Raw genomic sequence first — 113,143 nt, 5'->3', positions numbered from 1 at the left:
ATGAAGCCGATGAGGGTGCAGTCCTGATCGACGAGCAGGTCATCTCGGACTATTCGCGAAGCTCGCTGCGCCAGCAGACCGCTTATGTCGGACAGGATGTCTATCTGTTCCGCGGCACCGTCCGGGAGAATATCGCTTTCGGAAAGCCGGGTGCGACCGATGAGGAGATCGCGGCCGCGGCGGAGGCCGCCTGCGCCCATGATTTCATCACGGGCTTTCCGTTGGGCTATGAAACTCCGGTGGGCGAGCACGGCACGCAGCTGTCCGGCGGCCAGCGCCAGCGCATCGCGATCGCACGGGCACTGATCAAGGATGCGCCGATCATCCTGCTCGATGAGGCCACGGCCGCGCTCGATTCGGAATCAGAGAAATATGTGCAGGAGGCGATGGCGCGCCTGTGCAAGGGCCGCACCACTATCGTCATCGCCCATCGCCTTCATACCATCATGCATGCCGATACGATTCTGGTGGTGGAGAACGGCATCATCGTCGAGTCGGGCCGCCACGACGATCTGCTGCAGAAGAATGGCCGCTACGCCAATTTCTTCCGTCTGCAGCAGCGCGAGGCCGACAAGGCCACGCCGCTGCGTGCAAAGGCTGATGGATAGCTGCCACTCATCGTCACAGCGGCGGGCGCTTGGCTCGCTGCTCCAGTGCTGAGAGCTAACTGCCACTCATGTATCGCAGGCCGTCCTTGATGGAGCAAAGCGCCTGACTTAAGGTCAGGTGTTTCAGACGCATGCCGGAAAGATTGTCGCAGAGGCGGCAATCGCGATTGCCCGGATTGTATCGGTTCGCCGCCGAAGGCCCAGACGGGAAGAGCAGACAATAGAATGCCCAGACCATTATATGTGACCCGGCCTTTGCTGCCCGATCTGAACGACATGCACGCTCTGCTCCGCGAAGTCTGGGACACGAGAATTCTGACGAACGGCGGGCCGCTCCATGAGCGATTGGAGAGTGAACTAAAAAGCTATCTCGATGTTCCGACGGCGATGCTGTTCAACAATGGCACCATTGCACTTCTGGCGGCCTTGAAGCTATTGGAGTTGCCCGAAGGTAGTGAGGTTATTACCACCCCGCTGACGTTTGCGGCGACCGCTCATGCGATCCATTGGAATGGGCTGGTGCCTGTCTTTGCCGATGTCTCGCCGGATACGCTGACGATCGAACCGGAGTCGGTCAGGAAAGCGATTACGGCCAAGACCTCAGCCATTCTCGGCGTACACGTCTACGGCACCGTCTGTGACTTGGATGGTCTTCAGACCATCGCCGACGAGCACGGGCTTCAACTCATCTATGACGCCGCCCACGCATTTGGCGTGACGGTCCACGGAAAATCCATCGGCCTGTTTGGGAACGCGTCTGTGTTCTCGCTTCACGCGACGAAACTGTTCAATACGGCGGAAGGTGGGCTGATTACGACAGCCCGCGCAGAGGATGCGAAGAATCTATATTTTCTGAGAAATTTCGGAATCAAGAATGAGGACGAGGTCGTCTCCGTTGGTATCAACGGCAAGATGAATGAGCTCCAAGCCGCCATGGGATTGTTGAATCTGCCGTTGGTCGCCGAAGAGAAAAGGGTGCGGTCGCAGCTTCGGGAACGATATCAGGATTTTCTCAAGGCGCTGCCGGGCATATGGCTTCCGCCGAACCAGCCCGGAATCTTTCCGTCGGAACAATATTTCCAGATTTGTATCGATCCTGTGCTGTTCAAACGCTCCCGCGACGACGTTTATCGGAGCTTGCAGCAGAAAGGGATTTTCTCACGAAAGTATTTTCATCCGATTTGCACGGACTTCGAGCCCTACAGGAATTACGCCATTCATTCGGTGAGGAATGTGCCTCACGTCGAGATCGTGAAATCTCAGGTTCTCTGCCTGCCGTTTCACGGTGGTGTCACCGAGGACGATATTGACGATATCCGGGATGAGTTTTGTCAGTAAGAGCTGATCGTCACTTCGGCGACCGCTTTAATTTGGCCTCCATGAACTCGAGGCCTCTCTTCATCACCTGATTTGCAAGGTGCCGCGTTGGGATTGTGGTGAGATCGATGTCAGCTCCGACACTCCGCTTCGGGTCGACGATCCAGGGCGAACTCGCTCCCATATCGGAATAGAACGTGTTGACATTGTAGCCGTACTTGTCTGACAGCAGACGCTGGGCGTCGTCGGATGCAAGTAGCTCGTGCATCAGGTCCAGTCCCGCTTCCCGGAAGAAATGTTCAAACGCGCCCCTGTGAGCAATCAGAAATAGAGCTTTCTCAATCTTCAGATGTGTTTCCGATACGAGAGGCGGCGCTTTCAGGCCGAATGAAGCCGCGAAGTTGTCTGCCGACATCTTGTAAAAGGCATCCCGGACGATCAGCCTGAATTCGTTCACGGTTCGCCTGTTGGTGTCCGGATTTGCGGCGCTGGTATTGGACTCGTGAATTCTAAATTCGATAAGCTTCTCGGGTGAAACGAAAATTTCGCCGAATTGAACGAGAGCGATCCACTTCTCGAGATCTGGAAGTTGACGAAATCGGTTGTCATACGGACCGGCGTGGTTCAAAGCGTCGCGCTTGATCAGGATCGAAGGATGGCAGAGACAATTGCCGCCCAGCAGAAGATCGTGAAGCCACTGATGGCGGTTGCGATTCTCCTGCTGAAAGACGTTCGAGAATGAGGGGTTGCTTGGATCGAGAGGAGCGCCCTGGCTGTCGATCCATGCGACGTCGGAAAACACTGCAGCCAGATCGGGTTGGTTTTTGAAAATTGAAAGCTGCACATCGAGCTTGTTTTTCGCCCATCGATCGTCGGAGTTGCAGAGTGCAACGTAGGTTCCGCGGGCCAGCGACACCGCCTTGTTGGTGGCCGCGGCGGCTCCTTGATTCGTCTCGGAGAACACGGTGCGGATTCGGGAATCTACAAATGTCTTGATCACATCTACCGAATCGTCGGCCGAGCCATCGTCGACAATGATGAGTTCAAGGTCGAAAAACGTCTGGTCCAGGATCGATGTGATCGCCGAGGGGATAAACCGTGCATGATTGTAGGACGGCATGATCACGGAGACTGTCGGAACGGAAGCAACGGGCATCTAGACTCGATCTGCTAACCCAGGATGTGAGCGTGATTGTGAGGTGTGCCGCCCGATTGGTAGCCGGCGATAGTTTATGCGAGTTTTCGATAAGCGAGCCAGAAAAAATAGTTCGAAGACAGGATTTTCCGCTTGCCGGCATGTTGCTTCTTCGAGGACTCAACGCAGAGCTTGATATCGTGATAAGACCCGTCGAATGTGCAGGACGTGCAGTGGCTTGCGGGTCGTCCAGGATGACGTCGACAGTATTATAAAGGCTCACATGATGACACGACTGACGGAGATTTTGAACGACGCGCAAACCAGTTTACGGGTCAACGCGGCATGGGACCAAGTCTCGGCTGATTTTGCCGATGCGTACAAGCATATCCCGCGCCGATATATGCAGAGAACCGAGCTTTCGTTTCATCCGTATGTGAAGCTGCTTGGATATCTGTGCCTCGAGACGAGCGAGTTGCCGGGAGACGTCGTTGAAATCGGCGTTTGGAAAGGCAAGTCTCTTACCTTCATGCGGTCGCTGACCTCAGCGCCGGCGAAGGTCATCGGCGTCGATCCTTGTGCACTCCCCGGGCAATCGGAGGAGCTGGATTATTTTCAGCAACAGCTTTTCCCCTCCTGCAGCCTGATCAAGAAACCGTCGGAGCTTGCGATTCAGGACGTGACCAATCTCTCTCAGAGCTTCAAGATTCTGCATATCGATGGAGGCCACGTCGCAGAGAACGTGTTCATGGATTTTTTGATCTATGAGCACTTTGTGGTGCCTGGTGGTTATGTCGTATTTGATGATTATGGAGACCATGCCTATTCCCCCGACGTGGGTCCGGCGGTCGACGACCTCAGGGAAAAGGGGTGCTTCAGCAATTATGAAGTTCTGGGGCAGCCACCCGAATATGAAAACAGCTTCGTATTGAAGAAGCATGCGGGCGCTTGATCGGTATCAGATACGTTTGATACGAGCCGGGCGGCCCAGCCGGAGCTGCGCTGATTTGCGTCAATGAGCCGTTAGCAAGTACTCTAGGATCGGCCGCGCCTGAGCTTTCCTCCAGGCGCGATACTTTAAACGTCTCTGCCGTTCGCAAACTTTTCGTCGAATGAGGACAAGTCATCAACTGGGCGCTGATCCAGCTTTCGGCCTTCATCATGGGGCTTGTCGCGGTCGGCGTCGGATTGATGATCGCGAACCTGTTCGGTCATGCCTCGATGATCATGCTGGTGCTGGGCGGCATGATTTCCGGTGCGCTGTTCACCTCGGCGCTGTCGATCGTCAAATACACCGCAGACCCCAACGAGCAGTTGCCCGCCATCGTCTATTGGCTGATGGGCAGCCTCGGCGGCGTCGACATGACCCAGATCCGCTGGGCGATGATTCCGATTGTCGGCGGGCTCATTGTGCTGATGCTGTTCGGCCGCGCGCTTGATGCGCTGTCGATGGGCGATGATGAAGCGCGCGCGCTGGGCGTGCCCGCGCAGCAGGTGCGTTACGGCGTGATCGGCGCCGCGACGCTGGTGTCCGCGCTGTCGGTGTCAATCGCCGGGATGATCGGATGGGTCGGCCTCGTGATCCCGCACGCGGTGCGCCTCGCACTCGGGCCAGGCAACGCGCGGCTGTTGCCGGCGAGCGCCTTCGTCGGCGCGATCTTTCTGATCGCGGCGGATTGCCTGTCGCGCAGCGTCATGCGTTCGGAAATTCCGATCGGCATCCTCACCGAATTGCTCGGCATTCCCGTTTTCATCATCGTGTTGCGCCGCGCCCGAAAAGGTTGGACGTGATGACGGGCGCGCCTCCCACCGAATGCCTCGAAGCGTGTGACGTGCACTTCCGGCGCGGCACGCGGACCATTCTTGGCGGGGTCACGCTCAGTCTGCGCTCCGGCGAGATCGTGGCGCTGCTCGGCGCCAACGGTGCCGGCAAGAGCACGCTGTTTCGTATCCTGCTTGGCTTTCTTAAACCCGAACAGGGCGAGATCCGGCTCGATGGTGTGCCGCTTGGTACCTTCTCGCGCAGGGCTCTGGCGCAACGCATCGCCTATGTGCCGCAGGCTCATGTCGCGCCGTTTCCCTACAGCGTGCGCGATGTGGTGCTGCTCGGCCGCCTCGCCGAGACGGGAATCTTCCGCGCGGCAAAGGCCGCCGATCATCAGGTCGTCAACGAGATCCTGGAGCGGCTCGCGATCACGCATCTGGCGGAGCGGCCCTATACGGAAATCTCCGGCGGCGAGCGGCAGTTGACCCTGATCGCGCGTGCGCTTGCGCAAGGTGCCAGCATCCTCGTCATGGACGAACCGATGACCGGTCTCGACTTCGGCTATCAGGTCCGGTTGTTGCAACAGTTGGTCAGCCTCGCGGGCACCGGCCACACCATCGTGTTCAGCACGCATAACCCCGAACATGCGGTGCAGATCGCAACCCGCATCGCCGTGTTGCGTGATGGCGCCATCATGGCGGATGGTCCGCCGGCAGAGATCATCACGCCGCCGTTGATCCATACGCTCTACGGTGTCGAGGTCTCGACGCTGACCAACGCCGATGGCCAGATGCTGATCGTGCCGGTGATGGAACCTGTCCGGCTCTAACGAGTGGGCGCTTTTGTCGCAACTTGCACGAGACCATGCGGTGTCTGCGTCTGCCGAGAAGGTCGCTTCGATATCTTCTCAACTTAAGGTTTCATTAACTGCGATGTTTCCGCGATGGCGCAACCGATTGATCCTTCGCATGACGCGTCAATCGCAGTTCGTATCGTCGAACCCGAAATTGCTGAATCAGCTGATGAGAGATGATCGCAGCCTTTGAGGGAACGCAAACCCATCCTCGTGTTGAAGCTCGTGTAGCGACATTGATCGCAACATATGTCGTGCAGGTCATAAGCGTGCGCGATGCACGCTCAAGGTGTAGCTATTGATCGTCCGCATCGTTGCACGATCAATTCAAATTCTTTCTCAAATCGCGAGCGGTGAAAGATGTGTGCTGTTTTCGACACGCATTTCGTGCCCGCATTGCTTGACGCCCCGATGGCCGTTTCATATCACCCGGATGTCGTCTTGATGTAAGACGGCTTGAGCGATCCGCGTCACGGATACTCAAACCGTTCCGCCCTTCGATCAGGATCGTGCGTAGACGCGCGATGATCGAAAGCGATCTGCGTCGGATTAAATGAATCCGCAGATTGCGTTGGCGGCAGAGGACTGTGCCGGGGGGCACCACGACTTTCACACATATCGGAAAGCGGAACGATGCGTTCGCGCGTCGTGGCGTGGTGTCTTTGGGGGCTAGAATCGTGAAGAGGACTCTGTTTGTCGGCATCCTGCTCGGGAGTGCGTCGTGTGGTACGTTGGCCTTGGCGCAGGATGCGCGCGAGCTTCCGACAGTGACCGTCACCCAGGAGAAGCCGAAAGCCACCACACAGCGGCAGAATACGACGCGCAGTGCACGCGGACCTCGGCGCGCAACGCGGAGCGCGCGTCAGACCGCGCCGCAGGAGCCGTCATCGCAGCAGACGGCAGCGTCGCAGCCTTATGCCGGCGATGATTCCGGCCCCAGCGGATTCACCCCGAAGAGCGCGGAAGTCGGCCCGCTGAAGCGGCGCGCGCTGCTCGATACGCCTCTGGCGATTAATGTGCTGGACAGGACCTTCATCGAAAATCGCGGCGCCACCAGCCTGCCGGATCTTCTGAAGTACATTCCGTCCGCGCAAATGGAAGCGCGCGGCGGCCCCGATGTCGGCCGTCCGCAAACCCGCGGCATGCAGGGCAACGTCGTCTCCAACAGCCATCTCGACGGCATGAACATCGTTGCCACGACCTCTCAGCCGATCGAGATGATCGAGCGTCTTGAGGTTATCAGCGGATTGACCGGCGCGTTCTACGGTCCCGCGAGCCCGGCCGGCATGTTCAATTTCATCCAGAAGCGGCCGACCGATACGTTCTTCAATCGCATCACCGGAAGCTGGATGAACGATTCGACGCTGATGGCGCATGGTGACTTCGGCGGGCATGTCGGCGCGGCCAAGAACTTCGGCTACCGCGTCAACCTGCTCAAGGAGAAGGGCGACGGTTACGTCAAGGGCAGCACGCTCGATCGCGATCTCGTTTCCGGCGCGTTCGATCTGCATCTCTCCGACAAGACGGTGATCGAGCTCAATGCCAGCCACTACAATTTCAAGAAGTACGGCTTCCCGGCCGGCTTTGGCTACGGCAACACCATTCGTCTGCCGGATGCCCCGGATCCCACGCGCCCCGGCTATGGCCAGGTCTTCGGCGGCTCCGAACTGGAGACCACGACCTACAGCGGCCGCATCAAGCACGAGTTCAACGAGAACTGGAGCTTCACGGGCGGCATGCTGCATCAGACTGCCGACCGCATGTTTCAGTCGGTTACCAATACGATGCTCGACAATGCCGGAAACTACAGAACGTCCATGTCGCCTTCGACCGCGGCGGGTCGTTTCGAGGTGCTCAGCAATACGGCGAACTTGAACGGCACGGTGTATACCGGCGGCATCAAGCATGAGCTGGTGATCGGAACGACAGGTTATACTTGGGACATCTATTCGGCGGTGAATTCATCGTCGACCATCAATTTCGGCAACAGCAATATAGCCAATCCTGTCCAGTGGCCGGCCCCGGTTGGTCTCGTGCAGGACGGCTTGCGCTACAAGGGGTCGAGCAACTCTCAGCAGGTCGCGATTTTCGGCGACACCATCACCTTCAATCCGTATTGGTCGGCGATGCTGGTCGGCAGCTATAACTGGATTGAAACCAAGAACTACACCGCGACCGGTGCATCCCGGCCCGGCTATGCGGCGGAAGGCTTCAGCCCGACAGTGGCGGTGATGTTCAAGCCGGTGTCGAACATCACGACCTATGTCGCCTATGCCAACAGCCTCGAACAGGGCGGCTCCGCGCCAACTGGCGCGGCCAACGAGGGCACAACCCTCGCGCCCTATCGCAGCAAGCAGATTGAAGCTGGCGTCAAGGCAAACTTCGGCAAGGTGAATGCGACCTTTGCCGCGTTCCAGCTCGAGCGTCCGTTCGCCTTCACCGATACCGATAATGTCTACAAAGTTCAGGGCATGCAGGAGAACAAGGGTCTCGAGTTCGGCCTCTACGGTGAAGTGTTCCGCAACTTCAACGTCTATGGCGGCCTGACGCTGCTCGATCCCCGGCTGAAGGACACCGGCGTTCCGGCAACCAGCAACACCAAGGTCGTCGGCGTTCCCGATACGCAGGCAAATATTCTGATGGAGTATCTTGTCGAGCGTTTCCCCGGCCTCGTTTTCAGCGCCAACGTGCACTACACCGGCGAGCGTGCAGGCAACAACATCAACTCGTTCATGGTCAAGGGCTTCACCACCATCGACCTCGGTGTGCGCTACACCATGGTGCTGCCGGACAAGAACACCGCGACGTTCCGTGTGCTCGCCAACAACATCACCAACGAGCGCTACTGGCTGTCGATCTTCCCGGGCAGCATCAATGGCGTGGTCGGATCGAACACCGCCTTCCTCGGCGCGCCGCGCGAAGTGAGGGTATCGGCGTCGGTCACGTTCTGAGTTGGGTTATGGCGAACGGCCTGATCGATTGGAATCTGCTCGCCGCGCTGTCGACATCGCTTGCGATGTCGCAGCCGGCGATGTGGGATGCGTTCGCCGCGCGATATAACGGCTACGCTGCGCTGCAGGCGGAGTACACCCGCCTGCAGATCGAGGCGATGAAGATCGGCCCCGAGGACACCGTCGCCGATATCGGCGCCGGGCCGGGACGGATCACGCTGCAGGCCGCGCAGCGGGCGGGCTCGGTCACCGCCATCGATGTCTCGCGCGAGATGCTGGATCACCTTAAGGCGAATGTCGCGGCGCGCGGCCTTCGCAACGTCCATCCGCTTCACTTGTCGTGGCATGATGTCGTGCCGGGCGAGAACGTGCCTCTGCACGACATCGTGGTCGCCTCGCGCTCACCGGCGATGCGGGATTTGAGAAAGCTCGACGCGCTCGCCCGGAAATATGTGTTCGTGATGACGTTCTGCGGGCCGAGCCTCAAGAGCTTCCACGATGAGCTGGTGACCGGGATCGAACCCGAGCCGCCGCGCGGCAGTGGCGGCTATCGCCCGGCGATGGCAGGCCACGCGCTGGTGTTCAATCGCCTTATCGACATGGGGATCGAGGCCAATGTCGGCTATCTGCCGGATGGCTTCTCGGCAAGCTGGCGCGACTGGGACGAATTGCTCGCGCACTTCGCCTGGCTCGCCATTCCGCCGGATCGCATCGATCGTTTCCGCAGGAATATCGGCCCGTATCTGACGCAGAACGCGAACGGGCTTCATTTGCGGATGGAAACACGCACGGTCGTTGTCTGGTGGAAGAAGGATCCTCGCCTGCCGGATGCCGGCCCATCCGCGAGATGAGCACTCTTTCGTAGCGGGAGAATATCCATGCGTATCCGGACCACGCTGATTGTTCTGCTCGGCTTCTGCGTGCTGGCTGTTGCGCCCGCAACGGCGGACCAGAACGCGCCCCGGCGGGATGTCGTTTATTACGGCGACCGCCACCTCAGCCTGCCACAGACGGTGACGCGGGTAGCGACCACGTGGGAAGCGCACAACGCGGTCATTGCCATGCTGGGATATGGCGACCGGATCGTGGCCACCACGCGCATCGCGCGATCGATGCCGGTGTTCCGCAAATTCGTTCCGAGCATCGTCAATGCTTCGCTGGCAGGAACGGGAGGCTCCGCGGGTGTCAACGTCGAGGAGATGATGGCGCTGCGGCCCGATGTCCTGTTCGTGACAGACATGCTGCCGCCGGCGAAAAAGGAACAACTGGCTCAGGCCGGGATTGCCGTTGCCGCCTTCCGCGCCAATTCGATCGACGCCATCGTCGAGCGCACGCTGATCACCGGCGAGATTTTTGGCGGTGAGGCGCACGACATCGCCAAGCGCTATGCTGACTATTTCGAGAATAACCGTCGCCGCGTGCGCGAACGGCTGGAGAAAATACCCGAAGGGAAGCGGCTGAAAGTGTATCTCGCCTCCGGCGCGCCGTTGACCACCTCCGGCCGCCCATCGCTCAATCAGGATTGGATGGATCTCGGCGGCGCGATCAACGTGGCCGAAAACTGGTTTCAGGGTCGGCCGAATGCGTCCGGTACGGCGATTCTGGAAAATGTCGTGGCGAGCAATCCGGATGTGATCATCGCCATGCGTGCGCGCGATGTCGAAACGATCCGCAACAGCCCGCAATGGAGCATGATCAAGGCCGTGCGCGACGGGCGTGTCCACGTCAATCCGCGCGGCATGTTCTGGTGGTGCCGCGAGACCTCGGAGGAGGCGCTGCAATTCCTCTGGGTGGCGAAGCTGCTTTATCCGGATGCTTTCGCCGATATCGACATGGCCGCGGAAACCCGCGCCTTCTACAAGGATTTCTACCGCATCGATTTATCGGACGACGAGATCAGGGATTTCCTGTCACCGACCGACTGAGTGGGGCAGTTGCGTCAGCGATTAATACTGGTGCGTGCCTTACAGGACGTTGGCTGGAGAAATTCCGCTTGTTTGCAATCTGATTGCTATCTGGCGGAGAGGGAGGGATTCGAACCCCCGATAGGCTTGCACCTATGCCGCATTTCGAGTGCGGTGCATTCGACCACTCTGCCACCTCTCCAAGCCATTGATTTCCTTGAGTAATAAATCTCTCCGGGAGAGAACGGCCGACTTTGCAGGCGGCGATTGCCCAAGGGTCGCTGGCGGTGCGTCTCCTTAAGGCAATTTGGAAGGCTTCGTCAATGTGAGGAAGCGCTTTCCGGCCTCGGAAAAGCCCTGCGCGTGAGGGCCTCGAGGCGTTTTCAGGCAAAGTGAGCGGAGAAAGTCTAGCTGCCCGACTGCAGCGCCTTGTCGATCTCGCGCTTCAGCACGCGGTCGAAATTGTCGGGCGTGATCGGTCCGATCAGCTTGAAGGCGATGGCCCCCTTGCGATCAATCACGAATGTTTCCGGCACGCCGTAGACGCCCCAGTCGATGGCCGTGCGACCGCTTGCGTCGGTGCCGACGGCGACAAACGGGTTGCCGTAGCGGCCGAGGAAGCGCCGCGCATTCTCGGGGGCATCCTTGTAGTTGATGCCGACCACTTGAATCCGCTTGTCCTGCGCGAGCTGCAACAGGAGCGGCGCTTCGTCGTGGCAGGGCACGCACCATGAGGCCCACACGTTCACGACCGTCACCTGATTTTTGAAGATCGCCGGATCGAGGCCCGGAACGGCTTTGCCGTCGTGCACGAGATCGGCGACCGGCGGCAGCACCTTGTCGGGTGCAGGGCGGCCGATCAGCGCAGAGGGAATGCGGGAAACGTCGGTGTCGCCGAGTCGGAACCAGAACAGTGCCGCAAGCCCTGCAAAAACGAGAAGCGGCAGAGCAAGAAGCCAGCGCCGCGGGCGGGATTGCGGTTGATCGGATGTCATAATGACTCGGATGCCGTCTTGTCGGCGGCGGTCTTGCCGGATCGCCGCGTCACGCCGCTTGCTTCCAGGCGCCGCAGCTCGGCTTGCTGGCGACGATAATCGATCATCACAGCGGCGATCAGCCCGCCAACCACCAGCGCGACAAGCGCATAGGATGTGGTGATGAAAACTGTGTAGGGGCCGAGCGCGCTCATGCTGCGCGTCCGCTGGCTTGCATCAGAAGCAGAGTGCGCACCCGCCGCCGCAGGATCTCGTTGCGCATGGCGGCGAGATGCAGCGTGATGAACAGAAGCGTGAACGCGATCGCCATGGTGAACAGCGGTAGCAGAAACGCGCGGTCGAGCGTCGGTCCATCCATGCGGAAGACCGAGTTGCCCTGGTGCAGCGTGTTCCACCACTCCACCGAGAATTTGATGATCGGAATGTTGATCGCGCCGACGAGCGTGAGCACCGCCGCCGCGCGCGCGGCACGGGTGGGGTCCTCCACCGCGCGCCATAGCGCGATCAGGCTGAGATACATCAGGAACAGGATCAGCACCGAGGTCAGCCGCGCGTCCCATTGCCAATAGGTGCCCCACATCGGCCGGCCCCAGAGCGAGCCGGTCGCGAGCGCGAGGAAAGTGAAGGACGCGCCGATCGGCGCGGCGGCTTTCGCGGCGACGTCGGCCAGCGGGTGTTTCCACACCAGCGTGCCGAGTGCGGATACACTCATCACCATCCACACGAACATCGACAGCCAGGCATTGGGCACGTGAATGAACATGATCTTCACGGTCGCGCCCTGCTGGTAGTCGTCCGGCGCGGTCCATGAGAGGTAGAGGCCAAGCACCATCAGCACGGCGGTCGCCACCGCAAGCCAGGGCAGGATGCGGGCGGTGAAGCTGAGAAAGCGCGAGGGGTTGGCGAGCCGGGCGAACAACATGGCGGGGGGCTTTTTAGCGGTGCGGCGGTAACGGTGCAATGCGGCCTGTCATGGCGGGAGCGGCGTTTTTCGGTCCAGCGCGCTTAATCCAGCCGGTTTAATCGAGCCCCTGCCGGAGGCTGGCGGCGGCCGCAAGCGGGCCGATGATGAAACCTGCGAGCGTCAGCGCACAGAGGATGGAGAAGGGGGCGCCGAACAGGCCCTGTTCCGTGACCGCGGCGTTGGAGGCGGCGACGCCGAAAATCAGCACCGGGATCGACAAAGGCAGCACCAGAACCGGCAGCAGCAGGCCGCCACGGCGCATGGTGACGGCAAGGGCGGCACCGATCATGCCGGTGAAGGTCAGGGCCGGGGTGCCTGCGAGCAGCGTCAGCGCGACGAACAGCGAGGTTTCGGGCTCGAGGTTCAGCAGCACGCCGAGCACCGGCGTTGCCACGATCAGCGGCAGCCCGGTCGCGAACCAGTGCGCGAGGCCTTTGGCGAGGCAACTCATCTCGAGCGGCATCGGGCTCATCAAAAGAAGGTCGAGCGAGCCATCTTCGAGGTCGGCGGTGAACAGCCGGTCGAGTGTAAGAAGACTCGCGAGCATGGCGCCGAGCCACAGCACGGCAGGCCCCATTCGCTTGAGAAGCGGAATGTCGGGGCCGAGTGCGAACGGCATCAGCACGACGACGCTCAGGAAGAACAACACGCCGAGCAATCCGCCGCCGCCGAGCCGCCACGAGATCCGCAGGTCGCGCTGGATCAAAGCAAGGAACGCGCTCATGCGCGGTCTCCAAGCCGCAATTCGCGCGCGTCGATGCCGAGCGGACCGTGGGTCGCGGCGACGATCAGCCCGCCTCCATCAAGATGCGATTGCATGATTCCGATGAATGCTTTTTGCCCCGCCGCGTCGAGCGCGGTCGCGGGCTCGTCGAGCAGCCAGATCGGACGCTTCACGGCGATGAGGCGTGCGATCGAAAGCCGCCGCCGCTGGCCCGCGGAGAGAAAGCCCGCGGGCAAATGGCCGATGGCGCCGAGCCCCGTCAAGGTAAGGGAGTGTTCGATGTCGGCGATAGCGGCGCCAAGGTACCGCTGCCAGAACGTCAGGTTCTCGTGCACGCTCAAGGCCGGCTTGAACGGATCGCGGTGGCCGAGATAGTGCGTCTGCTCGGCGAGCGTCAGCTCCGCATCGCTCTCATCATAGTGGATACGCCCGCCTGCGAGCGGCAGCAGGCCTGCAAGCATGCGCAGCAGCGAGGATTTTCCTGCACCGTTGACGCCGGTAATTGCGAGCGCTTCGCCGGCTGCGACATAAAAGCTGACGCCGGTAAAAATCGCGCGCCCCCCTCTGGTGCACGATACGTCATGGCCGGAAAGCCCCATCAGGCATGATCCATTTCAATATATGAGAAGTTGAACGCGCCGCTATTACAGAACCGCATAAGGCAAAGACCATTGTCGTGTGGCGCGCTGTCTGGAAAGATTCTATAAAGCCGCCGCTTGGTGCAGCCCGCAACGCTAGACCGTGCAATACGGCAGTCCCCGCCTTGGGGGCGGTGCGGGTTTGCGTGATGTCATCCTATTTCAGATCGGGACCTGCCTATGCCTTCCCTCGACAGTTTTAAATGCCTGAAGACTCTCAAGGTTGGGGGCAAATCCTACGCCTATTATAGCCTCCCGACAGCGGAGAGGAACGGCCTGAAAGGAATTTCCAGGCTGCCCTATTCGATGAAGGTGCTTCTGGAAAACATGCTGCGCAACGAGGACGGCCGCAGCGTCAAGAAGGACGACATCCTCGCCTTCTCGAAATGGGCGCGGAAGAAGACGCTCCAGCATGAAATCGCGTTCCGCCCCGCGCGCGTGCTGATGCAGGACTTTACCGGCGTGCCGGCGGTGGTCGATCTCGCAGCGATGCGCAACGCGATGAAGGCGCTCGGCGGCGACGCGCAGAAGATCAATCCGTTGGTGCCGGTCGATCTCGTCATCGACCACTCGGTGATCGTCAACTTCTTCGGCGACAACAAGGCTTTCGCCAAGAACGTCCAGGAAGAATACAAGCAGAACCAGGAACGCTACGAATTCCTGAAGTGGGGCCAGCAGGCGTTCTCGAATTTCTCGGTGGTGCCGCCCGGCACCGGCATCTGCCATCAGGTCAATCTCGAATATCTGGCGCAGACGGTCTGGACCAAAAAAGAAAAACTCACCATCGGCAAGAAGACCGCGACCTATCAGTTGGCCTATCCCGATACGCTCGTCGGCACCGACTCTCACACCACCATGGTGAACGGCCTTGCGGTGCTCGGTTGGGGCGTCGGCGGCATCGAGGCGGAAGCCGCGATGCTCGGACAGCCGCTGTCGATGCTGCTGCCGGATGTGGTCGGCTTCAAGCTCAAGGGCAAACTGAAGGAAGGCGTGACCTCGACCGATCTCGTGCTCACCGTGACGCAGATGCTGCGCAAGCAGGGCGTGGTCGGCAAGTTCGTCGAGTTCTACGGCCCGGGCCTCGATTATCTCTCGGTTGCCGACAAGGCGACCATCGGCAACATGGCGCCGGAATACGGCGCGACCTGCGGCTTCTTCCCGGCCGACAAGGCAGCGCTCGATTATCTCAAGACCTCCGGCCGCAAGGCCGATCGCGTTGCGCTGGTCGAGAAATACACCAAGGCGCAGGGCCTGTTCCGCACCGCCGCTTCCACCGATCCGGTGTTCACCGAAAAGCTCGTGCTCGACCTCAAGGACGTCGTGCCCTCGCTCGCCGGTCCGAAGCGGCCTGAAGGCCGCGTCGCACTGCCTTCCGTTGCGGAAGGTTTTGCGGTCGCGATGACCAACGAATACAAGAAGCCGGAAGCGTCCGAGCGCTTCCCGGTCGAGGGTCGCAATTTCGATCTCGGCCATGGTGATGTCGTCATCGCGGCGATCACCTCGTGCACCAACACCTCGAACCCGAGCGTGCTGATGGCGGCGGGGCTGCTCGCCCGCAAGGCGGCCGCGCGCGGGCTGAAGGCGAAGCCGTGGGTCAAGACTTCGCTCGCGCCGGGCAGTCAGGTTGTCGCTGAGTATCTCGCCAATTCCGGTTTGCAGAAGGATCTCGATGCGGTCGGCTTCAACCTCGTCGGCTTCGGCTGCACCACCTGCATCGGCAATTCCGGCCCGTTGCCGGAAGAGATTTCGAAATCGATCAATGACAACGGCATCATCGGAGCGGCTGTCTTGTCAGGCAACCGCAACTTCGAGGGCCGCGTCTCGCCGGACGTGCAGGCGAACTATCTCGCCTCGCCGCCGCTCGTCGTCGCGCATGCGCTGGCCGGCACGGTGACCAAGAACCTCGCTGTCGATCCGATCGCGACCGGCAAGGATGGCAAGCCGGTTTACCTCAAGGACATCTGGCCGACGACGGCCGAGATCAACGCCTTCATCAAGAAGTTCGTCACCTCGACGATCTTCAAGAAGAAGTATGCCGACGTGTTCAAGGGCGACACCAACTGGCGCAAGATCAAGACGACGCCGAGCGATACCTATCGCTGGAACATGAGTTCGACCTACGTTCAGAACCCGCCTTACTTCGACGGCATGAAGATGCAGCCGGAGCCGATCACCGATCTCGTCAACGCGCGCATTCTTGCGATGTTCGGCGACAAGATCACGACCGACCACATCTCTCCGGCGGGCTCGATCAAGTTGACGTCGCCCGCCGGCCAGTATCTCACCGAGCATCAGGTGCGCCCGGCCGACTTCAACCAGTACGGCACGCGCCGCGGCAATCATGAAGTGATGATGCGCGGCACCTTCGCCAACATTCGCATCAAGAACATGATGCTGAAGGGCGCCGACGGCAGCGTGCCGGAAGGCGGCTTCACCCGGCACTGGCCGGATGGCGAGCAGATGTCGATCTACGATGCCGCGATGAAGTATCAGGCGGAGAACGTGCCGCTCGTGGTGTTCGCCGGAGCCGAATACGGCAACGGCTCCTCGCGCGACTGGGCCGCCAAGGGCACGCGCCTGCTCGGCGTGCGTGCGGTTGTTGCCCAAAGCTTCGAGCGCATCCATCGCTCCAATCTCGTCGGCATGGGCGTGCTGCCGCTCACCTTCGAGGATGGCGCGTCGTGGTCGTCCATCGGCCTCAAGGGCGACGAGCAGGTGTCGATCCGCGGTCTCGCCGGCGATCTCAAGCCGCGCCAGACCCTGGTGGCCGAGATCGTTTCGAGCAAGGGCGTCAAGCAGGAAGTTCCGCTGCTTTGCCGCATCGATACGCTCGACGAGCTTGAATACTATCGCAATGGCGGCATTCTACAGTACGTCCTGCGCAGCCTTGCTGCGGCGTGATGGGGTCGGGCACAACGAACTGTGAAGGACCTCACCGCGACGTGAGTGGCGAGCATTGCGCCGGGCGGCCTATGAGGGGGCATGCCTGCATCAGCTTGGCCGTTTCTGTTGAGGGGTGACGTGACACCTGTCGGGTCCATCGCCGCATGGTTTCACGACGCTGCCGCGAGGATCGCTCGTCGCGCGCCTGCCTCTCTCGGGTGGGTGGCGGCGCTTGGTGTCGTGATCTCGGCCGGGCCTGCGGCCGCCGACCCGCGCGCCGTGGTGGAATTGTTCACCTCGCAGGGATGCTCGTCGTGCCCGCCTGCCGACAAGATGCTCGGCGAATTGGCGAAGGACCCCTCGCTCGTCGCGTTGAGCCTGCCGATCGATTACTGGGATTATCTCGGCTGGAAGGACACGCTCGCCGATTCGCGTTTCTCCGCGCGCCAGAAAGCCTATTCCGCGATGCGTGGCGACCGTGACGTCTACACGCCGCAGATGATCGTGAACGGCGTGACCCATGTGCTCGGCAGCGACCGCAAGGGCATCGACGCCGCGCTGGAGCGCAGCCGACGCGAGCGCGGCATCATGAGCGTGCCGGTGAAATTGACGCGCAAGGACGGCTATCTCGACGTCTCGGTTGCGGCTGCGGCCGCTTCCAGCGGACATGCCGAAGTGTGGATCTGCGCGGTGTCGAAGCAGGTGCCGATCACCATCGGCCGCGGTGAAAATCGCGGGCACCGGATCGTCTATCACAACGTGGTCCGCAACGTGCTCAAGGTCGGCGACTGGGACGGCGCGGCAAACACCTGGTCGGTTCCGCTCGAAAACATCACCCGCGAGGGGATCGATGCCGTCGCCGCCTATGTGCAGGACGGCAGCCGCGACAAACCGGGCCCGATGCTTGGCGCGGCCTATACCTCGCTCGCGAACTGATTTTGAACCGACTGGCTTTTAGCCCTTCTCCACATCCGAATCGTCCCGCCTTGCGGCCCGGCCCGTTGCTTTGTGCAGCGGGCAAATAAAAAGGGCCGTGTGAACGGCCCTTAAGTCGGGTTCCGGTTTGGAGACAGCCGGAGAGGAAGAAACACCAGGAAGAATAGACCCGATCCTGACGACCCCGGGGGGCTGGGGGCTGAGGAATCCGGTACCGAAAGGACCGGGTCAACCAATGCAGAAACCCTCGCACCTGCGAACGGCGGGAGGTGGACGGAATTCAGGCGGCATTATGGTTTTTCCTAACGAAGCCGTGAGAGCCTGGTGAGGTGAAATGGGGCTTGCGAAGGCGCGCGACGCAGTCGATCATGTCATGCCGATGACAGGGGGACAGATATGGCGCTCGGCTCTGGCGACGGTTCTGGCGGTCTGGGGAGCGAAGATAGTCAGGCCTCGGAGCGCAGTTTCAGCGCGCCGCCCGCAGCCGTCACCTTCAACCGGCTCGAACTCAACCGCATTCTCAATCTCTATGGCCGCATGGTCGCCGATGGCGAATGGCGCGACTATGCGATCGATTTCCTGAGAGACCGTGCAGTGTTCTCGATCTTCCGCCGGTCCTCCGAAGTGCCGATCTATCGTATCGAGAAAGATCCGCGCCTCGCGCGCAAGCAGGGGGCCTACAGCGTCATCTCGGCGAGCGGCCAGATCTTGCGCCGCGGCCATGAGCTCGAGCGTGTGCTGCTCGTGATCGATCGCAAGCTCGCGCTGGTTTAAGCTGAAGCGTTTTCAGGCGAAGCGGGAACCGGCTTAGCTGGGCGGCACAGTTCGTCCGCCTTCGCCGATCGCAAGCTGCATCTGCACCGAATCGAGCCAGCGTCCGAATTTGAATCCCACATTCGGATGCGTGCCGATCATGGCAAAGCCGGCGCTGCGATGCAGGCCGATCGAGGCGGCGTTGGCCGAGTCGCCGATCACCGCGATGATCTGGCGGAAGCCGCGCATCGTGCATTCCGCGATCAGTTCGGTCAGCAGCGCGCGGCCGATACCGCGATGGTAGTAGGCCGGATCGAGATAGACCGAATCCTCCACCGTATAGCGATAGGCGGAGCGCGGCCGGTACGGTCCGGCATAGGCATAGCCTGCGAGATGGCCGTCGACCGTGGCGACGAGATAGGGGAAGCCGCCGGTGGTCAGCGCGGTGAAGCGCCGCGCCATTTCCGCTTCATCCGGCGCGGTCAGTTCGAAGCTTGCGGTCTTCTCGCGCACCTCGAAGCCATAGATCGCGGTGATGGCCGGAATGTCGGCCGCGGTGGCGGACCGGATGGTGAGCTCGCTCATGGTCGTCGTGGTCATGGACGCGACCATAAATTTGCGCCGGTCAAAACGAAAGTGTCGAAACAAGAGCGCCAAAACAAAAGCCCCGGCACAAGGCCGGGGCTTGAGAGCTTGAAAGGCTGGTGCCTGCTTACTCGCGCTGTCCAAGGAGCTGCAGGAGCAGCGTGAACAGGTTGATGAAGTTCAGGTAGAGCGACAGCGCGCCGGTGATGGCGGCCCGCTCGGCGACGTCGCCACCCATCGCACCGTAGCCGTAGATGTAGTCGTTCTTCAGCCGCTGGGTGTCCCAGGCGGTGAGGCCGGCGAACACCAGCACGCCCACGATCGACACCACGAACTGCAGCATCGAACTTGCGACGAACAGGTTGACGATGCTCGCGATGATCACGCCGAACAGGCCCATGATCAGGAACGAGCCCATGCCGGTCATGTCACGCTTGGTGGTGTAGCCGTAGAGGCTCAGCGCACCGAACGCCGCCGCGGTGATGAAGAACACGCGCACGATCGAGGTGTGCGTGTAGACGAGGAAGATCGACGACAGCGAGATGCCCATCAGCGCCGAGAAGGCCCAGAACAGCATCTGCGCGGTCGCGGGCCGCAGCCGGTTGATCCCGAAGGAGATGGCGAACACCATCACCAGCGGAGCGAAGATGAAGACCCACTTCAGCGGGCTCACGAACATCGTGACGCCGAAGGAGGTGAGCATCGTGTTGCCGACCCGGCCGACAGCCGAGGCGGTATCGGTGGTCACGGCACCCATGTACACGCCGAGGGCGGCAAAGCCGGTGATGGCGAGGCCGATCGTCATGTAGTTGTAGATCTTGAGCATGTAGGCGCGCAGGCCCGCGTCGACCGCGGCCGCGTCAGCCCGCCCGGCAACGTGGCCGAACGGAGAGGTGTAGTTACGATCCAAGTCCGACATTGTCGAAGCCTCTTGGGTTGGCCGGCGACCGCTCAGGCGGGTTGCTGCCGGTAGGAAGAATCTCGTTTCCAGGATTACGTCAGGGGTGCCGGATGGCACTGCTCCACGAATCTGGGCCTGCTCCGTATGTGGGAGAATAACACAGAGCACGCAAGTCGTTCCGCGCGGCTGAATGTCGCAAAATGAATGCAGATTTCAGCACGAACCTTCATAATCGGCGCAGCACGGTTGCGGCCTTTTGACGGAGGGCGATCAGCGTGCCCGCGAGACCGAGCGCTATGGTTAACGCGAGTGCACTCGCAGCCACAGTCGCCGCATTTCCGCCATACCAGGCAAAGCTGAGATTCATCCATCGCGTGACGATGACAGAGGCGGCAAGCGAACCCGCCGCGACCCCGAAAAAGGCCGTTGTGGCCCCGATCAAAAGGTATTCGAGCGTATAGGCGCCGATCAACTGGCGCCGGGTGGCGCCCAGCGTCTTCAGGATCACGGCGTCATAGACCCGGTGGCGGTGTCCGGCGGCCAGCGCACCGCCGAGAACGAGGAGCGCGGAGAGCAGGGTGACGAGGCTCGCTCCCCGGATCGCCAGCGCGAGGTTGGTGACGATGTCGCCGATGCTTTTCAGCGCATCGCGCACCCGCACGCTGGTGACGGTCGGGAAAGCGTGGGCGACCTCCTTGATAACGTTTGCGTCATCGGCGGGGGTCGCGAGGTCCGCCGTCAGCGTGGCGAGGTCGGTATGGGGCGCACCGCGGAAAGTGTTCGGCGAGAACACCAGCACGAAGTTGATGCCGAGGTTCTGCCAGTCGACGCTGCGCAGATTGGCGACCCTGGCGGTCAGATTGCGGCCGAGCACGTTGACGGTGATCTCGTCGCCGATGGCGATGCCGAGCCCGTCGGCGGTCTTCTGTTCCAGCGAGACCAGTGGCGCGCCTTGATAGTCGGCGGACCACCATTGTCCCGCGACCACCTTGGAGCCAGGCGGCACCGCATCGGCATAGCTGATGCCGCGGTCGCTCTGCAGCACCCATTCGCTGTCGGATGCAGGCTTGAGCTGCTCGGCCGGCACGCCTTTCACGGCGGTGATGCGTCCGCGCAGCATCGGCACCACCTCCACCTTGGCATGAGGCGCGATGCCGCCGAGAAATTCGGAGAAGTGCGCCGATTGTGCCGAGGGGATGTCGAGGAAATAGAAAGACGGTGCGCGCTCGGGCAGGGCTGCGGTGAATTGCTGGCGCAGATTGGCGTCGATCTGCGTCACGGTGACAAGCGCCGCAAGGCCGAGGCCGAGCGAGAGCACGACCGACGGCGTGAGCGCGCCGGGGCGATGGATGTTGGCGAGCGCCAGACGAAGAAGCGCATTGCCGGGGCGCGGCAGGCGTTTTGCACCTGCCATGATCAATCGTGCGACGATGCGCAGCAGGACAAACACCGCAAGGCTAACGCCGACAAAGATCGCGGCGATGCGCCGGTCATAGGCGAGCGCAACGGCAGCGATGGCGAGAAGCGCGACAGCCGCGGCCGGCGCAAGCAGATGGCGCAGGTTGCGGCGCGATCCCTCGCCCGCGACTTCGGCGCGAAACAGCACCGCAGCGGGAACGTCGCGCACCCGCATCAGCGGGCCGAGCGCAAAGGCGAGCGCCGCGAACACACCGTAGAGCAGGGCAAGCGCCAGCGTGCCGGGATAGATGCCGGGTTCGATCGGCAGCGGCAGCAGATGGCCGAACACGGCGAGAATGGCGTACGGCAGAAGCGTGCCGAGCGCCGCGCCGATCAGTGCGCCGACAAGGGCAAGCATCAGCACCTGCAAGAGATAGATCGCGAACACCATCGTCGTGCTGGCGCCGAGCGCCTTGAAGGTCGCGATCACATCGCGCCTGCGCGCAAGGTGGCTTTCCACGGCGTTGACGACGCCGATGCCGCCGATCAGAAGCGCGGCGAGACCGACCAGCGTCAGGAACTGCGTGAAGCGCGAGACATTACGCTCCAGCTGCGGCGAGGCATTGGCCGGGCTTCTCACTTCCCATCCGGCCTGCGGGAATTTTTCGCGGGCCTGCGCGATCAATTGCTCTGCTGCCGCATCGCTCGGCGCAGCGAGCTTGATGCGATAAGTCCAGCGCACCAATGCGCCGGGCTGCAGCAGCGCCGTTGCTTGGAGACCCTGATGGCTGATGAGAAAGCGCGGCCCGATACTGATGCCGCCGAGCAGCTTGTCGGGCTCGGTGGTGAGGCTGCTGCGAATCTGGAACGTGGCCTCGCCGACGTGGACGGTGTCGCCAACCTTGAGATTGAGCCGGGCGAGCAGCACCGGATCGGCCGCCGCACCGAACACGCCGTTATGCGATGCAAGGATGTCGTCGAGCGGCAGCGGCGGATCGAGCGTGAGCGTGCCAAGCAGCGGGTGATGATTGTCGACAGCCTTGATGTCGATCAGCGTGAAATCGTCGTGCGCCGTCCGCGCCATGCCGCGCAGCGTGGCGATGCGCGACATCTCGCCTTGGCTTTGCAGGAATGCAAGTTCGTCCGCGCTCGCCTCGCGCTGAAACAATGCAAAGGTGACGTCACCGCCAAGCAGCACGCGCGCCTGCCGGCTCAAGCCTTCATTGAGGCTTGCGGAGAGCGCACCGACACCGGCGATCGCGAAGACGCCAAGCGCGATACAGGCGATGAACACCCGGAAGCCGGAAAGCCCGCCGCGCCATTCGCGCCAGGCGAAGCGCCATGCGAGAGGAGCGTTAAGCGCCATCGATGTGGCCCGAGCGCAGTTTCACGGTGCGGCCGCAGCGCTGCGCCAGCGTTGCATCGTGTGTCACCAGCACCAGCGTCGTGCCGCGCGCCTTGTGTAGATCGAACAGCAGATCGGCAATCTGCTTGCCGGTCGCCTCGTCGAGATTGCCGGTCGGCTCATCGGCGAGAAGAATTGCGGGATCGGGTGCGAGTGCGCGTGCAAGCGCCACGCGCTGCTGCTCGCCGCCGGAGAGTTCGGCGGGATAATGATGAAGCCGCTCGCCGAGGCCGACCGCCTGCAACTCGCGCGCGGCACGCTCCGCTGCATCTTTCTTGCCTGCAAGTTCGAGCGGCACCGCGACGTTCTCGAGCGCGGTCATGGTCGGGATCAGATGGAACGATTGAAACACGATGCCGATCTCGCGGCCACGAAACCGTGCGAGACCATCCTCGTCGAGGGCGTTGAAAGATGTGCCCTGCACCACCACTTCTCCGGCATCGGGCCTCTCCAGCCCGGCCATGACCATGAGCAGCGTCGATTTGCCCGAACCGGATGGGCCGATCAGGCCAACGGTTTCACCGGGCGCGACGTGCAAGTCGATTCCCTTGAGGATATGGACTTTTGCGGCGCCCCGTCCGAGGGACAGGTCGATGCCGGAGAGTGAGATGACGGGTGAGCCGGCGGTGGCCGGCTGTGAGAGAGCGGTGAGAGTATCCATGCCCCTGCCATATGGGAGTTTCGCAGCCGCGGTCGAGAGGCGCGCACGGATGTTTTTGGTCGCGGCGGCCTGCCTCGCCGTGGCCGGGAGTTCTGGTGTCATGGCGCAGACCTTCACGCCGCCGCTCAAGCTCGCCGTGCTGGGCGATTCCCTCACGGCCGGCTATGGGCTGCCGGCCTCTGCCGCATTTCCGGTGCGGCTGCAGCAGGCGCTCAAGGATAAAGGCATTGCGACCGAGATCGTCAACGCGGGCGTATCGGGTGATACGGCCTCCGGTGGCCGCGACCGGCTCGACTGGTCGATCCCGGAGGGCACACAGGCGGTGCTGGTCGAACTCGGCGCCAACGACATGCTGCGCGGGGTCGATCCGAAAGTCACGCGCGCGGCCCTCGACGACATCATCACCCGGCTGAAAGCGCGCGGCATTGCCGTGATGTTGTGCGGCATGTATGCGGCGCCCAATCTCGGCGAGGCGTATGGGCGCGCGTTCAACAGTATCTATCCCGAGCTCGCGAAGAAGCACGGCGTGCCGCTCTATCCGTTCTTTCTCGATGGCGTGACGCAGGATGCAGCGATGAAGCTGCCTGATGGCCTGCATCCGACTGCGGCGGGTGTCGACGTCATCGTTGCGCGGATATTGCCTGCGGTGGAGGCGTTTCTGAAGGAACTTCCGGTCACGTCCGCGGTGCGTTGAAGTCACAGCCGCAAAACTGTCCACTGGCTCGCTTCGCTTCGTCATGAGGCTGCGTTACAAGTGCAGCTATCGATTCGGGTGAGTGATTCGCGCTTCGCGCATTCGCCGGACCATCGGCGAGGCTCGCGTGGGCGCTTAAGCGTCGAGGGAGTGCGATGCCTCGTTTATTCACTGGACTTGAGATCCCGCCCGACATTTCCCAATCACTGTCGATGCTGCGTGGCGGGCTTCCCGGCGGCCGCTGGGTCGATCCGGAAAATTATCACGTCACGCTGCGTTTCATCGGCGACATCGACGACGATGTCGCGCGCGAGATCGCGGGCTCGCTCGAGCGCATCGATCGCCAGCCCTTCGAGGTGACGCTGCAGGGGCTGTCGAGCTTCGGCGGCAAGAAGCCGCGCGCGGTGGTGGCCTGCGTTGCGCCGACCCGGCCGCTGATGGAGTTGCAGGCCGAGCATGAGCGGCTGATGCGCCGCTTCGGGCTTGAGCCGGAGGGCCGCAAGTTCATTCCGCATGTCACGCTGGCGCGTCTGCGCGATGCGTCGAGTCGTGATGTCGCCGACTACCTTTCGGTGCGTGGGTACTTCCCGGCGAAGCGGTTCGTCGCCTCGCGTTTCGTGCTGTTCTCCTCGCGCGCGTCTGTCGGTGGCGGGCCCTACGTGGTCGAGGATTCCTACGGGCTGTCGCCGGTTGAACCGGATCGCGGCGCGCAAAGGCGATATTTCATCTCATAAAAGGCGCTTCGACCTCCGTAGGTGTTGCATTTTCCGTGGCGCTGAGGCCGGGTGCGGGCATGGATGCGTCCTCACCCTCGCCGCTTTACCGGCGCTACGAGCAACTCATCGAATCCGACGCCATCGAACGCGATGCGGCGCAGGCCGACGCCGTGGCGAAGCTCGAGACGCTCGAGACGCATCTCGATCACTACAAGCCACGCAAGCAGGGCCTGTTCGGCCGGCTGTTTGCCGACGACACACCGCCGCCGCGCGGGCTTTACATCCACGGCGAGGTCGGTCGCGGCAAGACCATGCTGATGGATCTGTTCTTCCAGGCGAGCACGGTCGTCTACAAGCGCCGCTCGCACTTCCACGAATTCATGGGCGACGTTCACGATCGCATCTTCAATTTCCGGCAGAAGATCGCAGCGCGTGAGATCGCCGATGCCGATCCGATTCAACTGACGGCGAACTCGATCTTCGAGGAAGCCTGGCTCCTGTGCTTCGACGAATTCCACGTCACCGACATCGCAGATGCGATGATCCTCGGGCGGCTGTTCGCGCGGCTGTTCGAACTCGGCACCGTGATCGTTGCGACCTCGAACGTGGCGCCGGAGGATCTCTACAAAGGCGGTCTCAACCGCGCGCTGTTCCTGCCGTTCATCGCTGATATCGAAGCGCGGATGGAAGTGCTGCGGCTCGATGCCCGTACCGACTACCGGATGGAAAAGCTCTCCGGCATCCGGATGTGGCTGGTCCCCGACGATGCAGCCGCCGCCGCGACGCTCGATGCCGCATGGCTCAAGCTCACCGGCAGCGCGGATGCACCCCCGCGCGACATCGCGCTGAAAGGCCGCGTGCTGCATATCGATCATTCCGCGCACGGCGTCGCGCGTTTCACCTTCGAGGATTTATGCGAGCGCCCGCTCGGCCCGCCGGACTATCTGCGCATCGCGCGCGATTATCACACCGTGCTGATCGATCATGTGCCGGTGATGGAGTTCGAGGAGCGCAATCCGGCGAAGCGATTCATCTCGCTCATTGATGCGCTCTACGACAACAAGGTGAAGCTGATGGCCTCGGCGGCCGCGGAGCCGTCGTCGATTTATCGTTCCGAGGAAGGCGTGGAAGCGCGCGAGTTCGCCCGCACGGTGTCGCGCATCATCGAGATGGGCTCTGACTCCTATCTCGCGCTGCCTCACGGACGCAGCGATTCCGCAGCGAGCGGCGCAAGCACGGGCCTGGTCGAAACCTAGTGTGTCGCGTGTCGTGAACTGCAAAAGCAGCGCGACACCCCCTCCGGAAAGCGACTTGAACGGCCCTGCCGAAAGGTTTAACGGGTTTCGACGCCTCGGTTCACCTTGCCTCACAGGGACATTTTTCACATGGCACGTAACAAGATTGCGTTGATCGGGTCCGGCCAGATTGGCGGCACCCTCGCTCACCTCGTCGGCCTCAAGGAGCTTGGCGACGTCGTGATGTTCGACATCGTGGAGGGCGTGCCGCAGGGCAAGTCGCTCGACATCGCCCAGTCCTCGCCGATCAGCGGCTTCGATGCCGTGATGAAGGGCACGAATTCCTACGAGGCGCTCGATGGCGCCGATGTCTGCATCGTCACCGCAGGCGTTCCGCGCAAGCCGGGCATGAGCCGCGACGATCTTCTCAGCATCAATCTGAAAGTGATGGAGCAGGTGGGCGCCGGTATCGCCAAATATGCGCCCGACGCTTTCGTGATCTGCATCACCAACCCGCTGGACGCGATGGTCTGGGCGCTGCAGAAGTCCTCGAAGCTGCCGGCGAAGAAGGTGGTCGGCATGGCCGGCGTGCTGGATTCGGCGCGCTTTCGCTACTTCCTGGCTGATGAATTCAATGTCTCCGTCGAGGACGTGTCGGCCTTCGTGCTCGGCGGCCACGGCGACTCCATGGTCCCGCTGGTGCGTTATTCCACGGTGGCCGGTATTCCGCTGCCGGACCTCGTGAAGATGGGCTGGACCTCGCAGGGCCGCATCGACGAGATCGTCAACCGCACCCGCAACGGCGGCGCGGAGATCGTCAACCTGCTCAAGACCGGCTCGGCCTTCTATGCACCCGCCGCATCCGCGATCGCGATGGCGGAAAGCTATCTGCGCGACAAAAAGCGCGTGCTGCCGTGCGCGGCGTATCTCTCCGGCGAATACGGCGTGAAGGATATGTATGTCGGCGTGCCGGTGGTGATCGGCTCCAAGGGCGTCGAGCGCATCGTCGAGATCGAACTCTCGGGCAAGGATCGCGAAGGCTTCGACAAATCCGTCGTCGCGGTGCAGACGCTTGTCGATGCGTGCAAGAAAATCGCGCCCGATCTTCTTGGAAAATAATTCCACTAAATTATGCGACGTCACGTCGCGCTTTCGATAACGAACGGCCGGTCCAAAGACCGGCCGTTTTCATTGGTGAATTCAAATTCTGGTATTCTAAACGCCAGTAGCGTTGCAGCGATAATGCGAATTGCTAATTCATCGCTTGTGTCTTTTATCTGCGAACTTTCGCCCTAAATAGGGTAGAGAGTGCGTTATCACATTGACGACGCAGAACTGAATGTCGGGTTCAGTTTTCTGGTCGTCGTCTCAGCCCATCAGGACACGATATGTCCCGCCAGGACGCGAACGCCAACTTCGCCCTTACTTCCTTCCTTGACGGCGCCAATGCCACCTACATCGACGAGATGTACTCCCGCTACGACGCGGACCCGTCCTCGGTCGACCCGGAATGGCAGGCATTTTTCCAAAGCCTGAACGACCCGCCAGCCGATGTCGACAAGAACGCCCGCGGCCCGTCGTGGGAAAAGCCGCATTGGCCGCTTGCGCCGACCGATGAGCTGACCTCCGCGCTCGACGGCAACTGGGCGCAGATCGAAAAGGTCGTCGGCGACAAGATCGCGGCGCGTGCTGCGGCCGCGACGCCTTCGGTCAGCGCCCGCGACATCATGCAGGCGACGCGCGATTCGGTGCGCGCGCTGATGCTGATCCGTGCCTACCGCATGCGCGGCCACTTCCACGCCAATCTCGATCCGCTCGGTATTCAGGAGCAGATCGACCATGAGGAGCTCGATCCGCGCTCCTATGGCTTCACCGACGACGATTACGATCGCAAGATCTTCCTCGATCACGTGCTCGGCCTTGAATACGGCACGCTGCGTGAGATCGTTGCGATCTGCGAGCGTACCTATTGCCAGACGCTCGGCGTCGAATTCATGCACATCTCCAATCCGGAGCAGAAGGCCTGGATTCAGGAGCGCATCGAGGGTCCGGACAAGGAAATCAGCTTCACCCGCGAGGGTCGCCGCGCGATCCTGATGAAGCTTGTCGAAGCGGAAGGCTTCGAGAAATTCTGCGACCTCAAGTTCACTGGCACCAAGCGCTTCGGCCTCGATGGCGGCGAAGCGCTGATCCCCGCGCTCGAGCAGATCATCAAGCGTGGCGGCAATCTCGGCGTGCGCGAGATCGTGTTCGGCATGCCGCATCGCGGCCGTCTCAACGTGCTGACCCAGGTGATGGGCAAGTCGCACCGCGCGTTGTTCCACGAATTCAAGGGCGGCTCCGCCAACCCCGACGAGGTCGAGGGCTCGGGTGACGTCAAATATCACCTCGGTGCCTCTTCCGACCGCGAGTTCGACAACAACCAGGTGCACCTGTCGCTGACGGCGAACCCCTCGCATCTCGAGATCGTCGATCCGGTGGTGCTCGGTAAAACCCGCGCCAAGCAGGACCAGAACGGCGATCCGGCCGATGACCGCATCTCGGTGCTGCCACTCTTGATGCATGGCGACGCGGCATTCGCAGGCCAGGGCGTGGTGGCGGAATGCTTCGCGCTGTCCGATCTCAAGGGCTATCGCACCGGCGGTTCGGTGCATTTCATCGTCAACAACCAGATTGGTTTCACCACCTATCCGCGTTACTCGCGCTCCTCGCCCTATCCCTCCGATGTGGCGAAGATGATCGATGCGCCAATCTTCCATGTGAACGGCGACGATCCCGAGGCGGTGGTGTTTGCCGCCAAGGTTGCGATCGAATTCCGGCAGCGCTTCCACAAGCCTGTTGTGATCGACATGTTCTGCTATCGCCGCCACGGTCACAACGAGGGCGACGAGCCTGCGTTCACCCAGCCGGTGATGTACAAGAAGATCGGCGGGCATGCTTCGACGCTCGATATCTACTCCAAGCGGCTGATCGCCGATGGCGTCGTCACCGAAGGCGAAGTCGAAAAGGCGAAGGCCGACTGGCGCGCGCGGCTCGATGCCGAGCTCGAAGCCGGCACAAGCTACAAGCCGAACAAGGCCGACTGGCTCGACGGCAAGTGGACCGGCTTCAAATCGTCCGAGGCGGGCGTCGAACCGGGCCGGGTGATGACCGGCGTGCCGCTCGAAGAGCTGAAGGCGATCGGCAAGAAGATCACTGTCGCGCCCGATGGTTTCCATCTGCACCGCACCGTGCAGCGCTTCCTCGACAATCGCGCCAAGGCGATCGAGAGCGGCGAGGGCATCGACTGGGCGACCGGCGAGGCGCTTGCGATCTGCACACTGCTGCAGGACGGACGTAACGTGCGTCTCTCTGGTCAGGATTCGGAGCGCGGCACCTTCTCCCAGCGCCATTCGGTCCTGTTCGATCAGGAGGACGAGAGCCGCTATACGCCGTTCAACCATCTCGGCGGCAAGGTCGGCAATTACGAGGTCATCAACTCGCTGTTGTCCGAAGAGGCCGTGCTGGCGTTCGAATACGGCTACTCGCTGGCCGAGCCGAACGCGCTTACGATGTGGGAGGCGCAGTTCGGCGACTTCGCGAACGGCGCGCAGGTGGTGTTCGACCAGTTCATCTCCTCCGCCGAGCGCAAATGGTTGCGTATGTCCGGCCTCGTCTGCCTGTTGCCGCATGGCTATGAGGGGCAAGGACCGGAGCATTCTTCGGCGCGACTGGAGCGCTTCCTGCAGATGTGCGCGGAAGACAACATCCAGGTTGCGAACCTCACGACGCCGGCGAACTATTTCCATGTGCTGCGGCGCCAGCTCAAGCGCGAGTTCCGCAAGCCGCTGATCCTGATGACGCCGAAGTCGCTGCTGCGCCATAAGCGCGCGGTTTCGAAGCTCGACGAGTTCGGGCCGGAGACGTCGTTCCACCGCATCCTGCGCGACGACGCGGAGACGGGCGGCGAGATCAAGCTGGTCGATAACGCCAAGATCCGCCGCGTCATCCTCTGCTCCGGCAAGGTCTATTACGACCTCTACGAGGAGCGCGAGAAGCGCGGCATCGACGACATCTATCTGCTGCGCATTGAGCAGCTCTATCCGGTGCCGCTGAAGACGCTGGTGCAGGTGCTCGAACCCTTCAAGGGCGCCGAATTCGTCTGGTGCCAGGAGGAGCCGCGCAACATGGGCGCGTGGCACTTCATCGAGCCGTATCTCGAGTGGGTGCTCAACCAGATCGGCGCCACCGGCAAGCGTCCGCGTTACGCGGGCCGTGCCGCATCGGCTGCGACCGCGACGGGCCTGATGTCGAAGCATCTCGCCCAGTTGAAGGCGCTGCTCGACGAGGCGCTCGGCTGAGACGATTTTTAGCGGCGGCGCGCCACGCGCCGCTGCTGATGATTTTTAGAAGAAGCGTTGGTGGCTCCCGCTGCCGAAGACGCAAAAAGGGCAAGACATGGCTGAAATCCGCGTTCCGACACTCGGCGAGTCCGTCACCGAGGCCACCATTGGCCGCTGGTTCAAGAAGACCGGCGACGCCGTTGCCGTCGACGAGCCGCTCGTCGAACTGGAGACGGACAAGGTGACGATCGAGGTGCCCTCGCCATCCGCCGGCACGCTCGGCGAAATCGTCGTCAAGGATGGCGAGACGGTCGCCGTTGGCGCGCTGCTCGGCCAGATCACCGAAGGTGCGGCCAAGCCTGCCGCGGCGAAGCCCGCAGAGGCGGCGCCGGCGAAGCCTGCTGCGGCTGCGGCCGCCGCTGCTCCGGCTCCCTCACAAAAATCGCCGCCGGCTGATGCGCCGCAGGCGCCCTCCGTACGCAAGCTGTCAGCCGAGAGCGGCATCGATGCCGGGACTGTTGCCGGCAGCGGCAAGGATGGCCGCGTCACCAAGGGCGACATGCTAGCCGCAATCGAGAAGGCAGCGGCCTCCCCGACGCCGATCAACCAGCCTGCCGCCTCGCTGCAGGTGCGCGCGCCTTCGCCGCCGGATGATGCCGCGCGCGAGGAGCGGGTGCGGATGACGCGACTGCGCCAGACCATCGCCCGCCGCCTCAAGGACGTGCAGAACACCGCCGCGATGCTGACGACCTTCAACGAGGTCGACATGTCGAACGTCATGGCCCTGCGTGGCCAATACAAGGAGATGTTCGAGAAGAAGCACCACGCGAAGCTTGGCTTCATGGGCTTCTTCGTGAAGGCTTGCGTGCAGGCGCTGAAGGAAATTCCGGCAGTGAACGCCGAGATCGACGGCACCGATATCGTCTACAAGAACTATTATCATGTCGGCGTCGCCGTCGGCACCGACAAGGGCCTCGTGGTGCCGGTGGTGCGCGATTGCGATCGCAAATCGATCGCCGAGATCGAAACCACCATTGCCGATCTGGGCAAGCGCGCGCGCGACGGTCAACTCAAGATCGACGAGATGCAGGGCGGCACCTTCACCCTGACCAATGGCGGCATTTATGGCTCGCTGATGTCGACTCCGATCCTCAACGCGCCGCAGTCCGCCATTCTCGGCATGCACAAGATTCAGGAGCGCCCGGTCGCGATCGGCGGCAAGGTCGAGGTGCGGCCGATGATGTATCTCGCACTGTCCTACGATCACCGCGTCATCGACGGCAAGGAAGCGGTGACCTTCCTCGTCCGCGTCAAGGAGAACCTCGAGGACCCGGCGCGGCTCGTGCTCGACCTGTAACGAAGATTTCCGATCTGCGGCCTTGCTGGTCGCGGCTCGCCTTTTCGCAGGCGTTTCATCGCCTCGAGAGAAGGGTCTGATGAACAGAGTTGTCATCGTCACGGGGGGAAGTCGCGGCATCGGTCGTGCCGTTGCGCTCGCGGTGGCTGCGCGTGGCCATGACGTCGTGGTCGGATACGCGAGCAATAAGGCGGCGGCCGACGAGGTTGTCGGGCAAATCGAAGCGGGTGGCGGCAAGGCGATTGCGGTGAAGTGCGATGTCGGCTCCGAAGCCGATATCCTCAATCTGTTCAAGCAGGCCGACCAATTCGGCTCCCTATGGGCGCTCATCAATAATGCCGGCATTGTCGATCAGGCCGCGCGCCTTGATGGAATGTCCGCTGCGCGGCTCTCCCGGATGATGACTGTCAATGTTGTCGGCAGCATGCTGTGCGCACGCGAGGCGACGAAACGTCTTTCGACGAAGCATGGCGGCAAGGGCGGGGTGATCGTCAATCTGTCGTCCCGTGCTGCCGTTCTCGGCGCGCCCGGGCAGTACATCGATTATGCCGCCTCCAAGGCTGCAATCGATGCCGTGACGACGGGGCTTGGCCGGGAGCTTGGCAACGAGGGCGTGCGCGTTGTCGGAGTCCGCCCGGGCCTGATTGATACGGAAATTCATGCCAGCGGCGGCGACGCCGAGTTTGCCCGCCGTCTGGCGAATACCGTGCCGATGCAGCGTGTCGGCACGCCTGAGGAGATTGCCAACGCCATTGTCTGGCTCATCTCCGAAGATGCTTCTTATGTGACGGCAACAACGATGGATGTGTCGGGCGGGCGCTGACGTTCGCCCTGACAACAGCGATTTAGAACAGGATAGAGCAATGTCTTCTTACGATCTCGTCGTTATCGGCACCGGCCCGGGCGGTTATGTCTGCGCCATTCGCGCGGCGCAGCTCGGCATGAAGGTGGCGGTGGTGGAGAAGAACCCGACCTTCGGCGGCACCTGCCTCAATGTCGGCTGCATTCCTTCGAAAGCGCTGCTGCACGCGTCCGAGCGCTTCGAGGAAGCAGCGCACATGCTGCCGAAGATGGGTGTCGGTGTTGGCACACCGACGCTCGATCTCGCGGCGCTGATGAAGTTCAAGGACGACGGTGTCGACGGCAACGTCAAAGGCGTTGGCTATCTCTTCAAGAAGAACAAGATCGAGACCTTCACCGGGCTTGGCCGCATCATCGGCACCGGCAAGGTCGAAGTGAAAGGCGCGGACGGCAAGACCGAGACGCTGGAGACCAAGAATATCGTCATCGCCACCGGCTCAGATGTCGCGAAGCTCAAGGGTGTTGAGATCGACGAGGCCCGTATCGTGTCGTCAACCGGCGCGCTGAAGCTCGACAAGGTGCCGGAAAACCTCGTGGTGATCGGCGCGGGCGTGATCGGCCTCGAACTCGGCTCGGTGTGGCGGCGTCTCGGTGCCAAGGTCACCGTGGTCGAATTCCTCGACCGCATCATTCCGGGCATGGACGGCGAGATCGCGAAGTCGTTCCAGCGCATTCTCGAGAAGCAGGGCTTTGCCTTCAAGCTCGGCAGCAAGGTCACCGGCGTCGATTCGTCGGGCAAGACGCTGAAGGTGCAGGTCGAGCCGGTTGCAGGTGGCAACGGCGAGACGCTGGAAGCCGATGTCGTGCTGGTTGCGACCGGTCGCGTGCCTTACACCGATGGCCTTGGCCTGAAGGAGGCCGGCGTCGAACTCGATCAGCGCGGTCGTATCAAGACCGATGCGCATCTTTCGACCAATGTGAAGGGCATCTACGCGATAGGCGACGTCATCGCTGGGCCGATGCTCGCGCACAAGGCGGAGGATGAAGGCGTTGCGGTGGCGGAGACGCTCGTGGGCCAGGCGGGTCACACCAATTACGACGTGATCCCGAGCGTGATCTACACCTTCCCGGAAGTCGCGTCGGTCGGCAAGACCGAGGAAGAACTCAAGCAGGCCGGCGTTGTCTACAACGTCGGAAAATTTCCGTTCACCGCGAACGGCCGCACCAAGGTCAACCAGACCACCGATGGTTTCGTGAAGATTCTGGCCGATGCCAAGACCGACCGCGTGCTCGGCGCGCACATCATCGGTGCCGAGGCGGGCGAGATGATTCACGAATGCGCGGTGCTGATGGAATTCGGCGGTGCGGCGGAGGATCTCGCACGCACCTGCCACGCGCACCCGACCCGTTCGGAAGCCGTGAAGGAAGCGGCGATGGCGGTCGCCAAGCGCGCTATTCATATGTGACGGTTGCCGTAGGGGCGACCTCACACGCACTGGTCGTCATCACCGGGCTTGTCCCGGTGATCCACGTCTTACTTCCCACTGTGCCGAAGCGCGTGGATGGCCGGGTCAAGCCCGGCCATGACGCATTGGGAACGCTCTTATATCAAATGCACGGCATGCGGTGCGAACACGCCGATGCCGGTGAAGACAAGGCCGATCACCGCGAGCAACCCCGCGCCCCAGGCGAGCGCCACCATGCCGGTGATGATGGTGGCCGACGCCAGCACGATGCCGATCTGGAATGCTGCCGAGGCGAGCTCGAAATGATGATAGCGCGCGGCGGCAAGATCGCGGTCGTGCTCGGCATGCTTGGCGCGGGCGGCAAGTTGCTCGGAGCCCTCGCCGGTTTCCGGCTCTGAGCGATAGCGCGCGGCGGTCTTCTGCCAGACGTCGATCTGCTTGGCGGCGGCAGCTTTCACCGCCTCGTCCGGGGAGGTCGCGCTCGCGACTTTCATCTCCTCGATCGCGGTCTGTACCGTGGTGCGGCGGATGCTTTTTGCCTGAAAGAACGCCCAGAGGTTCGCGGCCTCGACGTTCTTGCTGATCGATTCGGTCTGGGCGCTTTTCCCGAGCGTTTCCGAGAAGGCGAGGAACAGGGCGATGACGGCAATCAGAAGCGCGATCTTCTTGTTGGAGCCGGAGGCGTGCTCCGCATGTTCGGCATGCTCCATGCTCTCGTGGGCGCTCATCGGTGATTCTCCCGCTGGGTTGGCCGCGCACGATTGAACGGCGGATGGGGCGGGCGCAAGGCCGTCGCAGTGTTGGAAACTGCTTTTTTCGCAGGGCGCACGATATATCGCGCGGGTGTGATCGCCGGGCGTCAGGCGCGGGGGTGAGCGCTCTGGTAGACGTCCATCAGCCGTTCGGCGTCGATGCCGGTATAGATCTGGGTGGTCGAGAGCGAGGCGTGGCCGAGCAGTTCCTGGATCGCACGCAGGTCGCCGCCGCGCGATAATAAATGTGTCGCAAACGAGTGACGCAGCGCGTGCGGGGTGGCGCTGTCCGGCAGGCCGAGCGCGCCGCGGAGCCGTTCCATGGTCAACTGAATAATGCGCGGGGAAAGCGGCCCGCCGCGCGCGCCGACGAACACCGGTTTGTCCGGCGAAAGCTCATAGGGGCACTGCGCGATGTAATCCTGCACGGCGTCCAGCACGGCCTGCAGCACTGGCACCATCCGGGTCTTGTTGCCTTTACCCGTCACAGTGATGACGTCGCCGCGTCCTGGTTCGGGAATGTCGCGCCTCGCAAGGCCGAGCGCTTCGGAAATGCGCAGGCCCGAGCCATAGAGCAGCGCCATCACGGCGGCATCGCGCGCCCAGATCCACGGTGGACGATCCTCGCCGGCGCGGATCTCGGCTTCGGTGAGATGGCGTGCAGCCGACACCGCGAGCGGCTTCGGCAGGCTCTTGGAAATCTTCGGCGCACGGATCGCCGACAGTGCGCCGACCTTGCCTTTGCCTTCGCGCTCCAGAAAGCGCCCGAACGAGCGCAGCCCTGCGAGCGCACGCATCAGCGAACGGCCGGCGACATCGTGGCTGCGGCGCGACGCCATGAAGGCGCGCACGTCGGTGGCTTCAATCCCGGCAAAGGAAGCGAGCGAAACCGGCTTGCCCCAATGTTCCGCGAGAAAGCCGATGCACTGGCGCAGATCACGCTCATAGGCTTCCAGCGTCTTGGGCGACAGCCGCCGCTCGCTCTTCAAATGCGCAAGCCAGCGTGCGACCTCGGCCTGAAAATCGCCGGTCGCAGGCAGCGCGATGCTGCCGGGGTCGGGCTGAGCTTGAGGTTTCGATGTGCGCTTGGCCATGCCGATATTGAATTCGATGTGAAGGCGAGGGTTTCGCCGGTTCGCGACGCGTCGCCTGTGAAGGTGGCGGCGGTCGCGCAATTGCGATACTCACATCGGGCCGTTTATCCTTTGTTAAATCCCACGCCGGATGCCCTCATGCCCAGGCGCGTTGTCGACGTCCTTGTCCCGGTGGCGCTCGACCAGACTTATTCCTACAGCGTGCCGGAGGGTCTCGACCTCACCGTGGGCGATGTCGTGACGGTACCGCTCGCCGCGCGCGAGGTGACGGCCGTGGTCTGGGCCGAAAACCCCAATCCCGATCCGCGCCTGCACAACCGCCTGAAGGATATCAGCGGCAAGCTCGACGTGCCGCCGTTGCGCGAGGAACTGCGTCGCTTCGTCGATTGGGTCTCGACCTACACACTCGCCTCGCGCGGCATGGTGGCGCGGATGACACTGCGCATGGGTGAGCATCTTGGCCCCGAGCGCGTGCGTCTTGGCGTGCGGCTTGTGGGTGCGCCGCCCGCGCGGATGACGGCGGCGCGCGCCCGTGTGCTCGATCTTCTCAGTGACGGCTTGCTGCGCCCGAAGTCGGAAGCGGCAAAGGAAGCGGGCGTCAGCGTCTCGGTGATCGAAGGCCTTGTCGATGAAGGCACGCTCACGGTCGAGCCGATGCCGCGTGAAAAACCGATGCAGCCGCCGGACCCTGCGTTCGCAGAGCCGGATTTCTCACCCGAGCAGAGCGCGGCGGCGGCGGAGATGCATGCGCTCGCGCAGAAGGATGACTTCGCAGTGGCGTTGCTCGATGGCGTCACCGGTTCGGGCAAGACCGAAGTCTATTTCGAGGCGGTCGCCGAGATCATCCGCAAGGGACGGCAGGCGCTGATCCTGATGCCGGAGATCGCGCTGACCGGACAATTTCTCGACCGCTTCTCGCAACGCTTCGGCGTGCGGCCGATCGAGTGGCATTCCGAGCTCACGCCGCGCACGCGCGCGCGTAACTGGCTCGCGGTGGCGAATGGCGAAGCGCAGATCGTGGTCGGCGCGCGCTCCGCGCTGTTTTTACCTTATGCCGATCTCGGCCTCATCGTCGTCGATGAGGAGCACGACCAGGCCTACAAGCAGAGCGACGGCGCGCATTATCATGCCCGCGATATGGCGGTGGTGCGGGGGCACATCGCGAAAATTCCCGTGGTGCTGTCGTCGGCAACGCCATCGGTCGAAACCGAAGTGAACGCCCGCACCGGCCGCTACACGCGCATCGCGCTGCCGTCACGTTTCGGCGGCCAGCATATGCCGCAGATCGAGGCGATCGATCTGCGTCGCGAAGGGCCGCCGCGCGGCCGCTTCATTTCGCCGCCGCTTGCGGAGGCGGTGAAGTTCGCGGTGGAGAGGCGCGAGCAGGCGCTCCTCTTTCTCAACCGCCGCGGCTATGCACCGCTGACGCTATGCCGTGCCTGCGGCCATCGCTTCTCGTGCAACATCTGCGATGCGTGGCTGGTCGATCATCGCTTTCGCCAGCGGCTTGTCTGCCATCACTGCGGCTTCTCGATGCCGCGTCCGCATCAGTGCCCGCAATGCGGCGCGGAGGAATCGCTCGCCGCGATCGGCCCCGGCGTCGAGCGGTTGCAGGAAGAAGTCGCGAACCTTTTCCCCGAAGCGCGCACCATGGTGCTGTCGAGCGATCTCATCACCGACATCGAGACCATGCGGTCGGAACTGAACGAGATTGCTGAGGGGCGCGTCGATATCATCATCGGCACGCAGCTCGTGGCGAAGGGGCACAACTTCCCGCGCCTCAACCTCGTCGGCGTGGTCGATGCCGATCTCGGCCTTGGCAACGGCGATCCACGCGCGGCCGAACGCACTTTTCAATTGCTCAATCAGGTGATCGGGCGTGCGGGGCGCGAGCAGGGGCGAGGCGTTGGCTATTTGCAGACGCATCAACCGGAACACCCGGTGATGAAGGCGCTGGTCGCCTCCGATCGCAAGGCGTTCTACGACAGCGAGATCGAGGCGCGGGAGCGCGCGGCCTATCCGCCGTTCGGACGGCTCGCGGCACTCATTATTGCTGCGGCGAACCGGCCGGATGCGGAAGGCTTTGCGCGCAAGCTCGTGGGTCTTGCGCCGCGCGAGGAACGGGTGATCGTGCTGGGGCCTGCGGAAGCGCCGCTCGCCGTCATCAAGGGGCGTCACCGCTTTCGCATTCTGGTGAAGTCGCAGCGCGTGTTCGACCTGTCGGGTTATCTGCGGACCTGGCTCGCGGCCGCGCCAAAGACCAAAGGCAGCCTCACGCTCGAAGTCGATATCGACCCGCAGAGTTTCCTCTAGCTGTCATTCCGAGGAGCGTAGCGACAAGGCAATCGGAATGTTGGAATGCACTCGATCGTCATCACCGGGCTTGTCCCGGTGATCCACGTCTTATTTTCATTGTGCCTTGGGACATGGATGGCCGAGTCAAGCCCGGCCATGACGAAAATATGCTGTCCAAAAAAACGAAAGAGCCGGCATTTGCGCCGGCTCTCGTCAACTCTACTCAGCTCAACTCACGCAACAACGCTACGCTACGAACTCGTTTGATTGAGCATGATGCGATCCGAAAACCGCTTCGCACTTTTCGGCATCATGCTCGAGCTTACTGAACTTCGGCGACAACCCGTCCGACGCCGCGGCCGGTGAGGCCGATGGCGTGGGCTGCGCCCTTCGAGAGATCGAGGACGCGGCCGCGGATGAACGGCCCGCGGTCGTTCACGGTGACGACGACGCTGCGGCTGCCATGAGTGACCTTGAGGCGGGTGCCGAACGGCAGCGTGCGATGGGCGGCGGTCATGGCGTTCTGATTGAAGCGCTGGCCGGACGCGGTGCTGTTGCCGGATTCATTGCCGTAATAGGAAGCCACCCCGGAGAAGCTGTGGCCGCTTGAGATCGAGGCCTGGGCATTGCGCCAGGATTTCTGGCTGCGGGCTTCCGAGGCGTTAGTGCCGAGGCCGATAACACAGGCCATGGATAAAGCAGCGAGTGAAGTATTACGAATTGCAGAGGCCGCGCGCCGCCTCCCCCTCAAAGCATTCGACATCAAATGTTCCCTTATATCTCGGTGATCCAACTGGCTAGCAGGCTATAAATGAGTGCCTGCTGCACTTGGGGCGCTGGTTCATCGATCAATAAGGCATAAACAGGGCGTGTAATTAAGTTCCTCGCCGTATCACATGTTGGGAGGACCCGAGGCAATGCGCTCGGTTCTCTAGATAATACTTAATATATACTATTACCGCTCGATATGTATTTGCCTCTTCTTAATAGCCAAGATTTCAGTCCGGCTGCGTGCGAATAGAAGGTGCCGCCGTTTTCCACCTTGGCTATTACAATTATGCATATGCCTATGATTTGAGCGGGATGCTCGGAACCCGCTGTGGCTGAAGCACCGGAGGGAAGGCCGCTCGTTGTTCGGCCCGTCCTTCGGACTCCTCGTTCGAAGGTCCGAGCCCAGGAATCCCCTATGGTCGTTATGGTCATATTGCGCCTGTGAGCGCCCTATGTTAGCAAGCCCGCGATTTCAAGGCGCTGGGCGGAACGGCTTGGCCAGAGATCGAAGTTCAGCTTGAATTTCAGGGGCTTACATCGCTTGGCGCGAATTCCTGGCGCCTGTTCCCCGGCGGTGGATTTTCCTGAGACCTTCAACAGCAGAAGAGCATTTCGTGGCTACTGACGATACCTCAGTTTCAGGCGTGGCCGGACGGTACGCGACCGCCCTTTTCGAACTCGCACGAGACCAGAAGTCGATCGACGCCGTGCGCGCCGATGTCGACAAGTTCGCGGCCCTGCTTGCGGATAATCCGGATCTCGTCCGGCTGGTGCGCAGTCCGGTTTTCACCGCGCAGGAGCAGGGCAAGGCGCTCGACGCCGTGCTCACCAAAGCGGGCATTACCGGCATCACCGCGAATTTCCTGAAGGTTCTGACCGCCAATCGCCGCCTGTTTGCGGTGAACGATGTGATCCGCGCCTTCCGCGCGCTGGTCGCGAAATTCCGCGGCGAAGCCACGGCCGACGTCACGGTCGCCGAGCCGCTCAACGACAAGAATCTCGACGCGCTGAAAGCCTCGCTGAAATCAGTGACAGGCAAGGACGTCGATCTCAACGTGAAGGTGGATCCTTCGATCATCGGCGGGCTGATCGTCAAGCTCGGCAGCCGCATGGTTGATAGTTCGCTTCGCACCAAACTCAATTCGATCAAGCACGCGATGAAAGAGGCAGGCTGATGGACATCCGCGCCGCGGAAATTTCCGCAATCCTCAAGGACCAGATCAAGAATTTCGGTCAGGACGCCGAAGTCTCGGAAGTCGGTCAGGTTCTCTCCGTCGGCGACGGCATTGCCCGCGTCTATGGTCTCGACAACGTCCAGGCGGGCGAAATGGTCGAGTTCGAGAACGGCACGCGCGGCATGGCGCTGAACCTTGAAAGCGACAACGTCGGCATCGTGATCTTCGGCGCCGACCGCGAAATCAAGGAAGGCCAGACCGTCAAGCGCACCCGCGCCATCGTTGACACTCCGGTCGGCAAGGGGCTGCTCGGCCGCGTCGTCGACGCGCTCGGTAACCCGATCGACGGCAAGGGCCCGATCCAGTCCGACGAGCGCAAGCGCGTCGACGTCAAGGCGCCCGGCATCATTCCGCGCAAGTCGGTGCACGAGCCGATGGCGACCGGCCTCAAGGCCATCGACGCGCTGATCCCGATCGGCCGCGGCCAGCGCGAGCTCATCATCGGCGACCGCCAGACCGGCAAGACCGCGGTGGCGCTCGACACCATCCTCAACCAGAAGCCGCTCAACGTCGCCGGCGCTCCGGAAAGCCAGAAACTCTACTGCGTCTACGTCGCGGTCGGTCAGAAGCGCTCCACCGTCGCGCAGTTCGTGAAGGTGCTCGAAGAGCAGGGCGCGCTGGAATATTCCATCGTCGTTGCCGCGACCGCCTCGGACCCCGCGCCGATGCAGTACCTCGCGCCGTTCACCGGCTGCACCATGGGCGAGTACTTCCGCGACAACGGCATGCACGCCGTCATCATCTATGACGACTTGTCCAAGCAGGCCGTCGCCTACCGCCAGATGTCGCTCCTGCTGCGCCGCCCGCCGGGCCGTGAAGCTTACCCGGGCGACGTGTTCTACCTGCACTCCCGTTTGCTCGAGCGCTCGGCGAAGCTGAACGACTCGCTCGGTGCAGGCTCGCTCACCGCGCTGCCGGTCATCGAGACCCAGGCGAACGACGTGTCGGCCTACATTCCGACCAACGTGATTTCGATCACCGACGGTCAGATCTTCCTTGAGACCGACCTGTTCTTCCAGGGCATCCGCCCAGCGGTGAACGTCGGCCTCTCGGTGTCGCGCGTCGGCTCCTCGGCGCAGACCAAGGCGATGAAGAAGGTCGCCGGCAAGATCAAGGGCGAGCTCGCGCAGTACCGCGAAATGGCGGCGTTCGCGCAGTTCGGCTCGGACCTCGACGCTTCGACCCAGCGCCTCCTCAACCGCGGCGCGCGTCTGACCGAGCTTCTGAAGCAGCCGCAGTTCTCGCCGCTCAAGATGGAAGAGCAGGTCGTCGTGATCTGGGCCGGCACCAACGGCTATCTCGATGCGCTGCCGCTCAACAAGGTGCGCGCGTTCGAGGACGGGCTGCTGTCGCTTCTGCGCGGCAAGCACGTCGACATTCTGAACGCGATCCGCGACAGCCGCGATCTCTCCGACGATAACGCCGCCAAGCTCAAGAGCGTGGTCGACGGCTTCGTCAAGACGTTCGCTTAAACGCTTTCACCTCTCCCGCTTGCGGGGGAGGTCGACCGGCGAAGGCCGGTCGGGAGGGGGTATCTTTAAGCGCCCCCACCCCGGCCCTCCCCCGCAAGCGGGAGAGGGGGTGCAACCGAGATGTAGTGGACGAGACCGGAATGGCTTCACTCAAGGACATGCGTGTCCGCATCGCCTCCACCAAGGCGACGCAAAAGATCACCAAGGCCATGCAGATGGTCGCGGCCTCGAAGCTGCGCCGCGCGCAGATGGCGGCGGAAGCCGCGCGGCCTTACGCCGAGCGGATGGCCGCGGTGATTTCCAACATCGCCTCCGCCGCGGCGGGTTCCGACAGCGCGCCGGTTCTTCTGTCCGGCACCGGACGCGATCAGGTTCATCTTCTTCTGGTGTGCACCGGCGAGCGCGGCCTCTCCGGCGCTTTCAACTCCTCGATCGTGCGTCTTGCGCGCGACCGCGCTCTCGCGCTGATGAACGAGGGCAAGCAGGTCAAGATTTTCTGCGTCGGCCGCAAGGGCTACGAGCAGCTCCGCCGCCTGTTCGAGAAGCAGATCGTCGGCAACGTCGAGCTGCGCTCGGTGAAGGTGCTGGGCTACAAGAACGCCGAGGACATCGCCAAGAAGATCGTCGGCATGTTCGAGGCTGGTGAGTTCGACGTCTGCACGCTGTTCTATTCGCAGTTCAAGTCGGTGATCGCCCAGGTGCCGACCGCTCAGCAGATCATCCCGCTCGTGATCGAAGAGAAGGAAGAGGGGGCTGCGTCCGCCTCTGCCGTCTACGACTACGAGCCGGAAGAGAACGAAATTCTTGCCGACCTTCTGCCGCGCAACCTCGCGATCCAGATCTTCCGCGCGCTGCTTGAGAACAACGCCTCGTTCTACGGCGCGCAGATGACCGCGATGGACAACGCAACCCGCAACGCGGGGGACATGATCCGCAAGCAGACCCTGATTTATAACCGCACCCGACAGGCGATGATTACGAAGGAACTGATCGAAATCATCTCCGGCGCCGAGGCTATCTGAGGAGAGAAGCAATGCCATCTTACTCAACACAGGCGACAACGTCCGGCGGCCGCAACGGCCGTGCTGTTCTGGAAAACGGCGGCCTCGCGCTGGCGATGGCGCTGCCGAAGGACATCGGCGGCTCGGGTGAGGGACACAATCCCGAGCAGCTCTTCGCGCTCGGCTGGTCGGCCTGTTTCGGTCAGGCGATCCTCGTGCTTGCAAAGAAGCACGGCCTCGACGGCCAGGCCGCGAAAGTGACGTGCGACGTGACGCTGAACATCAACGATGGCTCGTTCTCGCTGTCGGCTGAGCTTCGTGTCGCGTTGCCGGGTGCCGACAAGGCCAAGCTGCAGGCCCTGATCGAAGATGCCCACTCGATTTGCCCGTATTCCAAGGCGACCAAGGGGAACGTCCCCGTCAAGCTGATCGCCGTCTAAGTTATCAAGGAGAGAGTTTCCATGGCCCAACCCGCCAATCAGGTCGGACGCATCACGCAGGTCATCGGTGCGGTCGTCGACGTGCAGTTCGACGGTTATCTGCCGGCGATTCTGAACGCGATTGAAACCACGAACCAGGGTCATCGCCTGGTGCTCGAGGTCGCGCAGCATCTCGGTGAATCCACCGTGCGCGCGATCGCGATGGACACCACCGAAGGTCTGGTGCGCGGACAGGAAGTCACCGACACCGGCGCACCGATCAAGGTGCCGGTCGGCGAGGGCACGCTCGGCCGCATCATGAACGTCGTCGGCGAGCCGGTCGACGAAGGCGGTCCGGTCAAGGCGGACGGCACCCGCGCGATCCACCAGGAAGCGCCGGCCTATACCGAGCAGTCGACCGAAGCTGAAATTCTCGTCACCGGCATCAAGGTCGTCGACCTGCTCGCGCCTTACGCCAAGGGCGGCAAGATCGGCCTGTTCGGCGGCGCGGGCGTCGGCAAGACCGTGCTCATTCAGGAACTGATCAACAACGTCGCGAAGGCCCACGGCGGCTACTCGGTGTTCGCCGGCGTCGGCGAGCGTACCCGCGAGGGCAACGACCTCTATCACGAGTTCATCGAATCGGGCGTGAACAAGAAGGGCGGTGGCGAAGGTTCGAAGTGCGCTCTCGTTTACGGCCAGATGAACGAGCCTCCGGGCGCGCGCGCCCGCGTCGGCCTCACCGGCCTCACCGTTGCGGAGCACTTCCGCGATCAGGGCCAGGACGTGCTGTTCTTCGTCGACAACATCTTCCGCTTCACGCAGGCGGGCTCGGAAGTGTCGGCGCTGCTCGGCCGTATTCCTTCGGCGGTGGGTTATCAGCCGACGCTTGCGACCGACATGGGCGCGCTGCAGGAGCGTATCACCACCACGACCAAGGGTTCGATCACCTCGGTGCAGGCGATTTACGTGCCGGCCGACGACTTGACCGACCCGGCGCCGGCGACCTCGTTCGCCCACTTGGACGCGACGACCGTGCTCAACCGCGCGATCTCGGAAAAGGGCATCTATCCGGCGGTGGACCCGCTCGACTCCACCTCGCGCATGCTGTCGCCGCTCGTCGTCGGTGAGGAGCACTATCAAACCGCGCGCATGGTTCAGCAGGTGCTGCAGCGCTACAAGTCGCTGCAGGACATCATCGCCATTCTCGGCATGGACGAACTGTCCGAAGAGGACAAGCTGACGGTGGCGCGCGCCCGCAAGATCGAGCGCTTCCTGTCGCAGCCGTTCCACGTCGCGGAAGTCTTCACCGGTTCGCCGGGCAAGTTCGTCGAGCTCGCCGACACCATCAAGGGCTTCAAGGGCCTTTGCGAGGGCAAGTACGACCACCTGCCGGAAGCAGCCTTCTACATGGTCGGCACCATCGAGGAAGCCGTCGAGAAGGGTAAGAAGCTCGCGGCGGAAGCGGCGTAAGAGTTTTCTCCCTCTCCCGCTCGCGGGGGAGGGCCGGGGAGGGGGCATTGCTTCCTCCCGATCTCCCCCTCCCGGACGCTTGCGCGTTCGACCTCCCCCGCAAGCGGGAGAGGTGAAGACAACGAGAAGTGAACATGGCTACCTTCCACTTCGATCTCGTCTCGCCGGAAAAGATCGCCTTCTCGGGCGAGGTCGAGCAGGTTGACGTTCCCGGCGTCGAGGGCGACTTCGGCGTGCTCGCGGGACACTCGCCGCTGGTGGCGAGCGTGCGCCCGGGCATTCTCACCGTCACCATCGGCGGCAAGCACGAGAAGATCATCGTGCTCGGCGGTCTGGCCGAAGTCTCCGAGAAGGGGCTCACGGTTCTTGCCGACACGGCAACCTCGCTCGCCGATCTCGACCGCGCGGCATTTGCTCGCCAGATCGAGGAGATGGAATCGAACTTGAAGAACGAAGAGCCCGGCAACGAGCTCGACAAGGCGATCGCGCGGCTCGACCACTTCAAGGTCATCCAGCAGCACATCACGTCGACCGGGATGCACTAAAGCTCTCGGTTTTGAAAATCAAAAAGCCCCGCTTTGGCGGGGCTTTTTCTTATTTGCGTGAAGCTACTTGTTGAAGGGTAAGCCCCTCCGCAACTCGCGATGCGCTCCCTCTCCCCGCCGGGGAGAGGTGAAGGAGACGTCGCTCGCAATGACGGTGGGGCAGCCCGCCTGCCTCACTCCCCCGCGAAGCGGGAAAACTCTTTCACCACGCGCTCGTAGACCGGGCGCTTGAAGGGCACGACGAGGTTGGGAAGATTCTGCATCGGCTCCCAGCGCCAGTCGACGAATTCCGCCTTGTGGCCGGCGGGTGAGGCGACATTGATCTCGCTGTCATCGCCGGTGAAGCGGATCGCAAACCACTTCTGCCGCTGGCCGCGATAGCGGCCCTTCCATGAGCGCCCGGCAATCATGCGCGGGATATCGTAGGTGAACCAGTCGGTCGCCTCGGCGAGTTTTTCGATCGAGCGTGCGTTGGTCTCTTCGAGAAGTTCGCGTTGCGCTGCTTCCCAGTAATCCTCGCCGGGATCGATGCCACCTTGCGGCATCTGCCAGACATGCGCGGGATCGATCAACTCGGTGCCGCCGACCCGCCGGCCGATGAAGACAAGCCCCTTGGGGTTGAGAAGCATCATGCCGACGCAACTGCGGTAGGGCAGATCTTCGTAACGCGCCATGAGAGAGACCTTCGACTGTATGGCTGTTGGCTCCGGCGCGCTGAGGGAAGGCGCTGGAGGTCAGCTCGATTTTGATTTCATCAGGGTGGTTGTCAACGGCACCAAAAGAATGCCTCGATTCTCCAGCCGCTGCGCCCATGCACCGATCCGTTCGATCGACACCGGCAGCGCCGAGGCCATGCCGACGGCGGTGCCGCGTTCGCGTGCGAGGTTCTCCAGCTTGGCGAGATTCTTGTCGATCTCGGCCGACGTCGGAACCTGATCGATCACCAGATCTGCGGTTGTGGACGGAGCACCTTGCGCGCCTGCAAGCTGGCCGGCGAGGCTGCGCGGCACCGAGCCGTCGTCGAACCATGCGAGGCCGCGGCGCGCGGCTTCCTGCACGATCGGCTGCATCGCGGCGTCGGAGACGACGAAGCGCGAGCCCATGAAGTTCGCAAGGCCGACATATCCCTGGAAGCGGCTCATGTGCCACATCAGACGATCGACATTCTGCTCCGCGCTTGCGGTGGCGAGCAGCGTCTGCGGGCCGGGATCGTTATCAGGATAATCGTAGGGCTCCATCGGCACCTGCAGCAGCACTTCGTGCTTCTGCGCGCGTGCGCGTGCAATCAGTTTGCCGGGATCGGAGCCGTAGGGTGTGAAGGCGAGCGTCACCGCGCCCGGCAGGCGCAGCACCGCGTCATTGGTCTTGGCCGAGCCGACACCGAGCCCGCCGATCACAAGCGAGATCGTCGGCATGGTGGCGGCGCGGGCGCGCTGCAGATCGGTGCTTGCGGCATAGACGCGCCAGGGCTTCAGCCCGTCGGCGGAAATAGGCACGAGGCCGTAACGTGAGTTCTCGAGAAGCCGCTGGTTGATGCCGGTCTGGAGCGCCGGGGTGTCGCTCTCGGTATCCGTGGAGCCTTCAGCGCCGACCACCATTTCGCGGCGCTGGCCGCTCGAGCCATCGATGATGGTGACGGTCTTCTGCCCGTTCGGCGCGGCAGCGGTGATCGGAGCGGCGGGCGGAATGGCGGACTGGGTCGCGCCCGGCAGTTTGGCGGGGTCGTAGGTTGCGGTCACGATCGGCTCGCCGCCCATCGGGTCGCGCCCGAAGATCGCAAAGCCGAGAAAGGTCAGCAGAAACAGGCCTGAGACGGTGGCGATGGCCTGCGGCGCGGTGAAAGGCAGCCGAAAGCGACGCCGGCGCGGCGCATTCTGCCCGAGCGGCGCGCTGAAATCATCGACCACGGTGGGAGGCCCTGCGAATCATCGCGCGAATCCTACCATGAGCAGGTGGGATCGCCTCGCCCGGCCTTGGCCCTCAGACAGCCCGGCGGGGGCGAGCCGGGTTGCCGACCACGGTCGTGCCGGCGGCAACGTCGGACGTCACCACGCTCCCTGCGCCGATCAGGGCGCCATCACCGATGGTGATACCGGGCAGAATGATCGCACCGCCGCCGATCCAGACATCGGAACCGATCGTGACCGGCCGGGCAAATTCAAACCCCTCGCGGCGCTGGGCGGGATCGCGCAGATGGTCGGCGGCGTAGATCTGCACGGCGGGGCCGATCTGGGTGCGGTCGCCGATGGTGACATAGGTCACGTCGAGCACGACGCAGTTGAAGTTCATGAACACGCCTGTGCCGAGACGGATATTGAAACCGTAATCGCAATAGAACGGCGGGCGCAGGTCGCACTGCTCACCCGTCGTCATCCGCTCGCGCAGCACGGCAAGCCGTGCGGCGGCAGGCTGGCCGAGCATTGCATTGTAGCGCGCGAGCCAGACCTGCGTTGCGGCGCTGTCGGCCTGAATCTGCGGATCGCTCGGCAGATACAATTCGCCTGCGAGCATCTTTTCTTTTTCGCTCATGGTCTTGCTCATCGGCTGCCTCGTATCGCTGTTGGTAACCCTGAAATAAAGAAGGCGGCCGCTGGGGCCGCCTTCTTATTAATCGTGAAGCGAAGAGTTAGTTCGCCGTTTTGCCGCCCGACGGAGGCGGGGTCGTCGTATTGGCAGCGTTATGCTTGATGCCGTGCAGAAGATCGATGGCGGTGTGCAGCGCCTTGTCGTTCTTCTCATCCGGCGGGACATAAGACTGCGAGCCTGTTTCCTCCTGCCCGTCCGCCTTGAGGTGGCCGCGCAGCGAAGCCTCGCCCTTGGTGTCGGTCTTGGCCTTCAGCTCGTCCGGAATATCCTGCAGCACTTCGATGTCCGGGCTGATGCCCTTGGCCTGGATCGACTTGCCAGACGGCGTGAAGTAGCGCGCGGTGGTGAGGCGCAGCGCGCCGTTGTTCGAACCGAGCGGAATGATGGTCTGCACCGAGCCCTTGCCGAACGAGCGCGTGCCGATCGTGGTCGAACGCTTCTGATCCTGCAGTGCGCCGGCGACGATCTCCGACGCGGACGCCGAACCACCGTTGATCAGCACGACAACCGGCTTGCCCTTGGCAAGGTCGCCGGGCTTGGCGGTGCGGCGCTGGGTTTCCTCGGCATTGCGGCCGCGGGTCGAGACGATCTCGCCGCGATCGAGGAAGGCGTCCGACACAGAGACCGCTTCTTCCAGCAAGCCGCCGGGGTTGTTGCGCAGGTCGAGGATGTAGCCCTTGACCTTGTCGTTGCCGCCGATCTGCTGCTGGAGATTGGTCATCTCCTTCTTCAGCCCTTCGGTGGTCTGCTCGTTGAACGAGGTAATGCGGATATAGGCGATATCGCCTTCCTGCACCTTGGCACGCACCGCACGGACGCGGATGTTGTCGCGTGTCAGCGTCACCTCGATCGGCTTATCCTGACCCTTGCGGACAATCTTGAGCTTGATCTTGGTGTTGACCGGGCCGCGCATCTTGTCGACGGCCTGGTTCAGGGTGAGGCCCTGCACCGCTTCGTCGTCGAGATTGGTGATGATGTCGTTGGCAAGGATGCCGGCCCGCGAGGCAGGTGTGTCGTCGATCGGTGAGACCACCTTGATGAGGCCGTCTTCCATCGTCACCTCGATGCCGAGCCCGCCGAACTCACCGCGGGTCTGCACCTGCATATCCTTGAAGCTCTTTGAATCCATATAGCTCGAATGCGGGTCGAGGCCGGTCAGCATGCCGCTGATGGCGCTCTCGATCAGCTTCTTGTCGTCGGGCTTCTCGACGTAGTCGCTGCGGACGCGGTCGAATACATCGCCGAACAGATTGAGCTGGCGATAGGTGTCGGCGGCGGCCGCGCGGGCTGTGGTGCCCATCAGCGACGCGCGCGGCTGGGTCAACAGGAGGGTCGCGGCGGCGCCGGCGGCGGCGCTGAGAAGAATGAGAGAAGTCTTGCGCATCATCCGCGAACCTTTTCGCCTTCCTTTGCAGTCCACCACGGACCTGGGTCGATCGGAGTCCCGTCTTTCCGGAACTCAATATACAGCACGGGCTGGCTCGATGGCGCTGCCAGAATGGAGGCGACCTGAGACTGTGATCCCATCGTCGCCACCGGCTCCCCCGTCAGTACAAACTGGCCAATATTGACCGAAATACGGTCCATTCCGGCGAGCAGGACATGATACCCGCCGCCCGCATTGAGGATCAAGAGTTGTCCATAGCTGCGGAACGGCCCGGCATAGACCACCCACCCGTCACACGGGGTTGTGACCTGTCCACCGGGGCGCGTTGCGATTGAAATGCCCTTTTCCTGCCCGCCATTACCGTCCGGCCCGCCATAGCTTCGGATCTTCGTGCCGTTGACCGGGAGAGGTAACAATCCCTTTGCGGTGGCAAAGGCGATCGCCGGGCTGAGGCGCGCGGTGTCCTGCATGCCGCGCAAATTTGGCTTTCCGTTGACGGAGGGAGGAGTTCCTTTCAATTCCGCAGCGGCCGCCGCCTTGGCGGCGCTCTGCAGGTCCTGTTCCATTTTGGCAATGAGGTCCTGCAGGCTACCCGCCTCCTTGGCGAGGTTCGCGGCGCGCCGGGCTTCCGCCGCCATGTTGCGCTCGATCTCGGACTGCTGCTTCTGCCGCTCCTCGACCAGCGCGGCGAGGCGTGTGCTGTCGGTGGTCAACCGATCGCGCTCGCCTTTGAGGCGGTCACGTTCCTCCGATATGTTTTTGCGCACCTGAATGAGCTCGCCGAGATCGCTCGCAAGCTGTAGCGCACGGGCGCGCATTTCCGGGACCGTGGCGCCGAGCAGCATCGCGGTGTGCAGCGATTGCAGCGAGTCCTCCGGCGTCACCAGAAGTGCTGGCGGTGCGCGACGGCCGGCGCGCTGCAAGGCCGCGAGCACTTCCCCGATCCGGTCACGCCGCGTCTCCAGTGACAGGCGAATCTCGGCCTCGCGTGCATCGAGCGGGCGGATGCGGCCCTCGCTGTCGCTGATGTTGGTCTCGATGGTGCGGATGCGGGCGGCGGTGTCGATCAGTTGCTGGTTGAGCTTGGTGCGGTCCTGACCGAGGGTCGCGATCTCGGCCTTGAGGCGCTGCTCGGCCTCGGCCGCTTCTTTCTGCTTCGCGCGCAACGCCTCGAGCTCTTTGTTGCGCTGGTCGATGGCCGCCTGATCGGGCGGTGACGGTGATGCGGTTTGTGCGAGTACACCCGATGCCGTGAGCGAGAGCACGAGCGCAACCGCTCCGCCGCGGCAAAGCCGGGAGCGAAGAGACGGATGGCGCACGGCGAAAATCAAATTGAGGTCTCCGCTCAGGCCCGGTGATAGGGGTGGCCGGCGAGAATCGTACCGGCCCGATAAATCTGCTCCAGCAGCAGGATACGCACGATCTGATGCGGCCAGGTCGCCTTGCCGAACGCGAGGCGGATTTTCGCCACGCGGCTCAACTCAGCGGAGAGGCCGTCAGCGCCGCCGATCAGGAACACCGCACAGGGGACCGAATCGTCGCGCCAGCGCCCAAGATGGCGGGCCAGTGTGGCGCTGTCGAGATTGTCGCCGCGCTCGCTGAGCGCCACGACGGCGGCATGCTCGGGAATATGCGCGGCGATGGCGTTGGCTTCCTCCGCGATCCGCCCGGTCGCATCGGCATGACGGCTCTCCGGCAGCTCGACGATATCGAGGCCGCGAAAACCGAGCTTGCGGCCGAGACTCTCGAAACGCTCGCGATAGCGCTCGGCAAGCTCGCGCTCCGGGCCCTGCTTGAGGCGGCCGACGGCAATGACGATGATCCGCATCGTATCCTGTACGCGGACGAGCCCGCGCGTTTGTCGGGTCTGTCCTTTCGGGGGAGCGTCGTTTGTCCGGCGAAATGGCAAGCCGGGTCAAGACCATCTCAAGACCGTTGCGCTTGCCTTATGTCTTGTCCGCGGCCGTCAAAATCCCTGTGGCGGCCCGCAGGCCGCGCGTGATGGGGTCAGTTCGCGCGCCGTGGGCCGGTCAGCGCGCCTTCTTCGCCGGTTTCTCCGAGGTCCACATCTTTTCGAGATTGTAGAACTCGCGCACCTCGGGCCGGAAGACGTGGACGATGACGTCGCCGGAATCGATGAGCACCCAATCGCAATTGGGCAGCCCTTCGACATGCGGGGCTGTAACGCCACTTTCTTTCAGGCCCTTGACGACATCCTCCGCGATCGCGCCGACATGGCGGTTCACCCGTCCGGTGGTGATGACCATGTAGTCGGTGAGAGGGGATTTGCCGCGAAGGTCGATGGTGATCGTCTCCTCGGCCTTCATATCATCGAGGCGAGAGAGGATCAGGCTCAGCGTCTCGTCGGCGTCAGGGCGCGCCTTCGGGACAGCGATGGGGGAAAGCTTGGCTTCCGCCCGAGACAATGCAGATGCGGTCAGGGACCACTCCTTTCACTGTATTGCGGGCATCGAATCCACGCTGCCCGCAGGTTGTATTTTACGCATGTGATATCGCGGCTTTCAATCGTCCAGCCTGACGCGGCTTATAAGTTGTGCTGTTTGTGTCACGTCTTCCAGCTCCCGTCCGGGTTCCGCCTCGCGGTCGACGACAACGGCGACTTCATACCGGTCAGGAACACCCAGGCCGGCGGCGTCATGGCAAGCAGGCGCGGGGCGTCGCGTTCCGCGATGCGGTGTTGTGCCAGGGCTTGTGCAGCCGGTGAGCATAATGCGCCGAGGTTTTCAGGCGGCCGGTCGATCACGGCGATCGGGACGTCGGCGGCAATGGTGCGCCAACCCTTCCAGCGATGGAATTGCGCGAGATTGTCGGCTCCCATGATCCAGACAAAACGCACGGCAGCACAGCGCCGCTTCAGAAACGCAATGGTGTCGACCGTATATCGCGTGCCGATGACGGATTCGAGACAGCTCACGTCGATCCGCGGATGGCGGGCAAGGTCGCGCGCGGCCTCCATGCGTTTTTCGAGGCTGTGCGGCGCGTCGCTCTTCAATGGATTGCCCGGCGTCACCAGCCACCACACCCGGTCGAGCCCGAGCCGCTTCATCGCGAACAACGAAATGTCGCGATGCGCCTGATGCGGCGGATTGAACGAGCCACCCAACAGGCCGATGCGCATACCCTCTGTATGGAGCGGGATCGCCTCGCGCAGCTCCGGCAAAGAGGTCACGGGCGCGTCTGCCCCGTGCCGTGGACGCGATATTTGAACGACGTCAGTTGCTCGACGCCGACCGGGCCGCGAGCATGAAACTTGCCGGTGGCGATTCCAATTTCTGCGCCGAAGCCGAACTCGCCGCCGTCGGCGAATTGTGTCGAGGCGTTGTGCAGCACGATTGCGGAATCGACCTCGTTGAGGAAGCGCGTCGCCGCCGTTGCATCGTCGGTGACGATGGCGTCGGTATGATGCGAGCCGTAACGCTCGATATGCGCGATCGCTTCGTCGAGACCGCCGACGACTTTCGCGGCGATGATCGGCGCTTCGAATTCGGTCGCCCAGTCGTCCTCGGTCACGGGCGTCACGCGCGCATCGGCCTTTTGCACGTCGGTATCGCCGCGCACTTCGCAGCCGGCGTCGATCAGCATGCCGACGAGAGGCTTGAGCTGCGCGGGCGCCGCAGCCTTGTCGACAAGCAGCGTCTCGGCCGCGCCGCAAATGCCGGGGCGACGCATCTTGGCGTTGAGCACAATGGTCTTGGCCATGTCGAGCGAAGCGGCCTTGTCGACGAACACATGGTTGTTGCCGTCGAGATGCGCGAACACCGGCACGCGCGCCTCGGCTTCGACGCGCGCGACGAGGCTCTTGCCGCCGCGCGGCACGATGACGTCGATCCGGCCGTCGAGGCCGGAGAGCAAAAGACCGACGGCGGCGCGATCGCGCGTCGGCACCAGCGAGATTGCGGCTTCCGGCAGACCGGCTTCGCGCAAGCCCTGCGTCAGACAGGCATGGATCGCCTGACAGGACCGGAAGCTGTCCGAGCCGCCGCGCAGGATCACGGCGTTGCCGGATTTCAGGCACAGCGCGCCGGCATCCGCCAGCACGTTCGGACGGCTCTCGAAAATTACCGCGGCAACCCCGAGCGGTACACGCACGCGCTCGATGGTCATTCCGTTCGGGCGAGTCCATCGCTCAGTCACCTTGCCGACCGGATCGTCGAGGCCGCGCACGACATCAAGTCCCGCCGCCATCGTCTCGATGCGTGCATCGTTGAGTGCAAGACGATCGACGAACGCGGGCGTTGCGCCGGAGGCGCGGGCCTCAGCGACGTCCTCGGCGTTGGCCGCAAGAAGTTTGGGCGCGGACGCACGCAAGGCCGCCGCCATCGCGGCAAGGCCTGTGTTCTTCTGCTCGGCCGGGGCCAGCGCAAGCACGCGTGCAGCCGCGCGCGCCTTGGTGGCGAGGTCAGCCATCAGAGCGGCAAGATCGGTGTCGTCGGCTTTCAGCGGGGCGTTCATGAGCGTCTGTCTTGAGCGGTTTCTTGAGCGTCTATGTAGGGTGGCGCGCGCCGGATTTCATGCCGTAGCATAGAAACAGGCAGGCGGGGAGCAGGCAGCCCGCTCGGCCATTGGCCGAGTGTGGTGCTCGATCAGGCGCTTGGCTCCGGAGCCGGCGTGGAGACGCCATGGCTACCGTTATTGTGGCCATTGTCGTGATGGTGCGACACCACGAGGTCGTCGCGGTGGATCATTTCCGGGCGGCCGGTAAGGCCCAAAATCTTGGATGCCGCCGCCGAGGATTTTCCCTTGATGCGCTCGGCATTGTCGGCGCTGTAGGCGACAAGCCCGCGGCCGATTTCGTGGCCGTCCGGACCGCGCACCACCACGGCATCGCCGCGAGCAAACGTTCCCTCGATACGCGTGACGCCTGCGGCCAGGAGGCTGCGCCCGGCGTCCAGCGCCTTCACCGCGCCGGCATCGATCACCAGAACACCTTTCGGCTCCAGCGAGCCCGCGATCCAGCGCTTGCGCGCGGTTACCGGATTCGCCGGTGTGAGGAACCATGTGCAGGGGCCGCCGTCGATGATGGCCTGCAACGGATGATCGATCTTGCCGGAGGCGATCAGCATATGCGTGCCTGCGGAGGTTGCGATCTTCGCCGCTTCGATCTTGGTCCGCATGCCGCCGCGCGATAATTCGGACCCGGCCGCGCCCGCCATTGCCTCGATATCCGCCGTCACCGATTCCACCACGGGGATCAGCTTCGCATTCGGATTGATGCCGGGCGGGGCGGTGTAGAGCCCGTCGATGTCGGAGAGCAGGATCAGCAGATCGGAGCTCGTCATGGTGGCGACGCGCGCGGCGAGACGGTCGTTGTCGCCATAGCGGATTTCGCTGGTCGCGACGGTGTCGTTCTCGTTGATGACCGGCACCGCGCGCCATTCCAGAAGCTTCGAGATGGTCGAGCGGGCATTGAGATAACGGCGGCGTTCCTCGGTGTCACGTAATGTGACCAAAATCTGTCCGGCGCCGATGCCGTGATGGTCGAGCACTTTTGCCCAGATCCGTGCCAGCGCGATCTGGCCGACGGCGGCGGCCGCCTGGCTTTCCTCGAGCTTCAGCGTGCCGGACGGCAGTTTCAGTCGCGAGCGGCCGAGCGCGATCGAACCGGAAGAGACGACCAGCACATCCTTGCCGGCGCGATGCAGCGCCGCGATGTCGTCGGCCAGCGCGGCGAGCCAGGCGCTTTTCACCTTGCCCGCGGCGGAGTCGATCAGGAGCGACGAGCCGACCTTGATGACGATGCGGCGGAAATCGGTCAGCCGGAGATCAGAATGCGACATGGAGAAAAGCTTTTTATCGGTGACAGAAAACAGGTTCAGTTCGACAGCGGCGACCAGCCCGTCGATGGTGGCGGCGTCTCGTTCTCTGTCGGCTCGCCCTTTGCCTTGGTCGAGACCGGCGCTTCGCTGATGACGTCAGTCAGCGCGCGCAACACCTCCGGCACGCCTTCGCCGGTGACGCCGGAGACAAGCATCGGTGTCTGCTTCGCCGCGCGCTTCAACCGCGCCTTCTGCTCTTTGAGTTGCTCGGGCGTCACGGCGTCGATCTTGTTCAGCGCGACGATCTCGACCTTGTCGGTCAAGTCGTGCTCGTAGGCGGCCAGCTCATTGCGCACGATCTTGTAAGCCTTGCCCGCATGCTCGCAGGTTGCATCGACAAGATGCAGCAGCACGCGGCAACGCTCGACATGGCCGAGAAAGCGGTCGCCAAGGCCGGTGCCTTCATGCGCACCTTCGATCAGCCCCGGAATGTCTGCGAGCACGAATTCGCGGCCGTCGCTGCGCACGACGCCGAGTTGCGGATGCAGCGTGGTGAAAGGATAGTCGGCGATCTTCGGCTTTGCGGCGCTGACGACGGAGAGGAAGGTCGATTTGCCGGCGTTCGGCAATCCGACGAGGCCGGCATCGGCAATCAGCTTCATGCGGAGCCAGATCCAGCGCTCCTCGCCGGGCTGGCCGGGATTGGCGTGGCGCGGCGCGCGATTGGTCGAGCTCTTGAAATGGGCGTTGCCGAAACCGCCATTGCCGCCCTTGGCAATGACGAAGCGCTCGCCGAGCCTGGTGAAATCGTGAAGCAGGGTCTCGCGATCCTCGTCGAATACCTGCGTGCCGACCGGCACTTTCAGGACGATGTCATCGCCGCCCGCGCCATGGCGGTCGGAGCCCATGCCGTGGCCGCCCTTCTGCGCCTTGAAGTGCTGCTGGTAGCGGTAATCGATCAGGGTGTTTAGGCCGTCGACCGTCTCGATGATGACGTCGCCGCCACGGCCGCCATTGCCGCCGTTCGGCCCGCCATACTCGATGAACTTCTCGCGGCGGAACGCGACGCAGCCGTTTCCTCCGTCGCCAGAGCGGATATAGACCTTGGCTTCGTCGAGGAATTTCATGGCTTACCCGTAACGCGAACGGGCACGCCCGACAACAGTCGGCCGTGCCCCTCGCATGGTCTCGTTAATATCGCCTCGCGGAGGACCAGTCCCGCAGCGAGGCCCACACCGCGCGCTTGAGGCGGAAGCGGTCGACCGGCGTGGAGGAGCCGAGCGCGAGGAAGCGATGTAATTCCACCCCGGTCCACTGGAAGCCGCACTTCTCCAGAACGTGGCGGGAGGCCGGATTGACCACGCGTGCCCCGGACCGGATTTCGTCGATGGCGAATTCCTCGAACGCGAAATCGATCAGCGCGCGGGCGGCTTCGGTGCCGAAGCCCTTGCCCCAGTGCTTCACGTCAAAACAATAGCCGAGCTCGGGGGAGTTCTTTTCATCCCAGGTCAGGCTCGCAAGCCCGATGGCCTCACCCTTATGCTCGATCAGAAACGTCATGCCGTTGGCGGCAGCGGCGGTTGAGACGAACTGCGCGGCATCCTCCAGCGTATAGGGATGCGGCACGCGACGCAGGTTCATGGCCACGCGCTTATCGGCGACGATGCGCGCAATGGCTTTTACGTCCGCGAGGGCCGGCTGGCGCAGAACCAGTCGCGCCGTCTCGAGGACGACGGTTCTCAGTTCCTGCAAGGGCTGGATCGGGTGTTCCTGTAGCATGGCTCGCTCCTTTTGCAGGCCGTCCCCCGGCGGCCAGAAAAGTTAAAGGGGAGGCCGGTTTCCCGTCTCCCCTTGAAGAGCCTTCAGGCGCTCTCTGCCGGATCAACGAGGACCGGCAGAAGAGAATTTTCTGCCGTCTATTCAGCCGCTTCCGCTACCGGGATGACCGATACGAAAGTGCGGCCGCCGGTTTTGGCGCGGAATTCGACGCGGCCTTCAGCCTTGGCGAAGAGGGTGTGGTCGGTGCCCATGCCGACATTGAGACCCGGATGCCAAGTGGTGCCGCGCTGGCGCGCAATAATGTTACCCGGAATCACGATCTGACCGCCGAACGCCTTGATGCCAAGACGCTTGCCGGCCGAATCACGTCCGTTGCGCGAGGAACCGCCTGCCTTTTTGTGAGCCATGGCTCGTCTCCAGAATTCGTCTCAGTGTCTAACCCGATTCCGTAACGGAATCATCTCACTTTTATTCGCTCTTGGCCTTCGGGGCCGCTTTTTTAGCGGGCGCCTTCTTGGCCGCGGCCTTCGGAGCCGCTTTCTTGGCGGCTGCCTTTTTGGCCGGAGCCTTCTTCGCCGGTGCCTCGCCGTCAGCAGGCGCGGCCTCGACCTTCTTTTCCTTCTTCGCGCGCGGGCCGATCGTCGGCGCCTTGTCGTCGGTCAGGATCTCGGTGACGCGGATCACCGTGATCTCGTCGCGGTAGCCCCGCTTGCGCTTCGAATTCTTGCGGCGGCGCTTCTTGAACGCGATGACCTTGGGGCCACGCTTGTGGTCCAAAATCTCGGCGGCGACGGAAGCGCCTTCAATGAAGGGGAAGCCGAGCACGGGCGTATCGCCGCCCACCGCCATGACTTCACCCAACTGCACGATCGTGCCGACATCGCCGGTGATCTTGCCAATCTCAAGCACATCATTCGGGACGACCCGGAACTGCCGGCCGCCCGTTTTGATGACTGCGAACATCGTTCTCATCCTTCGTGTTCGATCCCGGCTCTCGGACGCATCCGGGCCGGCTTCTTATTCAGTCGCTACAGGTTTGGTTTGTCGATGCAGGCGCGGCCAAGGCCCTACGCAGGCAAAAACAAACGGCGCGAAATCCTCCGCGCCGGGTGGGTGACTTATAGCGGCGGAAGATCGCGAGTCAAGGTAAAGAGCCGCTAAAATCGGCCAAAATCGAAGGAAAATCAGCCGATTCCGGGATTTTTGGCGCTCTCGCGATGCAACCATCGGGTTCCATCGCCGTTGTCCTGCGAACACCCAAACGGCGAGGGGCGAGCATTCCATGGCGGAGGACAACCGCGCGGTCGGCATTGGAAACCACGGCGCGGCACGGCTGCCGTCGGTCGAGGTCGACAGCTACAATATCGAACTCAAGGACGAGGACGGTTTTCTCGGCGACCGCGCCAGCAAGGGCGCGTTCCAGGATATCCTCGAGGCCTGGCGCAAGCCATTAAAGAAGAGCGGTGACGACCCGTTCGGTGGCAAGACGTCCGACGAACTCGGCAAGAAGAAGCTCGACGAGATTCTGGTCGGTGACGATATCGAGGCCGCGGCGGTGGTGCATAGTGCCATCGAGGAGTTCGCGCAGGAGCTTGCCTTCGTCACCGGCCGCTTCCTCAAGAGCAAGGCCTGGGACAAGACCGAGGCGATCGTGGTCGGCGGCGGTTTCCGGCAGAGCCGGCTCGGCGAACTCGCCATTGCGCGCACCGACATCATCCTCAAGGCCGAAGGCCTCAAGGTGCAGATGGTGCCGATCCGGTTCGACCCGGACGAGGCGGGGCTGATCGGTTGCGCGCATCTTGCCCCGTCATGGATCTTTGAGGGCTTCGACAGTCTGCTCGCGGTCGATATCGGTGGCAGCAACATCCGCTGCGGCGTGGTCGAGACGCTGCAGAAGAAGGCGCCGGATCTGTCCAAGGCGCGGGTCTGGGCGTTCGATCTGTGGCGTCACGCCGAGGACGAGCCGACGCGCGAGAGCGCGATCAAGAAGCTCATCAAGATGCTGAAAGATCTGATCGCGCGCGCCGACACGGAAGGGTTGCGGCTTGCGCCGTTCATCGGTGTATCCTGTCCCGGCGTGATCGATGCCGATGGGTCGATCGAGAAGGGCGCGCAGAATTTGCCCGGCAATTGGGAAAGCAGCCGCTTCAACCTGCCGGAGATTCTGGCGGAAGAGATTCCGATGATCGGCGATCACGACACTGTCGTGCTGATGCACAATGATGGCGTGGTGCAGGGCCTGAGCGAAATCCCCTTCATGCAGGATTACAAACGCTGGGGCATCCTCACCATCGGCACCGGTCTTGGCAACGCGCGCTTCACCATGCGCGCGAATGAGAAAAAGAGCACCGACAAGAAGAACGGCGAGAAGAAGAACGGTGACAAGAAAAATGGCGACAAGAAAAAGGACAAGGAGAAAGGCAAGGCGTGAGCGTGCTTCGAGCGGAAAGGGCGAGAGGGCAGGGTAAGGTCGGCGGTGCAGAGCTCTAGGGTCTCTTCGCCGGCGCAGGCGTTGCCGGGCGGCGCGGTGGTGGTGACGACCATTCCCGCGCGGCTCGATGCACTGTTGTGGAGTCCGTTTCATACCCGCGTCATCGCCGCACTCGGCATCACCTGGATTCTCGATGGCCTTGAGGTGACGCTTGCGGGTTCGCTCGCCGGCGCCTTGAAGCAATCCGGCACGCTGCAATTCAGCAATCTCGATATCGGGTTTGCGAGCAGTGCCTATCTTGCAGGCGCGGTGCTGGGGGCGCTCGGCTTCGGCTGGCTCACCGACCGGATCGGCCGGCGCAAATTGTTCTTTATCACGCTGACGCTCTATCTGCTCGCTACGGCTGCGACGGCGCTGTCATGGGACCTCGCCAGCTATGCGACGTTCCGCTTTCTCACCGGCGCCGGCATCGGCGGCGAATACACCGCGATCAATTCGACGATTCAGGAACTCGTGCCGGCGCGCTATCGCGGCTGGACCGATCTCATCGTGAACGGCAGCTTCTGGATCGGTGCGGCGCTTGGCGCGGCGGGTGCGATCGTACTGCTCGATCCCGCCGTGCTCGATCCGGAGATTGGCTGGCGGCTCGCTTTCCTGATCGGCGCGGTCCTTGGTCTCATCGTGTTTGTGATGCGGTTCTGGATTCCGGAGAGCCCGCGCTGGCTGATGGTGCATGGCCGCCCGGACGAAGCTGAGCGGATCGTCCGCGACATCGAACGCCATGCACGTCATGCGCCGGAGCGGGAGGGTGAATTGCGATCGATCCGGTTGCGGATGCGGAGCCACACGCCGCTTCGCGAAGTCGCGCGCACATTGTTCGTTACCTATCGCCCGCGTGCGCTGGTGGGGCTCGCGCTGATGTCGGCGCAGGCTTTTTTCTACAACGCGATCTTCTTTACCTTCGCGCTGGTGCTCACGGATTTCTTCCAGGTCAGGCCGGATCACGTCGGCTGGTACATCCTGCCGTTCTCGCTGGGGAACTTTCTCGGGCCTCTCCTGCTCGGGCGGCTGTTCGATACCATCGGGCGGCGGCGGATGATCGCCTTTACCTATTCGATGTCCGGTGTTCTGCTCGTCATCTCGGGTTATCTGTTTGCGATTGGCGTACTCAGCGCCACCACGCAGACGCTGCTCTGGATGGTCGTGTTCTTCTTTGCCTCGGCGGCGGCGAGTGCCGCCTACCTGACGGTGAGCGAGACGTTCCCGCTTGAGGTGCGGGCACTTGCGATTGCGCTGTTCTATGCGATTGGAACTGCCATCGGCGGTGTGGTGGGCCCCGTGCTGCTCGGCGCGCTGATCGATACCGGCTCGCGCATCAGTGTGTTTGCAGGCTATGTTTTCGGCTCATTGCTGATGATCGTTGCAGCGGTCATCGCGTGGCAATTCGGCATCGATGCGGAGCGCAAGCCGCTCGAAAGCGTCGCGCGCCCCTTGGCGGTTGCGGAGTGAATGATGATCAAGACTGAGGATATTGCGTTGCTGCCTTCCTATCCGGAATCGGATCATCCGGTTTTCTCCCCGTTGCTCGAAGACTGCGCGTTTCTGCTCGACATTGACGGCACACTGCTCGATCTCGCGCCGACGCCGAGCGAAGTGGTGGTGCCGCCCGAGCTTCCGGAGGTGTTGAGCGAACTGCACATGCGGACCGATGGCGCGCTTGCGCTGGTCAGTGGCCGCTCGCTCGCTGATATCGATCATATCTTCCGGCCGATGCTGTTGCCGGCCGTTGGCGGGCATGGCGCGGAGATGCGGCTGTCGGTCGACAGTGAGGCCGATGCGGTGCGTGCGCCGCCGATGGACAAGGATTTGAAGAAGCGTTTTGTCGCCATTGCGAGCCTCGATCCACGCATCATCGTCGAGGACAAGGGCTATTCGATCGCGCTGCATTATCGCAAGGCGCCGAACTTCGAGCGTGCGATCTATGACGCCGTCTCTGCCATTCGCGCCGATCTGCCGGAAGCGCCGATCGATGTGCTGCCGGGCAAAGCCGTCTGTGAGATCAAGAATGCCGGCATCAGCAAGGCGACCGGTGTGAAGGAACTTCTCAAGCACGAGCCGTTCAATGTGCGTCGCCCGATTTTTATTGGCGATGATGTCACCGATGAAAGTGTTTTCGCCATCATCCCGGATCTGAAAGGCGTTTCATTTTCTGTCGGGCGTCATGCGCACGGCGTCGATGGTTACTTCTCAGGTCCGACCGATGTGAGGCAGTGGCTGGCGAGTCTCGTTGACAGTTCGATGACGATTTGAGTTTGGAAAGATTCTCGGTCGAAAAAATTTTGGCAAGTCAAGGTTGAAACGCTGGAAAATTCTTCGCACTCTCAATCGTGTTCCGAAGTTCCCGCGACTCTGCCGCAGAGCCGCCGTAAATTTCGCAAGGCAGCACTTAGGAACCATATTGATGAACAGACGTTTATCTGCGCATCAAGCGGAGTACTCCCTGTGACCTTGGTCGTTGTTTCCAACCGTGTGGCTCGGGCAAAGCCCAACGAGCCGATGACAGGCGGTCTTGCAGCCGCATTGTTGCCGGTGGTGGAAAATTCCGGCGCAGTGTGGGTGGGTTCCAGCAATCGCGTACGCGACGGTTCGCAATCTGAGCCGTTTGCGCGAATTGAATCGCTGGGGAAGGGCGCGCTGGCCTTGCTCGATTTGCCGGCTGCGCATTACGGCGGCTATTACGAAGGCTTCGCCAATTCCGCGTTGTGGCCGGCGCTGCACTCGCGCCCGGATCTCATTCGCGTCTCTCAGGATGATTACGAATCCTATCGCGAGGTGAATTCGTTCGTCGCGCGCGCCTTGATGCGCTTCTCCAAGCCGGACACGATGTTCTGGGTGCAGGACTATCACTTCCTTGCGCTCGGCGGACAGTTGCGCGAACTCGGTGTGGAGCATCCGATCGGGTTTTTTCTGCACACGCCCTGGGCGCCGCACAGCGTGATGGCGAGCGTTCCTCATCATCGTGCGTTGATCGAATCGATGCTGGCCTATGATCTGATCGGATTCCAGACCGAGGAGGATTGCGGAAATTTCGCAGGCTACCTCACGCTGGAGCTTGGTCTGCCGGTCAAGAACGGCATCGTCCATTCGCGCTTCGGGTTGACGCGGCTTGCCGCTTTTCCGATCGGCATCAATGTCGATGGCTTTGCCGCGCAGGCGATGCGTGCGGCGTCTCATCCTGACGTCTCACGTCTTCGCAAGAGCCTGCATGGCGAGCGGCTCGCGATTGGCGTCGACAGGCTGGATTATTCCAAGGGACTGCTGAACCGCATTCGCGCATTCGACCGCTTGTTCGAGATTCAGCCTTCGCTGAAGCGCACCGTCTCGTTATTGCAGATCGCCAATCCCTCGCGTGGCGCGATCGAAGCCTACGGCAATCTGCAATGCGAACTCGCCCAACTCGTCAGCGACGTCAACGGCCGCCACGGCGAAGTGGACTGGACGCCGATCCGCTACCTCAACAAGGGCTTCAGCCAGACTACGCTTGCGGGATTCTATCGCTCGGCGCAGGTCGGCGTGGTGACACCGCTTTATGACGGCATGAATCTCGTCGCCAAGGAATATGTCGCGGCACAGAACCCGGTCGATCCGGGCGTGCTGGTACTGTCGAAATTTGCTGGCGCTGCGAATGAGTTGACGACGGCGCTGATCGTCAATCCACACGATATCGACAGCATGGCACGTGCCCTCGGTATGGCGTTCGCGATGCCGCTGCCGGAGCGGCGGTTGCGCTGGGAAGCGATGATGACGAAGCTCCAGGCGGGCAATATCCAGAACTGGTTTGAATCCTTCATCTCGGCGCTGGAAAGCGCGCACGAGATGGGTCGTGCCGCATCGGAAGAACCGCGGGCGGACGCCGAATCTCCGTCGCCTGGTGCGGTGTATCAGTGGCAGGCCACCAGCACGGCGCTGCATTGAGGCCTCTTTCCACCCCAACGCCCTGACAAATCTCGCTATTCGTCAAAAAAGTTAGCCGGGAGACCCGGGCCCGCTTGCAAAATCCGGCCGACGCCGTCATGACAGGCGCCACGGAGAGGTGGCCGAGTGGTTGAAGGCGCACGCCTGGAAAGTGTGTATACGGGCAACCGTATCGCGGGTTCGAATCCCGCTCTCTCCGCCAGAAATCCAGGCATGATTTCAAGATATTAGCACTTGGCTGAGTCTGGCGGCAGCACCGGCCTCTGCAACGAAGTGCGTTCGTCTGGTGCTTTACCAGCGGCGTCTCACGATGTTGCCGATAGCATCACAAAATATTCCCGATCATTCGCGCGGTATTTCCGATAGATGCCGCGAGCAGTTCGCCGAGGCTGACCTCCGAATACGATCGTTCGATCGGCGAGAGCGGGCAAGTCCCCTACGCTCAAACCCTGATAGACAGTCCGTCAGTTTCGCAGAGTAGATTGATGTGATCGGAAGCTCGATCCGACTCACCAACTGTGCATACATTGAATCTAAGCAGGAATAGCCCCTTTCTCGGGGGCTATTCGTAAGTACACGCTGATGTGCCCACAGAAAGACAAACTTCCTCGTGTACTTAAAGATTCTGACAACCGATGGTCGCCATCTGCCCATCAACGATGGCCGGCAGATTCTCGCCTTTGTCCGATAAGGGGTGGACGTAGTTCATGAGACTGTTGACGTCTTTCAAGATTCGCAGAGCCTTCGCGAACCTGAATGCTGCTATAGAGTCGCTCGGCGTACGTGGGACTCGTGTCAAGAATGTCGAGGTTGGGTCGAAATACGACAGGACCAGCAGCCGCATTCTTATCTACGCTCACTATAATCCTCTTGGCTGTGTCACCGAGACGGTGCAGCGCCTCGTCCATGAATATCGCGAAATGGGCTATAGCGTCGTATTCGTGACGATGTGCCCCAAGCTGAACGATGTCGATTATCGTAAGCTGAAAGAGAGTTGTTCGCTTATTATTAGGCGACGTTCTTTCGGGAGAGATTTTGGCGCTTGGAAAGACAGCTTCCCCATTTTGCAAGAACACTTTCCCCATTGCAATGAAGTGGTGCTGACTAACGATTCAGTCGTGGGGCCAGTCTGTCCTCTCAAAACGGTTTTTGATAGAATTGCATCATCTCGTGCCGATTTGATTGGCCTGACTGAGAGCTGGGATCGCGCGTACCATCTGCAAAGCTATTTTCTGGTCTTTAAAGGACCTGTAGCAATCGAATTTCTAAAAGATTTTTTTGGCCGGATGTGGCTGCGGAATAGCCGCGACTGGGTCATTCGGCGCGGTGAGATCGGGTTGAGTCAGGCGGCGCTCCGCAGCAGTCTTCGGCTCGAATGCTTATGTAAGCTCCACGAGCTTCGAAAGCTTGTCTCTCAAGATCAGGCGAGGCGCGAGGCAGCCACTCTCAATATCGTCCCTTTCATTAGGCAGGCTCGTCCTCAGCTTGATGAAGCGTCATGTCTCACTGTCTTGTGGTCGCTGAGAATAAATCCCACGCATTACTTCTGGCGCGACCTGATTGAATTGTTGGGTTTCCCGTTCATAAAAGTCGATTTATTAAAATTGAATCCGGATCGGATCGTTGGACTCGAGGCTTGGCGTGATGTCGTCTTAGAGGCAGGCGTGATTTCGCCCGAACTCATCGAGCGGCACATGATGACGCAGAAAATCAGTCGTGTGCCCTGATTATCCATCAAGCAGCAAACTGACGGTTTCAGTTCAAACGAGAATGTATACTAAGGTAGCCGCAGGAATCGGTTCGGTAGCTGCCGGTCTGCTTGCAATTTTGTTCTGGCAGACTCAGTTGGCCCTGAATTAATCTCGGTTGTCTTACTTCTAAGGGTGTGGCGCGCTGTATCATGAAGGCAGTACTACTTGCAGGCGGTCTCGGTACACGCATCTCCGAAGAAACTGACGTTCGCCCCAAGCCTATGATCGAGGTCGGCGGGTATCCGATCATCTGGCACATCATGAAAATCTACAGCGCCTATGGCATCAACGAGTTTGTCGTTTGCCTGGGCTACAAGGGCTACGTTATCAAGGAATATTTCCGGAATTACTTTCTGCACCAGTCCGACGTGACCATTGATATGGCAGCCGACAGTCTGGAGGTGCACAAGAGTAAAGCCGAGCCGTGGCGCATCACTCTCGTTGATACCGGCGTCGATACGATGATCGGCGGCCGCATCAAGCGCATTCTGCCTTACGTCAAGGACGACGAAGCGTTTTGCCTCACCTATGGCGATGGCGTGGGAGACGTGAATATTCCCGCGACCATCGAGTTGCACAAACGCGAGGGCCGGTTGGCCACAGTGACGGCAACTCAGCCGCCTGGCCGGTTCGGTGCGTTGCGCACAGAAGGAAGTCGCGTCACCGGTTTTCAGGAGAAGCCTGTCGGAGACGGCGGCTGGATCAATGGCGGCTTCTTCGTGCTGTCACCGAAGGTCGGCGATTATATCGAAGGCGATGCGACGGTATGGGAGCAGGAGCCGCTTCAGCGGCTCGCGCACGACAATCAGCTTTCGGTTTATTTTCATCATGGCTTCTGGCAGCCGATGGATACGCTGCGTGATAAGCGCCAGCTTGAGGCGCTATGGAGTTCGGGCAAGGCGCCTTGGCATATCTGGTGAGAGATAGATGAAGATTGTTGTTGTAGGGAATATGGGTTATGTCGGGCCGGTGCTCATCGCACATCTGCGCGCCCGTTTTCCGCAAGCCGAACTCATTGGTTATGATAGCGGTTGGTTCGGCCATTGCCTGACGACCGCATGTGTCGTGCCGGAGCGCAACTTGAATGCGCAGGTTTTCGGCGATGTCCGTGACCTGCCCAGCGATCTTCTCCAGGGCGTCGATGCGGTGGTGATGCTTGCCGCGGTATCGAATGATCCGATGGGCTCTCGATTTGAGAACCCCACCAAGGAAATCAACTTTCAGTCCAGTGTCGAGATCGCGCAGAAGGCGGCTGCTGCGGGCGTCAGTCATTTCGTATATGCGTCCAGCTGCAGCGTTTACGGTTTCGCGGAAGGCGGCGCTCGCAAGGAGACCGATCCGCTCAACCCGCTCACAGCCTACGCGCGCTCCAAGATCGATACCGAGAAGGCGTTGTCGAAGACCGATCTCGGGAAGATGACCGTGACGTGCCTGCGCTTCGCCACTGCCTGCGGGATGTCCGACAGAGTCCGGCTTGATCTTGTTCTCAATGACTTTGTGGCGTGCGCATTGTCGACCGGCGTGATCACCGTCTTGAGTGACGGCACGCCGTGGCGGCCTTTGATCGACGTGCATGATATGGCGCGTGCGATCGAGTGGGGTGTGACCCGCGACGCGGGGAATGGTGGATCGTTCCTCACGGTAAATGTCGGCTCCGCGCAGTGGAATTATCAGGTCAAGGACCTCGCCGCCGCCGTGGTTGAAGAAATGCCGGGCTCGTCCTATTCCATCAACAAGGATGCGCCACCCGATAAACGATCGTATCAGGTCGATTTTGGTTTGTTCCGGCAGCTCGCGCCGCAGCATCAGCCGACCAAGTCGCTGCAGGACAGCGTGCGCGATTTGCGGGATGGTCTGCGTGCGATCAATTTTGCCAATGCGGACTTCCGCAACTCCGATCAGATTCGTCTGCGGGTGCTCGACCGTCACATACGTGAAGGGCGGATCGATGAGAACCTGCGCTGGGTCGGCTAAGCCTTAAGAGGTCTCTATGAAATTTAATCCGAGCCCGCTTCGGGGCGCATGCACGATTGAGCTGGAAAAGCGTGGGGACGATCGCGGCTTCTTCGCGCGAATGTTCTGTGAGCGCGAGTTCGCAGACGCCGGGCTTGAGACGCGTTTTGTGCAGGTCAATAATTCTCTGACGGCCAAGCGGGGCACGCTGCGCGGATTGCATTATCAGTTGCCGCCAGCGGCCGAGGTGAAGGTCGTCCGTTGCGTGCGCGGCGCGCTATACGATGTGATCGTTGATTTGCGGCCTGACTCGCCGACTTTCCGTAAGTGGTTTGGGGCAGAGCTCACCGCCGACAATCGCACGATGATGTACGTGCCGCGCGGGTTCGCCCATGCGTTCCTGACGCTGACGGATGACGCGGAGGCGATGTATCTCGTCAGTGCTTTCTATTCGCCGGAAAACGAGCGTGGTGTGCGCTATAACGATCCCGCGTTTTCAATCGCGTGGCCGGTCGATCCGCTGGAAGTCTCCGACAAAGACCGCAATTGGCCCGACTTCAATGCTGATTTTCACGGCACCGAGCGGATGCGGAATCTGGCATGAAGATCCTCCTGACCGGGGCAAGTTCGTTTACGGGTTACTGGTTTGCAGAAGCCCTTGCCAAGGCCGGACATCTCGTCGTGGCGCCATTGCGTGGCTCTCTTGACGGTGAGGACGGCGGCGAGCGCTATGAACACATCAAGCGGCTGCAAAAGGCGAAGTCAGTCGATCTGATCGCTGACTGCGGCTTCGGGACGTCTCGATTCCTTGATCTGGTCGGTAGTCAGGATTTCGATATCCTCTGCTTTCATCATGCCGAGGTGCGGGATTATCGAAGCGCTGATTTTGATGTGGCAAAGGCGCTGGCGGAGAACACCCGAAGTCTGCGTGACGTCCTCAAGCTCATGGGGCCGCGTGGCTTGAAAAGCGTCGTACTGACCGGGAGCTTTTTTGAGCAGGATGAGGGAGCAGGCAGCCCGCCGTTGTCCGCTTTTTCCGCCTATGGCCTGTCAAAGGGTTTGACCGCGCAAGTTGTCCAGCATCGTTGCCGCGAGTTTGGCGTTCGCTATGGAAAGTTCGTGATTCCGCATCCGTTCGGTCCGTTCGAACAGCCGCGCCTCGGGGCTTACCTCGCACGCACATGGCGCGAGGGTAAGACAGCCGAGATCAAGACCCCGGCCTATATCCGCGACAACATTCATGTCGACCTGCTGGCTGCGTGCTACGCGCGTTTTGTCGGCGAGGTTGCAGTATCGACCGCCTCACAGTGCAAGTTGAATCCCAGCGGATATATCGAGGCGCAAGGCGCATTTGTCGAGCGCATGGCACGCGAGATCAGCCGCCGTGTCGGTTTTGAGTGCAAGGTCAAACTCCTCACTCAGACTGAGTTTCCGGAACCGATGATTCGCGTGAACACCGATCCGGCCATCCGTTACGCTGAGGGATGGGATGAGGTCGCCGCCTGGGATGCATATAGCAAGAGCTTCATTGGCTGAGATATCCTGAGGCGCTCCCTCACGTTTCGCGGAAGTGCGACATATCGGATGGCGGCGGGGCGAAGTTGCGCGGCGAACCCGTCATCAACTTCGTCCGAGGGATTTGGAAAGCCTCAGACATTGACACCGTTGCAGGGATACAGAACTCTGCCGGGCGGCGCTGGACCGTTTTCCGCTGGCCCGGCTGGCTACCCAGCTTAAACCAGTTCAAAGTTTGCAACGTGAGGCATGCATGAATCTGTTGAAGCCCTTTCGGCGTCTTAAGAAGCGATCGAAGCCGGCTGGCATTGATAGAAAAGCGGAGTTGTTGCGCCACATCACCAAGGATCTCGAGGGCATCGAGATCGGTCCGTATTTCAATCCGCTCGTGCCAAAGGCCGAGGGCTTCCGCAGCTTTAACATAGATGTTTTCGATACTGAGCATCTGAGGGAAATGGGTGCGAGCGATCCGGCCGTGCGGGATCATGTTGCCCGTATCGAGGAGGTCGACCTTGTCGGCCCGGCGCAGGATATCGCCCGGCTTGTTCAGGAGAAGTTTGGCGACAAGAAATTCGATTATGTCGTGTCGTCACATAACCTGGAGCATATCCCGGACCCGATCCGGTTTATCATGGGGTGCCGTGCGATCCTGAAGGATGGCGGGTTTCTCTCGCTCGCAGTTCCTGACCATCGCTGTTGCTTCGATTATTTCCTTCCCGTTTCGACATTGCCGGATTGGCTTGAAGCTTATTTTGAAAAGCGATCAAAACCGACCGCAAAGCAGGTGTTTCTCAGGACCTATGCTCGGGCTGAGCAGCGGAAGTCGAGCGGCAAGACATATTCCAGTTTCAATATCGACACCGATGCGGGGCAAATTTTTGCGATTGAAGACGAACTCGCGCCGGGATTTGATTTGTGGCGCGACCTCAATGAGCGGCGTGATCATGAATATATTGATGCTCATTGCTGGTTCTTCACTCCCGAAAGCTTCAAACTGATTTGCCTCGATCTGCAAAAGTTGGGGTTGTTGCCGTTCGTGGTGGATTCCGTGCGCGGACCGAACGGAAACGAGTTCTACGCTCATCTTCGTGCAAGTGATCCGGTCGTTTCGGCGGGCTTTGAAGAGACCCGCCTCAATCTGCTCCGGACTGTCGCTGCTCAATAGAGCTGCCGACCATTGAGCCGGGACAAATCCCGCGCCGGTGAGCCCGGATCAACCGGGCGTGCCGGTGCGACGCCGCCGGTTTGCACATTGTCTGCTGCAACGGTCTCTGGTCATGTGCCCCCTAACGGATCATCATGGTCGGCCGGCAGTGCATCCCATAGTGGTTCCATGAAGAGCCTTGATACTCAGCAACAGCAGCGGGCGCTTCTCGACAACATCCCCGATATGGCGTGGCTGAAGGATCGCGATTGCCGTTACCTTGCGGTCAATACGGCGTATCTGCGGGTGCTCGGCCTGTCCGAGAAGGATGTGCTCGGCAAGATGCCGAGTGAAATCTGGCCGCCGGAAATCGCCGAGGTCTATCTGCGGACCGATCGTGCCGTGCTGAAAAGCGGACGGCGGCGGCGTTATGAGGAATCACGCCGCGGGCCGGACGGCGAGCCGCGCTGGTTCGAGACGATCAAATCTCCGATCCGCGACGAGAGCGGCCACATCATCGGCACGGTCGGCATCTCGCGCGACATCTCCGAGCGCAAGGCGGCCGAAGACGAGCTTGTCGCCTCTCGCACGCAGCTCCGCGCGCTGTCGCATTATCTGCAGACGGTGCGTGAGGAGGAGCGCGCGCATATCGCCCGCGAATTGCATGACGAGTTGGGGCAGACGCTGACCGCGATGAAGATGGATCTTGTCTGGCTGCGCGAACGCCTCTCGGCTGACAACGGCGCGTTGAAGCCGCGTGTCGAGCGGCTTGTTGGTCTCGCGGATCGCTCCGTCACCGACCTTCAGCGCATCGCCTCGGATCTGCGGCCGTTGATGCTGGATGAACTCGGCCTCGTCTCCGCCGTGCACTGGCTGACCGACACTGTCGCCGGGCAGAGCAACCTCAATATCAATCTGTCGTTCGATCGTGAGGATCTGACGTATGGTCCGGAGGTCAGCACCGCGGCCTTTCGTATCGTGCAGGAGGCGCTGACGAACATCGTGCGCCACAGCGGGGCGCGGCATGTCACGATCACCGCGTGCCACGCAGAGGATGAACTTCACATCGAAATCGTCGATGATGGCTGTGGTCTGCCGCCCACGGCGGCGTCGCCCCGCTTGCATCATGGCCTTCTCGGCATGCACGAGCGAGCCAACATGCTGGGGGGTTCGGTGGCGGTGGAAAGCGCGCCCGGCGGCGGCACGCGCGTGCGCGCCAGCCTGCCGCTCAAGCAGCGGCCTGCGGCGCAGGAGGTTCTCCCGTGACCCGTATTATTATCGCTGACGACCACACTATCTTTCGCGAAGGGTTGAGGCAGATTCTTGCCGAGGCGAACGATTTCACGCTGGTTGGCGAAGCCACCAATGGCGATGACCTTCTCGTCCGCCTGCGTGAGGCCCCCTGCGATATCGTCCTGCTCGATCTCTCCATGCCCGGGATCAGCGGCATCACGCTGGTGCGGGCTGCTAGAGAGATTGCGGGCGCGCATCGCATTATCGTGCTCAGCATGCATGAGGAGCATCAATACGTCGTCGAAGCGCTGAAGGCGGGCGCCGATGGCTATGTCACCAAGAACAGCGCCTCCGATCAGCTCATCGCGGCGATCCGAAAAGTCTCGCAGGGCGAGCTTTTCGTCAGCGCTGCCGCCTCGCAGGAGGCGATCTTGCGTGAGATGCGTACCTCGCCCACCGAGCTGCCTCACACGCGCCTGACGCGCCGCGAGCGTGAGGTGTTCGACATGCTGGTCGCGGGCCACAAGATTTCGCGCATCGCCCGCGATCTCGACCTCAGCATCAAGACGGTGAGCACCCACAAGACCAATCTTCTCGCCAAGATGGATGCCGAAACCACAGCAGATCTCGTTCGTTACGCGCTGCGGCACGATCTGGGTTGAGCGCTCCTATGTCTTGGCAGAGCGCCGCCGGGTTCCGGCAAGGCCAAAATTCCATCTCGGAAAAATCCTAGATCGGCCTAGGACCCCGCCGATTATACCGCCCGTCGCGGCGCGCTAGATTTGTGCTGCGATCATCCGCAGGACGAACCAATGAGACCCTCACGCGCTACATGCCGGGCTGAACATGGCATGGTTGCCACGGCCCATTATCTTGGTTCCGGCGCTGCGCTGGACGCTCTCAAGCAGGGCGGCACCGCGGTCGACGCGGCGATTGCCGCGGCTGCGACGATGAGCGTGGTGCTGCCGCACATGATCGGCATCGGGGGCGATGCGTTCTGGCTGATCTACGATGCGCGCTCGCGCAAGGTCCATGCGTTGAACGGCAGCGGTCCTGCCGGCCGCAATGTCACGACGACGCTTTATGCGGGCGAGAAGGCAATTCCCCATCGCGGCCCGCGCGCGGCCATCACTGTGCCCGGCGCGGTCGACAGTTGGCGGCTGGCGCATGAGCGCTTCGGTCGCCTCCCGATGGATCGCCTGCTTGGCCGCGCCATCGGCTATGCCCGTGATGGCGCGCCGGTGACGAACGATACGTCGAACTGGATCGCGGCGGATCGCGACCATCTCGCGGCCGATCCGGGTTCCGCTGACATTTTCCTGCATCACGGTGCGGCCCCGGCGCCGGGCGCGCGATTGCGGCAAGCGGCCTTGGCAAAAACGCTGGAGCGGATCGCGGCCGAAGGCCCGCGCGCCTTCTATACCCGCGCCGGGCGCAGCATTGCGGCCTATCTCAAGGCGCAGGGCGGCTATCTCACCGAGGACGATTTCCTCGATTATCACGCGCGCTGGGTCGACCCCGTCACCACACGTTATCGCGGATATGATGCCTATCAGCTTCCGCCGCCTTCGCAGGGCATGGCGGGACTGCTGATCCTCAATTTCCTCGAAGGAATTGATCTCGGTCAGCTCGGGCCGAACTCGCCGGCGTTCTACAATGCGCTCATTCAGGCGACGAAGTGGGCCTTCCAGAAGCGCGATCGCCATCTTTGCGATCCGTTGTTCGGCGAAGTGCCGCTGCACGAGCTGCTTGCGCCCTCGCTCGTTGCCGCCGAGCGCAGCGATTGGCTCGACAACACTACGCGGGCGGTCCTGAGCCCGGCGTCGGGCAGTGACACCACCTTCATCTGCACGGCGGATGAGGAGGGCAATGCGGTCGGGCTGGTGCAAAGCCTCTACTTTGATTTCGGCGCCTGCGTCACCGATCCGGAGACAGGTGTGATGCTGCAGAATCGCGGCAGCTTCTTCTCGCTGGATTCTGCGCACCCCAACGCGCTTCTGCCGGGCAAGCAATCGGCATCGACGCTGATGTCGGGAATGCTGCTCAAGAACGGCATGCCTTATCTTGTTTACGGCAGCCAGGGCGGTGAAGTGCAGCCGCAGGCGCAGACGGCGCTTGTGACCCGCGTCGTCGATCTCGGCATGGACGTGCAGAATGCGCTCGATGCGCCGCGCCTTCTTTACGGCCGCTCGTGGGGTGACGACGGCAACAAGCTGCTGCTGGAAGCGAGTGCGCCGCAGGCGGTGTTCGATGGTCTGCGGGCCAAGGGCCACCCCGTCGAGGCGGTGGAGTGGCCGCACACCCGGATGGGAACGGCGCAGGCCATTCGCATGAAGGGACCGTGGTCGGAATTTTTCGAGGGCGGCGCCGATGTGCGCGGGGAGGGTATCGCGCTCGGGTTCTAGATCGGGTTTCAAGACATAAAACAAGACAAGGGAGACGCGCCAATGGACATGATCATTCGCAGGGTGAGGATCGATGACGAGAAGCCGCTCGTCGATATCGGAATCCGCGATGGCCGCATCGCCGCCATTGAAGAAGGCATCGAGGCCAAAGGTGCCGAAGAAATCGATGCGGAAGGGCGCGTCGCGCTGCCGGGGTTCATCGAGCCGCATCTCCACCTCGACAAGGCCTTCCTGCATCGCCGGATGCCGGCGCGGCTCGGCACGCTCGACGAGGCGATCCGCGTCACCGGCATCCTCAAGGCAAAGCAGGAACGCAAGGATGTGCTGGAGCGCTCGCGCCGGGTGCTGGACATGGCGATCTCAAGCGGCACCACGCTCATTCGCGCCCATCCCGACGTCGATCCGATCCAGAACCTGATCGGTGTCGAGACGGCGATCGAGCTGCGCGAGGAATATCGCGATCTCATCGATCTGCAGATCGTCGCTTTCCCGCAGGAAGGCATCCTCAAGACGCCGGGCGTCGTCGAGTTGATGGAGAAGGCCATCGAACTCGGCGCCGATGTGGTCGGCGGCTGTCCCTATAACGAGATTTCCTGGGACGACACCAAGAAGCACATCGACACCGTGTTCGCGATGGCGATGAAGCATGACCTGTCTGTCGATATGCACGCCGACTTCTCGGACGATGCAACCGATCAGCGCTTTATGTCGGCGGAATACATTGCCCGCAAGACCATCGAGACCGGCTATCAGGGCCGCGTCGCGCTGGGCCATGTCACGAGCCCTGCCGCGCTGGAGCCGGAGAAGCTGAAGCCGCTGATTGCGCTGCTGCAGGAGGCGGATATCGCCATCATCACGCTGCCCGCGACCGACCTTTATCTCGGCGGCCGCAAGGACGTCGTGAATCAGCGGCGCGGCGTCACGCCGGTGCGCGCCTTGCGGGCCGGCGGCGTCAACGTCGCCTATTCGTCGAACAATGTGCGCAACGCCTTCACCCCGTTCGGCAAGGCCGATCCGCTGGTGATCGGCAACATGCTCGCGCATCTCATTCAGTTCGGTACGCCCGATCATCAGGCTGAGATTCTGAAGATGAGCACGACCGATGCCGCGCGCGCGGTCGGTATCAACAAGGATTACGGCCTCGCGGTCGGCAAGCCTGCCGACCTGATGATCCTCGATACGCAAGTGGTTGCCGATGCGCTGCTCGATATCCCGGCACGCTCGTGGGTGTTCAAGCGCGGCCGCATCGCAGCGGTGACCAAACACGAAACCAGGATTTGCCGCACCTGCGGCCACGCCCATGAGGGCGCGCACCATCACGCTCACGAAAAGGCGCACAGCCGGTTCCGGGAGATCCCATCGTCGCGCTGGTTGCCTGCGTTGCGATGAACGCGCTCGGGCCGATCTATGCATGGCTCACGGCCGATCTCGGTGCGCACCATCATCCGGCAAAGGAGGAGGTTCGCTCCGTCGAGCACGCGGTCTCGTAATTCTCCCGCGCCTGACGCCGATGGAGCTTCCATCGGCGTATCGACAACCGCCGGCGTCCCCACGCCGGCGGCTTTTTTTGCTTCGTCCGGACGAGCGGAGATGAGCCTTCCCGCCGGGTGTGCAGACGAGCATTGAAAAATTGTCTTGGATCAATTTCCCATGCCGCCCGGAAAGGGAGTATCAGTTGGTGAGCATTTCTGCTTGCGGCATTGAAGTCATTGTGGATGGACCAGCCCTTTTACACGATCGGGCATTCGACCAGAACGATCGATGAATTCGTCGAGCTGTTGAACGGCTCCGAAGTTCGTCTTGTGGTGGATGTGCGCACCATTCCCCGCTCGCGCACCAACCCGCAGTACAATCGCGACAGCCTCCCGGAGAGTCTTGCGCCATTCCAGATCGGCTATGAGCACATCGCCGAGCTTGGCGGGCTGCGCAGCAAGAAGGGTGTCGATCCGCAGGTCAACGGCTTCTGGCAGAACAAGAGTTTTCACAACTATGCCGACTACGCGCTCGGTGAAGCTTTTCATCAGGGTTTTGCGCGGCTTCTCGAACTCGGTACTGAGCGGCGTTGTGCCATCATGTGCGCGGAGGCGGTGTGGTGGCGCTGTCATCGCCGCATCATCACCGATTATCTGCTGATGGCCGGCAAGCAGGTTTTTCACATTCTCGGCAAGGACCACGTCGAGCCCGCGCACAAGACGCCGTCCGCGGTCGCTGGGCCTGGGGATACGGTGGTCTACCCCGCGCCGGCAGCGTGACGGCATAAGTCGGGTCGAACGGGAGATGAGATGCGATGGATGACCTTGCTTTGGCCCGTGCGCTGCATGTGTTCGCCGTGGTGATCTGGATCGGGGGCGCATCGATGGCGACGACGGTGTTTCTGCCGGCGTTGCGGCAAGGCGCGTTCGGCAAGGATATGGTCGGTACGTTCGAGGCGGTTGAGCATCGCTTCATCTGGCAGGCGCGGGCGATGGTCATCCTCGTCGGCCTCACCGGATTCTACATGGTGTGGAAGTTCGACATCTGGGATCGCTTCCACTCGCTCTCGTTCTGGTGGATGCACGCCATGGTGTGCGTATGGGCGCTGTTCGCCTTCGTGCTGTTCGTCGCGGAGCCCTTCATCCTGAAACCGCGATTTCACCGCTGGGCGCATGCGCAGCCCGAGCTTTTCTTCACGTGGGTGCAGCGCGCGCACTGGTTTCTGGTGGGGCTCGCCTGGATCACCGTGTTCGGCGCGGTGGCGGGCAGCCATGGCTGGTCGATTGTCTAGGCTTGAATATCGCGCCACGTTGCGAACGTCGCGGCCTGCCCATGCAGTGCGCCAGTCTCATCGATCAGTTGCCAGACAATGGCGTCCTCGATGTAAAAGCGGCGGCCGGACTTCGCGATGCGGATGCCGGCATAGTCGGCGATGAAGCCGTCGCGGGCGACGCGCTCGAGTAGGCGCTGTCGTGCCGCGCGCTCCGGTGCTTCAGCCGAGAGGCGCGAGGGCAGGCCGATCAGCTCATCGGCCGTATACTCAAAGCAGGCCTGCGCGGTTTTGTTGGCATAGATAAAGCGTGGGTCGGTGCCGCCATCGTGCGCGAGCACCACGAACGGTGCGTTGTGATAGAGCCAGTTCGCGTCGGCCGATGGACCAGCGAGATCGCGCCCGGTCAGCCGGCGGAAGCTTCCGGTGATGAGTTCGAACAGACGGGCATCCCCGGCGACAGGGTGGGCGAGAGGCATGAGCGTTCCGTTGGAAAGCTTTCTCAAGAGCGGCGGTGAAGGGCAGGATCGTGGAGGGTTGCGATGCTGTGATCGCAACGCCCCCTGCATTTTACGGGATTGTGCGAGGGGCGGCCATCGCTAGATTGCGGCCAAGCTAGCCTCCCACATTGGAATCCCGTCGTGACCGTTCGTATCGTCGATATTCGTGAAGTCACCAAGCCGATCGCCTCGCCGATCCGCAACGCCTATATCGACTTCTCCAAAATGACGTCGAGCCTCGTCGCGGTCGTTACCAATGTGGTGCGCGACGGCAAGACCGTCGTCGGCTACGGCTTCAACTCCAACGGCCGCTACGGGCAGGGCGGGCTGATCCGCGAGCGTTTCGCCCAACGTGTGTTGGAGGCTGATCCGAAATCATTGCTCGATGCGAGCGGCGACAATCTCGACCCCCACAAGGTGTGGGCGACGCTGATGACGAACGAGAAGCCGGGCGGCCACGGCGAGCGCTCGGTCGCGGTCGGCACCATCGATATGGCGGTGTGGGATGCTGTGGCGAAGATCGCCGGCAAGCCACTGTTTCGGTTGCTCGCGGAACGTCACCAGCGCGAGGCTGATCCGCGCGTGTTCGTCTATGCCGCCGGCGGCTATTACTATCCCGGCAAGGACAATGCGGCGCTGTGCGCGGAAATGCGCGGTTATCTCGATCGCGGCTACAACGTCGTGAAGATGAAGATTGGCGGCGCGCCGCTGGAAGACGACCGCAAGCGGATCGAGGCGGTGTTAAACGAGATTGGCAGCGAAGCGCAGCTTGCGGTCGATGCCAACGGCCGTTTCGATCTGGAGACGGCAATCGCCTACGCCAAGATGCTGCGCGATTATCCCTTGTTCTGGTACGAGGAGGCGGGCGATCCGCTGGATTATGCGCTGCAGGCGGCGCTTGCCGAATTCTATCCGCGCCCGATGGCAACCGGCGAGAACCTGTTCAGCCATCAGGATGCGCGCAACCTCATCAAATATGGCGGCATGCGGCCGGATCGCGATTATCTGCAGTTCGATTGCGCGCTGTCTTACGGGCTCGTCGAATATCTGCGCACGCTCGATGTGCTCAAGGCCCACGGCTGGTCGCCGTCGCGCTGCATTCCGCACGGCGGTCATCAGATGTCGCTGAACATTGCGGCCGGGCTCGGCCTCGGCGGCAATGAAAGCTACCCGGATCTGTTTCAGCCTTACGGCGGCTTCCCCGACGGCGTGCGGGTCGAGAACGGTCACGTCACCATGCCGGAGCTGCCGGGCATCGGCTTCGAGGGTAAGTCCGATCTCTATCGAGAGATGAAGGCGCTCGCCTCCTGAGGCTCTGCGACAGAAAGGCATTTCGTCTTTTAAAACTATTCTAAACTAGCGCCGATCAACCAGCCCTGACTTGATTGAAGTCGAGCCTTGGGCCAGTTGATGTCTGGGGGACATCAACATGGATGATCACGAGCCTATGACCGCACGAATTTGTCTTGGCGACACGCCATGTGGGTTTTGCGGCACCATTGCCGCCATCACCGTGGATGGTGCGCATAACGGGATTCCGCCTGCGGAGATCGAGCGACGCCTGCTTGAGCTTGGTTTTGTCGAAGGCGCGCGGGTTGAAGTGCTGCACGAAGGCCCGGTTGGCAAGGACCCCATCGCTGTGCGAGTCGACAACGCCACCATCGCGTTGCGCCGCCGCGAAGCCATGTCCATCCTCGTGGTCTGAGCAGGAGCGGCATGACCAGCATCACCGAGACGCGGGCATGGCGCTTTGCCCTGGTCGGCACCCCGAACAGCGGCAAAACGGCGCTGTTCAACGCGCTGACCGGCAGCCGGCAGAAGGTCGCGAACTATCCGGGCGTCACCGTCGAGCGCAAGACCGGCGTGTTTCACACGTCCTCCGGCTACCGCATCGATCTCGTCGACCTGCCCGGCACCTATTCGTTGCGCGGGCGCAGTCCCGACGAGGAGGTGACGCGCGATATGGTGCTTGGTCGTGTGGCGAGCGAAACGCCGCCGGACCTTTTGCTTTGCGTCGCGGATGCGACCAACCTGCGCGTGGCGCTGCGGCTTGTGACCGAGTTGAAGCGCGCCGGGCGGCCGATGCTGCTGATCCTCAACATGATCGACATCGCCCGCCGCCGTGGCATCGATATCGACATCCCCAAGCTCGAGGCCGAACTCGGCCTGCCGGTCGTCACCTCGACGGCTGTGCGCCGGGGCGGCACCGAGGACTTGCTGCGCCGTCTCGATGACCTTGCCGCGAATGGTGCGGGTGAAACGCACGAGAGCGAGTGGCAGACGCCATCGGTCGCCGACCTGCGCGCCGCTCAGCGCGAGGCGGATCGCGTGATCAAGGCGGCGGTGAGCGAGCCGGCGCGGCCCGACACGCTGACCGCGCGCGTCGATGCCGTGCTGCTGCATCCGGTTGCCGGGATTCTCATCCTGCTGGCGCTGCTGTTCGTCATGTTCCAGGCGGTGTTCGCCTGGGCGCAGCCGTTTATGGAGCTGATTTCTGCGGGCTTCACGGCCCTCGGCGTGCTCGCACACGACATGCTGCCGGAAGGACTGCTGCAAAGCTTCATCCAGAATGGCGTGATCGCCGGTGTCGGCAGCGTGCTCGTGTTCCTGCCGCAGATCATGATCCTGTTCCTGTTCATCCTGCTGCTGGAAGATCTGGGCTATATGGCGCGTGCGGCGTTCCTGATGGATCGCATCATGGGCGGCGCGGGCCTGCACGGGCGCGCCTTTATTCCGCTGCTGTCGAGCTTTGCCTGCGCAATCCCCGGCATCATGGCGACGCGCGTGATCGACAACCGCCGCGACCGCCTCACCACCATCATGGTGGCGCCGCTGATGACCTGCTCGGCGCGCATTCCGGTCTACACGCTGATCATCGCCGCCTTCGTGCCGGACCGCACGGTAGGGGGCATCTTTGGGCTGCAGGGGCTCGTGATGTTCGGCCTCTATGCCATCGGCATTGCGAGTGCGCTTGCGGTGTCGTTCGTCGCCAACCATTTCTTCTGGCGTGAAAGCGCGACGCCGCCCTTCATGCTGGAATTGCCCGACTACAAGCTGCCGCAACTCCGCAGCGTCGCGATGGCGCTCTACGCGCGGGTGATGGCGTTCCTGCAGCGCGCCGGCACCACGATCTTCGCAATGATGGTGGTGATCTGGTTCCTCGCCTCGTTCCCGCGCCCGCCGGAAGGGGCAACCGAGGCCGGCATCAATTACAGCCTTGCCGCGATGCTCGGCCGCTGGATCGAGCCCGTGCTGGCGCCGATCGGGTTCAACTGGCAGATCAGCGTCGCGTTGATCCCCGGCATGGCCGCGCGCGAAGTGGCGGTCGCCTCACTCGGAACCATGTATGCGATCGGCGGCGGCGATGAAGCGTCGGCGCAAATCGGTCAGGCGCTTGCGAGCCAGTGGAGCCTTGCGACGGCGCTCGCCTTCCTTGCCTGGTACATCTTCGCTCCGCAATGCGCCTCGACGCTCGCGGTGATCCGGCGTGAAACCGGCGGCTGGCGCTGGATGTTCATCACCTTCTTCTACATGCTGGCGCTCGCCTATCTCGCGGCTTTCGTCACCTTCCGTATCGCCTCGGCGCTGGGCTGGGGCTAGGGTTCAGGCAATCATTCCCTCATGCCCGGCCTTGTGCCGGGCATCCACGTCCTCGCATGCAGACAATAAACGTGAATGGCCGGGTCAAGCCCGGCCACGACGGTGAGAGATTGCGGAGGAGTCTATTCTATGTGTCGCGTGCGGCGAGCAAGTCCTCAAGATCAAGCGGACGGGTGAACATCGCGAGCGAGCCATCGGCATTGCGCGGCCATTCTTCCGGAGGGCGGTCGCGATAGAGCTCGACGCCGTTCTGGTCCGGGTCTCGCAGATACAACGCCTCGCTGACGCCATGGTCGCTTGCGCCATCGAGCGGAATGCGGGCTTCGATCAACCGATGCAGTGCATCGGCAAGTGCCGCGCGGGTTGGGTAAAGGATCGCGGTGTGAAACAGACCGGTGGTGCCGGGCGCGGGCGGCGAGCCGCCTTTGCTTTCCCATGTGTTGAGGCCGATGTGGTGGTGATAGCCGCCCGCGGAGATGAAGGCGGCCTGATCGCCATAGGTCTGCATCAGCTCGAAGCCAAGCACGCCCACATAAAAATTCAGTGCGCGTTCGAGATCGGCGACCTTGAGGTGAACATGGCCGATCCTCGTACCGGGAGAGATCGGTTTGGATGTTTCAGGGTCGCTCATGCAGTTACCTCACCGGATCGGCGGTGCGTATTGGATGCCGCCAGCGTTCCAGAGCTGATTGAGACCGCGCGGAATGCCGAGCTTGGAGCTGACGCCGACATTGCGCTCGTAAACCTCGCTGTAATTGCCGACATGACGAATGACCCGCGCCGCCCAGTCGTTGGTGAGGCCGAGCGCTTCGCCATAGCTGCCTTCGGTGCCAACGAGCCGCATCACGTCAGGTTTCTTCGATTTTAGCGCCTCGTCGATATTCTTGGAACTGACGCCAAGCTCTTCGGCATTGAGCATCGCATAAACCGCCCACTTCACGATCAGCATCCACTGGTCGTCGCGCTGGCGTACGACCGGCGCGAGCGGCTCCTTGGAGATGATGTCGGCAAGAATGACGTGATCGTCAGGCTTCGCGAGCGTCAGGCGATAGGCATAAAGCTGCGAGGTATCGGTGGTCAGCACATCGCACTGGCCGGATTCATAGGCCTTGAGCAGGTCGCCGACGTTGCCGAATTTCATCTCGTCATACGTCATGTTGTTGGCGCGGAAGTAATCCGCAAGGTTCAACTGCGTCGTGGTGTCGGACTGCACGCAGATGCGCGTGCCGCCAAGCTCGAGCGCGGAATCGACATTGCGCGAACGGCGCAGCATGAAGCCTTCGCCGTCATAGTAGGACACCGCCGCGAAGGTGAGTTCGTAATCGACCTCGCGCGACATGCTCCAGGTCGAATTGCGCGACAGAATATCGACGGTGCGATTCTGCAGTTCCTTGAAGCGTTGGTTGGTGTCGAGCGGCACGAAGTTGACCTTGGTGGGGTCGTCGAAGATGGCCGCCGCGACCGCGCGGCAGATATCGACGTCGAAGCCCGACCAGTTGCCGGAGGCATCCTTGTTGGAGAAACCGGGCAGCCCGGCATTGACGCCGCATTGCACCGCGCCGCGCCGCAGCGTGCGCTTCAACGTCTGGGTGTCGTAGCGATCGTAGGCAACCGCAGCAGCGGCGACCGCAAATGCTGCGACGAGCCCGACCAGGAGGCCGGAGCGGAAGGTGCGCGAGAAGAGTGCCATATCGGTGCCCCGTTTCCCCAATGCTTCAGAATCGGATCGGACTTAGATCTCAGGCTTCTGCCGGACAATGACTTTGGTGCCAACCGGAATGCGCTCGTAGAGATCGATGACGTCGGCATTGACCAGACGGAAGCAGCCGGACGACACGGCCGTGCCGATGGTCTGCGGCTGGTTAGTGCCGTGAATGCGATACACCGTGGTACCGAGATAGAGCGCGCGTGCGCCCATCGGATTGCCGGGGCCGCCTGCCATGAAGCGCGGCAGATAAGGCTGGCGCGCGATCATTTCCGGCGGCGGTGTCCAGTCGGGCCATTCCTGCTTGCGCGTGATCTTCAGCAGCCCCTTCCACTGAAAACCTTCGCGGCCGACGCCGATGCCGTAGCGCAACGCGCGGCCGTTGCCTTGCACGACATACAAGAAGCGCTCGGAGGTCGAGACGATGATAGTGCCCGGCGCTTCGGTGGTACGATAGAACACCATGGTGCGCTTGAACTGTGGGGCGAGTTCTTCTTCCTCCGCGCTTGGAATATAGCCGGGCTGGTCGCCGTCGACGTATCGGGCCTGATACTGGCCCTGAGCATAGGCCGGATAGGCGGCAGCGAGCGCAAGCGCGGCGGCGCAGGCGAGGCGAGAGAACAGGTGAGACGCGATCATGTCATGCTCCGCATTGTCGGTGCTATAAAATCCGACAAGGGCGGTGCTGGCAAGTCGCCGCGCGCCATTGATTGATCTCGCGATCTGTGCGGTGGCACTGATTAAAATACTAATGATGCGGCGCGAGCCACAGGCGAAGGATGTAAGAGATGATGCCGATGGTGGCGACGCCGCCGGCCCACAGCGCGATGAACCAAAAAAGACGGCGGGGCAGCGATGGTTGCTCTTTGCCTTGCGGGCTCAATGGTAGCCGCTTCCCGCCTGCACCTTGCCGCGGAACACCCAGTAGGCCCATGAGGTGTAGATGAGAATGAGGGGGACCAGGATCGCGACACCGACCAGCATGAAGGTCAGGCTCTTCTCCGGCGCGGCCGCGTCCCAGATCGTGATGCTGTTCGGCACGATATAGGGCCACATGCTGATGCCGAGTCCGGCATAGGACAGTGCGAACAGAAGGAGCGTGAGGAAGAACGGGCGATAGTCGTGACGGTTCTTCAGATTCACCATTAACAGCGCTGTGACGATGGCGACCGCGAGCGGCACCTGCGCTGTCAGCATGATGTTCGGCCAGTCGAACCAGCGCTCGGCATAACCATTTTGCAGGAACGGTGTGGCGAGGCTCACAGCACCGATCGCGGCGATGGTCGCAAACAACAGCCGCCAGCTCAGATGATAGGCGCGATCGCGCAGCCCCCCTTCGGTTTTCATCACGAGCCACGTCGCGCCGAGCAGGCTGTAGCCGGCGACGACGGAGAGGCCGGTCAGGATGCTGAACGGCGTCAGCCAGTCCCACCAGCCGCCGCCATAGCCGCGGCCCTCGACCGGCACACCCTGCAGAATGGCGCCGAGCGCGATGCCCTGCGACAGCGCGGCGATCAGCGAACCTCCGGCGAACGCCGCGTCCCAGCGATTGCGGCCCTCGCTCTGCGAGCGCCAGCGGAATTCAAATGCCACGCCACGGAAGATGAGGCCGATCAGCATCGCGATCATCGGCGTGTAGAGGGCGGGCATCAGCACCGCATAGGCGAGCGGAAAGGCCGCCATCAGTCCGCCGCCGCCGAGCACGAGCCAGGTCTCGTTGCCGTCCCACACTGGCGCAACTGAATTCATGATGACGTCGCGCTCCTCCTTTTCGGAGAACAGCGGAAACAGCATGCCGAGACCGAGGTCGAAGCCGTCCATCACCACATAGGCAAACACCGCGAAGGCGATGATGAACGCCCAGACCGTCGGAATGTCGAACATCGCGCTCATCCGTGATGCTCCTGCGCGGTTACGGCGGGGCCGGGTGTAATGCCGGCGGCGCGCACCGGCGTATCGCGGCTCGGGCCTTCCTCGCCGTGATGCGGCGGCGCCGCCATCAGGCGCAGAATGTAGAAGATGCCGATGGTGAACACCGTGAAGTAGACGATGATGAAAGCGATCAGCGAAGACGCGACGGCCGGCGTATCGAGCGGTGATGCGCTGTCTGCGGTGCGCAGCAATCCCCAGACGAGATAGGGTTGGCGGCCCGCTTCGGTGGTGATCCAGCCTGCCAGCACGGCGATGAACCCGGCCGGACTCATGATGAGCGCATAGCGATGCAGCCAGCCTGCGCTATAGAGCGTGCCGCGCCAGCGTGCCCACAGGCTCGCAAGCCCGATGCCGAGCATCAGGAAGCCGATGCCGACCATGATACGGAATGACCAGAATACGAGTGCGACGTTCGGCCAGTCCTCGCGCGGCACAGTGTCGAGCCCTGCGAGCGGTGCGTCGAGCGAATGCTTGAGAATGAGCGACGAGGCCTTCGGCACCTCGATGCTGTAATCGACGCGCGCATTGGTCTGGTCGGGCATGCCGAATAGGATCAACGGTGCGCCGTCGGGATGGCTCTGGAAGTGCCCTTCCATCGCCATCACTTTCGCGGGCTGATGTTCGAGCGTGTTGAGGCCGTGCGCATCGCCGGCGAGAATCTGGATCGGTGCCACCAGTGCCGCCATCCACATCGCCATCGAGAACATCACGCGCGGGCCGGGACGGGTGGGGTCGCGCAACAGATGCCAGGCGCCGACGCCGCCGACCACGAATGCCGTGGTGAGGTAGGCCGCAAGCGTCATATGCACGAGCCGATAGGGGAAGGAGGGATTGAAGATCACTTCCCACCAATCGCTTGGAATGAACTGACCGGCTGCATTGACCGCGTGACCGGTCGGGGTCTGCATCCAGGAATTCGCCGACAGAATCCAGAACGCCGAGAACAGCGTGCCGATTGCGACCATCAGGGTTGCGAGGAAATGCAGTCTGGGGCCGACGCGCTTCAAGCCGAACAGCATGACGCCGAGAAAGCCTGCCTCGAGGAAGAATGCGGTCAGCACCTCATAGGCCATCAACGGCCCGATCACGGGGCCGACCTTGTCGGAGAACGCTGCCCAGTTGGTGCCGAACTGGTAGGACATCACGATGCCGGAGACGACGCCCATGCCGAAGGCGATCGCGAAAATCTTCAGCCAGTAATTGAAGAGGTTGATGAAGACTTCGCGCCCGGTCCACAGCCAGAGGCCTTCGAGAACGGCGAGATAACTTGCAAGGCCAATGGAAAAGGCCGGAAACACGATGTGAAACGACATCGTGAAAGCGAATTGAGCACGGGCCAGATCGATTGCGCTGAAGGCGTCCATCGTCGCGATATTCCGTTCAACCCGGCGCAGATCATAAAGCGCGACGGGAAGGCGTCAACAGCAGCCGGGCTGCATGGCAGGGACTGAATAAGGGCGGGGCTGGCGAATATCCGCCATCGTCTATCAAACGTGTCTACTGAGCGTCGATGCGGCGGAAGCCATTCCATAAGGCTGTCGCCGCACCAGACATCAGAACAGACAACGCGCGGCCGGTCTGAAAGTTGCCATTGAGCGACAACCGCGGCAGCGCCGTGAGATGATCGACATGGCCGGGAAACAGCATGCCGGGCCGCGTCGTCACCGCAGTATCGAAGCCGAGCGTGGTGGCGATGTCGAATTCGCGCCGTCCCGCAGCCGCTTTGTCCCCATAGGGATAAGCAAAATGCCGGACAGGACATTCCAGTGCGTCAGCGATCCGCTCGCGGCTTGCGACGATCTCGTGCCGGGCCTGCTCGGCGGTCTCATGAGCGAGATTGCAGTGGCTTATCGTATGCGCACCGATGGTCACGAGCGGATCGGCGGCGAAGGCTTTTAGCTCGTCCCACGATAGACATAACTCGCGGCTGATCGTCGCGTCGTCGATGCCGCAGCGCCGCGCCAGGGCGCCGATGGCGGCATTGATGTCGTGGTCGGTCGGCAAGCTGCGGAAATGGTCGTGCAGGCGGGCGAAGGCGGCCTGCTTCTCGGCCGCGGTTGCCGTCTCGATGCGGGTCTCAATGCCGTCGATCGGCACAGTGACCGCCTCGCTGCGGGCAAGACAGCGCTCAAGCGCAACCCACCACAGCCGTCCGGTGCCGGCGGCGAAATCGCTCGCGACATAGACCGTCATCGGCGCCTCGAACCGCCGCATGATCGGCAGCGCGTAGTCGCGGTTGTCGCGGTAGCCGTCGTCAAAGGTGAAGACGGCGAACCGGCGGGCAAACTGCCGCGTGGCGAGCCGGTGCCGGGCCTCGTCCAGGCTGACGATATCGATGTCGTGGGCGCGCAGGTTCTGGAGCGTCGTCGCGAGGAAATCCGGTGTGATTTCAAGATGCCGGTTCGGCTGAAATGCCGCGGCTGAGGCGGGCCGCACATGGTGCAGCATCAGAATGAAGCCGACGCCGCCGGTAAGGGGCTGCAGCAGCCGATAGACGCCGGTCGATGCCATCGTTTCGAGGCCGAGCCGGATCACCATGCTGCGGAGCTTTTTCATGGACCTTTCCAAGGGGGACACAAAGGCGGTTTGTGGCAGAATCGGTTGAAGAATAGGTTATCCAGAGTCGCGTTCAGGATTGATGCGCGCAACGGCATCTTCCAAATTGACACCGCCGCAAGGGTTTGATTTTTCTCATGTCTCCATACTGAAGGGTGGGAATGAGCGCGTTTTCCGACTGGGTGCGGCGGTGGTGGCCGGGGGTAATCCCGCTGGCGGTGCTGTGGGTTGCGGCGGCCTGGACGGGAACCGGGCCGGTCGAGCAGCAATTAACGGCCCGCACCGGGGCGGTGCTGAAAGAATCGGTGCTGGACAAGACCCAGATCGAGGTGTCGGGCCGCGACGTGCGGCTGTCGGCCGATGCGTTCTCCGAACAGGGCCGCCGGGCGGCCGTCGATCAGGTTGCGAGCGTGCCGGGTGTGCGGCTCGTGCGCGACGAGACCCAGTTGATTGCGGAAGTGTTTCCCTTCAACTGGTCGGTCGAACGCGATGTCGTCCATGTGACGCTGAGCGGCAATGCGCCGCTGCCCGCCATCAAGGCACGGCTTCTCGAGGCTGCGCGCAATGCCGCGAATGGCGCCGAGGTGGTAGACCAGATGGCGCTCGCGCGCGGTGCGCCGGTGCGCTTCGATGCCGCGGCGCTTCTCCTGATCGATCAGGTGTCCAAGCTCAAGGAAGGCCGCCTGTCGCTTGCCGGCACCAAGGTGGAGTTGACGGGTCTTGCGCGTGAGATCGGCGGGCGCGAGGCAATCTCGGCGGCGCTGAAGAATCTTCCCGAGGGTTACACGGTCGAGAAGAACGACCTGCGGGCGCCCCCCTATCTGTTTCAGATCAACAAGGATCCTGTGGCCTCGACGCTCGTGCTGAGCGGATATGTGCCCGACAACAACGCTCACGCCGCCATCGTCAACGCGATCACCCGCAAGTTCGTCGGCGAGAAGGTGGAAGACAAACTGAAGGCGAGCGCAGGCGCGCCGCAGGGGTTCATGGCCGCGGCGATGCTTGCGTTGAAGGGGCTGTCGCGGCTCTCGACCGGCACGCTGACGATCCAGGACCGCAACATCAAACTGACGGGCGATGCGCTTTATCCTGCAGCGAGCGAGCAGATCGGCGAAGAGCTTGCCTCCAAGCTGCCGCAGGGCTGGAAACAGCAGGCCGAACTGTCGGTGAAACCGATCGCCGCGCCGGTGAATGCCACGATCTGCCAGCAATTGCTGGGCGGTCTGCTCGGGAAGGGAACAATCCGGTTCGAGACCGGGAAGGCAGTGATCGATCCGGATTCGGTCGGCCTTCTCGATCGTCTGGTGGAGGTCGTCCTGCGATGCTCGACATCGCAGATCGAAATCACCGGCCACACCGATAGTAATGGTGACGCGGAGAGCAACCTTGCGCTGTCGAACCGTCGCGCGCAGTCGGTTGCCGACTATCTGATCAAGGCGGGCGTTCCATCCGAGCGCATCACCGCGATCGGCTTCGGCAGCGGCCGGCCCATCGCGCCCAATGATACTGAAGAAGGCAAGGCGCAGAACCGCCGCATCGAATTTCTGGTGAAGTGAGATGAGTTTTCTGGTGGCCTTCAACTGGGGATGGATCGCGGGCGCCGCGGCACTTGGCTTCGCGACGGGCTGGGTTTCGCCGATCTCCCGTGTCCGCTCCCAGACCCGCGTCAACCTGCGCTGGACCATTGCAGTCGTCATTGCCCTGGTGGCACTGTCATTGTCGCGCCAGTTGCCGGGGCGGCCGGGCTACTGGCTCGATCTTGGCCTGGTCATGTTTGGTGCCTATCTCGTGGCGGCCTGTGTCGGTTCCTGGCTGCGCTATGTGCTTTTGGTTCGGCCGGGGATGACCCGCAGCGATGAAACCTGAGGCCACTCAGGCCTCTGCGACGGTCAGTCACGGCGCGCCGCGAGCCTTACGCTTTATCTCGCGATCCCGCGAGCGGTCTGCTAGGACGATGCCGGGGACGGAGAGGCTTTGAGGATTTGATGCTTGATTTCCTGCGCAGGACGTTGGCGTTTCTGCGAGAAAAGCAAATCCTGCAGAAGCTGGGCGTCGTGCTGAGCATCACGGTCATCTGCTTTGCCCTCTACATTCTCTATCAGATGCTGAGCGACATCGATCTCGATGAGCTGCTCAAGGCGTTGCGCGGGACCGAGGTGAAAACGGTGCTACTCGCCGGATTGTGCGTTGCGGCGGGATATTTCACGCTCACCTTCTACGATTTCTTTGCACTAAGGGCGATCGGCAAAACCGAGATTCCCTATCGGGTCGCGGCATTCGCGGGCTTCACCAGCTACTCGATCGGCCACAATGTCGGCGCCAGCGTCTTCACCGGCGGCGCGGTGCGCTACCGGATTTATTCGTCGTGGGACATGACCGCCATCGATGTGGCCAAGGTCTGCTTCCTCGCCGGGCTCACCTTCTGGCTCGGCAATGTGGCGGTGCTCGGCATTGGCATCGTCTATCACCCCGAAGCGGCCTCATCGATCGACCAGCTTCCGATCTGGCTGAACCGTGTCCTCGCCATTGTCCTGCTCGCGGGCCTCGTCGGCTATGTCGCCTGGGTGTCGTCTCGCCCGCGCCATGTCGGGCGCGGAAGCTGGACCGTGGTGCTGCCCGGGGGCCCGCTGACCCTCGTGCAGATCATGATCGGCATCATCGACCTCAGCTTCTGCGCGCTTGCGATGTATATGCTGATGCCGAATGAGCCCCATGTCGGCTTCGTCGTCGTGGCGGTGATTTTTGTCACCGCGACGCTGCTCGGCTTTGCGAGCCACTCGCCGGGCGGGCTCGGCGTGTTCGACGCGGCCATGCTCTACGGCCTCACGCACTTCGACAGCCAGTTCAACAAGGAAGAACTGCTGGCGGGGATGCTGCTGTTCCGGGTGCTTTATTACATCACACCGTTTATGATTTCGGTCATGCTATTGTTGCTTCGGGAAGTCATTCTGGGCGCTCTGGCGCGGCGGAGACCGTCGGGCCCGCACAGGCATGACGATATCTCGGCACCAGGCCCTTCATGACGGTCGATGCATCTCCTCCTCCGTTCTCCAAGCCGTACTGGCTGCAGCAGCTCCGGCGCTCCAGCCTCGTGATCCTGGTGGCCGGCATCTCGCTCGCGACGCTGGTGCTGATGCATGACCTGAAACTCTCGAGCGCCGTCCTCGTCTTCTTCTGCATCGCGGGCGTCGCCATGGTGCCGCTTCAGATGCAGGCCAACATGCCTGCGCGTGGGGCAGGCGGCGGCGAGCAGATCACCGAGGGAATGGCGGTGCGTGCCGTTATTGCGGCGATGCCGGAGCCGACGGTGCTGCTCGATCGGGTCGGGCGCGTCCTCCATCTGAATGCGCAGGCCGCGCAGATTGCGCCGGCGTTGCGCCATCGGGAGTTGGCGCTGTTCGCGCTCCGCTCGCCGGAAATCATCGCGGCACTGCGCGATGCGATCGCGACGCGGGAGCCGCAGCGGGCGACCTATGTCGAGCGCGTGCCGGTCGAGCGCTGGATGGAGCTTGCGGTGACGCCGCTGCAGGTGCCGACGGAATTCGGCGGGATCGACAACTGTTTTCTGATGACATTCCGCGATCAGACGCCGCTGCGCCGGGCTGAGGAAATGCGCGCCGACTTTGTGGCCAACGCAAGCCACGAATTGCGGACGCCGCTCGCCGCTCTGTCCGGCTTCATCGATACCCTGCAGGGCCCCGCGCGCGATGACCCCAAGGCGCGGGAGCGGTTTCTCGGGATCATGCACGCTCAGGCCACCCGCATGGCGCGGCTGATCGATGACCTCTTGTCGCTCTCCCGCGTCGAACTCAGTGCCCATGTGCGCCCCGAGGCACGGGTCGATCTCGTCGCCATCCTGCGGCAGGTGGTCGACGGGCTCGAAGTGCTGGCGGGCGAGCGCGGCGTCGTGATCGAAACGCAGTTGCCGGAGGGGCCGGTCTTCATTTCCGGCGATACCGAAGAACTGCTGCGGGTGTTCGAGAACCTGATCGAGAACGGCTTGAAATATGGTGCCTCGGGCGGCCGGGTCACGGTATCACTCACACAAGTATCGCCGGACGAGGGGACGCCGGAGGTTCGCGTCGCGGTTCGCGATTACGGTCCGGGCATCGCGCCGGAGCATCTGCCGCGTCTCACCGAGCGATTCTATCGTACCGATGTCGGTGACAGCCGCGCCCAGGGCGGCACCGGTCTTGGCCTGTCGCTCGCCAAGCATATCGTGAGCCGCCACGGCGGGCGACTGTTGATCGAAAGCGTTTTCGGAAAAGGGGCGACTTTCACCGTTTGTTTTCCACCGTTCAAGTCGCGGACCGACACTTAAATCGACATGATTTCAAGTGCTTGCCGCTGTCACAGCGCTGTCATCCAACCTTTATAAAAGCTCCATGGGGCGCCTCTAAAGCGACCGCCGCGGGCCGAATTGGTCCTCGCTGACCACATGGAGAGAGCCAGTGAATTTCTTCAAAACCATCGTCGCTGCCGGCTTCGTTGCCGCCTCGGCGTCCGCCTTTTCGCTCCCGGCGATGGCGGCTGACATCACCGGTGCGGGCGCGACCTTCCCGTTCCCGGTCTATTCGAAATGGGCCGATGCCTACAAGAAAGAGACGGGCAACGGCCTGAACTATCAATCGATCGGCTCGGGCGCCGGCATCAAGCAGATCCTCGCCAAGACCGTGACCTTCGGCGCGACCGACGCGCCGCTCAAGGCCGATAGACTCGATAAGGACGGCCTCCTGCAGTGGCCGATGGTGATGGGCGCGATCGTTCCCGTCGTGAACGTCGAGGGCGTGAAGTCGGGTGAACTCGTTCTTTCGGGCGAAGTGCTTGGTGACATCTATCTCGGCAAGGTCACCAAGTGGAACGACCCGGCGATTGCCAAGCTCAATCCGAACCTGAAGCTTCCCTCCGATGCGATCGCGGTGGTGCGTCGCTCCGACGGTTCGGGCACCTCGTTCAACTTCACCGACTATCTGTCCAAGGCCAATGCCGAATGGAAGTCCAAGGTCGGTTCGGGCACTGCCGTCGAGTGGCCGGTGGGTGTCGGCGCCAAGGGCAACGAAGGTGTTGCCGGTAATGTCGGTCAGACCAAGAACTCGATCGGTTATGTCGAGTATGCTTATGCCAAGCAGAACAAGCTGACCCACGTGGCGCTGATCAACAAGGCCGGCAAGACCGTGCAGCCGACCATTGCGTCGTTCCAGGCTGCGGCCGCCAACGCCGACTGGGCGCATGCACCGGGCTACTACGTGATCCTGACCGACCAGCCGGGTGAGACCTCCTGGCCGATCACTGCGGCGACCTTCATCCTGATGTACAAGGAGCCGGCCGATAAGGCGGCGTCCGCCGAAGCCATCAAGTTCTTCAAGTGGGCGTTCGAGAAGGGCGGCAAGATGGCCGAGGAGCTCGACTACATCCCGATGCCGGACTCGGTCGTGAAGCAGATCGAGAAGACCTGGACCTCCGAGATCAAGAGCTGATCGGGGAATTCGGAAGGAGCGCCAGGGCGCTCCTTCCTTCTCCGATACCCGCTGCGGAAGGGTGTTTTCCGCAAGGCTTCCGGACAATCAGGCGTTGCAGGAAATAGGGGATTGGCGTGGTGGACATGGCCGTACATGCTAGTGCGATGGAGTCGGCAGGCCCCTATGACCGCACCCGTGCGCTGAATGCTTTCAAGCTTGGCGACCGGACGTTCTATTGGACCACGCGCATCTGCGCGCTCCTGGTTCTGCTGCTGCTCGGCGGCATCATCATTTCGCTCATTGTCGGTTCGTGGCCCGCGATCGTGGAGTTCGGCGGCGCGTTTCTGACAACGCAGCGCTGGGCACCATCCGCCGATCCGCCGGTCCTCGGCGCGCTGAGCCCGGTCTACGGCACGATCCTGACTTCGGTCATCGCCATGATCATCGCGATCCCGGTCGGTATCGGCATTGCGATTTTCCTCACCGAGTTGTGTCCGATGTGGGCGCGCCGGCCGATCGGCATGGCGGTTGAACTGCTCGCCGGCATCCCCTCGATCATCTACGGCATGTGGGGCTTCTTCATCCTTGGACCGTTCCTCGCGAACACGATCCAGCCGTTCTTCATCAATCTGTTTGAGGGCGTGCCGATCCTTGGCTCCATTTTCGGCGGCCCGCCGTCTTACCTGAGCCTGTTCAACGCCTCGTTGATCCTTGCGATCATGGTGCTGCCCTTCATCACCGCGATCTCGCGCGATGTGTTCGCGACCGTGCCGCCGGTGTTGAAGGAGGCCGCTTACGGCGTCGGCTGCACCACCTGGGAGGTCGTGCGCCATGTCGTGCTGCCCTATACGCGCGTCGGCGTCATCGGCGGCGTCATGCTGGCGCTCGGCCGTGCACTCGGCGAGACGATGGCGGTGACCTTCATCATCGGCAACTCGTTCCGCATCTCGCCGTCGATCTTCGCGCCCGGCACTACGATCTCCGCGGCGATCGCAAGCGAATTCGCCGAGAGCGACGGTCTGCATCAATCGAGCCTGATGCTGCTCGGCCTGCTGTTGTTCGTGCTGACGTTCTTTGTGCTCGCCGCCGCGCGGCTGATGCTGCTGCGTCTGCAGAAGAAGGCGGGGAGCTGAGCCATGAAACAGACTGATAATAATCAGACCGTTAATCCGATTTATGCCTCCCGCCGCCGCCGTGATTTTGTCATCCGCGTGCTGTGCTTCGGGGCTGCCGCGTTCGGTGTTTCCTGGCTCGCGATGATCCTGTTCACGCTCATTTATAATGGCCTTGCCGGGATGAGTTGGCAGCTCTTCACCCAGAACACGCCGCCGCCCGGCGCTTCCGAAGGCGGCCTTTTGAACGCCATCGTCGGCTCCATCATGATGACCGTGATCGGCGTCGGTGTCGGCGCGCCGATCGGCATGTTCGCGGGCACCTATCTTGCCGAGTACGGCAAGCATGATCGTCTCACGCCGGTGATCCGATTCATCAACGATATTCTGCTCAGCGCGCCCTCGATCATCATCGGCCTGTTCATCTATGGCGCGGTCGTGGTCCCGATGGGCGGGTTCTCGGCGCTCGCGGGGTCGCTTGCGCTCGCGGTGATTGTGATCCCGGTCGTCGTGCGCACCACCGAGGACATGCTGCTGCTGGTGCCGAATTCGCTGCGCGAGGCGGCATCTGCATTGGGCCTGCCGCGCTCGCTCGTGATCAAGCGCATTGCCTATCGTGCCGCGCGCGCGGGCTTGATCACCGGCATTCTGCTGGCGACCGCGCGCGTTGCCGGTGAGACCGCACCGCTTCTGTTCACCGCGCTGAGCAATCAGTTCTTCAGTGTGGACCTGACCCACACCGTCGCGAACCTTCCCGTCACCATCAACAACTTCGTGCAGAGCCCCTACGCCTATTGGAAAGAATTGGCGTGGAGCGGCGCACTGCTGATCACGTTTGCCGTGCTGGCGCTGAATATCGGGGCGCGACTGATCGGCGCTGAGAGGACCGTAAAATGACCGACGTATCTTCGCTCGCTGCCGCCGGTTCCCGTCCGGCTGTCCCGCCGCCCGTGATCGATCTCGACGTGCCGGCCAAGGTCGCCGTTCGGAATCTGAATTTCTATTACGGCCAGCACCACGCACTGAAGAACATCAACCTGTCGATCGCCACCAACCGTGTGACGGCCTTCATCGGCCCTTCGGGTTGCGGCAAGTCGACGCTGCTTCGCATCTTCAACCGGATGTACGATCTCTATCCGGGCCAGCGCGCGGAAGGCAGCGTCACGCTCGACGGTACCGACATTCTCGATCCGCGGCTCGACCTCAATCTGCTGCGGGCGCGGATCGGCATGGTGTTCCAGAAGCCGACGCCGTTTCCGATGACGATCTACGAGAACATCGCTTTCGGCGTTCGCCTCTATGAGAAGATCTCCAAGTCGGAGATGGACGGCCGCGTCGAGCAGGCGTTGCGCAGCGGCGCACTGTGGAACGAGGTGAAGGATAAACTCGGCGCGAGTGGTCTCAGCCTCTCCGGCGGCCAGCAGCAGCGGTTGTGCATTGCGCGTACCGTTGCGGTGCGGCCCGAGGTGATCCTGTTCGACGAGCCGTGTTCGGCGCTTGACCCGATCTCGACGGCGAAGATCGAGGAACTGATCGCGGAACTGAAGAAGGACTACACCATCGCGATCGTCACTCATAACATGCAGCAGGCGGCCCGCTGCTCGGACTACACGGCGTTCATGTATCTCGGCGAACTCGTCGAATTCGACGAGACCAGCCGAATCTTCACCTCGCCGGCCGACCGCCGCACCCAGGATTACATCACCGGACGCTTCGGCTAACGGCTTTGGTTTCGGAGAACTAAGATGGCTTTTGAACACACCGCGAAAGCGTTCGACGAAGACCTGCAGGAGCTCGCGCGCCTCGTTGCCGAAATGGGCGGCCTGGTCGAGCGGCAGATTGTGGATTCGGTTGTCTCGCTTACCCGCCGCGACATCAATCTGAGCCTCCGCGTCGTCAACGCCGACGTCGAACTCGACAAGCTGCAGCACATGATCGAAGAGCGTGGCGTGCTCACCATTGCGCGCCGCCAGCCGATGGCGGTCGATCTGCGCGAGATCGTCGGCGCGCTTCGGGTTGCGACCGACCTCGAGCGGATGGGTGATCTGTCCAAGAATATCGCCAAGCGCGTTGCCGCGCTCGACAGCGACTTTCATCCGCTGAAGCTGATTCGCGGCCTCGAGCACATGACCGATCTCGTGCAGTCGCAGGTCAAGGCGGTGCTCGATGCCTATGCCGCGCGCGACGTGCCGGCTGCGATGGCGGTCTGGAAGGGCGACGAAGAGGTCGATGCGATCTGTACCTCGCTGTTCCGCGAACTCCTGACCTACATGATGGAAGATCCGCGCAATATCGGCTTCTGTATCCACCTGATGTTCTGCGCGAAGAACATCGAGCGGATCGGCGACCATGCAACCAATATTGCCGAAACGGTGTTCTATGTCGTCGAAGGGCAGCCGATCGGCGGCGCGCGCCCGAAGGGTGACATGACGAGTTTCTCGAGCACATCTTCGGTCGGATAAGGAAGGCTAAGACTGTCTATGAGCGCACGAATTCTGGTCGTCGAAGACGAGGAGGCGTTAGCGACGCTGCTTCGCTACAATCTCGATGCGGAAGGTTACGACGTCGAAACTGTGGCGCGCGGCGACGAGGCCGACACGAGGCTGAAGGAGCGCGTGCCCGATCTTGTCGTTCTGGACTGGATGCTGCCGGGCCTGTCCGGCATCGAGCTCTGCCGCAGGCTGCGGGCGCGGCCAGAGACCAAGCAACTGCCGATCATCATGCTGACCGCGCGCGGCGAAGAGAGCGAGCGCGTCCGCGGGCTTGCGACCGGCGCTGACGATTACATCGTCAAGCCGTTCTCGGTGCCGGAGTTGCTGGCGCGGGTGAAGGGCCTGTTGCGACGTGCGAGCCCCGAGCGGGTCGCAAGCGTGCTGATCTATGGCGACATCGAACTCGATCGCGAGAAGCGCCGTGTGGCGCGCTCCGGCCGTCCGATCGATCTTGGGCCGACTGAATACCGGCTTCTTGAGTTCTTCCTGCAGCATCCGGGGCGCGTGTTCAGCCGCGAGCAGTTGCTTGATGGCGTCTGGGGCCGCGACATCTATATCGACGAGCGGACCGTCGACGTGCATATCGGCCGGCTGCGCAAGCTGCTTAATCCCGGTGAGGAGCAGGATCCCATCCGCACCGTGCGCGGTGCGGGCTATGCGCTCGACGACCGCTTCGCCAAGGCGACGGAGTGAGCTTGTAAGGCGCGCGCGAAGCGACGCAATCGAGCATCGTCTCGCGTGACAAGCGTTCTGCCGACAACCCTTCACCAAAAAACAATGCCCGGCATCTAGCCGGGCATTTGTCTTGTGATCGCAATCTGTGAAGGCGCGCGCTTCTAGCGTCCCGTCTTCGGCTGGGAGCGCCGGCGGTCGCCTGCGGGCTGATAGGCAATGCGCGAGTGATGCGCGCAATAGGGGCCGCCGAGCGTTTTGCCGCCGCAGAAGAAGAACTCGGTGCTGCCGGGATCGCCGACCGGCCAGTGGCAGGTATCCTCGGTAAGTTCGAGCAGCGTGCGGCGCTGGTTCATCGGCACCACGTTGTCGAAGGCAATCGGATCGGGCTCGGCCTCGACCTCATAGGAATGGGCGAGCGCGGTGTTGCCGCGCGCCATCGGCCGGCTGATCCGCATCATGTGCTGCGCCGGGCGCACCTTGCGCTGGCGGGGTGCCGACGAGGAGGGGCTCTTGGCGCGGCCCGACAAGCCGAGCCGGTGGACCTTGCCGATGACGGCATTGCGGGTGATGTTGCCAAGTTCGGCGGCAATCTGGCTTGCGGAAAGGCCGGACTCCCACAATTTCTTGAGCTGTTCGACGCGATCGTCGGTCCAATTCATCACCGTCATCGCTCTGATCCTTCTCTGTCGTGGCCGGGGTTTGAATCCGGCACTCCGCGCGATGGTTCCGAAAACCTCTGTTGTCAGAATCCCTTAGCTCTCGCCGGTTGGAAGAACCGGGCGCTTGGCAGCTTCGGGAAAACAGAAGTTGGGACGCCGCACGAGATGTCGTAGCCAGTGAAAAGAACGCTACAATATGGCGTGACTCACGCGCAAGAGTCCCGCCCCGCAGTCCACATGTTCCGGGCGCGATGATGCACATCAAATTGCGGCGATGTGCGGCTTAAGAGCGGATGGCCGGAAGGCGCGCGCGGGCGCTTCTGCCGTGTTGACAGCCAAGACGTGCGGAGAGGATAATCAACGGGTGCCGCCCGTCGAGGCGGCATGTTTCTTTTTCGGACCGTTCCTGACCGGGAGAATCTCCTGCTCCCGGTAAGTGTGACGTCCGTCCTGTCAGGTTGCCATGACCACCAACACGACGTCTCATCTCATGCCGGTCTTTGCCCGGGTCGATCTCGCTTTTGAACGCGGCGAGGGCGCGTGGCTGATAGCGACCGACGGAGAACGATATCTCGATTTCACGAGCGGCGTCGCCGTCAACGCGCTCGGCCACGCTCACCCGCATCTCGTTGCGGCGGTGCAGGCGCAGGCCGCAAAACTGTGGCACATGTCGAACCTGTTCCGCAGCCCAGATGGCGAGAAGGTCGCCGCGCGGCTTTGCGAGAACAGTTTTGCGGACGAAGTATTCTTCGCAAATTCCGGCGCCGAGGCGCTCGAATGCGCGATCAAGGTCACGCGCCGCTATCATGCGCGCAAGGGCCATCCGGAGCGCTACCGCATTATCACTTTCGAGGGCGCCTTTCACGGCCGTACGCTCGCGACGCTGGCTGCCGGTGGCCAGGAAAAATATCTCGACGGCTTCGGCCCCAAGGTCGAAGGCTTCGATCAGGTGCCGCTCGGCGACATCGAAGCGGTCAAGAAGGCTATCGGGCCTGAGACGGCGGGCATTCTGATCGAGCCGGTGCAGGGCGAGGGTGGCGTGCGCGAGCCGTCGCATAGCTTCTTCAGGGCGCTGCGCGAGCTTTGCGACGACAAGGGCCTGCTCCTTGTATTCGACGAAGTGCAGACCGGCATGGGACGCACCGGCGAACTGTTCGCCTACAAGCGGCTTGGCGTTGAGCCCGACGTGATGGCGCTGGCCAAGGCGCTCGGCGGCGGCTTTCCGATCGGCGCTTGCCTCACGACACGCGAAGCAGCCTCGGGCATGACGGCCGGCAGCCATGGCTCCACCTTCGGCGGAAATCCGCTGGCGATCGCGGCTGCGAGTGCGGTGCTCGATGTGATGCTGGCACCGGGCTTTTTCGACCATGTGAAGCGCGCTTCGCTTGTCCTGAAGCAGAAGCTCGCCTCGATCATCGACCGCTATCCCGGCGTGCTGCGCGAAGTGCGTGGCGAAGGCCTGTTGATCGGATTGCAGGCGGCGCTGCCTGCGCCGGATCTGATAGCAGCGCTGCGCGATGAAAAACTTCTGACTGTCGGTGCCGGCGAGAACGTCGTGCGGCTGTTGCCACCTTTGATCGTCACCGAATCCGAAATCGAGGATGCGGTCGGGCGGATCGAGAAGGCGTGCGCGCGTCTTGCGCAGGATTTGCCGGACGCGCCCCGCAAGGAGAAGGCTGCATCATGAGGAATGGGACCAACACCAAGCTGCGGCACTTTCTCGACCTGTCCGAACTGCCGACCGAGGACCTTCGCGCGATCCTCGATGCCTCGCTTGCGATGAAGAAGAACCTCAAGGCGGGTCATCCCGATCGTCCGCTCAAGGACAAGACGCTGGCGATGATCTTCGAACGGCCCTCGACGCGCACCCGCGTGTCGTTCGAGGTCGGCATGCGCCAGCTCGGCGGCGAGGCGATCATGCTGACCGGGCAGGAGATGCAGCTCGGCCGTGGCGAGACATTTGCCGATACCGCGCGTGTGCTGTCGCGCTTCGTCGATATCATCATGATCCGCATCCTGAGCCATGATGCGCTGACCGAGATGGTGGAGCACGCGACCGTGCCGGTGATCAACGGCCTCACCCGCCGCTCGCATCCGACGCAGGTGATGGCGGATGTCATGACCTTCGAGGAGCATCGCGGGCCGATCAAAGGCCGCACCATTGCGTGGACCGGCGACGACAACAATGTGCTCGCCTCGTGGATGCACGCTGCGGAGCGCTTCGCGTTCACCCTGCGCGTTGCGACGCCGCCGGAGCTTGCGCCAAAGAAGGCGCTGAAGGACTGGATCAAGGCGACGCAAGCATCGATTGTGCTTGGCACCGATCCCGTCGAGGCAGTGCGCAATGCCGATTGCGTCATCACCGACACCTGGATGTCGATGGGCGACAAGGATGCCGAGCAGCGCCACAATCTGCTCAAGCCTTATCAGGTGAATGAGAAGCTGATGTCGCTTGCCAAGCCCGATGCGATTTTCATGCATTGCCTGCCGGCGCATCGCGGTGAGGAGGTCACGGACGACGTGATCGACGGGCCGCAGTCTGTGGTGTTCGATGAGGCGGAAAACCGTCTCCACGCGCACAAGGGCATTCTCGCCTGGTGCCTCGGCGCGGTCGGCTGAACGACGGCCACGCTTTGACCACATCTGGGCCGCGCTTGAATCGCGGCCCGTGCTTCCTAAATTGCGGTCTTGCTTTCAGAGCGTTTTCAGCGAAGCGGGAACCGGTTCGCGTCAAGAAAACGCGTCAAAATAAGAAGAGTGGTGGTTCGAGAGGTTCGCTTCATTGTCTCAGCGAGTCCTTCAAGCGAACTTCGGATTCAGGACACGAGAAAAGGACGCCTTATGGCGGATCAAGATGCTATTCGCGCACCGTCGGCTGTTCCGGTCGACGATGCGGTGCTTCCGTTTGAAGTCAGCGCGCTCGATATCCGTGGCCGGCTGGTCAGGATGGGGGCTGCGCTCGACGATATTCTGATGCGTCACGATTATCCCGCGCCGGTCAGCAAGCTGCTTGGCGAGGCGATCGTACTGACGACGCTGCTCGGCTCGTCACTGAAATTCCATGGCCGCTTCATCCTGCAGACCCAGACCGACGGGCCGGTGTCGATGATCGTCGTCGATTTCATCGCGCCGGATCGGCTGCGCGCCTATGCACGCTTCGACAAGACGCGCCTCGCGGACGGCCTCAGCGCAGGCGAGTTGCTCGGCCATGGCCACCTTGCGATGACCATCGATCAGGGGCCGGAGATGAGCCGCTATCAGGGCCTCGTTGCGCTTGCGGGCGGCTCGCTCGAAGACGCCGCGCATGAATATTTTTTGCGCTCGGAGCAGATTCCGACGCGCGTGCGCTTGGCTGTCGGCGAAGAGCTGCGCGGTGGCGGCGACGGCCCGACGCATCGCTGGCGCGGCGGCGGTGCGCTGATCCAGTTCCTGCCGAAAGCGCCGGAGCGGGCGCGACAGGTCGATCTCGATCCCGGCGACGCGCCGGAGGGGAGCGTCGCTCATGCGATCGACGAGGATGATGCCTGGGTCGAAAGCCAGTCGCTGTTCGCGACCGTCGAGGATATTGAACTGATCGATCCGGACCTGTCCGGCGAGCGGCTTCTATTCCGCCTGTTCCACGAGCGTGGCGTACGGGTTTTCCCGACGCAGCATCTGCATGCGGGCTGCACCTGCTCGCGCGATGCGGTGGCGGGCATGCTCGCCAGTTTCGATCCCGAGGATCGGGCCGACATGGTGGAGAACGGCAAGGTCGTGGTGACGTGCGAGTTCTGCAGCTCGACCTACGAATTCACGCCGCAGGAAGCTGGCGTCGAAGGATAGGCGCGGCGCATTCGCGCATGATGAATGTGCGTAGTTGCTAGAGGCGGAGAACGCCCTAGTTCAGCGTGCGGCGGATGTCGGGGCTGTCGAGCGAGAACAGCGGGATGGCGAGGTCGAATGCTTCGCCGTCCTCCGTCACCATCTGATAGCTGCCCGTCATAAAGCCGGAGGATGTCGTAAGCGGCACGCCGCTCGTATATTCGTAGCGCTCGCCCGGTCCGATGACCGGCTGCTCGCCGACGACGCCCTCGCCACGCACTTCTTGCTGCTGGCCGAAGCCATCGGTAATGACCCAGTGACGGGTCTTGAGCTGGACGGAATCCGGGCCGCCATTCACGATGGTGATGCTATAGGCCCAGAAAAACTGCTGCTTCTCGGGTGATGAGCGCTCGGGCAGGAACTCGGGCTCGACGAGAACTTCGATCTGGCGGGTAACGGCGCGATACATTGCTTCAATCAAATGGTTCGGTGCGCATGATAGGCCGAAGCCGCGGCAATGGCAAAATGCGTCTTGCCGTCTCATGCTCGTCTTATTGATGAGGTTCTCGTTCAAGCGGGGTTCAGATTAAGGTATGCATCCATGAGCGTCGCGTCGGCGAGACGGTTCCGTGACCGTCGTTTTGCAGAGGCTGTGGAGTTGCGCGACACTTGCCGGCTATTCGCGAGCCATCCGAACCGATGACCACCGTGATCGCGCCAGAACCGGACTCAAAAACCGCTCAGCCTGACGTCAAGGCTCCCCCTTTACCGGTGGTGGCCGGCGAGCGCGAATTGCGGCTCGATCTGTTCCGCGGTCTTGCGCTGTGGCTCATCTTTGTCGACCACCTGCCGCCGAACATCCTCACCTGGTTCACGATCCGCAATTACGGTTTTTCCGACGCCACCGAAATTTTCATTTTCATCTCGGGCTACACGGCGGCCTTCGTCTACAGCCGGGCGATGGAGGAGCGCGGCTTTATTGTTGCGGGGGCGCGCATCTTCAAGCGGATCTGGCAGATCTATGTCGCCCACATCTTTCTGTTCATGATCTACCTCGCCGAGATTTCCTATATCGCGACGAGCTTCGAGAACCCGCTCTATTCCGAGGAAATGGGCATTCTCGATTTCCTCAAGCATCCGGACATCACGATCGTTCAGGCGATGCTCCTGAAGTTCAAGCCGGTCAACATGGACGTGTTGCCGCTCTACATCGTGCTGATGCTGTTTCTGCCTGCGACGATCTGGCTGATGCGGCGCAAGCCCGATCTTACGCTCGTGCTGTCGCTCGCGATTTACGCGCTGACGTGGGAGCTCGATCTCGCGCTGCCCGCTTACCCGAACGGTGTTTGGGTGTTCAATCCGTTCGCATGGCAACTTCTGTTTGTATTCGGCGCGTGGTGCGCGCTCGGCGGCGCGAAGCGGATGGCGCGGATTCTCGCCTCGCGGATCACGCTCGGCCTCTCGATCGCTTATCTCGTCTTTGCCTTTTATGTGACGCTAACCTGGCACGTCCCCCAGCTCCATGGCTATCTGCCGCGCTGGCTGGAAAGCTGGATGTACCCGATCAACAAGACCGACCTCGACGTGTTGCGGTTCGCGCATTTCCTGGCGCTTGCGATGGTCACGGTCCGCTTCCTGCGAAAAGACTGGCCGGGGCTGAAGTCGCCCTGGTTGCGGCCCCTCATCCTGTGCGGCCAGCATTCGCTGGAGATTTTCTGCCTCGGCGTGTTTCTCGCCTTTGCCGGCCATTTCCTTCTGGTGGAAACCGCGGGCGGGGCGGGGCTTCATTTCGTCATTAGTATGACCGGCATCGTCATCATGTCGTGCACCGCCTGGCTGCTTTCATGGTACAAGGTGGAGGCAAGTAAGGGCGGTAAACGGCCGATCGCGGCGGCCAGCGCCGATATGATCGGGAGCAGCCCATGAAGCGAGTTGCGGGCGTCGCAGCCGCTGCAGTTCTGGTGGTGTTGGCGGCGTCGCCGGCGCGCGCCGAGGCGGAGCATTCCTGCACGGTGCCTGCTTATCTCCTCGCCACCGAGAATCCGCTGCCCAAGATCGCGGAGGTGTTCAAGGCGAGGGCGCCGATGCGGGTGCTTGTGGTCGGCAGTCGCTCCTCCGCCCTGAGCGGGCCGGACGGCACCGCGCGCTCCTATCCGGCGCGTTTCGAGGTGGCGCTTCGCAACAGGCTGCCCGGTATCGAGATCAGCGTGACGACCGATCTGCACCCCAAGGAGACCGCCGCCGACGTCGCGGGGAAGCTGGAAAAGATCGCCGGGGAGCAGCATCCGACATTGGTCGTGTGGCAGACCGGCACCGTCGATGCGATGCGCGCGATCGACCCCGACGATTTCCGCACCGCGCTCGATGACGGCATCGCCACTCTGCAGAAGGCCGGCGCGGATGTGATCCTGATGAACCTGCAATACAGCCCGCGGATGGAAACGGTGCTCGCGGCGTCGCCCTATCTCGACACCATGCGGGTGGTGACGCAGGAGCGTTCCGTGCCGCTGTTCGATCGTTTCTCGATCATGCGCGCGTGGAGCGAGGCGGGTGATTTCGACCTGTTCGCGCAGGCGCGCACTATCGGTGTCGCCGCGCGGGTGCATGATTGCATCGGGCGCGCGCTGGCGAAGCTCGTGATCGAAGCCTCGCATATCAACCCGGCGGATCTCGGAGTCCGCTGATGCGGCGTCATCGTTTGAAGAGGCTTGTTGCGGTGATGGTGTGCGGTGTGCTCGCAGGCACACCGTGTTTTGCCGCGGGGGAGACGCCGTCCGATCATCAGGAGCAGCCACCCGCCACGCAACCGGCCGATGCGCCGGCAAGGCCGGGCCTTGCCGGCAAGGCACTCAATGCGGCGAGGAGCGTCGCAAGTCGCGCCGGTGACGTCCTCACGCGCATTCCATGCCTGCCGCCGAAGGGGACGCTGTCCGCCTCGCTGCCGCGCGTCGCGCATAAGCTCAACGCAGGCGAGCCGGTGACGATCGTGGCGCTCGGCTCGTCGTCGACCGCGGGCTATGGCACGACGTCGGCGGCTTACACCTATCCAAGCCGCCTCGCCGAGCAGTTGCGGCGGAAATATCCGTGGGCGCGCATCAGCGTCATCAACCGCGGCATGGGTGGCCAGGAAGTGCCGCAGATGATCGCGCGGCTGCAATCGAGCGTGCTTGATTCCAGTCCTGATCTCGTGATCTGGCAGCTCGGCACCAATCTCGTGGTGCGCGGCGAGGATTCCTCCACCACCGGCGCGCTTGTCGAAGCGGGCGTCGCGCGCATGCAGGCGGCCGGCGCCGATGTGGTGCTGATCGATCCGCAATACGTGCCTGCGGTGACCGCGAAGAAAGAAGGCGCGGGCAAGATGGTGAAGCTGATCCACGATGTCGCGCGGCTGCGGCACGCCTCGGTGTTCCCGCGCTTTGAGGTGATGCGGCAATGGCATGAGGACGAGAAACTGCCGTTCGAGAGCTTCTCGATTGCCGATGGATTGCACATGAACGATTGGGGCTATGCCTGTTTCGCTCAGTTGCTTGGCGACACCATCATCAAATCCGTCAGCGATGCCAAGGCCGGTGTCGAAGCGCCGTCCAGCGTCATCGGCTTGCGGCCGATGTAACGCACAAAAAAGCCCGCCGAAGCGGCGGGCCTTTTTGTCGCGAGCAAGCCGTGCGGCTTACACTTTCTCCAGCGCGCCCTTCACGTCCTCGATCAGGTCGTCGACATGCTCGAGCCCGATCGAGAAACGGATGAAGCCGTCGCCGATGCCGAGTTCGGCGCGCGCTTCCGGCGTCAGGCGCTGGTGCGTTGTGGTGGCCGGGTGGGTGACGATGGTCTTGGCGTCGCCGAGATTGTTGGAGATGCGCGCGAGGCGGAAGCCGTTGAGTGCGCGGAACGCGCCTTCCTTGCCGCCCTTCACTTCGAAGCCGATCATGGTCGAGCCGGCACGCATTTGTTTCTTCACGATGTCGGCTTGCGGATGATCGGCGCGCCCCGGATAGATGAGCCGCGTTACCTTCGGATGTGAGGCGAGGACGTCGGCGATCTTCGCTGCGCTCTCGGTCTGCGCCTTGACGCGGATGCCGAGCGTCTCGAGCCCCTTCAGAAGAACCCACGCATTGAATGGCGAGATCGACGGACCTGTCTGCCGGAAGAACGTATGGATGTGCTCCGTGATGAACTGCTCGGTCGACAGGATGACGCCGCCGAGACAGCGGCCCTGTCCGTCGATGTGCTTGGTCGCCGAATAGACGACGACGTCGGCGCCGAGTTCGAGCGGGCTTTGCCAAAGCGGCGTTGCGAACACGTTGTCGACGACGAGGCGCGCGCCTGCTTGATGGGCGATCTTGGCGACTTCGGCAATGTCGACGACATCGAGCGTCGGGTTGGTCGGGCTCTCAAGGAAGCAGGTTTTGGTGTTGGGGCGCATCGCCTTGCGCCACGCATCGAGATCGCCGCCATCAACGAGCGTCGAGGTAATGCCGTAGCGCGGCAGCAGCGTCTCAATCACGTAGCGGCAGGAGCCGAACAACGCCTTTGCCGCGACCACATGATCGCCTGCCTGTAAGGGCGCCAGCATGGCCGTCGTCATCGCCGCCATACCGGTCGCGGTGGCGCGCCCTGCTTCCGCGCCCTCCAACGCCGCCATGCGGCGTTCGAACATCGCAACGGTCGGGTTGGAAAAACGCGAATAAAGAAAACCGGGCTTTTCGCCCTTGAAGCGGGCCTCGCATTCCTCGGCGCTGTCGTAGGTGAACCCCTGGGTCAGAAACAGCGATTCCGACATCTCGCCGAAATCCGAGCGGAGCGTACCGGCGTGAACGAGGCGCGTTTCCGGATGGTAATGAGCCATGGATGAAGTGGATGAATGACCTTTCGTGTCGGACATGGGACCTCCAATAGTGCCCCGCCTTTCACGAGGCACAAAAAAACCGGCCTGGACGAAAATCCAACGGCCGGGGGCTCAAAGGTCCGCGGCCTGTTTAGCGACTTATTTTACGTGGCTGCAAGCCGGCCGGCCCAAATCACCACGGGATAAGTAGGAGCCTTAATCCGCACGGCCCTTTCCGTCAAGCAACCCATCGGATAACGGGGTAGGGTTATGCGCATAGCTCAACCTGAGGGGACCGAATTGGCCTTCTCTCTCCCTGCCAATGCCGACGGCATTCTGCCCGACCGCATGATCGCGGCGATGGAGGAAGAGGGCCTGATTTTGCCGGCATTTCCATTCGTGGAAAGCCAGATTCAGCCGGCGAGCCTCGACCTGCGGCTGGGCGAGGTGGCCTATCGCGTGCGCGCCAGCTTCCTGCCGGGGCCCGATACCACGGTTGCCGAGCGCATCGACGAGCTCAAGCTGCACGAGATCGATATCACCGATGGCGCGGTGCTCGAGACGAATTGCGTCTATGTGGTGCCGCTTCTTGAGAGCCTCGCGCTGCCGCCCTCGATCCATGCTTCGGCCAATCCGAAAAGCTCGACCGGACGCATCGACGTGTTCACGCGAGTGATCGCCGATGGCACCCGCCGCTTCGACATGATCGCCGCGGGCTATCACGGCCCGCTCTATGCCGAGATCAGCCCGAAGACGTTTCCGGTTCTGGTGCGGCAGGGCTCGCGCCTGTCGCAAATCCGTTTCCGCACCGGTGAGCCGCTGCTCGATCATGACGAGTTGGAAGATCTGCACGCGCATGAGCGGCTGGTCGATTGCGACGATGCCGATCTCGCCGGTGGCGTGGCGCTCAGCATCGATCTGTCAGGAGAAGGTTCAGGCGGTTTTGTCGGCTACCGTGCCAAGCGTCACACCGGCGTCGTCGATATCGACCGGCGCGGCGGCTATGCGGTCGATGATTTCTGGGAGCTGATCAAGGCGCGGCCGGATGGCAGCCTCGTGCTCGATCCCGGCGAGTTCTACATCCTCGCCTCGAAGGAAGCCGTGCAGGTGCCGCCGGACTACGCTGCCGAGATGGTGCCGTTCGATCCGCTCGTGGGCGAATTCCGCGTGCATTATGCGGGTTTTTTCGATCCCGGCTTCGGCTATGCTGGTGCGGGCGGCAAGGGCTCGCGCGCGGTGCTCGAAGTGCGTTCGCGCGAAGTGCCCTTCATTCTCGAGCATGGCCAGATCGTCGGCCGTCTTGTCTATGAGAGAATGCTGGCCGAGCCCGATACGCTTTACGGTACTCGCATCGCCTCGAACTATCAGGGGCAGGGGCTGAAGCTCTCCAAGCATTTCCGCGCGCCCACGTGAGGCGTTTGGTTAACGCCGCTGCGTCTCGTTGCAAAATTGGCGCGGTTGGGCGATGGTGGTCCCCTTCGCGGGCGTAGTTCAATGGTAGAACGGCAGCTTCCCAAGCTGCATACGAGGGTTCGATTCCCTTCGCCCGCTCCAATCTCTTTTCCGTTCCACCCGTGATGCATTGGCAACGCTGTTCCCGCGTTCTGCATCCGTCGTGCAACACCGCACCGAAATTGTCGCGCTGAGACGCGCGTGCTCTGGACAACCTTCCGGACTCGCAACACGCTGCGGGCACGCCGATGGCACAGTCGGCGCGGGGGCGCGGGAATGCGGCTACTGACGTGTTTGCTGGCGGGGGTGTTTCTGATGGCCGGGCTGACGGCGAGCGACGCCGTGGTCCGCATCGCCAATGACCGCGGTGGGCGCATTGGCACTTATGTCGACAAGTATCAGAGCATTCGCACCTCCGGCGACATGGTTGTGATCGACGGGTTGTGCGCGTCGGCCTGTACCATTGTGCTCGGCGCCATTCCGCGCGACCGGATTTGCGTCACCTCGCGCGCGAGCCTCGGCTTTCATGCGGCATGGGACCCGGGCGCGAACGGCCGCCCCGTCACCAATGTCGAGGCGACCCGCATGCTCTACACCATGTATCCGACCTCGATCCGCCGCTGGATCGCGCAGCGCGGCGGGCTCACGCCACGCATGATCTTCCTGCGCGGGCGTCAGCTTACGTCGATGTACAAGCCCTGCTATCTGGACGCGCGGGCTTCGGCCACGCACTAGCCACAGCGATAAAGGCTCTCTTCTCGGCACTCTCGCGGTGATGTGATCGTGCATGAGCAGGACTGCACGGCATTTGCTTGCCGTTGGCTCACTTCATCACTATGTGGTGAGCACCTTTTGCTCTCGTTTTCCGGGCGTTTTCACCATGGCCACCAGTTCTACCCGACCGGGCGTCGTTATTGCCGCGTTCACTGTCAGTCTTGCGATCGGGTTGATGGCGGTGCTGTTTCTGATGGGCGGCTTTCGCACCAATACGCCGGTCTCCACTGTCGGCGGGGCGTTCGAGCTAACCGATCAGGCCGGGAAAACCGTCACCGAGAAAAGCCTGAAGGGCCGCCCGTCGCTGGTGTTCTTCGGCTTCACCCATTGCCCCGACATCTGCCCGACGTCGCTCTTCGAAATCTCGGAAGTGCTGCGCGCGATGGGGCCTGATGCGACCAAGGTCAACGCCTATTTCGTTTCCGTCGATCCGGAGCGCGACACGCCGGCGGTGATGAAGGATTATCTCCAGAGCTTTGATCCGAACCTCAAGGGGCTCACCGGCTCGCCGGAGGCGGTTGCCAAGATGCTGAGCGCATACCGGGTCTATGCCAAGAAGGTGCCGCTGAAGGATGGCAGCTACACCATGGACCACACCGCGGCGGTTTATCTTCTGGATCGCGACGGGCGGTTCGTCGCGCCGTTCAATCTGAAGCAGACGCCGCAGCAGGCCGCGACCGATCTCAAGCGCTACCTGTAATCGCGCGTTGTCGCACGGCTTTCTCGCTCAAGCGCGCCGCGTCTCCATTCTTGCAGCCTCTTTTCGCTGATGCCGGGCCAGGCGTGAATGACGCGCGAGCCCGTGCTCGGTCTTCTCCCAGTGATAGGGATCATGGAGAAGCTGCCGCAGCGCCCGCCACGCCGCGATCGAGAGCCACGCCCAGTAAAGCGGCGTCAGTACCAGTACCCACGCATGGCGAAGCAGTCCGCGGCGTGCGAGCCCCATCAGGCTGACGACGACGGTAGAGAGATAGCCGGCGGCAATCGTGGTGAAGTGCAGCTCGATGAACGGGCCGGAGAACATTGCAACCGCCGTGCTGCCGGTTGCGGCCAGCCCCGCTTCGAGAAGGCACGCCGCGATCAGGATCGGGTAGGCGAGGGCGGTGAGCACATTGCCGCCGACGAGCAGATTGAGCGTGAAGAATCCGGCGAGGCCGCTCTGCTTAATTAGTCGGCGCGGCGAGCGCATGTGGACGATCCAGGTCTGCATCCAGCCTTTCATCCAGCGCGAGCGTTGCCGCAGCCATGCGCCCGTATGGGCCGGAGCTTCCTCGTAAGTCGTGGAATCGAACATCACTGCGCGATAGCCGCGGCGCGCGAGGCGGAAACCGAGATCGGCATCCTCGGTGACGTTGTAGGCGTCCCATCCGCCGACCTCGCGCAGCACGTCGGTCCGAAAATGGTTGGATGAACCGCCGAGCGGCAAAGGCAGGCCGAACTGCGAGAAGCCGCGCAGAAATACGTCGAACTGCCCGGCATATTCGGCGGTGAACATGCAGGCGAGCCAGCTATCGGCGCTGTTGTCGATGCACAGGCTGGCCTGCACGCAGGCAACATCGGTGTGATGGTGACGGAAGGCATCGATCGCATCGCGCAGTTGCGAGGGGTCCGGTCGGTCTTCCGCATCGAACACCGCCGTAAATTCTCCACGCGCAGACATCAGCCCTGCATTCAGCGCCTTCGGCTTGGTGCGCGGGCCGAACGGCGGCACGATCAGGGTTTGGACGTTTCCGGGAAGATGAAGGCGCGAGAGTGCCGCTTGCGTCTCGATGTCGTCGGCTTCGAGCAGCAGCAGAATGTCGAGCTTCTCGCGCGGGTAATCGAGCGCGGCAAGCGACTGCACAAGATGGGCGACAGAGGGGCCTTCGTGATAGAGCGCCACCATCACGGTGTAGAGGGGCAATTGCGCATCGGGAATGCGCGGAGATCGTGGCGTCCGCTCGCCGCCCGCAAAAGCGCCGGCAAGCCGCAGGCTGTTGAACAGGAGAAACCAGATCGCAAGAACGGCGCCGCTCAATTGCGTGAGCAGCGTCGGCGCAAGCATGAAGGCGCTGGTGAATGCCAGGAGCTTGAGACCATAGCGCCACGCCTTGCCGCGCCGGGTGCAGAGCTGCGGCGCGCACGACATCTCCGGGCTTCGCAGCGCGAGACCCATGGCGGCCTCGCGCGCTAGCGCCTCGTGACGCATCATGTGGCGATTGAAGGCAGCCTGTGTGGTGAGGTGGACTCGCGGTGGAGCGCCACGCGCGCATGCCTCGCTGATCCTGCGTGCAGCGGTGCGGAGCGGCGCTTGCACGAACGACAATCCGTCCCTCCCTTTAATCGGCAGCAGGCGATGCCATGCGGCGTAACGCAGTTGCGCGTCACTGAGTGCGCAGTCGGATCGCCTGAGACGATTGAAATCCGCAAGGGGAAGCCCGCAATGGTGAGCAAGGCGGGCGATGTAGTCGGCTTCGCTGATCACGCCGTTGCGGATCAAAACCTGCTCGGCACCGATGCCGAGGATGGCCGCGCGCCGCGCGGCGCTTGCGAGAATGGCGGGAAGCAGCGCGCCTTGCAGGCAGTCGAGCTCAAACGGAGTTTCAGTTTCCGCCCGGCGCCGACGGGTCGTGGGTTGGGGACGTCCGCGCCGGAAGGCATCGGCCAGAAAGCCGGGAAGGGCCCATGCCGGCCGTCGGCGGCGCGCTTTCCGCGTCGGCCCGGTCTCGTGATCCGGGTGACCAAAGATCGGAGCCATGGTGCCTGCTCAAACGTTGCTCACTCAAACGCCACTCGCCTCCGCTGCCGGATGGTCTATAAGACCCCCTCGCGGATGCTTCCTGATGCAATCACAGATGGCAATTTCCAGCAATGACAGATCGCAGCCGGGCCCGGCCCGGCCGATGGCGGGAATTTGCGCGATTTTGCTTGGGGTTTTCCTGAGCGTCCCATTGGCCTCAGAGGCAGGCGCACAACCTGCGGTGAAGCCCGCGGCGGAAGCGGCGCCCCAAGCGGTCCCCGGATTCTGGGATCCGCGGCGGCGGCCGGAGCGGCCGGACCTCTCGCGCATCACCATGATCCGCTTCATGACCGAGACCGACTATCCGCCGTTCGATTTCACCGGCCCGGATGGCAATCCGGCGGGCTTCAACGTCGATTTCGCCCGCGCGCTGTGCGAGGAGATCAAGGTTCCCTGCACCATCCAGATGCGGCGGTTCGAGACGCTGATCGACGCCATCAACACCAATCGCGGCGATGCCGTGATCGCTTCGATCGCGGCATCGCCGGACATTCGCGCCAGGCTCGATTTCACCGACCCTTACTATCGCGCGCCCGCGCGTTTTGTTGCCCGCGCCGGAGAGGCGATGGCCGAGGTGCGGCCGGAGAACCTCACCGGCAAGAAGATCGGCGTGATTGCCGGCTCCGCGCATGAGGCCTATCTGAAGGCGTTCTTCACCGACGCGCTTGCGGTCGGCTTTCCTTCCGAGGATGCGATGCGCACGGCGCTGCGCCGGAGCGAGGTCGATCTGATTTTCGGCGATGCGATCTCGCTCGGCTTCTGGATCAACGGCACCGACTCGGGCGAATGCTGCACCTTCGCCGGTGGGCCGTTCGTGGAAAGCCGTTATTTCGGCGAGGGCATCGGCATCGGCGTCAGGAAAGGCAACGACCTGCTGCGCCAGGCGCTGAACTGGGCGATGTTCCGGGTCTGGGAGAAAGGCCGCTACACCGATTTGTGGTTGCGGTATTTTTCGGTTAGCCCGTTCTGAGAGAGAAGTTGGAGCGCGCGGGATGAGCCCCGCGCGCGAGCGGAGTGAAGATGTCGGAGACGATCACGCGATTTGAAGATATGTCGGCGGCGGACCTGCGCGCGTTCGCCGAGCAATCCAACGCCTGGCCGTTCGAGCAGGCGCGGCAGATCGTGGCTCGCCTGAAAAAGAAACCGAAGGACGAGGTGTTGTTCGAGACCGGCTACGGTCCCTCGGGCCTGCCGCATATCGGCACGTTCGGCGAAGTCGCGCGCACATCGATGGTGCGCCATGCCTTCCGTGTGCTCACCGAAGACAAGATCAAGACGCGGCTTCTCGCCTTCTCCGACGACATGGACGGCCTGCGCAAGGTGCCGGACAACGTGCCGAACAAGGAGATGCTGGAAGAGGACCTCGGCAAGCCGCTGACTAAGGTGCGCGATCCGTTTGGCACACATGACAGCTTCGGTGCGCACAACAATGCGCGCCTGCGCGCCTTCCTCGATACTTTCGGTTTCGACTATGAATTCGCATCTTCGACCGATTACTACACGTCGGGACGCTTCGACGAAACGCTGCTCAAGGTGCTCGCGAAGATCGATGAGGTGATGGCGATCATGCTGCCGTCGCTGCGCGAGGAGCGTGCGGCGAGCTACTCGCCGTTCCTGCCGATCTGCCCGCGCACCGGCGTGGTGCTGCAGGTGCCGATCGTGGCCCACGATGCGAAAGCCGGCACCGTCTCCTATGACGATCCGGAGACGAAGGACCGCGTCACTGTTCCGGTCACCGGCGGGCATTGCAAGCTGCAGTGGAAGCCCGACTGGGCGATGCGCTGGGTCGCGCTCGGCGTCGATTACGAGATGGCGGGCAAGGATTTGATCGACTCGGTGAAGCTGTCCGGCAAGATCTGCCGCGCGCTGGGCGGCACGCCGCCGGAAGGCTTCAACTACGAACTGTTCCTCGACGACAAGGGCCAGAAGATTTCCAAGTCGAAGGGCAACGGCCTCACTATCGACGAGTGGCTGCGCTATGCCTCGCCGGAATCGCTGGCGCTGTTCATGTATCGTGAGCCGAAGGCAGCCAAGCGCCTCTACTTCGATGTGATCCCGCGTAACGTCGATGAGTATCAGCAATTCCTCGACGGCTATGCGCGGCAGGATGCCAAGCAGCGGCTCGGCAATCCGGTGTGGCACATTCACTCGGGGAAGCCGCAGGCCTCCGACATGCCGGTGACGTTCCAGCTCTTGCTGACGCTGGTGTCGTCGTCGAATGCGGAGAACGCCGAGACGCTGTGGGGTTTCATCGGCCGCTATCGGCCGGGTGTAACGCCGCAGACCCATCCGCGCCTCAATGCGCTGGTCGGTTATGCGATCAACTACTATCGCGATTTTGTTGCGCCCTCGAAGGAGTTTCGCGCGCCGAGCGAGAGCGAGCGTGTGGCGTTGCAGGATCTGCGCGACGCGCTGGCGCAACTGCCTGCCGATGCATCGGCCGAAGACATCCAGAACGTCGTCTACGAGATCGGGCGGCGCGAGCCGTTCCTCGATCACAAGAAGGCGGGCAAGGATGGCCGGCCGGGCGTGTCGCTCGACTGGTTTAACATGCTCTATCAGGTGCTGCTCGGGCAGGAGAAAGGCCCGCGCTTCGGTTCGTTCGTTGCGGTCTATGGCCTTGCCAATGCGGTCGGGATGATCGACGCGGCGCTGGCGCGTAGCGCTTGACGTATCATGTCGAAGGCGACGCGCGCGACGAAGATGCTGGAGCAGGCGGGTGTCGCCTTCTCGGTGCGCACTTACGAGTATGACAGCAACGCCGACAGTATCGGCCTGCAGGCGGCCGCGGCGATCGGCGAAGATCCGTCGCGCGTGCTGAAATCGCTGATGGCGCTGGTCGATGGCAAGCCCGTCTGTGTCATCGTGCCATCCGACCACGAAGTCTCGATGAAAAAACTCGCCGCTGCGTTCGGCGGCAAGTCGGCGCAGATGATGAAGCCTGCGGATGCCGAGCGGCTGTCAGGCTACAAGGTCGGCGGCATCAGCCCGTTCGGGCAGATGCGCCCGCCGCGCGCCGCTATCGAAGAGCAGGCGATGGCGCAGGACCTCGTCTACATTAATGGCGGGCAGCGCGGCCTGCAGGTGCGGCTTGATCCGCACGACGCGGTGAAGGTGCT

At 62.3% G+C, this 113,143-nt stretch carries 105 protein-coding genes, 3 tRNA genes, 1 pseudogene and 1 riboswitch (2 of these 110 running past the window's edge); of the genes and pseudogenes, 69 read left to right on the top strand and 40 right to left on the bottom strand.

Annotation, left to right across the window (positions count from 1 at the left end):
- Positions 1-608: the 3' end of an ABC transporter ATP-binding protein gene (locus tag OCA5_RS16990; protein ID WP_013913426.1), read on the top strand. 1,201 nt of this gene lie to the left of the window's left edge; only the last 608 of its 1,809 coding nucleotides appear in the window; the start codon falls outside the window, past its left edge; it ends in the stop codon at positions 606-608.
- Between the two features lie 255 nt (positions 609-863).
- A complete protein-coding gene (locus OCA5_RS16985) occupies positions 864-1,946 on the top strand; it encodes a DegT/DnrJ/EryC1/StrS family aminotransferase (protein WP_012561733.1) in 1,083 nt (360 codons plus the stop codon).
- A gap of 10 nt (positions 1,947-1,956) precedes the next feature.
- Here OCA5_RS16985 and OCA5_RS16980 read toward each other — a convergent pair whose 3' ends face one another.
- Positions 1,957-3,081, bottom strand: a complete 1,125-nt coding sequence (locus OCA5_RS16980; RefSeq protein ID WP_012561734.1) for a glycosyltransferase — start codon at positions 3,079-3,081, stop codon at positions 1,957-1,959.
- A gap of 262 nt (positions 3,082-3,343) precedes the next feature.
- Between OCA5_RS16980 and OCA5_RS16975 the strand changes: the two genes are divergently transcribed.
- The 6 genes and pseudogenes from OCA5_RS16975 to OCA5_RS16950 all read left to right on the top strand — a co-directional run bounded on the left by OCA5_RS16975 (position 3,344) and on the right by OCA5_RS16950 (position 10,554).
- Entirely contained in the window at positions 3,344-4,012 is a 669-nt protein-coding gene (locus OCA5_RS16975) for a class I SAM-dependent methyltransferase (protein WP_244396133.1), read from the top strand.
- Positions 4,013-4,188: 176 nt separating this feature from the next.
- Positions 4,189-4,851, top strand: a pseudogene (locus OCA5_RS16970) (FecCD family ABC transporter permease); the annotation flags it as partial.
- The gene (locus OCA5_RS16965) at positions 4,851-5,654 is read left to right on the top strand and encodes an ABC transporter ATP-binding protein (protein ID WP_013913424.1); all 804 of its coding nucleotides are present in this window, start codon (positions 4,851-4,853) and stop codon (positions 5,652-5,654) included. The pseudogene OCA5_RS16970 and the gene OCA5_RS16965, both read left to right, overlap by 1 nt.
- A 701-nt stretch (positions 5,655-6,355) precedes the next feature.
- Positions 6,356-8,629: a TonB-dependent siderophore receptor gene (locus tag OCA5_RS16960; protein WP_012561738.1), complete on the top strand. Its 2,274-nt coding sequence runs from the start codon at positions 6,356-6,358 to the stop codon at positions 8,627-8,629.
- Positions 8,630-8,637: 8 nt separating this feature from the next.
- Complete coding sequence (locus tag OCA5_RS16955) at positions 8,638-9,480, top strand: class I SAM-dependent methyltransferase (protein ID WP_012561739.1); 843 nt, start codon at positions 8,638-8,640, stop codon at positions 9,478-9,480.
- A 27-nt stretch (positions 9,481-9,507) separates the two neighbouring features.
- The gene (locus tag OCA5_RS16950) at positions 9,508-10,554 is read left to right on the top strand and encodes an ABC transporter substrate-binding protein (RefSeq protein WP_012561740.1); all 1,047 of its coding nucleotides are present in this window, start codon (positions 9,508-9,510) and stop codon (positions 10,552-10,554) included.
- 91 nt (positions 10,555-10,645) lie between these two features.
- On the opposite strand, the gene OCA5_RS16945 is transcribed toward OCA5_RS16950, so the two are convergent.
- The 6 genes from OCA5_RS16945 to ccmA all read right to left on the bottom strand — a co-directional run bounded on the left by OCA5_RS16945 (position 10,646) and on the right by ccmA (position 13,815).
- Positions 10,646-10,735, bottom strand: a tRNA-Ser gene (locus OCA5_RS16945).
- Between the two features lie 205 nt (positions 10,736-10,940).
- The gene (locus OCA5_RS16940; RefSeq protein ID WP_012561741.1) at positions 10,941-11,528 is read right to left on the bottom strand and encodes a DsbE family thiol:disulfide interchange protein; all 588 of its coding nucleotides are present in this window, start codon (positions 11,526-11,528) and stop codon (positions 10,941-10,943) included.
- Entirely contained in the window at positions 11,525-11,722 is a 198-nt protein-coding gene (ccmD, locus tag OCA5_RS16935) for a heme exporter protein CcmD (protein ID WP_012561742.1), read from the bottom strand. Before ccmD ends, OCA5_RS16940 begins: the two co-directional genes overlap by 4 nt.
- Positions 11,719-12,450, bottom strand: coding sequence for a heme ABC transporter permease (locus tag OCA5_RS16930; protein ID WP_012561743.1), 732 nt, complete (start codon positions 12,448-12,450; stop codon positions 11,719-11,721). The genes ccmD and OCA5_RS16930 overlap by 4 nt, the downstream gene beginning before the upstream one ends.
- Positions 12,451-12,547: 97 nt before the next feature.
- Positions 12,548-13,216: a heme exporter protein CcmB gene (gene ccmB, locus OCA5_RS16925; protein ID WP_012561744.1), complete on the bottom strand. Its 669-nt coding sequence runs from the start codon at positions 13,214-13,216 to the stop codon at positions 12,548-12,550.
- A complete protein-coding gene (gene ccmA / locus OCA5_RS16920; protein ID WP_012561745.1) occupies positions 13,213-13,815 on the bottom strand; it encodes a heme ABC exporter ATP-binding protein CcmA in 603 nt (200 codons plus the stop codon). Before ccmA ends, ccmB begins: the two co-directional genes overlap by 4 nt.
- 219 nt (positions 13,816-14,034) lie before the next feature.
- On the opposite strand from ccmA, the gene acnA reads away from it, so the two are divergent.
- From acnA to OCA5_RS16905, 3 genes are all read left to right on the top strand, one after another.
- Positions 14,035-16,755: an aconitate hydratase AcnA gene (acnA, locus tag OCA5_RS16915; protein WP_012561746.1), complete on the top strand. Its 2,721-nt coding sequence runs from the start codon at positions 14,035-14,037 to the stop codon at positions 16,753-16,755.
- Between the two features lie 81 nt (positions 16,756-16,836).
- Positions 16,837-17,673, top strand: coding sequence for a DUF1223 domain-containing protein (locus OCA5_RS16910; protein WP_013913423.1), 837 nt, complete (start codon positions 16,837-16,839; stop codon positions 17,671-17,673).
- A 396-nt stretch (positions 17,674-18,069) separates the two neighbouring features.
- Complete coding sequence (locus OCA5_RS16905) at positions 18,070-18,447, top strand: DUF2794 domain-containing protein (RefSeq protein WP_012561748.1); 378 nt, start codon at positions 18,070-18,072, stop codon at positions 18,445-18,447.
- A 33-nt stretch (positions 18,448-18,480) separates the two neighbouring features.
- Here OCA5_RS16905 and OCA5_RS16900 read toward each other — a convergent pair whose 3' ends face one another.
- From OCA5_RS16900 to OCA5_RS16885, 4 genes are all read right to left on the bottom strand, one after another.
- Positions 18,481-19,011 (bottom strand): GNAT family N-acetyltransferase, encoded by a 531-nt coding sequence (locus OCA5_RS16900; protein WP_013913422.1) that lies wholly within the window; start codon positions 19,009-19,011, stop codon positions 18,481-18,483.
- A 127-nt stretch (positions 19,012-19,138) separates the two neighbouring features.
- On the bottom strand, positions 19,139-19,930 hold the full coding sequence (locus OCA5_RS16895) for a Bax inhibitor-1/YccA family protein (protein ID WP_013913421.1): 792 nt from the start codon (positions 19,928-19,930) through the stop codon (positions 19,139-19,141).
- A 208-nt stretch (positions 19,931-20,138) separates the two neighbouring features.
- Complete coding sequence (locus OCA5_RS16890) at positions 20,139-22,676, bottom strand: ABC transporter permease (RefSeq protein WP_012561751.1); 2,538 nt, start codon at positions 22,674-22,676, stop codon at positions 20,139-20,141.
- Entirely contained in the window at positions 22,666-23,376 is a 711-nt protein-coding gene (locus tag OCA5_RS16885) for an ABC transporter ATP-binding protein (protein ID WP_013913420.1), read from the bottom strand. The genes OCA5_RS16890 and OCA5_RS16885 overlap by 11 nt, the downstream gene beginning before the upstream one ends.
- On the opposite strand from OCA5_RS16885, the gene OCA5_RS16880 reads away from it, so the two are divergent.
- The 8 genes from OCA5_RS16880 to lpdA all read left to right on the top strand — a co-directional run bounded on the left by OCA5_RS16880 (position 23,375) and on the right by lpdA (position 33,967).
- Complete coding sequence (locus OCA5_RS16880) at positions 23,375-24,070, top strand: arylesterase (protein WP_193372360.1); 696 nt, start codon at positions 23,375-23,377, stop codon at positions 24,068-24,070. The two genes, OCA5_RS16885 and OCA5_RS16880, sit on opposite strands and share 2 nt — an antisense overlap.
- Before the next feature lie 155 nt (positions 24,071-24,225).
- Positions 24,226-24,804 carry an RNA 2',3'-cyclic phosphodiesterase gene (thpR, locus tag OCA5_RS16875; protein WP_012561754.1) on the top strand — a complete coding sequence of 193 codons (579 nt, stop codon included), beginning with the start codon at positions 24,226-24,228 and terminating at the stop codon, positions 24,802-24,804.
- 59 nt (positions 24,805-24,863) lie between these two features.
- Positions 24,864-26,042, top strand: coding sequence for a cell division protein ZapE (gene zapE, locus OCA5_RS16870; protein ID WP_012561755.1), 1,179 nt, complete (start codon positions 24,864-24,866; stop codon positions 26,040-26,042).
- A gap of 129 nt (positions 26,043-26,171) precedes the next feature.
- The gene (gene mdh / locus OCA5_RS16865) at positions 26,172-27,140 is read left to right on the top strand and encodes a malate dehydrogenase (RefSeq protein WP_013913418.1); all 969 of its coding nucleotides are present in this window, start codon (positions 26,172-26,174) and stop codon (positions 27,138-27,140) included.
- Between the two features lie 269 nt (positions 27,141-27,409).
- Positions 27,410-30,361: a 2-oxoglutarate dehydrogenase E1 component gene (locus OCA5_RS16860; protein WP_012561757.1), complete on the top strand. Its 2,952-nt coding sequence runs from the start codon at positions 27,410-27,412 to the stop codon at positions 30,359-30,361.
- 97 nt (positions 30,362-30,458) lie between these two features.
- Entirely contained in the window at positions 30,459-31,700 is a 1,242-nt protein-coding gene (gene odhB / locus OCA5_RS16855) for a 2-oxoglutarate dehydrogenase complex dihydrolipoyllysine-residue succinyltransferase (protein ID WP_012561758.1), read from the top strand.
- Between the two features lie 79 nt (positions 31,701-31,779).
- A complete protein-coding gene (locus OCA5_RS16850; RefSeq protein ID WP_012561759.1) occupies positions 31,780-32,523 on the top strand; it encodes an SDR family oxidoreductase in 744 nt (247 codons plus the stop codon).
- A gap of 40 nt (positions 32,524-32,563) precedes the next feature.
- Complete coding sequence (gene lpdA / locus OCA5_RS16845) at positions 32,564-33,967, top strand: dihydrolipoyl dehydrogenase (protein WP_012561760.1); 1,404 nt, start codon at positions 32,564-32,566, stop codon at positions 33,965-33,967.
- 137 nt (positions 33,968-34,104) lie between these two features.
- On the opposite strand, the gene OCA5_RS16840 is transcribed toward lpdA, so the two are convergent.
- Positions 34,105-34,695, bottom strand: coding sequence for a DUF4337 domain-containing protein (locus tag OCA5_RS16840; RefSeq protein WP_012561761.1), 591 nt, complete (start codon positions 34,693-34,695; stop codon positions 34,105-34,107).
- A 131-nt stretch (positions 34,696-34,826) separates the two neighbouring features.
- Positions 34,827-35,813 (bottom strand): tyrosine recombinase XerC, encoded by a 987-nt coding sequence (locus tag OCA5_RS16835; protein ID WP_013913417.1) that lies wholly within the window; start codon positions 35,811-35,813, stop codon positions 34,827-34,829.
- A 138-nt stretch (positions 35,814-35,951) separates the two neighbouring features.
- Between OCA5_RS16835 and OCA5_RS16830 the strand changes: the two genes are divergently transcribed.
- On the top strand, positions 35,952-38,126 hold the full coding sequence (locus tag OCA5_RS16830; protein ID WP_041559545.1) for a primosomal protein N': 2,175 nt from the start codon (positions 35,952-35,954) through the stop codon (positions 38,124-38,126).
- A 304-nt stretch (positions 38,127-38,430) separates the two neighbouring features.
- Here the strand turns inward: OCA5_RS16830 and OCA5_RS16825 are convergent, their stop codons facing one another.
- Positions 38,431-38,871: a septal ring lytic transglycosylase RlpA family protein gene (locus OCA5_RS16825; RefSeq protein WP_013913414.1), complete on the bottom strand. Its 441-nt coding sequence runs from the start codon at positions 38,869-38,871 to the stop codon at positions 38,431-38,433.
- Positions 38,872-39,493: 622 nt separating this feature from the next.
- Here OCA5_RS16825 and OCA5_RS16820 point away from each other — a divergent pair.
- The 6 genes from OCA5_RS16820 (at position 39,494) to OCA5_RS16795 (ending at position 45,024) form a co-directional block, all read left to right on the top strand.
- Positions 39,494-40,054, top strand: a complete 561-nt coding sequence (locus OCA5_RS16820; protein ID WP_012561766.1) for a F0F1 ATP synthase subunit delta — start codon at positions 39,494-39,496, stop codon at positions 40,052-40,054.
- Positions 40,054-41,586: a F0F1 ATP synthase subunit alpha gene (atpA, locus tag OCA5_RS16815; RefSeq protein WP_012561767.1), complete on the top strand. Its 1,533-nt coding sequence runs from the start codon at positions 40,054-40,056 to the stop codon at positions 41,584-41,586. The genes OCA5_RS16820 and atpA overlap by 1 nt, the downstream gene beginning before the upstream one ends.
- Before the next feature lie 140 nt (positions 41,587-41,726).
- Complete coding sequence (locus OCA5_RS16810; RefSeq protein WP_013913413.1) at positions 41,727-42,608, top strand: F0F1 ATP synthase subunit gamma; 882 nt, start codon at positions 41,727-41,729, stop codon at positions 42,606-42,608.
- An 11-nt stretch (positions 42,609-42,619) separates the two neighbouring features.
- Positions 42,620-43,027 carry an organic hydroperoxide resistance protein gene (locus OCA5_RS16805; RefSeq protein WP_012561769.1) on the top strand — a complete coding sequence of 136 codons (408 nt, stop codon included), beginning with the start codon at positions 42,620-42,622 and terminating at the stop codon, positions 43,025-43,027.
- Between the two features lie 21 nt (positions 43,028-43,048).
- Positions 43,049-44,479 carry a F0F1 ATP synthase subunit beta gene (gene atpD, locus OCA5_RS16800; RefSeq protein ID WP_012561770.1) on the top strand — a complete coding sequence of 477 codons (1,431 nt, stop codon included), beginning with the start codon at positions 43,049-43,051 and terminating at the stop codon, positions 44,477-44,479.
- A 134-nt stretch (positions 44,480-44,613) separates the two neighbouring features.
- Positions 44,614-45,024: a F0F1 ATP synthase subunit epsilon gene (locus tag OCA5_RS16795; protein WP_012561771.1), complete on the top strand. Its 411-nt coding sequence runs from the start codon at positions 44,614-44,616 to the stop codon at positions 45,022-45,024.
- A 173-nt stretch (positions 45,025-45,197) separates the two neighbouring features.
- On the opposite strand, the gene OCA5_RS16790 is transcribed toward OCA5_RS16795, so the two are convergent.
- The 14 genes from OCA5_RS16790 to rplU all read right to left on the bottom strand — a co-directional run bounded on the left by OCA5_RS16790 (position 45,198) and on the right by rplU (position 57,516).
- Positions 45,198-45,698, bottom strand: coding sequence for an RNA pyrophosphohydrolase (locus OCA5_RS16790; RefSeq protein ID WP_012561772.1), 501 nt, complete (start codon positions 45,696-45,698; stop codon positions 45,198-45,200).
- A 60-nt stretch (positions 45,699-45,758) separates the two neighbouring features.
- Positions 45,759-46,931, bottom strand: a complete 1,173-nt coding sequence (locus OCA5_RS16785) for a divergent polysaccharide deacetylase family protein (RefSeq protein WP_012561773.1) — start codon at positions 46,929-46,931, stop codon at positions 45,759-45,761.
- A gap of 73 nt (positions 46,932-47,004) precedes the next feature.
- The gene (locus OCA5_RS16780) at positions 47,005-47,565 is read right to left on the bottom strand and encodes a sugar O-acetyltransferase (RefSeq protein ID WP_012561774.1); all 561 of its coding nucleotides are present in this window, start codon (positions 47,563-47,565) and stop codon (positions 47,005-47,007) included.
- Between the two features lie 85 nt (positions 47,566-47,650).
- On the bottom strand, positions 47,651-48,997 hold the full coding sequence (locus tag OCA5_RS16775) for a S41 family peptidase (RefSeq protein WP_012561775.1): 1,347 nt from the start codon (positions 48,995-48,997) through the stop codon (positions 47,651-47,653).
- Positions 48,994-50,328: a murein hydrolase activator EnvC family protein gene (locus OCA5_RS16770; RefSeq protein ID WP_012561776.1), complete on the bottom strand. Its 1,335-nt coding sequence runs from the start codon at positions 50,326-50,328 to the stop codon at positions 48,994-48,996. The genes OCA5_RS16775 and OCA5_RS16770 overlap by 4 nt, the downstream gene beginning before the upstream one ends.
- A 14-nt stretch (positions 50,329-50,342) precedes the next feature.
- Positions 50,343-50,825 (bottom strand): 23S rRNA (pseudouridine(1915)-N(3))-methyltransferase RlmH, encoded by a 483-nt coding sequence (gene rlmH / locus OCA5_RS16765; RefSeq protein ID WP_012561777.1) that lies wholly within the window; start codon positions 50,823-50,825, stop codon positions 50,343-50,345.
- Positions 50,826-51,027: 202 nt separating this feature from the next.
- A complete protein-coding gene (gene rsfS, locus OCA5_RS16760) occupies positions 51,028-51,423 on the bottom strand; it encodes a ribosome silencing factor (protein WP_012561778.1) in 396 nt (131 codons plus the stop codon).
- Positions 51,424-51,563: 140 nt separating this feature from the next.
- Complete coding sequence (locus OCA5_RS16755; RefSeq protein ID WP_013913412.1) at positions 51,564-52,178, bottom strand: nicotinate-nucleotide adenylyltransferase; 615 nt, start codon at positions 52,176-52,178, stop codon at positions 51,564-51,566.
- Between the two features lie 5 nt (positions 52,179-52,183).
- Positions 52,184-53,470 carry a glutamate-5-semialdehyde dehydrogenase gene (locus tag OCA5_RS16750; protein ID WP_012561780.1) on the bottom strand — a complete coding sequence of 429 codons (1,287 nt, stop codon included), beginning with the start codon at positions 53,468-53,470 and terminating at the stop codon, positions 52,184-52,186.
- Positions 53,471-53,601: 131 nt separating this feature from the next.
- Positions 53,602-54,795, bottom strand: coding sequence for a glutamate 5-kinase (gene proB, locus OCA5_RS16745; RefSeq protein WP_012561781.1), 1,194 nt, complete (start codon positions 54,793-54,795; stop codon positions 53,602-53,604).
- 35 nt (positions 54,796-54,830) lie between these two features.
- Positions 54,831-55,901 (bottom strand): GTPase ObgE, encoded by a 1,071-nt coding sequence (obgE, locus tag OCA5_RS16740; protein WP_012561782.1) that lies wholly within the window; start codon positions 55,899-55,901, stop codon positions 54,831-54,833.
- Positions 55,902-55,965: 64 nt separating this feature from the next.
- Positions 55,966-56,553 carry a GNAT family N-acetyltransferase gene (locus OCA5_RS16735; protein ID WP_012561783.1) on the bottom strand — a complete coding sequence of 196 codons (588 nt, stop codon included), beginning with the start codon at positions 56,551-56,553 and terminating at the stop codon, positions 55,966-55,968.
- Positions 56,554-56,690: 137 nt separating this feature from the next.
- Positions 56,691-56,960 (bottom strand): 50S ribosomal protein L27, encoded by a 270-nt coding sequence (rpmA, locus tag OCA5_RS16730; protein ID WP_012561784.1) that lies wholly within the window; start codon positions 56,958-56,960, stop codon positions 56,691-56,693.
- A gap of 61 nt (positions 56,961-57,021) precedes the next feature.
- Complete coding sequence (rplU, locus tag OCA5_RS16725; protein ID WP_012561785.1) at positions 57,022-57,516, bottom strand: 50S ribosomal protein L21; 495 nt, start codon at positions 57,514-57,516, stop codon at positions 57,022-57,024.
- 319 nt (positions 57,517-57,835) lie between these two features.
- Here rplU and OCA5_RS16720 point away from each other — a divergent pair, with 319 nt between their 5' ends.
- The 17 genes from OCA5_RS16720 to OCA5_RS16640 all read left to right on the top strand — a co-directional run bounded on the left by OCA5_RS16720 (position 57,836) and on the right by OCA5_RS16640 (position 75,724).
- Positions 57,836-58,984 carry an ROK family protein gene (locus OCA5_RS16720; protein ID WP_012561786.1) on the top strand — a complete coding sequence of 383 codons (1,149 nt, stop codon included), beginning with the start codon at positions 57,836-57,838 and terminating at the stop codon, positions 58,982-58,984.
- 45 nt (positions 58,985-59,029) lie between these two features.
- Positions 59,030-60,493 (top strand): MFS transporter, encoded by a 1,464-nt coding sequence (locus tag OCA5_RS16715; protein WP_013913411.1) that lies wholly within the window; start codon positions 59,030-59,032, stop codon positions 60,491-60,493.
- Between the two features lie 3 nt (positions 60,494-60,496).
- Entirely contained in the window at positions 60,497-61,294 is a 798-nt protein-coding gene (gene otsB, locus OCA5_RS16710) for a trehalose-phosphatase (RefSeq protein WP_012561788.1), read from the top strand.
- 192 nt (positions 61,295-61,486) lie between these two features.
- On the top strand, positions 61,487-62,959 hold the full coding sequence (locus tag OCA5_RS16705) for an alpha,alpha-trehalose-phosphate synthase (UDP-forming) (RefSeq protein WP_012561789.1): 1,473 nt from the start codon (positions 61,487-61,489) through the stop codon (positions 62,957-62,959).
- A gap of 112 nt (positions 62,960-63,071) precedes the next feature.
- Positions 63,072-63,161 (top strand) — tRNA-Ser (locus OCA5_RS16700).
- A 505-nt stretch (positions 63,162-63,666) separates the two neighbouring features.
- Positions 63,667-64,686 carry a rhamnan synthesis F family protein gene (locus OCA5_RS16695; RefSeq protein ID WP_013913410.1) on the top strand — a complete coding sequence of 340 codons (1,020 nt, stop codon included), beginning with the start codon at positions 63,667-63,669 and terminating at the stop codon, positions 64,684-64,686.
- Between the two features lie 173 nt (positions 64,687-64,859).
- Complete coding sequence (rfbF, locus tag OCA5_RS16690; protein ID WP_013913409.1) at positions 64,860-65,630, top strand: glucose-1-phosphate cytidylyltransferase; 771 nt, start codon at positions 64,860-64,862, stop codon at positions 65,628-65,630.
- Positions 65,631-65,637: 7 nt separating this feature from the next.
- Positions 65,638-66,684, top strand: coding sequence for an NAD-dependent epimerase/dehydratase family protein (locus OCA5_RS16685; protein WP_012561794.1), 1,047 nt, complete (start codon positions 65,638-65,640; stop codon positions 66,682-66,684).
- 16 nt (positions 66,685-66,700) lie between these two features.
- Positions 66,701-67,267, top strand: coding sequence for a dTDP-4-dehydrorhamnose 3,5-epimerase (gene rfbC, locus OCA5_RS16680; RefSeq protein WP_012561795.1), 567 nt, complete (start codon positions 66,701-66,703; stop codon positions 67,265-67,267).
- The gene (locus OCA5_RS16675; protein ID WP_012561796.1) at positions 67,264-68,199 is read left to right on the top strand and encodes an NAD-dependent epimerase/dehydratase family protein; all 936 of its coding nucleotides are present in this window, start codon (positions 67,264-67,266) and stop codon (positions 68,197-68,199) included. The genes rfbC and OCA5_RS16675 overlap by 4 nt, the downstream gene beginning before the upstream one ends.
- 232 nt (positions 68,200-68,431) lie before the next feature.
- Entirely contained in the window at positions 68,432-69,343 is a 912-nt protein-coding gene (locus tag OCA5_RS16670) for a class I SAM-dependent methyltransferase (RefSeq protein ID WP_012561797.1), read from the top strand.
- 168 nt (positions 69,344-69,511) lie between these two features.
- Positions 69,512-70,588: a PAS domain-containing sensor histidine kinase gene (locus OCA5_RS16665; RefSeq protein ID WP_012561798.1), complete on the top strand. Its 1,077-nt coding sequence runs from the start codon at positions 69,512-69,514 to the stop codon at positions 70,586-70,588.
- Positions 70,585-71,217, top strand: coding sequence for a response regulator (locus tag OCA5_RS16660; protein ID WP_012561799.1), 633 nt, complete (start codon positions 70,585-70,587; stop codon positions 71,215-71,217). The genes OCA5_RS16665 and OCA5_RS16660 overlap by 4 nt, the downstream gene beginning before the upstream one ends.
- A gap of 189 nt (positions 71,218-71,406) precedes the next feature.
- Positions 71,407-72,960 carry a gamma-glutamyltransferase gene (gene ggt / locus OCA5_RS16655; protein WP_244396134.1) on the top strand — a complete coding sequence of 518 codons (1,554 nt, stop codon included), beginning with the start codon at positions 71,407-71,409 and terminating at the stop codon, positions 72,958-72,960.
- Between the two features lie 42 nt (positions 72,961-73,002).
- Entirely contained in the window at positions 73,003-74,349 is a 1,347-nt protein-coding gene (locus OCA5_RS16650) for an amidohydrolase family protein (RefSeq protein WP_012561801.1), read from the top strand.
- A gap of 326 nt (positions 74,350-74,675) precedes the next feature.
- Positions 74,676-75,212 carry a DUF488 domain-containing protein gene (locus tag OCA5_RS16645; RefSeq protein ID WP_012561802.1) on the top strand — a complete coding sequence of 179 codons (537 nt, stop codon included), beginning with the start codon at positions 74,676-74,678 and terminating at the stop codon, positions 75,210-75,212.
- Between the two features lie 35 nt (positions 75,213-75,247).
- On the top strand, positions 75,248-75,724 hold the full coding sequence (locus OCA5_RS16640) for a membrane protein (RefSeq protein ID WP_012561803.1): 477 nt from the start codon (positions 75,248-75,250) through the stop codon (positions 75,722-75,724).
- Here OCA5_RS16640 and OCA5_RS16635 read toward each other — a convergent pair.
- Positions 75,721-76,182, bottom strand: a complete 462-nt coding sequence (locus OCA5_RS16635; protein ID WP_012561804.1) for an MEKHLA domain-containing protein — start codon at positions 76,180-76,182, stop codon at positions 75,721-75,723. The genes OCA5_RS16640 and OCA5_RS16635 overlap by 4 nt on opposite strands.
- A gap of 162 nt (positions 76,183-76,344) precedes the next feature.
- On the opposite strand from OCA5_RS16635, the gene OCA5_RS16630 reads away from it, so the two are divergent.
- The 3 genes from OCA5_RS16630 to feoB all read left to right on the top strand — a co-directional run bounded on the left by OCA5_RS16630 (position 76,345) and on the right by feoB (position 79,803).
- Entirely contained in the window at positions 76,345-77,514 is a 1,170-nt protein-coding gene (locus OCA5_RS16630) for a mandelate racemase/muconate lactonizing enzyme family protein (RefSeq protein ID WP_012561805.1), read from the top strand.
- A gap of 136 nt (positions 77,515-77,650) precedes the next feature.
- Entirely contained in the window at positions 77,651-77,908 is a 258-nt protein-coding gene (locus OCA5_RS16625; protein ID WP_012561806.1) for a FeoA family protein, read from the top strand.
- Between the two features lie 11 nt (positions 77,909-77,919).
- A complete protein-coding gene (gene feoB / locus OCA5_RS16620) occupies positions 77,920-79,803 on the top strand; it encodes a ferrous iron transporter B (protein WP_012561807.1) in 1,884 nt (627 codons plus the stop codon).
- 127 nt (positions 79,804-79,930) lie between these two features.
- On the opposite strand, the gene OCA5_RS16615 is transcribed toward feoB, so the two are convergent.
- The 7 genes from OCA5_RS16615 to OCA5_RS16590 all read right to left on the bottom strand — a co-directional run bounded on the left by OCA5_RS16615 (position 79,931) and on the right by OCA5_RS16590 (position 85,996).
- Complete coding sequence (locus OCA5_RS16615) at positions 79,931-80,434, bottom strand: VOC family protein (protein WP_012561808.1); 504 nt, start codon at positions 80,432-80,434, stop codon at positions 79,931-79,933.
- Positions 80,435-80,443: 9 nt separating this feature from the next.
- Positions 80,444-81,493: an amino acid ABC transporter substrate-binding protein gene (locus OCA5_RS16610; RefSeq protein ID WP_012561809.1), complete on the bottom strand. Its 1,050-nt coding sequence runs from the start codon at positions 81,491-81,493 to the stop codon at positions 80,444-80,446.
- A gap of 42 nt (positions 81,494-81,535) precedes the next feature.
- Positions 81,536-82,147 (bottom strand): L,D-transpeptidase, encoded by a 612-nt coding sequence (locus tag OCA5_RS16605; RefSeq protein ID WP_012561810.1) that lies wholly within the window; start codon positions 82,145-82,147, stop codon positions 81,536-81,538.
- 109 nt (positions 82,148-82,256) lie between these two features.
- Positions 82,257-82,442, bottom strand: a complete 186-nt coding sequence (locus tag OCA5_RS19555; RefSeq protein ID WP_422836358.1) for a DUF2474 family protein — start codon at positions 82,440-82,442, stop codon at positions 82,257-82,259.
- Positions 82,388-83,401, bottom strand: a complete 1,014-nt coding sequence (gene cydB / locus OCA5_RS16600) for a cytochrome d ubiquinol oxidase subunit II (protein ID WP_012561812.1) — start codon at positions 83,399-83,401, stop codon at positions 82,388-82,390. Before cydB ends, OCA5_RS19555 begins: the two co-directional genes overlap by 55 nt.
- Positions 83,398-84,804, bottom strand: a complete 1,407-nt coding sequence (locus OCA5_RS16595) for a cytochrome ubiquinol oxidase subunit I (RefSeq protein ID WP_012561813.1) — start codon at positions 84,802-84,804, stop codon at positions 83,398-83,400. Before OCA5_RS16595 ends, cydB begins: the two co-directional genes overlap by 4 nt.
- Positions 84,805-84,937: 133 nt before the next feature.
- Entirely contained in the window at positions 84,938-85,996 is a 1,059-nt protein-coding gene (locus tag OCA5_RS16590; RefSeq protein ID WP_012561815.1) for a polysaccharide deacetylase family protein, read from the bottom strand.
- 161 nt (positions 85,997-86,157) lie between these two features.
- Between OCA5_RS16590 and OCA5_RS16585 the strand changes: the two genes are divergently transcribed.
- From OCA5_RS16585 to phoB, 10 genes are all read left to right on the top strand, one after another.
- Positions 86,158-87,552: an OmpA family protein gene (locus OCA5_RS16585; RefSeq protein WP_012561816.1), complete on the top strand. Its 1,395-nt coding sequence runs from the start codon at positions 86,158-86,160 to the stop codon at positions 87,550-87,552.
- Between the two features lies 1 nt (position 87,553).
- Positions 87,554-87,862 (top strand): hypothetical protein, encoded by a 309-nt coding sequence (locus OCA5_RS16580; protein WP_012561817.1) that lies wholly within the window; start codon positions 87,554-87,556, stop codon positions 87,860-87,862.
- Positions 87,863-87,981: 119 nt separating this feature from the next.
- Positions 87,982-89,019 (top strand): lysylphosphatidylglycerol synthase domain-containing protein, encoded by a 1,038-nt coding sequence (locus OCA5_RS16575; protein WP_013913406.1) that lies wholly within the window; start codon positions 87,982-87,984, stop codon positions 89,017-89,019.
- Complete coding sequence (locus OCA5_RS16570) at positions 89,016-90,317, top strand: ATP-binding protein (RefSeq protein WP_012561819.1); 1,302 nt, start codon at positions 89,016-89,018, stop codon at positions 90,315-90,317. Before OCA5_RS16575 ends, OCA5_RS16570 begins: the two co-directional genes overlap by 4 nt.
- A gap of 130 nt (positions 90,318-90,447) precedes the next feature.
- Positions 90,448-91,473 carry a phosphate ABC transporter substrate-binding protein PstS gene (gene pstS / locus OCA5_RS16565; RefSeq protein WP_012561820.1) on the top strand — a complete coding sequence of 342 codons (1,026 nt, stop codon included), beginning with the start codon at positions 90,448-90,450 and terminating at the stop codon, positions 91,471-91,473.
- Between the two features lie 125 nt (positions 91,474-91,598).
- Positions 91,599-92,588, top strand: a complete 990-nt coding sequence (gene pstC / locus OCA5_RS16560) for a phosphate ABC transporter permease subunit PstC (RefSeq protein ID WP_041559546.1) — start codon at positions 91,599-91,601, stop codon at positions 92,586-92,588.
- Positions 92,589-92,591: 3 nt separating this feature from the next.
- Complete coding sequence (pstA, locus tag OCA5_RS16555) at positions 92,592-93,464, top strand: phosphate ABC transporter permease PstA (RefSeq protein ID WP_012561822.1); 873 nt, start codon at positions 92,592-92,594, stop codon at positions 93,462-93,464.
- Complete coding sequence (gene pstB, locus OCA5_RS16550) at positions 93,461-94,288, top strand: phosphate ABC transporter ATP-binding protein PstB (RefSeq protein WP_012561823.1); 828 nt, start codon at positions 93,461-93,463, stop codon at positions 94,286-94,288. Before pstA ends, pstB begins: the two co-directional genes overlap by 4 nt.
- A gap of 24 nt (positions 94,289-94,312) precedes the next feature.
- Positions 94,313-95,029: a phosphate signaling complex protein PhoU gene (gene phoU, locus OCA5_RS16545; protein ID WP_012561824.1), complete on the top strand. Its 717-nt coding sequence runs from the start codon at positions 94,313-94,315 to the stop codon at positions 95,027-95,029.
- Positions 95,030-95,047: 18 nt separating this feature from the next.
- Positions 95,048-95,752: a phosphate regulon transcriptional regulator PhoB gene (phoB, locus tag OCA5_RS16540; protein ID WP_012561825.1), complete on the top strand. Its 705-nt coding sequence runs from the start codon at positions 95,048-95,050 to the stop codon at positions 95,750-95,752.
- A gap of 143 nt (positions 95,753-95,895) precedes the next feature.
- On the opposite strand, the gene OCA5_RS16535 is transcribed toward phoB, so the two are convergent.
- Positions 95,896-96,402, bottom strand: a complete 507-nt coding sequence (locus tag OCA5_RS16535) for a GcrA family cell cycle regulator (protein ID WP_012561826.1) — start codon at positions 96,400-96,402, stop codon at positions 95,896-95,898.
- 454 nt (positions 96,403-96,856) lie between these two features.
- Here OCA5_RS16535 and OCA5_RS16530 point away from each other — a divergent pair, with 454 nt between their 5' ends.
- From OCA5_RS16530 to OCA5_RS16520, 3 genes are all read left to right on the top strand, one after another.
- On the top strand, positions 96,857-98,080 hold the full coding sequence (locus OCA5_RS16530; RefSeq protein ID WP_012561828.1) for an aspartate aminotransferase family protein: 1,224 nt from the start codon (positions 96,857-96,859) through the stop codon (positions 98,078-98,080).
- Positions 98,077-99,012: an ornithine carbamoyltransferase gene (argF, locus tag OCA5_RS16525; RefSeq protein WP_012561829.1), complete on the top strand. Its 936-nt coding sequence runs from the start codon at positions 98,077-98,079 to the stop codon at positions 99,010-99,012. Before OCA5_RS16530 ends, argF begins: the two co-directional genes overlap by 4 nt.
- A gap of 222 nt (positions 99,013-99,234) precedes the next feature.
- Positions 99,235-100,215 carry an Hsp33 family molecular chaperone gene (locus OCA5_RS16520; RefSeq protein WP_012561830.1) on the top strand — a complete coding sequence of 327 codons (981 nt, stop codon included), beginning with the start codon at positions 99,235-99,237 and terminating at the stop codon, positions 100,213-100,215.
- A 55-nt stretch (positions 100,216-100,270) separates the two neighbouring features.
- On the opposite strand, the gene apaG is transcribed toward OCA5_RS16520, so the two are convergent.
- Positions 100,271-100,663 (bottom strand): Co2+/Mg2+ efflux protein ApaG, encoded by a 393-nt coding sequence (gene apaG, locus OCA5_RS16515; protein WP_012561831.1) that lies wholly within the window; start codon positions 100,661-100,663, stop codon positions 100,271-100,273.
- Positions 100,664-100,893: 230 nt separating this feature from the next.
- Between apaG and OCA5_RS16510 the strand changes: the two genes are divergently transcribed.
- Genes OCA5_RS16510 through OCA5_RS16500 form a run of 3 tightly spaced genes read left to right on the top strand, consistent with a single transcriptional unit; the run spans position 100,894 to position 103,807 of the window.
- Positions 100,894-102,120, top strand: a complete 1,227-nt coding sequence (locus OCA5_RS16510) for an OpgC family protein (RefSeq protein WP_012561832.1) — start codon at positions 100,894-100,896, stop codon at positions 102,118-102,120.
- Positions 102,117-102,878: an SGNH/GDSL hydrolase family protein gene (locus tag OCA5_RS16505; protein WP_012561833.1), complete on the top strand. Its 762-nt coding sequence runs from the start codon at positions 102,117-102,119 to the stop codon at positions 102,876-102,878. The genes OCA5_RS16510 and OCA5_RS16505 overlap by 4 nt, the downstream gene beginning before the upstream one ends.
- Positions 102,878-103,807 (top strand): SGNH/GDSL hydrolase family protein, encoded by a 930-nt coding sequence (locus tag OCA5_RS16500; RefSeq protein ID WP_012561834.1) that lies wholly within the window; start codon positions 102,878-102,880, stop codon positions 103,805-103,807. Before OCA5_RS16505 ends, OCA5_RS16500 begins: the two co-directional genes overlap by 1 nt.
- 57 nt (positions 103,808-103,864) lie before the next feature.
- Here the strand turns inward: OCA5_RS16500 and OCA5_RS16495 are convergent, their stop codons facing one another.
- Positions 103,865-105,076, bottom strand: a complete 1,212-nt coding sequence (locus OCA5_RS16495; protein WP_012561835.1) for an O-succinylhomoserine sulfhydrylase — start codon at positions 105,074-105,076, stop codon at positions 103,865-103,867.
- A 73-nt stretch (positions 105,077-105,149) separates the two neighbouring features.
- A riboswitch (SAM riboswitch) is annotated at positions 105,150-105,229 on the bottom strand.
- A 60-nt stretch (positions 105,230-105,289) separates the two neighbouring features.
- Between OCA5_RS16495 and OCA5_RS16490 the strand changes: the two genes are divergently transcribed.
- From OCA5_RS16490 to OCA5_RS16475, 4 genes are all read left to right on the top strand, one after another.
- Complete coding sequence (locus OCA5_RS16490) at positions 105,290-106,432, top strand: 2'-deoxycytidine 5'-triphosphate deaminase (protein WP_013913403.1); 1,143 nt, start codon at positions 105,290-105,292, stop codon at positions 106,430-106,432.
- A gap of 67 nt (positions 106,433-106,499) precedes the next feature.
- Positions 106,500-106,573: transfer RNA gene (locus OCA5_RS16485), tRNA-Gly, on the top strand.
- 174 nt (positions 106,574-106,747) lie between these two features.
- Entirely contained in the window at positions 106,748-107,206 is a 459-nt protein-coding gene (locus OCA5_RS16480; protein WP_013913402.1) for a hypothetical protein, read from the top strand.
- 145 nt (positions 107,207-107,351) lie between these two features.
- Positions 107,352-107,945, top strand: a complete 594-nt coding sequence (locus OCA5_RS16475; protein WP_041559547.1) for an SCO family protein — start codon at positions 107,352-107,354, stop codon at positions 107,943-107,945.
- A 27-nt stretch (positions 107,946-107,972) separates the two neighbouring features.
- Here the strand turns inward: OCA5_RS16475 and OCA5_RS16470 are convergent, their stop codons facing one another.
- Entirely contained in the window at positions 107,973-109,982 is a 2,010-nt protein-coding gene (locus OCA5_RS16470; protein WP_012561839.1) for a glycosyltransferase family 2 protein, read from the bottom strand.
- 85 nt (positions 109,983-110,067) lie between these two features.
- Between OCA5_RS16470 and OCA5_RS16465 the strand changes: the two genes are divergently transcribed.
- The 3 genes in view from OCA5_RS16465 to ybaK are tightly spaced (at most 50 nt apart) and all read left to right on the top strand, a layout consistent with a single transcriptional unit that may run on beyond the window.
- Positions 110,068-110,994, top strand: a complete 927-nt coding sequence (locus OCA5_RS16465; RefSeq protein ID WP_013913400.1) for a transporter substrate-binding domain-containing protein — start codon at positions 110,068-110,070, stop codon at positions 110,992-110,994.
- Positions 110,995-111,044: 50 nt separating this feature from the next.
- Positions 111,045-112,694, top strand: a complete 1,650-nt coding sequence (locus OCA5_RS16460) for a lysine--tRNA ligase (protein WP_012561841.1) — start codon at positions 111,045-111,047, stop codon at positions 112,692-112,694.
- A 6-nt stretch (positions 112,695-112,700) separates the two neighbouring features.
- Positions 112,701-113,143: the 5' portion of a Cys-tRNA(Pro) deacylase gene (gene ybaK, locus OCA5_RS16455; protein ID WP_012561842.1), read on the top strand. It continues 31 nt past the right edge of the window; the window shows 443 of its 474 coding nt (coding positions 1-443); it begins with the start codon at positions 112,701-112,703; the stop codon falls past the right edge of the window.

It is taken from the genome of Afipia carboxidovorans OM5, assembly GCF_000218565.1.
Lineage (GTDB): Bacteria > Pseudomonadota > Alphaproteobacteria > Rhizobiales > Xanthobacteraceae > Afipia > Afipia carboxidovorans.
The sequence above is the reverse complement of the archived record's forward strand: the minus strand, read 5'-3'. Positions and strand labels throughout refer to the sequence as shown.

What these genes read in the sequence shown, in the direction of transcription:
- OCA5_RS16980 (WP_012561734.1), bottom strand. Translation starts at nt 3,081, where the DNA reads ATGCCCGTTGCTTCCGTTCCGACAGTCTCCGTGATCATGCCGTCCTAC.
- OCA5_RS16975 (WP_244396133.1), top strand. Translation starts at nt 3,344, where the DNA reads ATGATGACACGACTGACGGAGATTTTGAACGACGCGCAAACCAGTTTA.
- OCA5_RS16965 (WP_013913424.1), top strand. Translation starts at nt 4,851, where the DNA reads ATGACGGGCGCGCCTCCCACCGAATGCCTCGAAGCGTGTGACGTGCAC.
- OCA5_RS16955 (WP_012561739.1), top strand. Translation starts at nt 8,638, where the DNA reads ATGGCGAACGGCCTGATCGATTGGAATCTGCTCGCCGCGCTGTCGACA.
- OCA5_RS16950 (WP_012561740.1), top strand. Translation starts at nt 9,508, where the DNA reads ATGCGTATCCGGACCACGCTGATTGTTCTGCTCGGCTTCTGCGTGCTG.
- OCA5_RS16940 (WP_012561741.1), bottom strand. Translation starts at nt 11,528, where the DNA reads ATGACATCCGATCAACCGCAATCCCGCCCGCGGCGCTGGCTTCTTGCT.
- ccmD (WP_012561742.1), bottom strand. Translation starts at nt 11,722, where the DNA reads ATGAGCGCGCTCGGCCCCTACACAGTTTTCATCACCACATCCTATGCG.
- OCA5_RS16930 (WP_012561743.1), bottom strand. Translation starts at nt 12,450, where the DNA reads ATGTTGTTCGCCCGGCTCGCCAACCCCTCGCGCTTTCTCAGCTTCACC.
- ccmB (WP_012561744.1), bottom strand. Translation starts at nt 13,216, where the DNA reads ATGAGCGCGTTCCTTGCTTTGATCCAGCGCGACCTGCGGATCTCGTGG.
- ccmA (WP_012561745.1), bottom strand. Translation starts at nt 13,815, where the DNA reads ATGGGGCTTTCCGGCCATGACGTATCGTGCACCAGAGGGGGGCGCGCG.
- acnA (WP_012561746.1), top strand. Translation starts at nt 14,035, where the DNA reads ATGCCTTCCCTCGACAGTTTTAAATGCCTGAAGACTCTCAAGGTTGGG.
- OCA5_RS16910 (WP_013913423.1), top strand. Translation starts at nt 16,837, where the DNA reads ATGCCTGCATCAGCTTGGCCGTTTCTGTTGAGGGGTGACGTGACACCT.
- OCA5_RS16905 (WP_012561748.1), top strand. Translation starts at nt 18,070, where the DNA reads ATGGCGCTCGGCTCTGGCGACGGTTCTGGCGGTCTGGGGAGCGAAGAT.
- OCA5_RS16900 (WP_013913422.1), bottom strand. Translation starts at nt 19,011, where the DNA reads ATGAGCGAGCTCACCATCCGGTCCGCCACCGCGGCCGACATTCCGGCC.
- OCA5_RS16895 (WP_013913421.1), bottom strand. Translation starts at nt 19,930, where the DNA reads ATGTCGGACTTGGATCGTAACTACACCTCTCCGTTCGGCCACGTTGCC.
- OCA5_RS16890 (WP_012561751.1), bottom strand. Translation starts at nt 22,676, where the DNA reads ATGGCGCTTAACGCTCCTCTCGCATGGCGCTTCGCCTGGCGCGAATGG.
- OCA5_RS16880 (WP_193372360.1), top strand. Translation starts at nt 23,375, where the DNA reads ATGCCCCTGCCATATGGGAGTTTCGCAGCCGCGGTCGAGAGGCGCGCA.
- OCA5_RS16885 (WP_013913420.1), bottom strand. Translation starts at nt 23,376, where the DNA reads ATGGATACTCTCACCGCTCTCTCACAGCCGGCCACCGCCGGCTCACCC.
- thpR (WP_012561754.1), top strand. Translation starts at nt 24,226, where the DNA reads ATGCCTCGTTTATTCACTGGACTTGAGATCCCGCCCGACATTTCCCAA.
- zapE (WP_012561755.1), top strand. Translation starts at nt 24,864, where the DNA reads ATGGATGCGTCCTCACCCTCGCCGCTTTACCGGCGCTACGAGCAACTC.
- mdh (WP_013913418.1), top strand. Translation starts at nt 26,172, where the DNA reads ATGGCACGTAACAAGATTGCGTTGATCGGGTCCGGCCAGATTGGCGGC.
- OCA5_RS16860 (WP_012561757.1), top strand. Translation starts at nt 27,410, where the DNA reads ATGTCCCGCCAGGACGCGAACGCCAACTTCGCCCTTACTTCCTTCCTT.
- odhB (WP_012561758.1), top strand. Translation starts at nt 30,459, where the DNA reads ATGGCTGAAATCCGCGTTCCGACACTCGGCGAGTCCGTCACCGAGGCC.
- OCA5_RS16850 (WP_012561759.1), top strand. Translation starts at nt 31,780, where the DNA reads ATGAACAGAGTTGTCATCGTCACGGGGGGAAGTCGCGGCATCGGTCGT.
- lpdA (WP_012561760.1), top strand. Translation starts at nt 32,564, where the DNA reads ATGTCTTCTTACGATCTCGTCGTTATCGGCACCGGCCCGGGCGGTTAT.
- OCA5_RS16840 (WP_012561761.1), bottom strand. Translation starts at nt 34,695, where the DNA reads ATGAGCGCCCACGAGAGCATGGAGCATGCCGAACATGCGGAGCACGCC.
- OCA5_RS16835 (WP_013913417.1), bottom strand. Translation starts at nt 35,813, where the DNA reads ATGGCCAAGCGCACATCGAAACCTCAAGCTCAGCCCGACCCCGGCAGC.
- OCA5_RS16830 (WP_041559545.1), top strand. Translation starts at nt 35,952, where the DNA reads ATGCCCAGGCGCGTTGTCGACGTCCTTGTCCCGGTGGCGCTCGACCAG.
- OCA5_RS16825 (WP_013913414.1), bottom strand. Translation starts at nt 38,871, where the DNA reads ATGTCGAATGCTTTGAGGGGGAGGCGGCGCGCGGCCTCTGCAATTCGT.
- atpA (WP_012561767.1), top strand. Translation starts at nt 40,054, where the DNA reads ATGGACATCCGCGCCGCGGAAATTTCCGCAATCCTCAAGGACCAGATC.
- OCA5_RS16810 (WP_013913413.1), top strand. Translation starts at nt 41,727, where the DNA reads ATGGCTTCACTCAAGGACATGCGTGTCCGCATCGCCTCCACCAAGGCG.
- OCA5_RS16805 (WP_012561769.1), top strand. Translation starts at nt 42,620, where the DNA reads ATGCCATCTTACTCAACACAGGCGACAACGTCCGGCGGCCGCAACGGC.
- atpD (WP_012561770.1), top strand. Translation starts at nt 43,049, where the DNA reads ATGGCCCAACCCGCCAATCAGGTCGGACGCATCACGCAGGTCATCGGT.
- OCA5_RS16795 (WP_012561771.1), top strand. Translation starts at nt 44,614, where the DNA reads ATGGCTACCTTCCACTTCGATCTCGTCTCGCCGGAAAAGATCGCCTTC.
- OCA5_RS16790 (WP_012561772.1), bottom strand. Translation starts at nt 45,698, where the DNA reads ATGGCGCGTTACGAAGATCTGCCCTACCGCAGTTGCGTCGGCATGATG.
- OCA5_RS16780 (WP_012561774.1), bottom strand. Translation starts at nt 47,565, where the DNA reads ATGAGCAAGACCATGAGCGAAAAAGAAAAGATGCTCGCAGGCGAATTG.
- OCA5_RS16775 (WP_012561775.1), bottom strand. Translation starts at nt 48,997, where the DNA reads ATGATGCGCAAGACTTCTCTCATTCTTCTCAGCGCCGCCGCCGGCGCC.
- rlmH (WP_012561777.1), bottom strand. Translation starts at nt 50,825, where the DNA reads ATGCGGATCATCGTCATTGCCGTCGGCCGCCTCAAGCAGGGCCCGGAG.
- OCA5_RS16750 (WP_012561780.1), bottom strand. Translation starts at nt 53,470, where the DNA reads ATGAACGCCCCGCTGAAAGCCGACGACACCGATCTTGCCGCTCTGATG.
- proB (WP_012561781.1), bottom strand. Translation starts at nt 54,795, where the DNA reads ATGTCGCATTCTGATCTCCGGCTGACCGATTTCCGCCGCATCGTCATC.
- obgE (WP_012561782.1), bottom strand. Translation starts at nt 55,901, where the DNA reads ATGAAATTCCTCGACGAAGCCAAGGTCTATATCCGCTCTGGCGACGGA.
- OCA5_RS16735 (WP_012561783.1), bottom strand. Translation starts at nt 56,553, where the DNA reads ATGCTACAGGAACACCCGATCCAGCCCTTGCAGGAACTGAGAACCGTC.
- rpmA (WP_012561784.1), bottom strand. Translation starts at nt 56,960, where the DNA reads ATGGCTCACAAAAAGGCAGGCGGTTCCTCGCGCAACGGACGTGATTCG.
- rplU (WP_012561785.1), bottom strand. Translation starts at nt 57,516, where the DNA reads ATGTTCGCAGTCATCAAAACGGGCGGCCGGCAGTTCCGGGTCGTCCCG.
- OCA5_RS16720 (WP_012561786.1), top strand. Translation starts at nt 57,836, where the DNA reads ATGGCGGAGGACAACCGCGCGGTCGGCATTGGAAACCACGGCGCGGCA.
- otsB (WP_012561788.1), top strand. Translation starts at nt 60,497, where the DNA reads ATGATCAAGACTGAGGATATTGCGTTGCTGCCTTCCTATCCGGAATCG.
- OCA5_RS16695 (WP_013913410.1), top strand. Translation starts at nt 63,667, where the DNA reads ATGAGACTGTTGACGTCTTTCAAGATTCGCAGAGCCTTCGCGAACCTG.
- rfbF (WP_013913409.1), top strand. Translation starts at nt 64,860, where the DNA reads ATGAAGGCAGTACTACTTGCAGGCGGTCTCGGTACACGCATCTCCGAA.
- OCA5_RS16685 (WP_012561794.1), top strand. Translation starts at nt 65,638, where the DNA reads ATGAAGATTGTTGTTGTAGGGAATATGGGTTATGTCGGGCCGGTGCTC.
- rfbC (WP_012561795.1), top strand. Translation starts at nt 66,701, where the DNA reads ATGAAATTTAATCCGAGCCCGCTTCGGGGCGCATGCACGATTGAGCTG.
- OCA5_RS16675 (WP_012561796.1), top strand. Translation starts at nt 67,264, where the DNA reads ATGAAGATCCTCCTGACCGGGGCAAGTTCGTTTACGGGTTACTGGTTT.
- OCA5_RS16670 (WP_012561797.1), top strand. Translation starts at nt 68,432, where the DNA reads ATGAATCTGTTGAAGCCCTTTCGGCGTCTTAAGAAGCGATCGAAGCCG.
- OCA5_RS16665 (WP_012561798.1), top strand. Translation starts at nt 69,512, where the DNA reads ATGAAGAGCCTTGATACTCAGCAACAGCAGCGGGCGCTTCTCGACAAC.
- ggt (WP_244396134.1), top strand. Translation starts at nt 71,407, where the DNA reads ATGGTTGCCACGGCCCATTATCTTGGTTCCGGCGCTGCGCTGGACGCT.
- OCA5_RS16650 (WP_012561801.1), top strand. Translation starts at nt 73,003, where the DNA reads ATGGACATGATCATTCGCAGGGTGAGGATCGATGACGAGAAGCCGCTC.
- OCA5_RS16645 (WP_012561802.1), top strand. Translation starts at nt 74,676, where the DNA reads ATGGACCAGCCCTTTTACACGATCGGGCATTCGACCAGAACGATCGAT.
- OCA5_RS16640 (WP_012561803.1), top strand. Translation starts at nt 75,248, where the DNA reads ATGGATGACCTTGCTTTGGCCCGTGCGCTGCATGTGTTCGCCGTGGTG.
- OCA5_RS16635 (WP_012561804.1), bottom strand. Translation starts at nt 76,182, where the DNA reads ATGCCTCTCGCCCACCCTGTCGCCGGGGATGCCCGTCTGTTCGAACTC.
- OCA5_RS16625 (WP_012561806.1), top strand. Translation starts at nt 77,651, where the DNA reads ATGACCGCACGAATTTGTCTTGGCGACACGCCATGTGGGTTTTGCGGC.
- feoB (WP_012561807.1), top strand. Translation starts at nt 77,920, where the DNA reads ATGACCAGCATCACCGAGACGCGGGCATGGCGCTTTGCCCTGGTCGGC.
- OCA5_RS16615 (WP_012561808.1), bottom strand. Translation starts at nt 80,434, where the DNA reads ATGAGCGACCCTGAAACATCCAAACCGATCTCTCCCGGTACGAGGATC.
- OCA5_RS16610 (WP_012561809.1), bottom strand. Translation starts at nt 81,493, where the DNA reads ATGGCACTCTTCTCGCGCACCTTCCGCTCCGGCCTCCTGGTCGGGCTC.
- OCA5_RS16605 (WP_012561810.1), bottom strand. Translation starts at nt 82,147, where the DNA reads ATGATCGCGTCTCACCTGTTCTCTCGCCTCGCCTGCGCCGCCGCGCTT.
- OCA5_RS19555 (WP_422836358.1), bottom strand. Translation starts at nt 82,442, where the DNA reads ATGGGCCTACTGGGTGTTCCGCGGCAAGGTGCAGGCGGGAAGCGGCTA.
- cydB (WP_012561812.1), bottom strand. Translation starts at nt 83,401, where the DNA reads ATGAGCGCGATGTTCGACATTCCGACGGTCTGGGCGTTCATCATCGCC.
- OCA5_RS16595 (WP_012561813.1), bottom strand. Translation starts at nt 84,804, where the DNA reads ATGGACGCCTTCAGCGCAATCGATCTGGCCCGTGCTCAATTCGCTTTC.
- OCA5_RS16590 (WP_012561815.1), bottom strand. Translation starts at nt 85,996, where the DNA reads ATGAAAAAGCTCCGCAGCATGGTGATCCGGCTCGGCCTCGAAACGATG.
- OCA5_RS16585 (WP_012561816.1), top strand. Translation starts at nt 86,158, where the DNA reads ATGAGCGCGTTTTCCGACTGGGTGCGGCGGTGGTGGCCGGGGGTAATC.
- OCA5_RS16580 (WP_012561817.1), top strand. Translation starts at nt 87,554, where the DNA reads ATGAGTTTTCTGGTGGCCTTCAACTGGGGATGGATCGCGGGCGCCGCG.
- OCA5_RS16575 (WP_013913406.1), top strand. Translation starts at nt 87,982, where the DNA reads ATGCTTGATTTCCTGCGCAGGACGTTGGCGTTTCTGCGAGAAAAGCAA.
- OCA5_RS16570 (WP_012561819.1), top strand. Translation starts at nt 89,016, where the DNA reads ATGACGGTCGATGCATCTCCTCCTCCGTTCTCCAAGCCGTACTGGCTG.
- pstC (WP_041559546.1), top strand. Translation starts at nt 91,599, where the DNA reads ATGGCCGTACATGCTAGTGCGATGGAGTCGGCAGGCCCCTATGACCGC.
- pstA (WP_012561822.1), top strand. Translation starts at nt 92,592, where the DNA reads ATGAAACAGACTGATAATAATCAGACCGTTAATCCGATTTATGCCTCC.
- pstB (WP_012561823.1), top strand. Translation starts at nt 93,461, where the DNA reads ATGACCGACGTATCTTCGCTCGCTGCCGCCGGTTCCCGTCCGGCTGTC.
- phoU (WP_012561824.1), top strand. Translation starts at nt 94,313, where the DNA reads ATGGCTTTTGAACACACCGCGAAAGCGTTCGACGAAGACCTGCAGGAG.
- phoB (WP_012561825.1), top strand. Translation starts at nt 95,048, where the DNA reads ATGAGCGCACGAATTCTGGTCGTCGAAGACGAGGAGGCGTTAGCGACG.
- OCA5_RS16535 (WP_012561826.1), bottom strand. Translation starts at nt 96,402, where the DNA reads ATGACGGTGATGAATTGGACCGACGATCGCGTCGAACAGCTCAAGAAA.
- OCA5_RS16530 (WP_012561828.1), top strand. Translation starts at nt 96,857, where the DNA reads ATGACCACCAACACGACGTCTCATCTCATGCCGGTCTTTGCCCGGGTC.
- argF (WP_012561829.1), top strand. Translation starts at nt 98,077, where the DNA reads ATGAGGAATGGGACCAACACCAAGCTGCGGCACTTTCTCGACCTGTCC.
- OCA5_RS16520 (WP_012561830.1), top strand. Translation starts at nt 99,235, where the DNA reads ATGGCGGATCAAGATGCTATTCGCGCACCGTCGGCTGTTCCGGTCGAC.
- apaG (WP_012561831.1), bottom strand. Translation starts at nt 100,663, where the DNA reads ATGTATCGCGCCGTTACCCGCCAGATCGAAGTTCTCGTCGAGCCCGAG.
- OCA5_RS16510 (WP_012561832.1), top strand. Translation starts at nt 100,894, where the DNA reads ATGACCACCGTGATCGCGCCAGAACCGGACTCAAAAACCGCTCAGCCT.
- OCA5_RS16505 (WP_012561833.1), top strand. Translation starts at nt 102,117, where the DNA reads ATGAAGCGAGTTGCGGGCGTCGCAGCCGCTGCAGTTCTGGTGGTGTTG.
- OCA5_RS16500 (WP_012561834.1), top strand. Translation starts at nt 102,878, where the DNA reads ATGCGGCGTCATCGTTTGAAGAGGCTTGTTGCGGTGATGGTGTGCGGT.
- OCA5_RS16495 (WP_012561835.1), bottom strand. Translation starts at nt 105,076, where the DNA reads ATGTCCGACACGAAAGGTCATTCATCCACTTCATCCATGGCTCATTAC.
- OCA5_RS16490 (WP_013913403.1), top strand. Translation starts at nt 105,290, where the DNA reads ATGCGCATAGCTCAACCTGAGGGGACCGAATTGGCCTTCTCTCTCCCT.
- OCA5_RS16480 (WP_013913402.1), top strand. Translation starts at nt 106,748, where the DNA reads ATGCGGCTACTGACGTGTTTGCTGGCGGGGGTGTTTCTGATGGCCGGG.
- OCA5_RS16475 (WP_041559547.1), top strand. Translation starts at nt 107,352, where the DNA reads ATGGCCACCAGTTCTACCCGACCGGGCGTCGTTATTGCCGCGTTCACT.
- OCA5_RS16470 (WP_012561839.1), bottom strand. Translation starts at nt 109,982, where the DNA reads ATGGCTCCGATCTTTGGTCACCCGGATCACGAGACCGGGCCGACGCGG.
- OCA5_RS16465 (WP_013913400.1), top strand. Translation starts at nt 110,068, where the DNA reads ATGCAATCACAGATGGCAATTTCCAGCAATGACAGATCGCAGCCGGGC.
- OCA5_RS16460 (WP_012561841.1), top strand. Translation starts at nt 111,045, where the DNA reads ATGTCGGAGACGATCACGCGATTTGAAGATATGTCGGCGGCGGACCTG.